This is a genomic window from Kitasatospora sp. NPDC038210 (assembly GCF_055600605.1).
The window spans coordinates 55,652-169,124 of the sequence record NZ_JBVJYK010000003.1 but is presented as its reverse complement, the minus strand read 5'-3'; the positions used below and the strand labels follow the sequence as shown (position 1 = coordinate 169,124).

Here is a 113,473-nt window from a genome sequence, read left to right as displayed (position 1 = left end):
AGCTCCTCGAAGACGGGCATCTGCGAGCGGACGGTCGCGACGGCGGTGCGGACCCGGCCGAGCCAGCCGGCCGGGAGGTCCTCCTTGAGACCGCCGACCCGGTTGAACATGTAGTGCATCCGGCCGCCGGAGGCCTCCTCCAGCACGTGCTGGAGGTCCTCACGGCCGTGGAAGGCGTGGAAGATCGGGGTGATCCCGCCCAGCTCCAGCGGGTAGGAGCCGAGGAACATCAGGTGGTTGAGCACCCGGTTGAGCTCGGCGAGCAGGGTGCGGATCCACACCGCCCGCTCGGGGACCTCCATGCCGAGCATCCGCTCGACGCCGAGGACGACGCCGAGTTCGTTGGAGAAGGCGGAGAGCCAGTCGTGCCGGTTGGCCAGCATGATGATCTGCCGGTAGTCGCGGGCCTCGAACAGCTTCTCCGCGCCCCGGTGCATGTAGCCGATCACCGGCTCGGCGGTGACGATGCGCTCGCCGTCCAGCAGCAGGCGCAGCCGCAGCACGCCGTGCGTGGCCGGGTGCTGCGGGCCGATGTTGAGCACCATGTCGGTGGTGCCCGCCTCGCCGGTGAAGTTCTCGGCTCCCGCCCCGATGCCGACCGTGGTCTCCCTCATGTCCCCAGAGTCTGCCATCCCGGCGGGGGCTCCCGGATCAGTGCCCCTCGAAGATCTCAAGGGGCGACATGCCGACGGCCTGGAGCAGCCATCCGAACCCGCCCAGCCCGTTCGGGTCGGTCAGCTCGGCCGCCTCTCCCGCCCGGCTCAGCGCCCGCAGGTAGCCCGCGGGGTCGGTGGAGGCGAGGGCGAGCGGCGGGCGGCCGCCGCTCACGCCGAGCGCGCGCAGGGCCTCGCGCTGCGTCGTCCACAGGCTGTGGAGGGCGGGCGCGGCGACGGCGTCCAGGGCCACGTGCGCAGTGACGTCGCAGGAGCCGTCCGGCACCGGGGCGACCTCCCTGCCGTCCCGGAAGCCGGTGAAGGTGCCGAAGGGCGGCCGCCGCCCCGCCGTGTGCCCGTAGTCGACCGCGACGGCCAGGCCGCGCTCCAGCCCGGCGACGGCCCGCGCCCAGGCGGCGTCCCGGGATCCGCCGAACTCGACCACCTCCCCGGGCTCCGCGACCGGCCACCAGCGCTCGGCCCAGGCCGAGTCCGCCTCCGACACCTCGGCGCCCGGTCGCACCGCGCCGGTCGCGGTGTCCACCTCGACGTAACGCAGCACCCCGTCCTCGTCCACCTCGCCGGCGTCCAGCGGCACGTTGTCCAGCCACTCGTTGGCGAACAGCAGCCCGGTCACGCCCTGCGGCAGCTCGTCCGTCCACAGGGCTGTGGACGGAAGTCCGTCCGGGCGCCGCGCGATCTCCACGCCGTACGGGCGCAGCCGCGCCAGCACCCCGGCAGGCAGCTCGGCCAGCACGCCGGTCAGCAGTTCCCCCCGCCCGGCCCCCACGTCCACGAAGGCCAGCTCCTCCGGACGACCGAGGGCCGCGTCAACCTCAAGGAGCAGCCGGGCCACCGCACGGGCGAACCCGGGCGAGGCGTGCACCGAGGTGCGGAAGTGCCCGGCGGGGCCCTCCGGCCTGCGGTAGAAGCCCCGCTCGGGGTCGTACAGGGCCTGTTCCATGGCGGGCGCCCACCGCATCCAAGTCATGGGGCGGGACGCTACCCGGCGGTTCGTGGACCCTCCCAATCGGAGCGGGTGCTTCTCCGACCTACGGAGTAGGACGGATCGCCCTACCGGCGGACCTGGACACACTGAGCGACTGCCTACGCTGGACACGTGCATCGACTCAACGCCTGGCTCCGCCGTCACCCCATGGTGGTCGACTCCGCCTGGGCGGCGATGGTGCTCTTCATCGGCCTGGTGCCGAACGACAACATCCCCGACGACGGCTGGCGCTTCGGCGCGGACGTCCTGGTCGCGCTGGTGCTGCCCGCGCTGATGGTCTTCCGGCGCCGCTACCCGGACGTCACGGTGGCCGCGGCCGCCGGCCTGGGCGTCAGCCAGGTGCTCGCCGACGTCGAGCCGGGCGGGTCCTCGATCGCCTACCTGGTCTTCGCCTACACCGGCGCCGCCTTCGGCCAGAAGTGGACGTCCCGGCTGGCGCTGACCGCCGGGCTGGCCGCCGGGCCGCTGGTGTTCTGGCAGATGCACCCGGTGAAGACGGTCCGCGAGAGCGCCGGCCACTACGTCAGCCGCTCGTACGGCCTCGGCGAGGCGGCACTGATCATGCTGCTGATGAGCACGCCGTTCATCCTGTGCTGGGCGTGGGGCCGGCTGACGAGGGTGCGCCGCGCCTACCTGACCGAGCTGGAGGACCGCGCCGCCCGGCTGGAGCGCGAGCGGGACGCCCAGGCCAAGGTGGCGGTGGCCGCCGAGCGGGCCCGGATCGCCCGCGAGCTGCACGACGTGGTCGCGCACAACGTCTCCGTCATGATCGTCCAGGCCGACGGCGCCGCGTACGTCCTCGACAACTCCCCGCAGCAGGCGAAGGAGGCGCTCGGCACGATCGCCTCGACCGGCCGTCAGGCGCTGGTCGAGATGCGCCGCCTGCTGGGCGTGCTGCGCACCTCCGACACCACCGCCGAGGAGTACGTGCCGCAGCCCGGCGTGGAGGAACTGCCGGAGCTGCTGGAGCAGGTCCGCACAGCCGGGCTGCAGGTGGACTACGCGACCTCCGGGCACCCGCGCGAGCTGCCGCGCGGGGTCGAGCTGACGGTCTACCGGATCGTGCAGGAGGCGCTCACCAACGTCCGCAAGCACGGCGGCCCCGATGTGCACGCCCGGGTCGCGGTCGACTTCGGCGAGCGCGAGCTGGCCGTGCTGGTGGAGGACGACGGCCGCGGCAGCACCGACGAACAGCTGGCCTCCGGCGGTGCGGACGGCCTCGGCCACGGCCTGATCGGCATGCGCGAGCGGGTCGGCATGGTCAGCGGCCGGCTCGACGTGGGCCCCCGTCCCGGCGGTGGTTTCCGGATCCGCGCCGTCCTGCCGCTGAAGGCCGCACACTGATCCTCCGCCCCACTTTCTAGGAGCCACCTTGACCATCCGCGTGATGCTCGTCGACGACCAGGAACTGCTGCGCACCGGGTTCCGGATGATCCTGCAGTCGCAGGGCGACATCGAGATCGCCGCCGAGGCGGGTGACGGCGCGCAGGCCGTGGAGCTGCTGCGGCACACCAAGGTGGACGTGATCCTGATGGACGTCCGGATGCCGCGCCTGGACGGCGTGCAGGCGACCCGCCGGATCTGCCTGGCCGAGGACGGCAGCCCGCTGCCGGGCGCCCCGCACGTGCTCATCCTCACCACCTTCGACCTGGACGAGTACGCCTTCGCCGCGCTCAAGGCCGGCGCCAGCGGCTTCCTGCTCAAGGACGTCCCGCCGACCGAGCTGGTGGCCGCGATCCGCGCGGTGCACGGCGGGGACGCAGTGGTGGCCCCGACCACCACCCGCCGGATGATCGACCGCTTCGCCGAGGTGCTGCCCACCCCGCAGAGCGCCCCCGGCTCGAACGTCCTCGGCCCGCTGACCGAGCGCGAGCGAGAGGTGTTCCTGCTGGTCGCCCAGGGCCTGTCGAACGGTGAGATCGCGGCCCGGCTGGTGCTCTCCGAGGCGACCGTGAAGACCCACGTCGGCCGGATCCTGGCCAAGCTCGGCCTGCGCGACCGGGTCCAGGCCGTGGTGCTGGCGTACGAGGCCGGGCTGATCCGGGCCGGGGCCACCGACTGAGCCACCGACCGAGCCTCCCTGGCTCCTCGGCGCCGACCGTAGACTGGGGCGGTACGTCCGGTACCCGACCAGTGGACCGGAACGGTCATTCAGGACAAGGGTGGATGCGTGGATCCGTCCGACTTCGCCGGTTCCGGCGAGTTCGCCCCGATCGCCGACGGCCTCGGCGACCCCGCCTTCGGAGATCCCGGTGATCCCGGCAACCGCCCGGCCCGGCTCGCCGTCGGCGTGGTCGGCACCGGCCGGGTCGGCCCCGCGCTGGGCGCCGCACTGCAGCTCGCCGGGCACACCGTGGTCGCCGCGTCGGGGGTGTCCGCCACCTCGCGCCGCCGCGCCGAGGCGCTGCTGCCCGGCGTGCGGATCGTCACCCCGCCGCAGGTGCTGGCCGCCGCCGACCTGGTCCTGCTGACCGTCCCGGACGACGCGCTGGCCGACCTGGTGGCCGGGCTGGCCGCCACCGGCGCCGTGCGCCCCGGCCAGCTGGTCGTGCACACCTCCGGCGCGCACGGCGTGGCCGTCCTGGAGCCCGCCACCCGGGCCGGGGCGCTGCCGCTGGCCCTGCACCCGGCGATGACCTTCACCGGCACCTCGGTCGACCTGGACCGGCTGGCCGGCTGCCCCTTCGGCGTGACCGCCCCCGAGGAGCTGCGGCCGGTCGCCGAGGCGCTGGTGGTGGAGATGGGCGGCGAGCCCGAGTGGGTGCCCGAGGAGGTCCGCCCGCTCTACCACACCGCCCTCGCGCACGGCGCGAACCACCTGGTCACCCTGGTCGCCCAGGCGATCGAGCTGCTGCGCACGGCCGGCGTGGCCGAGCCGGGCCGGATGCTCGGCCCGCTGCTGGGCGCCGCCCTGGACAACAGCCTGCGCTCCGGCGACGCGGCCCTCACCGGCCCGGTCGCCCGGGGCGACGCGGGCACCGTGCGGCGCCACCTGGCGCAGCTCAGTACGGTGTCCCCCGACATCCCGGCGGCCTACCGCGCGATGGCCCGCGCCACCGCACAGCGGGCGCTCGCCAACGGAACGATCGACGAAACGTCGGCGGCGGCGCTGCTGGACGTACTGAACGAGGAGACGCGCTAATGGCACGCGGCAAGCAGCCGAACAAGCCCCAGCGGACGCCGAAGGTCCACCGGGCCGTCGTCACCCGCACCGTGGACGACTTCGAGGCCGCGTTCTGGCCGGACGAGCAGCCGGTGGACAACGCCGTGGTGATGACCATGGGCGCGCTGCACGAGGGCCACGCCGCGCTGATCCGGGCCGCCCGCAAGCAGGTCGGCCGGGACGGCCGGGTCGCGGTGACGGTCTTCGTCAACCCGCTGCAGTTCGGCGCGGGCGAGGACCTGGACCGCTACCCGCGCACCCTCGACGCCGACGTGAAGCTGGCCGAGGAGAACGGCGCCGACGTCGTCTTCGCACCGTCCGTCGAGGAGGTCTACCCGAACGGCGAGCCGCAGGTGCGCCTGGTGGCCGGCCCGATGGGCGAGCGCTTCGAGGGCGCCACCCGCCCCGGGCACTTCGACGGCGTGCTGACCGTGGTCGCCAAGCTGCTGCACATCACCGACCCGGACTTCGCGCTCTTCGGCGAGAAGGACGCCCAGCAGCTGGCGCTCATCCAGCGGATGGTCGCCGACCTCGACTTCGACGTCGAGATCGTCGGCGTGCCGACCGTCCGCGAGGAGGACGGCCTGGCGCTGTCCTCGCGCAACCGCTACCTCTCGGAGGAGGAGCGCACCCGCGCGCTGGCCCTGTCCCGGGCCCTGTTCGCCGGCCGGGACGTCGCCGCGCAGGGCCCGAAGGCCGTGCGCGAGGCCGCCTCGGCCGTCCTGGACGGCGCCGAGGGCGTCACCCTCGACTACCTCGCCCTGATCGACCCGCACGACTTCTCGGAGGCGGCGGACGACTTCCAGGGCGAGGCGGTGCTGGCCGTCGCCGCGAAGGTGGGCGAGACCCGCCTGATCGACAACGTTCGCATCATCGTCCGGTAGTCCCGGCAGTTCCGACCCCCTCAGGCATGCACTCACAGGAGGCGTGACCCGCAATGCTCCGCACCATGCTCAAGTCCAAGATCCACCGGGCCACCGTGACCCAGGCCGACCTGCACTACGTCGGCTCCGTCACGGTGGACGAGGACCTGCTCGACGCCGCCGACCTGCTCCCCGGCGAGCTGGTCCACATCGTCGACATCGACAACGGCGCCCGGCTGGAGACGTACACCATCGCCGGCCCGCGCGGCTCCGGCGTGATCGGCATCAACGGCGCCGCCGCCCGTCTGGTCCACCCCGGCGACCTGGTCATACTCATCGCCTACGGGCAGATGGACACGGCCGAGGCCAAGGGCTACGAGCCGAAGATCGTCTTCGTGGACGAGCAGAACCGGATCACCGGCCTGGGCGGGGACCCCGCGGAAGCCCCGGAGGGCAGCGGACTGCTCCGCGGGGACGCGGCGTACCGTGACGAGGACGGCGCGGCCACCGCGGCCACGCGCCGAAGGAGCCGCTGAGTCATGTCCGTCACCCACCGCCTCACCGCCCCGGCCCCGGGCTGGACCGCCACCACCGACGTGGTCGTGGTCGGGTCCGGCATCGCCGGCCTCACCGTCGCCCTCAACGTCCGCAAGGCCGGCCTGCGGGCCATGGTGGTCACCAAGGCGGTCCTGGACGAGGGCTCGACCCGCTGGGCCCAGGGCGGCATAGCCGCGGCCCTGGGCGAGGGCGACACCCCCGAGCAGCACCTGGACGACACCCTGGTCGCCGGTGCCGGCGTCTGCGACGAGGAGGCCGTCCGCACCCTGGTCACCGAAGGCCCGGACGCCGTCCGCCGGCTGATCGCGGTCGGCGCGGCCTTCGACCGCGACGAGGCCGGCGAGATCCTGCTCACGCGCGAGGGCGGCCACCACCGCCACCGGATCGTGCACGCGGGCGGGGACGCCACCGGCGCGGAGGTCTCCCGCGCCCTGGTCGCCGCCGTCCGCAGCGACCCCGACCTCGAACTGATCGAGCACGCCCTCGTCCTCGACCTGCTGACCGACGCCGCGGGCCACACCGCCGGGCTGACCCTGCACGTGATGGGCGAGGGCCAGCGCGACGGCGTCGGCGCCGTCCGGGCCCGCGCGGTGGTGCTCGCCACCGGAGGCCTGGGCCAGGTCTTCTCCGCCACCACCAACCCGGCCGTCTCCACCGGCGACGGCGTGGCCCTGGCCCTGCGGGCCGGCGCCGCCGCCGCCGACCTGGAGTTCGTCCAGTTCCACCCGACCGTGCTCTGGCTCGGCGCGGACGCCGCAGGCCAGCAGCCGCTGGTCTCCGAGGCCGTGCGCGGCGAGGGCGCCCACCTGGTGGACGCCGACGGCGTGCGCTTCATGGTCGGGCAGCACGAGCTGGCCGAACTCGCCCCGCGCGACATCGTCGCCAAGGCGATCACCCGGCGCATGCAGGAGAAGGGCGCCGACCACATGTACCTGGACGGGCGGCACTTCGGGGCCGAGATGTGGGAGCACCGCTTCCCCACCATCCTGGCCTCCTGCCGCTCCCACGGCATCGACCCGGTCACCGAGCCGATCCCGATCGCCCCGGCCTCTCACCACGCCGCCGGCGGCGTCCGCACCGACCGGCACGGCCGCACCTCCGTCCCCGGCCTGTACGCCTGCGGCGAGGTCGCCTGCACCGGCGTGCACGGCGCCAACCGGCTGGCCTCCAACTCCCTGCTGGAGGGCCTGGTCTTCGCCGAGCGGATCGCCGCCGACCTGGCCGAGCGCCACGCGGCCGGCGAACTGCCCGAGCGCACCGTGGACGTCGCCGCCGCGCAGGCCGCCAAGGCCGTGCCGCTGCCGGCCTCCGAGTCGCGCGCCGAGATCCAGCGGCTGATGTCGCGCGGCGCGGGCGTGCTGCGCTCGGCCGCCTCGCTGGCCGACGCCGCCGCCGGGCTGGCCCTGCTCGCCGAGCAGGCCCGGTCCCACGTGGCCGAGGAGAAGCCGGCCGACCCCCGGGTGGAGACCTGGGAGGCCGCCAACCTCCTGCTGGTCGCCACCGCCCTGGTGGCGGCGGCCGCGCAGCGCGAGGAGACCCGCGGCGGCCACTGGCGCGAGGACTTCCCCGAGCGTGACGACGCCCACTGGCGACGCCACCTGATCACCACCCTCGCCGCCTCCGGCGACCCCGTCAGCACCCCCGAGGAGCAGTAGAACCATGACCCACGCGCACGAGGAACTCCCCCTGGCCGACCAGGGCGGCTGCGGCGACGGCTGCGCCTGCGGGGACGGCGAGGGCTACGAGACCGGCCTGGACCCGCAGCTGGCCGAGCTGCTGGAGGAGGCCGGACTGGACCCGATCGAGGTCGAGGACGTCGCCACCCTGGCGCTGGCCGAGGATCTGGCCGGCGGCGAGGACGTCACCTCGGTGGCCACCGTGCCCGCCGACGCGGTCGCCACCGCCGACTTCACCGCCCGCGAGGCCGGCGTGGTGGCCGGCCTGCGGATCGCCGAGGCGGTCGTCTCGCTGATCTGCGAGGAGGAGTTCGAGGTCGAGCGGCACGTCCAGGACGGCGACCGGGTGGAGGCCGGCCAGGTGCTGCTGTCGGTGCGCTCGCGCACCCGCGACCTGCTGACCGCCGAGCGCAGCGCGCTCAACCTGCTCTGCCACCTGTCCGGCATCGCCACCGCGACCCGGGCCTGGGCGGACGCCCTGGAGGGCACCGGCGCGGTCGTCCGGGACACCCGCAAGACCACCCCGGGCCTGCGCGCGCTGGAGAAGTTCGCGGTGCGCTGCGGCGGCGGCGCCAACCACCGGATGGCGCTCTCGGACGCGGCCCTGGTGAAGGACAACCACGTGGTCGCCGCGGGCGGCGTGGCCGAGGCCTTCCGGGCCGTCCGGGCCGCGTACCCGGAGCTTCCGGTCGAGGTCGAGGTGGACGAGCTGGCGCAGATCCAGCCCGTCCTGGAGGCCGGCGCGGACCTGATCCTGCTGGACAACTTCACCGTCGAGCAGCTGAAGGAGGCCGTCGCGCTGGTGGCCGGCCGGGCGAAGCTGGAGGCCTCCGGCGGACTGACCCTGGCCAGCGCGCGCGAGGTCGCCCAGACTGGTGTCGACTACCTGGCCGTGGGCGCGCTGACCCACTCCTCACCGATCCTGGACATCGGCCTGGACCTGCGCGCCTGACCGTCAGGAGCAGAGCAGACCCGTCCCGACTCGCAGAAAGCGTCCCCGTGCTCCTCACCATCGACGTCGGCAACACCCAGACCACGCTCGGCCTGTTCGACGGCGAGGAAGTGGTGGAACACTGGCGGATCTCCACCGATCCGCGCCGCACGGCCGATGAACTGGCGGTGCTGCTGCAGGGGTTGATGGGCAACCACACCGCGGTCCGGGAGGCCTCGGTGGAGGGTCTGGCGATCTGCTCCTCCGTCCCCGCCGTGCTCCACGAGCTCCGCGAGGTGACCCGCCGCTACTACGGCGACGTCCCCGCGGTGATCGTGGAGCCCGGCGTGAAGACGGGCGTCCACGTCCTGATGGACAACCCCAAGGAGGTCGGCGCCGACCGGATCGTCAACGCGCTGGCCGCCAACCACCTGTACGGCGGCCCGTGCATCGTGGTCGACTTCGGCACCGCGACCACCTTCGACGCCGTCAACGCCCGCGGCGACTACGTCGGCGGCGCGATCGCCCCCGGCATCGAGATCTCCGTCGAGGCGCTCGGCGTCCGCGGCGCCCAGCTGCGCAAGATCGAGCTGGCACGGCCGCGCAACGTGATCGGCAAGAACACCGTCGAGGGCATGCAGTCGGGCATCCTCTACGGCTTCGCCGGGCAGGTCGACGGCCTGGTCGAGCGGATGGCCCGCGAACTCGCCAAGGACCCGGACGACGTCCAGGTGATCGCCACCGGCGGCCTCGCCACCCTCGTCCTCGGCGAGGCCACCACCATCGACGTCCACGAGCCCTGGCTGACCCTCATCGGCCTGCGCCTGGTGTACGAGCGCAACCGGCCGAGCTGAGCGGCGCTCAGCGGGCGGTCGATCCGCCCGAGCGCCTCCTGCACCAGGTCCTCGGCGAGGTGGGTGCCCCCGCCGGTGAGCAGGCAGGCCGACCGGTGGAGCGGGCGGGTACGGGCGGCCGCGAACTCCCGGATGTCCTCGGCCCGCCGCCGACTGCGCGGCGCCTCCCGCCGACCGTCCGGTTCCGGTTCCATCCCCGACCGCCCCCTCCTCGCACTCCCCCGTCACTTGGATGACCAGGTGTGCACCGGGCAGTGTTACAGGCCTGGCGAAGGGTTCTCCCAACGGGCCGATCGTGCGGACTTCGGCGCGACGTTACCGACAAATCGGATATTCCTCACGTAGTGTCAGTCCATGCCTACGCCACACGGATCGCGCGGCGGCATGGCCTTCAGCGCCGACGAAGTCCGCGTGCTGCGCCGCGCCCTCGCCCAAGCCCTGCACCCCGCCGTTCCCGTCCACCTCCAGGTGCCCGACCGGCCCGCACTCGCCGGGCCGGGCGCCGAACTCTGGGCGGAGGACGTCCAGGACGCGCTGCGCCTGACCGAGGCGATCGACGAGGCCGTCCAGGAGGGCGGCCGGCTGCGCGCCTTCCTGCTCGCCGACCTCGGCCGCTACCGCTCCGCCCTGCCCGGCAGCGCGCCCGGGTACCTGGAACGGCTGGAGGAGGCGGTGTCCGACGGCTACCTGCCCGGCCCCGAGGACCTCACCGCACTGCGCGGGCTGACCCGTCAGCCCTGCGGCCACGGCGAGCGCTCGCGCCGCTCGCGGCTGGCCGGGCGTTGCCACGCGCTGGCCGAGGCCGCCGTCCGCGAACGCCTCGCCCTCGCCACCGGCCAGCCGCGCCACCTGGTGGCCGTACCGAGCCCCGCCGCACCCCCGAGCAGTCACCCCACCCCTGTAGGAGGACGGACCACCATGAGCAGCACCGACTCCCGCCCGGAGCAGCCCGCCGAGCCCGCCGCCGCGAAGACCCCGCCCCGCCCCCACCGGATGCCCACCCCCGCCGAGCTCTTCGGCCGCCGCCCCAAGCCCCCGGCCAGGCCCGCCCCGCCCGCCGAGGAGGCCCCCGAGGAGATCGAGCTCGCCACCGGCACCGGCTGAGCCGCACCGGCCCGTGAGGGGAGACCGCCGCCGCGGTCTCCCCTCACGCGTAATCCGGTCGCGGAGCACGGTGTACGGCTGGCTACCCTTGTGGGGTGAGCGATCAGAGCCTTGTTCCCGCGACCGACGACCTTCCCGAGCAGATGCGCGTCCGGCGCGAGAAGCTGGACCGGCTCCGGGCGGCCGGTGTCGACCCGTACCCGGTCGGATTCCCCCGCACCAGCACCATCGCGGACCTCCGTGCCAAGCACCCGGACCTGGAGCCGGACACCGCCACCGGCGAGCGCGCCGGCATCACCGGCCGGGTGATCCTCTCCCGCACCGGCGGCAAGCTGTGCTTCGCCACCCTGCGCGACGGCACCGGCGACCTCCAGGTGATGTTCTCCCTGGACAAGCTGGGCGCGGAGCGGCTGGCGGCCTGGAAGTCCGACATCGACCTCGGCGACCAGGTCGGCGTCGAGGGCGAGGTGATCACCTCCAAGCGCGGCGAGCTGTCCGTGATGGTGGACCGCTGGGAGCTCACCGCCAAGTGCCTGCGCCCGCTGCCGGACAAGCACAAGGGCCTGACCGACCCGGAGGCCCGGGTCCGCCAGCGCTACGTGGACCTGATCGTCAACCCCGAGGCCCGCGAGATCCTGCACCTGCGCAGCCGCGTGGTCCGCTCGATCCGCCGCACCTACGAAGACCGCGGCTACATCGAGGTCGAGACCCCGATGCTGCAGCCGGTGCACGGCGGCGCCAACGCGCGTCCGTTCAAGACGCACATCAACGCGTACGACATCGACCTCTACATGCGCATCGCCCCCGAGCTGTACCTCAAGCGGCTGGTGGTCGGCGGCGCCGAGAAGGTCTTCGAGATCAACCGCAACTTCCGCAACGAGGGCGCGGACTCCACCCACAACCCGGAGTTCACCTCGCTGGAGTCGTACGAGGCCTACGGCGACTACGACACCCAGGCCGAGCTGATCCGCGCGACGATCGTCAACGCGGCCCGGGACGCGCTGGGCACCACGGTGATCAAGGGCGTGGACGCGCACGGCGTCGAGCACGAGATCGACCTGGCCGAGCCGTGGGAGGAGGTCAGCGTCTACCCGGGCATCTCCGCGCACCTGGGCGTCGAGGTCACCCCGCAGACCACCGTCGAGGAGCTGCGCAAGCTGGCCGCCGAGCACGGCATCCCGTTCGAGAAGGACTGGGGCCACGGTCAGATCGTGCTGGAGATGGTCGAGCGCCTGCTGGAGGAGAACGCCGTCCGGCCGACCTTCATCAAGGACTACCCGACCGAGGTCTCCCCCCTGACCCGCGAGCACCGCTCGATCCCGGGCGTGGCCGAGAAGTGGGACCTGGTGATCTTCGGCACCGAGATCGGCACCGCCTACTCGGAGCTGGTCGACCCGGTCGAGCAGCGCGCCCGCCTCACCGCCCAGTCCCTGCTGGCGGCCGGCGGCGACGTCGAGGCGATGCAGGTGGACGAGGACTTCCTGCGCGCGCTGGAGTACGCGATGCCCCCGACCGGTGGCCTCGGCCTCGGCGTGGACCGCCTGATCATGCTGCTGACCGGCAAGAACATCCGGGAGACCGTGCTCTTCCCGCTGGTCAAGCCGGAGCCGAAGGCTTCCGCCGCGACGGCGGAGAAGACCGAGGAGGAGTGACCTGATGGACTACGTCAGCGCGATCGTGCCGCCGCTGGTCATGGCGATCGGCTTCGGGTTCCTGGTGCGGGCCATCATCCGCAGCCAGGGCGGGAGCCGGAAGGCCAAGGAGGACTTCGACTGATCCCCCGGGGGTCCGGGCCGTCCCCGGGCCCCCGACGACCTGCGGGCGGACCCGCGACTGACGCCGTCAGCCGCCCCGAACGACCGGCGCGCCGCCATTCCCGAATCCCGGGGGTGGCGGCGCGCCGGTTTGGCGCACTTCACAAGATTTGCCCCATTCACTCCCTATCCTGGCCGCACTATGGTCCGGCAACTCGGCGAACTTGAGAACGCCATCATGACCCGGGTGTGGCAGTGGAACCGACCGGTGACGGTTCGCGAGGTTCTCCTGGATCTGCAGTCGGAACGCGAAATCGCGTACACCACGGTGATGACCGTCCTGGACAAGCTCCACAGAAAGGGCTGGCTGCGCCGCGAGCGGGCCGGCCGGGCCTATCGATATGAACCGGTCTCCTCGCGTGAGGCGTACACGGCGGCCCTGATGAACGACGCCTGGGCCACCAGTGACAATCCGGCGGCCGCCCTGGTGCACTTCTTCGGCCTGATGTCGCCCGAGCAACGCGAGGCACTGCGGGACGCGTTGCGGGTCGCCGCTCTGTTCCCGCCCGATCCGCCGGGGGCGGATTCCGCACCGGCGGACGGCCCGGATACCGGCGAGGCGGATACCGGCGGACCGGATACCGGTGGGACCGCACCCGGGGCGACGCGATAACGTCCCGCCATGGAGGTCACCATCCGCCGCGCACGGACCACGGACGTGCGGGCAGTACGCAGGCTCATCGACGCCTACTCGCGCGACGGCATTCTGCTGGACAAGCCCACGGTCACACTGTTCGAATCCGTCCAGGAGTTCTGGGTCGCGGAACGCGACGACAACGGCGCGGTGGTGGCCTGCGGCGCGCTGCACGTGATGTGGGAGGACCTCGCCGAGGTCAGGACGCTCGCGGTCGATCCGGTCTGCCGGGGCTTCGGCATCGGGCACCTGCTGCTGGAGAAGCTGGTGCAGACGGCCCGCTGGCTCGGCGTCCGTCGGATTTTCTGCTTGACGTTCGAGGTCCCGTTCTTCGCGAAACACGGTTTCGTCGAGATCGGGGAGGTCCAGGAAACCGATGATGGTACGACAGACCCGGCGGCGATCGCTACGGATGTCTATGAAGAACTCCTCCGCTCGTACGATGAAGGCGTCGCCGAGTTCCTCGACCTGGAGCGCGTGAAGCCCAACACACTGGGCAACTCGCGCATGCTGCTGCACCTCTGACCGGCTCCGCCCGGGTCAAGGGTTTGTGTTTTCCGGAGAAAAGCGCTTTCCTTTCCTTAGGCAATGGGTCGTTTAGCGGAAAGGGAAGCCCGTGGCACAGAGGGTGCAGGTCATTCTTGAAGACGATCTCGACGGTGGTTCGGCGGACGAGACGGTGACGTTCGCGCTCGACGGCGTTGCCTACGAGATCGACCTGAAGAGCGCCAACGCGGACAAGCTCCGCGGCCTGCTGGCGCCGTACGTGGAGAAGGGCCGCAAGCAGAGCGGCCGGCTCGCCGGCGCCCGCCGCCCGGGCCGCGGCGCCGCCCAGCGCCCCTCCGGCAGCGCTCCGGACACCGCGAAGGTCCGCGCGTGGGCCAAGGAGCAGGGCATGGACGTCAACGACCGCGGCCGCGTGCCGAGCACGGTCCGCGAGGCCTACGACAAGGCCAACGCGTCCTGACCCCGGCGCCGCCGGCACGCCGGAGCGGATGCGGGGCCCCGGCTGCCGCGCACGGCACCGACGACACACGCGCGGGGCGCGGAGGAGTCTCCTCCGCGCCCCGCGGCGCGTGCCCGGACGACCGCGGCGCGTGCCCGGACGGCCACGGCGCCACCGGCGCCGGGAGGCGTCCGGGGTGCGGGCTCGGGCGGCGGAACAATCACGAGCTGTGCAACGCTGTAGGGGCGAAGCGGTAACGCGGGCACCACCGGGATGGCGTACCGACCATCCGGGCCGCCGTTGAACCACCGTCACCGCGGCCCGACTTCTCGCCAGGCGAACACCGCCACCGCGGAAACTGCGCGAGAACCGCCCCGATACCGGGTATGAATGCAGGTGGACGGGTTCTCGGACCCGTCCAGGGGCAGTATGCGCGACCGGTCGGAGAGGGTCCGGGCGCGCCCCGGCGGCGCTTGTTCGCCGATGGCGTAGCGGATTCCGGTGCATCCGGCCCACCAGTGGGAACACCGTTTCCCAGCATCAGGTTGGGATTGGTGTCGGCTGGTCGCGCAGCATCTCGCTCCTCTACCGGGGAGTGAATCCGTGGGCCGCGCCGCTGAGCGGGACTAGCATGCGGAAGGACAGGGCGGGGACGGACCCCGAACTGCCCGACCGCTCTGAGGAGCGATAAACGATGTTCGAGAGGTTCACCGACCGCGCGCGGCGGGTTGTCGTCCTGGCTCAGGAAGAAGCCCGGATGCTCAACCACAACTACATCGGCACCGAGCACATCCTCCTGGGTCTGATCCACGAGGGCGAGGGCGTCGCCGCCAAGGCCCTGGAGAGCCTCGGGATTTCTCTTGAGGCCGTTCGCCAGCAGGTCGAGGAGATCATCGGCCAGGGCCAGCAGGCCCCGTCCGGTCACATTCCCTTCACGCCCCGGGCGAAGAAGGTCCTGGAGCTGTCGCTGCGGGAGGCCCTGCAGCTCGGCCACAACTACATCGGCACCGAGCACATCCTGCTCGGCCTGATCCGCGAGGGCGAGGGCGTCGCCGCCCAGGTCCTGGTCAAGCTGGGTGCCGACCTCAACCGGGTGCGCCAGCAGGTCATCCAGCTGCTCTCCGGCTACCAGACCAGCGGTGGCAAGGAGTCGGCCACGGCCGGCGGGCCCGCCGAGGGCACCCCGTCGACCTCGCTGGTCCTGGACCAGTTCGGCCGCAACCTCACCCAGGCCGCCCGCGAGGCCAAGCTCGACCCGGTCATCGGGCGCGAGAAGGAGATCGAGCGGGTCATGCAGGTGCTGTCCCGCCGCACCAAGAACAACCCGGTGCTGATCGGTGAGCCCGGCGTCGGCAAGACCGCCGTGGTCGAGGGCCTGGCGCAGGCGATCGTCAAGGGCGAGGTCCCGGAGACGCTCAAGGACAAGCAGCTCTACACGCTGGACCTGGGCGCCCTGGTGGCCGGCTCGCGCTACCGCGGTGACTTCGAGGAGCGCCTGAAGAAGGTACTCAAGGAGATCCGCACCCGCGGCGACATCATCCTGTTCATCGACGAGCTGCACACCCTGGTCGGCGCGGGCGCCGCCGAGGGCGCCATCGACGCCGCCAGCATCCTCAAGCCGATGCTGGCCCGCGGCGAGCTGCAGACCATCGGTGCCACCACCCTGGACGAGTACCGCAAGCACCTGGAGAAGGACGCCGCGCTGGAGCGCCGCTTCCAGCCGATCCAGGTCGCGGAGCCGTCGCTGCCGCACACCATCGAGATCCTGAAGGGTCTGCGCGACCGCTACGAGGCCCACCACCGGGTCTCCATCACGGACGCCGCCCTGGTCGCCGCCGCCACCCTGGCCGACCGGTACATCTCGGACCGCTTCCTGCCGGACAAGGCGATCGACCTGATCGACGAGGCCGGCTCCCGGATGCGCATCCGCCGGATGACCGCGCCGCCGGACCTGCGCGAGTTCGACGAGAAGATCGCCGACGTGCGCCGCGAGAAGGAGAGCGCGATCGACGCGCAGGACTTCGAGAAGGCCGCGTCCCTGCGCGACGACGAGAAGCAGCTCCTGCAGGCCAAGGCCAAGCGCGAGAAGGAGTGGAAGGCCGGCGACATGGACGTCGTCGCGGAGGTCAACGAGGAGCTCATCGCCGAGGTCCTGGCCACCGCCACCGGCATCCCGGTCTTCAAGCTGACCGAGGAGGAGACCTCCCGCCTGCTGCGCATGGAGGACGAGCTGCACAAGCGCGTCATCGGCCAGAAGGACGCCATCAAGGCGCTCTCCCAGGCCATCCGGCGCACCCGTGCGGGCCTCAAGGACCCGAAGCGCCCCGGCGGTTCGTTCATCTTCGCCGGCCCGTCCGGTGTCGGTAAGACCGAGCTGTCCAAGACGCTCGCCGAGTTCCTCTTCGGCGACGAGGACGCGCTGATCGCGCTCGACATGTCCGAGTTCTCCGAGAAGCACACCGTCTCCCGGCTGTTCGGCTCCCCGCCCGGCTACGTGGGCTACGAGGAGGGCGGCCAGCTGACGGAGAAGGTCCGCCGCAAGCCGTTCTCGGTCGTCCTCTTCGACGAGGTCGAGAAGGCCCACCCGGACATCTTCAACTCGCTGCTGCAGATCCTGGAGGACGGTCGCCTGACCGACTCCCAGGGCCGCGTGGTCGACTTCAAGAACACCGTCATCATCATGACGACCAACCTCGGCACCCGGGACATCTCCAAGGGCTTCAACCTGGGCTTCGCGGCCACGGGTGACACCCAGACCGGGTACGAGCGGATGAAGGCGAAGGTCGGCGAGGAGCTCAAGCAGCACTTCCGCCCCGAGTTCCTGAACCGTGTCGACGACATCGTGGTGTTCCACCAGCTGTCCGAGGACGACATCATCCAGATCGTCGACCTCATGATCGCCAAGGTGGACGAGCGGCTCAAGGACAAGGACATGGGCCTGGAGCTCAGCGTCGAGGCCAAGAAGCTGCTGGCCAAGCGCGGCTACGACCCGATCCTGGGTGCCCGTCCGCTGCGCCGCACCATCCAGCGCGAGATCGAGGACCACCTCTCCGAGAAGATCCTCTTCGGTGAGCTGCGGGCCGGTCACATCGTCGTCGTCGACGTCGACGGCGAGGGCAAGGACGCCAAGTTCACCTTCCGCGGCGAGGAGAAGTCGGCCGTCGCGGACACCCCGGCCGCGGTCGCCTCGTCCGGTCCGGACCTGACGAAGTAGCCAACTTTTAACAGACAACTTCACAGCAACCGAGCCCCCGGCGTTCACGCCGGGGGCTCGGTGCGTTCCGCCCCGTCGGAGCGCCTGCCGCCGCGGACCCGGACGGGTGGCTTCCGGGCTGGTTGGTACGGGTGCGGTCGATTTCTCAGGCAGGTTTAACGAACATACGGTTGACAGACGGTCAGCTGATGGGAAGTCGCGGAGCATAGCGCCGTGACCATGTCACGGTCAAGGTCTATCTTTTTTATGCACGCTTGTATCAAATGACGTCCACCTGTCTTTCATTTTGGTTTGCCGGGCTTTGGCCAAGAGCTGGCCCCGGTCGGGGAGGACGTCACAACGTTGAAGAACACCAGGAGAACCGCTGCAGCCGCGACGGCCGCAGCGGTCATAGTCACGCTCGGCGCGGGCCTGTTCCCGAGCACCGCCGTCGCGGCCGGCTCGGCCCCCGTGCCGAAGGACCCGGCCGAGGCCGTCCAGAACACCGAGCACAACATCCCGGGTCCGCTGACCGCCAAGGAGGAGGCCGAGCACAAGGCCGCCACCGAGCAGCTGCTCAACGGCACGGCCCAGGTCGAGCAGCACAACGGCAGCACCAGCGTGAAGCTCGGCAAGGACAAGTACGTCGAGCTCGCCCGTGAGCGCACGGACAAGATCTTCACGATCCTCGTCGACTTCGGCGACCAGGTCGACAACACCACCAAGACCGCCGACGGCAAGGTCAAGTACGGCGGTGAGCCCGGCCCGAAGCACAACGAGATCGCTGCTCCGGACCGCGCCACCAACAACTCGACCGCCTGGCAGGCCGACTACAACCAGGCGCACTACCAGGACCTCTACTTCAGCAAGGACAAGCCCTCGCTGAAGACCTTCTACGAGAAGCAGTCCTCGGGCCGCTACTCGGTCGACGGTGTGGTCTCGGACTGGGTCCGCGTCCCGTGGAACGAGGCCCGGTACGGCTCCGACTACTGCGGCTCCAACGTCTGCGCCAGCGCCCAGGACCTGATCCGCGACGCCGTGGACATCTGGTACAAGGACCAGCTGGCGAAGGGTCAGACCGACGCCCAGATCAAGGCGACGCTGGCCCAGTACGACCAGTGGGACCGCTACGGCTCGCACCACGACGGCAACTTCAACCAGCCCGACGGGTACATCGATCACTTCCAGATCGTGCACGCCGGTGAGGACAAGTCGGCCGGCGGCGGCAAGCAGGGCACCAAGGCCCTGTGGGCGCACCGCTCCTACGTCTACGGCAACCTGACGGGCCAGGCCGGCCCCGAGGGCAACAAGCTCGGTGGCGTGCAGGTCGGCAACTCCGGCCTCTGGATCGGCGACTACACGATGCAGCCGGAGAACGGCGGCCTCGGCGTCTTCGCCCACGAGTACGGCCACGACCTCGGTCTGCCGGACCTCTACGACACCGCCGGCAAGGGCATCGACAACTCGGTCGGCTTCTGGTCGCTGATGTCCTCCGGTTCCTGGCTCGGCGAGGGCAAGGACAGCATCGGCGACATGCCGAACGACCTCGACGCCTGGAGCAAGTACCAGCTCGGCTGGCTGAAGGTCGACCGCGCCAAGGCGGGCACCGAGTCGACGCACCACATCGGCCCGGTCGAGTACAACACCAACCTGCCGCAGGCGCTCCTCGTCGACCTGCCGAAGAAGAGCATCACCACCGACATCAACAAGCCGTTCGCGGGCGGCAACGAGTGGTGGAGCGGCAGCGCCGACAACCTGAACGTCACGCTCACCCGTGACATCGACCTGACCGGCAAGACCAAGGCCAGCATCAACGCCAAGGCCTGGTACGAGCTGGAGCCGGACTTCGACTACGCCTTCGGCGAGGTCTCCACCGACGGTGGCAAGACCTGGACCGTCGTGGACGGCACGTGGAACGGCGCCGCGCTCCCGAAGGAGAACGGCCGCCCGGCCGTCAACGGCCTCGCCGCCACCTGGGGCGACCTGTCCTTCAACCTGGACGCCTACGCCGGCCAGAAGATCCAGTTCCGCTACCACAACACCACCGACGGCGGCCTGCACTACAAGGGCTTCGCGGTGGACAACGTCTCGGTGACCGCCGACGGCGCCACCGTGTTCAGCGACGACGTGGAGAACGGTGTCAACGGCTGGTCCGCCACCGGCTTCACCCGCTTCGGCGGCTCGTACACCAAGGACTACGCGCAGTACTACATCGCGGAGAACAAGCAGTACGTGTCGTTCGACCAGACGCTGAAGACCGGCCCGTACAACTTCGGCTTCGCCGACAAGCCGAACTGGGTCGAGCACTACGCGTACCAGCCCGGCCTGCTGATCTGGTACTGGGACGAGTCGCAGACCGACAACAACGTCAGCGCCCACCCGGGCCACGGCCTGGTCCTGCCGGTCGACTCGCACCCGGCGCCGATGAAGTGGTCGGACGGCACCCTGATGCGTCCGCGCATGCAGGGCTCCGACTCCACCTTCGGTTCGCGCCGCGTCCCGGCGCTGACCCTGCACAAGGCCGGCGTCGAGACCGTCATCCCGAAGGCCAAGGGCGTCGACGAGTTCTCCGACCTGAAGTCCTGGTGGTCGAAGGACAACCCGTACAGCGGTGTTGACGTTCCGAAGACCGGCACCAGCATCGAGGTCGAGAACGAGTCCTCGAACTACCTGGAGACCTGGATCCGGGTCCGCCCGGTCGACAACTGATCGAGCCCGTAGCGATCGGCCTGTGACCAGGCAGCTCTGACGGAACCACGTCCGGCCCGTCCCCGCACCGTGCGGGGGCGGGCCGGACGCTTTGCCCGGTCTCCCTCCGGGCCGGCAGCCCCTCGGGGCCGGCGCCTGGTCAGGGGCGGCCGACGCGGGTCCGCAGCCGGTCCAGGAAGGCCGCGGCCGCCACCTCGACGTCGGCACCGGTCCAGTCGAGGGCGGGCGAGGCGACCGTGACCTCGGTCATCGCCAGGCCCGGCAGCTCGCGTTCGCGCCAGGCGCCGAACAGCCCGATCCCGGTCTCCTCGGCCTGCGCCAGCGAGACCTCCTCCAACTCCTCGGCCGGGTACGGCAGCCAGAGCCGGAACTGGTGGGTGTGCGGCGGGGCCGGGTGCACCCGGGCACCGGGGACGGCGGCGAAGGCCCGGGCCAGCGCCTCGGCGACCGTCCGGGCGTGCGCCACGTACCCCTCCAGCAGCGGAAGTTCGCGCTCCAGACCGGCCAGCGCGGCCAGCGCGAACGGCCACTGCTGGAAGAGCTGCCCGCCGTAGCGGTGGCGCCAGGCCCCGGCGGTGCGCACGAAGCCCGCCGAACCGGCCAGCGCGGCACCGCTGATCCCGCCGAGCGTCTTGTAGAAGGAGACGTAGACCGAGTCGGCCAGGGCGGCGACCTCCGGCAGCGGGCGGCCGAGCGCGACCGCGGACTCCCAGATCCGTGCACCGTCCAGGTGCAGTGCCGCGCCGTGCTCCTCCCGCACCACCGCGGCCAGCGCCCGCAGCCGCTCCCAGTCGGGCAGCACGAACCCGGCGTCGCGCAGCGGCAGTTCCAGGCTCAGCGCGGCGTACGGCTCGTCCAGGGCGCGCACCTCCTCGGCGGTGGGCTGGCGCGGCGCGACGGTCGGCCAGAGGCTGCGCAGGCCGGTGAGGACGCCCAGCGCGTGCCGCTCGTGCCGGTCGGTGTGGGCCAGCGGGTGGGTGGCGACGGTGCGCAGCCCGGCGGCCTCGGCGTGGATCCGCAGGGCGACCTGCTGGGCCATCGTGCCGGTCGGGAAGAAGGCCGCGTCCTCGGTGCCGAGCAGCCCGGCGACCCGCAGCTCCAGGGCCCGGACCACGCCGTCGCCGTACTGGTCCGGCCGGTCGTCCAGATCGGGGGCGGCTCCCTTCCCGTCCGGAGGCGGATCGGCCAGGTCCGCGAGGCGTTCACGGATGGTCCGCGGCCGGACGCCGGACAGGATGCGCTCGCAGCCGCGCAGGGCGGCGAAGCGGCGGTCCGCCGGGCTCGGGCGGTCACCGGCGTCGGGGTCTTCGCTCCTGTTGCCATACATGGGTCGATGGTCCCGCAGCGGGCCCGACCGGTCATCGGTGCGGACGCAAGCGGTTCGGACGGAGGCGGTTCGCGCCCGTCAAACCCCGGCCGCGGGTGGTACTGGTCACAGGCCCTCGCCCCGGTACGACCGGCGGTAGTAGCGGGGCCGGGCGGACCGACGAGCCGCCCGGGTCCGGTCGTGGGCGACCGGACCCCGTGATCGCCGCCCCGCCGGTTCGGGAATCCGGCGCCGCACCGACTAGCCGCGGTAGTACGTCACACCGTTTGGGAGTGCGCCCGGTGCCGGTTAGACCTGTGTGGTCCCCCGCTCAGCACGCGCCCCGGACGGGCCCCGTCGTGCTGCCCCGTCTCGACCCGTGAGGTACGGCCACCGATGTCCACCGTCCCGCCCGTGGGGCCGACCCTGCGCCGGCTCGCCGCCCGTACGGCGGCCCAGGCGGCGGCCTGGCAGCCCCGGCTCGGCCACGCCGTCCGCACCCGCGTCACACCGCTGCGCGCGACCTGGCAGCCCCGAATCGACAACGCCGTCCGCACCCGCGTCACGCCGCTGCGCGCGACCTGGCAGCCCCGAATCGACAACGCCGTCCGGGTCCATGTCGCGCCGCTGCGCACGCTCGCCACGCCCCGGCACACCACCCTGCCGGGCAGCCGTCAGCGGGCCGAGCACGACCACGCGCTGGCCTCGGTCGGAGCGGCCGCGGCGCTGCTGGCCGGAGTGCTGCTGGTCGCCGCGCCGGGCAGCGCCTCGGCCCAGACCGTGCGGCCCACCACGCCGGGCAGCTCGGCCTTCACTGCGCCGCAGGCGGCGGTGCCCGCACCGGGACTGGTCCAGGTGGCCGGGCCCAGTGCGTACAAGCTGCCCGGGGACGGTCCCTCGGCCCAGCAGTCCGTGGCGGTGGCAGCCAACCTGCTGCCCGCCGATCCGCCCGCCCCGGCCGCGCAGCCCGAGCCGGCCGCCGCGCCGGCGCCCGAACCGGCCCCGGCGCCCGCCCCCGCCCCCGAGTGGTCGGCGCCGGTGCCGAACGCGCCGACCAGCAATCCGTACGGGGTGGCCAACCGCGAGTACGCGGCCGGTTACCACACCGGGGTGGACTTCGCGGTCTCCCCGGGCACACCGCTGCTGGCGGTCGGCAACGCGACCGTGGTGTCGGCCGGTTGGGACGGCGCGTACGGCAGGGAGGTCGTGCTGCGGCTCGCGGACGGGCACTTCGCGCAGTACGCGCACATGTCCTCGGTCGCGGTCTCGGCCGGCCAGCACGTGTCGGCCGGCCAGCGGATCGGGCTCTCGGGGAGCACCGGCAACTCGACCGGACCGCACCTGCACTTCGAGATCCGCACCAGCAACCGCTACGGCGCGGTGGTCAACCCGGTCGCGTACCTCTCGGGGCACGGCGTCACGAACTTCTGACCGTCCCTCACGGGCCGACGGGGGCGGACGCGGGCGGTGCCGGCGGGGCCGGAGCCGGGGCGGGCGGTGCGGGCGGCGCCGGCGGGGCCGGGGCAGGTGGTGCGGGCGGCGCCGGCGGGGCCGGGGCAGGCGGTGCGGGCGGGGCCGGGGCGGGCGCGGGCGGTGCGGGGTGGCTGATCCGGCCGCCGATCTCCAGCGCGATCTCCCGGGCCGCCCGGATCGCCTCGTCCAGCGTGGCCGCCGTGTCCAGCGGCTCGCCCCAGACGTTCTCGGCGTGACCGCAGTCCGCGGTGTCCTGCTTGAGCAGGAACAGCGACGAGTGGACGGTGAACAGCGCCATCGCCGCCCGCAGCCGGTCCGGGAAGTCCGCGTTCGGCCCGTGCACCAGCTGCATCATGGTGATCATGCGGTCGCGGAAGGCCAGCCCGGCCGGCGACTCGCGCAGTGCGGGCTGGTTCTCGTGGAAGAAGCGCAGCAGCGGGGCCCGCTCGGCCATCCCGTCCGCGAAGCGGCGGATCAGCTCGTCGCGCATCTCCGGACTCCAGGACTGCTTGCGACCCCACTCGATGGTCTCGTCGATCGGCGCGGCCATCCGCTCGACGATTCCCAGGACGATGTCGTCCTTGGTCTTGAAGTGGTAGTAGAGCGCGGCCTTGGTCACACCCAGGCGGTCGGCGATCTCGCGCAGTGAGGTCTGCTCGTACCCCTGCTCGGAGAAGAGCTCCAGCGACACCTCGATGATGCGAGCCCGGGTGTCGCTGCGGGGGCTGTGCGGAGTGCCCATGGCCTGCCTCATGACTGCGTCGGTGACTTCTGCGGATCCCCGGGGTGGCGTCCGCCCCGGGCACATTCTCCCTGCCCAGGTGGCCGGTTCGGAAACTGGCTTGACGACCGGCTAGGGAACAACCTACCGTGCCGACGTTACAAGAAACTAGCCGGGCGTCAAGTAAGTAGCCGCCGAGCGGCGCGGATGCGCGTCCCAAGCACCCTCCGGGAGACCCCACCTCATGTCACAGTCCAAGACCGCCGCTCCGGTGCCGGAGGACAAGACGGCCGAGGAGGAGCAGCCGCGGTCACCCCGCGAGATCCGCCTCGTCATGGTCGGCCTGGTCGTCACCATGCTGCTGGCCATGCTCGACAACCTGATCGTCGGCACCGCGATGCCGACGATCGTCGGCGACCTCGGCGGTGCCGAGCACCTGTCCTGGGTGGTCACCGCGTACACCCTGGCCACCGCCGCCTCGACCCCGATCTGGGGCAAGCTCGGCGACATGTACGGCCGCAAGGGCACCTTCCTCACCTCGATCGTGATCTTCCTGGTGGGCTCGGCGCTGTCCGGCCTGTCGCAGAACATGAACGAGCTGATCGGCTTCCGCGCCGTGCAGGGCCTGGGCGCCGGCGGCCTGATGGTCGGCGTCATGTCGATCATGGGTGCGCTGGTTCCGCCGCGCGACCGCGGCAAGTACCAGGGCATGTTCGCCGCGGTGATGGCCCTCGCCACCATCGGCGGCCCGCTGGTCGGCGGCTTCATCACCGACCACCTGAGCTGGCACTGGACCTTCTACATCAACCTGCCGCTCGGCGTGGTCGCGCTGGCCGTTGTCATCGTGACCCTGAAGCTGCCGAAGGTCCGCAGCACCGCCAAGATCGACTACCTGGGCGCCATCCTGCTCACCGTCGGCATCACCTCGCTCGTGCTGATCACCACCTGGGGCGGCCAGCAGTACGCCTGGGGCTCCAAGCAGATCCTCGGCCTGGCCGCGCTCGCCGCCGCCTCGCTGATCGCCTTCTGCTACGTGGAGCAGCGGGTCGAGGAGCCGATGCTCCCGCTGACCCTGTTCAAGAACCTGAACTTCACCCTGGTCTCGATCATCGGCTTCATCGTCGGCTTCGTGATGTTCGGCTCGACCGTCTTCCTGCCCCTCTACCAGCAGATCGTCCAGGGCGCGTCGGCGACCAACTCCGGCCTGCTGCTGATGCCGATGATGTTCGGCATGCTGGTCGTCTCGCTGGTGGTCGGCCAGGCCGTCACCAAGACCGGCAAGTACCGGATCTACCCGATCATCGGCACGATCGTGATGACCGGCGGCATGGTCCTGCTCTCCACCATGGGCGTCGGGACCAGCAGCTTCACCTCCGCCTGCTGGATGGTCGTGCTCGGCGCCGGCATGGGCTTCCTGATGCAGATCACCATGCTGGTCGCGCAGAACAGCGTCGAGCTCAAGGACATGGGCGTGGCCAGCTCCACCGCCACCCTGTTCCGCACCATCGGCGGTTCCTTCGGTGTCGCGCTGTTCGGCGCCCTGTTCAACAACCGGGTGACCGACACCATGAAGGAGAAGCTCGGCGAGCAGGCCGCCGGCGGCGGCGTGAAGGACCCGGGCCAGATGAGCCCGGCCGCCCTGCGCAAGCTCCCCGAGAACATCCAGGACGCCTACCACCACGCGGTGTCCAACGGCATGCACACCGTCTTCCTGTGGGGCGCCGGGGTGGCCGTGATCGCGATCGCCGCCGCGCTGTTCCTGCGCGAGGTGCCGCTGCGCGGCACCGGCAAGGGCGAGAAGCCGGCCGAGGCCTCGCTGGAGGCGGCGGCCGTCTGACGGTCCCCGCGCCGCACGACCCGGCACGACGACGGCGCCCCCGGGAGGTCCTCCTCCCGGGGGCGCCGTCGTTCCGTCCTACTGCGGCAGGCGGTAGACGCCCTGCTCGACCGGCTCGACCAGGCCGTCCGCGACCAGGCCGTCCAGGGCCCGGGCCCGCTGCACCGCGTCCGGCCAGACCGCGTCCAGCCGGGCCTGCTCGACCTCGCCGTGCGCCTCCCGCAGCACCGCGAGCAGCTTGCCGCGCACCTGGCGGTCCGTTCCCTCGTAGGACTGCCCGCGCCGGGCCGGGCCCTCGTACGGCGGGCGGCCGGCCCGCTGCCAGGCGCAGCCGGCGAACAGCGGGCACTCCCCGCACTCCGGGCCGCGCGCGGTGCAGACCAGGGCGCCCAGCTCCATGACACCGACCGCCCAGGTGGCGGCGGTCCCGGCATCGGCGGGCAGCAGCGCGGTGGCGGTACGGCGCTCGGCGGCGGTGGTGGCCTGGGCCGGGTACTCGACGCCGGTCACCGCACGGGCGAAGACCCGCCGGACGTTGGTGTCCAGCACCACGTGCCGCTGGCGGAAGGCGAAGGAGGCGACCGCGGCGGCGGTGTACTCCCCCACCCCGGGCAGCGAGAGCAGCGTGGCGTGGTCGTCCGGGACCTCGCCGCCGTGCTCCTCGGTGATCGCCACCGCGGCCGCGTGCAACCGCAGCGCGCGGCGCGGGTAGCCCAGCCGGCCCCACATCCGGACCGCCTCGCCGGCCGCCTCGGCGGCGAGGTCGGCGGGGGTCGGCCAGCGGGTCATCCACGCCTCCCAGGCGGGCAGCACGCGCTTGACCGGGGTCTGCTGGAGCATGAACTCGCTCACCATGACCGCCCAGGGCGTCGCGTCCGGGGCCCGCCAGGGCAGGTCGCGCTTGGTCGCCTCGTACCAGTCCAGGACGGTCGAGTGGAACAGCGGCAGGGGCATCGGGAGCCGGGCGTCGTCGGTCCCGGCGGCGGTGGCGGTGATGGCAGTCATGGCCCTTCGATCCTCCCACGCCCTCCGACCCGGCCGAAGTGGAGGAGAGGGGTCCGGGGCACCGGAGGACCATCGGAGGACCCTCCGGCCGCTTCGCGGTGATCACCGCGGTGATCACCGCGGAGGCCACGCCGGGGAACGTTTCGGAGAACGTCCCGGAGAGGGTCCAGGAGAAGTTCCGGAGAAGGTCCCGGAGAAGGTCCGGAGAATCAGCCCTTCGGGGCTCCCTCGAACGGATCAAATGGCGGATCATGTGAAGGAAGGGACGACTGTGCGGTGTTGGTGAGTCAATCGCCACACACAGTCTCGTAGAGTTTGGTCGTGCCCTCTCTGCGTCAACCCGTGGGACCGCTGCCGGCCTCGATCTACTGGCGTCGGCGCGTCGTCGTGCTCGCCGCCGTCGCGGCGGTCATCGCCCTGATCGCCTGGCTGATGACCGATCAGGGCGGAGGCGGTGACGGCGGCTCACAGAGCAAGGCCGCACAGGCCGTTCCGTCCCAGAGCCAGACCCCTGCCCAGGCCATCACGCCCGGCGCCTCACCGAGCGGCCCCGCCGCGCGCCCGGGCGGCGGCTCGGGCGGTTCCGGCGGCGGCCCGGTGGCCGGCGGCGGTGGCACCGAGGTCAACCTCAGCGGCGGCTCGACCGGCGGCGCCAACCCGGCTCCCGCGGGCGGTTCCGGCGGCTCGGGTGGCTCCGGCGGTGCCGGTGGCACCGGTGGCGGTGCGGCGGGCGGATCCGGCGGCTCCGGCGGCTCCGGTGGCTCCGGCGGTGGCGTCCCGGCGTTCAACACGCCCGAGGTCATGGCGCTTCCGGTCTGCGCCTCCTCGCAGGTCGCCCTGGAGCTGGCCGGCACCCAGAACTCGTTCCAGCCCAAGGACAAGCCGCGTCTCGCCCTGACGGTCAAGAACTCCACCGGCGCCAACTGCCGGGTGGACCTGGGCCGGATCGCCTCCGCGATCACCGTGAGCGCCAGCAACGGCGAGCGGGTCTGGTCCTCCGGCGACTGCCCGGCCGACAAGGGCAGCATCTGGGTGCAGCTGGCGGCGAACGGCAGCCAGACCGAGACCTTCACCTGGGACCGCAGCCGCAGCAAGCCGCAGTGCGCGACCGCCGACCCGACGCCGCCGTCGAACGGCACCTACGTGGTGCTCGCCGAGCTCACCGGGCTCTCCGGGGACAAGGTCTCGGCGCGGACCTCGATCCGGCTGGACAACTGAGGGTCGGTCGACTCCGTTCGGGAGCCCCCGGTCGCCGCGGCGACCGGGGGCTCCGGCGTTCCGGGGCTACGGGGCTACGGAGCTCTGGGGCCAAGGGGCTACGGGGCTACGGAGCTCCCGGAACGGTGACCCGGGGCCCGGACGCGGGACGGCCCCCGGGGAAGCGCTCCCCGGGGGCCGTCCGCACGTCGTCGGATCTAGACGTAGCGTTCCAGGATGGACGATTCGGCGAGGCGGGACAGGCCCTCGCGAACCGAGCGGGCCCGGGTCTCGCCGACGCCCTCGACCGTCTGGAGGTCGTCGATGCTCGCGGCGAGCAGCTTCTGCAGGCCGCCGAAGTGCTCGACCAGGCGCTCTATCACCGTGTTGGGCAGGCGCGGGATCTTCGCCAGCAGGCGGTAGCCGCGCGGCGAGACAGCGGAGTCCAGGGACTCCGGCGTGCCCGAGTAGCCGAGCGCCTTGGCGACGGTCTGCAGGTCCAGCAGCTCGGCGTGGGTGAGCGCCTCCAGGTCGGCCAGCACCTCGTTGACCGTCCGGCCCTTCTTGGCGGCCCGCTCCGGGAAGTAGTCCCGGGCGACCAGTTCGCGCTCCGGCTCCACGCCCGCGATCAGCTCGTCCAACTGCAGCGAGAGCAGACGGCCGTCGATGCCGAGTTCCAGCACGTAACCGGCGATCTCGGTGGCGATCAGCCGCACCATCTCCAGGCGCTGCGCGACGGCCGTGACGTCCCGGACCGTGACCAGGTCCTCGATCTCCAGCGCGGAGAGCGTTCCGGCCACCTCGTCCAGGCGCAGCTTGTAGCGCTCCAGGGTGGCCAGCGCCTGGTTGGCGCGGGACAGCACGGTGGTGGAGTCCTCCAGCACCCGGCGGGTGCCGTTGACGTACATCGCGATCAGCCGCATCGAATGCGAGACCGCGACCACCGGGTAGCCGGTCTGCCGGTTGACCCGCTCGGCGGTGCGGTGGCGGGTGCCGGTCTCGTCGGTGGGGATGGTCGAGTCCGGCATCAGGTGCACACCGGCGCGGACGATCTTGGTGATGTCCTTGTCGAGCACCACCGCGCCGTCCAGCTTGCACAGCTCGCGCAGCCGGGTGGCGGTGAACTCGACGTCCAGGACGAAGCCACCGGTGCACAGGGACTCGACGGTCTTGTCGAAGCCCAGCACGATCAGGCCGCCGGTGTTGGCCCGCAGGACCCGCTCCAGGCCGTCACGCAACGCCGTGCCGGGCGCGATGGCGGTGAGGGAGGCCCGCAGCAGGGCCTCCTCACGGGAGGCCTTGTCCGCCCCCCGGTCGCTGGCTGCCACGTGACTCCTCCGGTCGACCCCGTGCCGCGCGCCTCGCGCCGTGCGCCGGTCCGCGGTCTGTTGCTCTGTCGCTCAGTACCGCTCGGTACTGCCTTCTGGCCAATGAGACTGGGGAAAGTCTAACTGCGTGTGGCTGCGGCAGGGCTTGGGTCAGCGCAGTTCGTCGGAGTCGAGCGGCTCCCAGCCGTCCATCAGCTCCTCCGGGTAGGCCGCGACCCGGGCCGAGCGCGGGGCCGGCGGCGCCGACGGTGCCTCAGCACGGCCCTCGGCACGCCCCTCGGCACGCCCCTCACCGCGCGGCTTGGCGGCGGCCCGGCGGCGGCCCGGGATGGCCCGCAGCGCCTCGCCGATGTCGGACACCTCGACCACCTTCATGCCCGGCGGCACCTTGCCCGGGTCCGGCGGGACCAGGGCGTGGGTGAAGCCCAGCCGGTGCGCCTCGGCGAGCCGGCGCTGCACGCCCGTCACCCGCCGCACCTCGCCCGCCAGGCCGACCTCGCCGATCGCCACCAGGTTGCTGGGCAGCGGGGTGTCGGTGGAGGAGCTGGCCACCGCGAGCGCCACCGCGAGGTCGGCGGACGGCTCGCTCAGCTTCACCCCGCCCACCGTCGCGGTGTAGATGTCCTGCTTGCCGAGCTTCACCCCGCCGTGCCGCTCGACCACGGCCAGGATCATCGCGATCCGGGGCGACTCCAGGCCCGAGGTGGTCCGACGCGGCGAGGGGATCTGCGAATCCACCATCAGCGCCTGCACCTCCGCGACCAGCGGGCGCTTGCCCTCCAGGGTGACGGTGAGGCAGGTGCCCGGGACGGGCTTGTCACGCCTGGTCAGGAAGAGGCCGGACGGGTCGGCCAGGCCGACGATGCCCTCGTCGTGCAGCTCGAAGCAGCCCACCTCGTCGGTGGCGCCGTAGCGGTTCTTGACCCCGCGGATGAGACGGAGCCGGGCGTGCCGGTCCCCCTCGAAGCTGAGCACGACGTCCACCAGGTGCTCCAGCAGCCGCGGGCCGGCGATCTGGCCGTCCTTGGTCACGTGACCGACCAGCAGGGTGGCCATGCCGCGCTCCTTGGACGCCCGGATCAGCGCGCCCGCAACCTCGCGGACCTGGGCCGGGCCGCCGGGGGCGCCGTCCAGCTCGGCGGAGGCGATGGTCTGCACCGAGTCCAGGATCAGCAGGCCGGGGTTGACCGCCTCGATGTGCCCCAGCACCGCGCCGAGGTCCTGCTCGGCGGCGAGGTAGAGGTGCTCGGAGAGGGCGTTGATCCGGTCGGCGCGCAGCCGGACCTGGCCGGCCGACTCCTCGCCGGTGACGTAGAGCGTGCGGTGCCGGTCGGTGGCCGCCTTGGCCGCGACGTCCAGCAGCAGGGTGGACTTGCCGACGCCGGGCTCACCGGCCAGCAGCACCACCGCGCCGGGCACCAGCCCGCCGCCGAGCACCCGGTCCAGCTCCGGGACGCCCGTCGAGCGGGCCGTCGCGACCTGGCCGTCCACCTGGGCGATCGGGCGGGCCGGGGCGCTGACCGGACCGGCGGCCGTCGTCCGGATCGGCACCGCGCCGTACTCCTCGACCGTCCCCCAGGCGTTGCACTCCGGGCAGCGGCCGACCCACTTGGGCAGCTGGTTGCCGCACTCGGTGCAGCGGTACGCGGGGCGCGGCTTGGCGGTGGTCTTGGAACGCGGAGGCATGCGGCCCACGGTAGCGCCTGGGTACGACAGCGGCGGTCCGCCACCGGGCTCGCCGCGCGTCCACACAGATGGGCGATGTTGTTACCCGAAAGAAGTACATACGCGGCGAATGGCGGGGCCGGGCCGTCCGGCTTCCCTACCGTCGGAGGGGTGACAACGCGAACTGTTGGGCCGGCCGGGCCGCAGGCCTCCGCCGTGCTCGCGGCGTACGACCGGCAGGTGGACGGCCTGTTCACCTACTGCCTCTCGGTGCTGTGCGAACACGACGCCGCCGCCGACGCCCTGCGCGAGGTCCGTGAGCTGGCGCAGCGGCACGGTGCCCGGCTGGCCGAGCCCGGGCTGGTACGGGCCTGGCTGTTCTCACTGGCCCGGTACTGCTGCCTGCGGCGCCTCGCGGACGGGGTCGGGGGCGGGGTCGTGGACGGTGGTGGGGACGCGGCCTGGGCCGGGGCGGCGGCCGGGAGCCGGCCTGCGGCCGGGTTCGGACGGGTGGCCGGGCGGGCGCCGGGGGGCGAGCCGAGCGAGATCGAGACGGCCCGGCGGCGGCGCGAGCTGGCCTCGCTCGCCTGGCCGGAGGCGGCCGGCACCGACCCCGAGCAGCGCGAGGCACTGGAGCTTTCCGTCCGGCACCGGCTGACGCCGCTGGAGGTGGCCGCGGTGCTGGGCCTGCCGTTCGAGCGGACCCGTGTGCTGCTGGTCGGCGCGGAGGCCGAGGTCGCCCGGACCAGGGCGGCACTGCTGGTGCTCGGCGTGGGCAGCTGCCCGGAGCTGGACCGGCTCGGCGGGGCCGGGGCGGAGTCCTGGCGGGACTGGGTGCTCGGCCCGGCGCTACGGCGGGAGCTGGTGCAGCACGTGGTGGAGTGCCCGACCTGCCGGGGGACGGCGGAGCGGGTGGCCGACGAGGCGGCGGAGGGGGCGGCGGGGCTGTCCGGGCTGCCGCTGCTGGCTGCTCCGGCGGGCGCTGTGAGCGCAGTGGGCGGCGTGGGCGCTGTGGGTGTAGCTAGTGCCGCGGGTGCTGTGGGTGTAGCTGGTGCCGCGGGTGGCGCGGGTGGCGCGGGTGGCGCGGGTGGCGCGGGTGGCTTCGGCCGTGTGGTGGCCGAGCCCGGGCTGCGGTTCGACCAGAGCGGCTTTCCCCGGCACCGGGCCCCGGACGCGGGGCGCGGACTCGCGGTCCGGCGGCGGGTGGTGACCACGGGTGTGCTCGCGGCCGTGCTGGCTGCGCCGGTGGTCGCGCTCTGGGCCGGGCACCGGGGCGGCGGGTCGGGGGCGGCGGCCTCGGTGTCCGCGGTGCAGGTGAACGAAGCAGGCCCGGCGGCCGGGCAGCGGTCACCGCAGCCGTGGCCGGGGGTCGGGGGCCGGGTCGGGCAGGGCGGATCGGGGGTACCGGGGCTGGAGTTGGCCGGGACGGGCGGGGGCAACGCTGCAGAAACGTTGCTCCCCGGTTTTCCTCGACTGACCTTCCAGGGCCCCGTGGTCCCCGTCCCGGCTCACGGCGCCACCCCGCTCGGCAGCCCGACCCTGGTCGCCGCCCCGGCCCCCGTGCTCGATCGGACCTCCGGACCGGGTGCGCCCGAACCGGCCCCGGCCGGACTGCTCACCGTCGAGGCCGGCGAGTACGGCAGCCGTACGGTCCTCACCCTCACGAACTCCGGCACCACGGAGATCCGCTGGCACGCGGCGACGGACGCCGGCTGGCTCCGGCTCAGCCGCGACTCCGGCACGCTCGCGCCCGGCCAGCGGATCACCGTGATCGTCACCGTGGACGAGGACCTCGCACCGACCACGCACTGGACCGCCCGGATCGCACTGCCGCCCTCGCAGGCGGTGGTCACCCTGGAGGGCGGCCCGCAGAACCGCGGCGGCTCGGCCTCCTCCCCTCCCGCCCCCTCCCCGACGACGTCCGCCCCGCCGACGGACTCCCCCTCGCCGACCGCCACGGGCGCACCCTCCCCGTCGGGCTCGCCGTCGACGACACCGCCGGCCGGCACCCCGTCCGGCTCCCCGTCCACCTCGGGCACCCCGACGACTCCCGCGACGAACAGCCCCTCGCCGCGCCCGACCGGGGCGGGAACACCGACGGCGTCGCCCACGGCATCGACGGCGGCATCGACGGCGACGCATTAGAGCGGGCATCGTTCCGGCAGACGTACCACCCGGTAGAGGCGTGAGGATTGCGCGAGAAGTCGGCCAGGCCGACTTCTCGCGCACCGCCTAGGGCCCGATGCTGCCCCGCGGGCAAATATGTAGACCGGCCGGCATAATCCATCCCGCGCCGAACCATCGAAGTGCACAGAAAGTCGACCCCGCCGACTTCTGGCGCACCACGCCGGGCCCTGGCGGCAGAATATGTAGACCGAGCGTCATAATTTTGCCCCCGAGCAGGGGGCGCACAGGAAGTCGATCAGGCCGACTTCTCGTGCGCCGCCCAGCCATGGCGCCTGCCGCCGCAGAATATGTAGACCGGTCGGCATATTTAGTCCCAGCCAACATGGGAGTACCCGAGAAGTCGCCAGGCCGACTTCTCACTCGGGTCGCTCGGGGCCGCCGCCGGGCCAGCTATGTAGACCGGTCGTCATAGTCCGATACCCGCGATCACCACGGTGCACAGGAAGTCGGCCGGTCCGACTTCTCACGCATCGCGCGGGCCTGGCGGGCGTGCGCCGAAGTATGTAGACCGGTCTTCATAATCCTTCCCTGCGCGCGGCGCGCGGGCAGGCGGCTTGGGCAGGCGGCTTGGGCGGCGTCGGGGACCTGCATCGGGGGACGCCCGTCAGGTGCGGTGGATCGGGGGGACCTGGTAGGTGCCGTCCAGGACCGGGGGTTCGGGCTGGTAGAGGCGGATGATGGGGCGGAACTCGCCGGGCGGGACGGGGAGCCAGTTGGCGGCGGCGGTCGGGTCCTCGGGTTGGTCGTGCTGGAGGGTCAGGGTGAGCGAGCCGTCGGCGCCGTAGACCAGGCCCGGGGTGCGGTCGCCGATCGAGTAGCGGTCGATCGGGTTCTCCACCAGGTAGTAGTCCGGGACGGAGTACATCGTGACGGACCAGAAGGCTTCGGCCGGGGGCCGTCGGTCGAAGCGCAGCGTGTAGTTGTTGGCACCGTTGAGGGGGCGGCCGTCGGAGTCGTCGTAGGTCATCGCGTACGAGGCCTCGTAGGCGTGGTTGCCCCAGAGGCCGGCCCGGGCGGCGGCGGCGCGGCTGAGGTAGGCGGCGCGGCGGTCGGGGATCCGCCACTCGGGGTCGTCGAGGGTGCCGGGCCCGAGGTGGTCGGTGTTGTAGTCGAAGAGGTGGAGCGCCGAGCGCCACTCCCCGGGCGGGTGGTCCTCCGGCGGGCGGGTGGCGTCCTCGACCCGTTCGCGGCCGGCGGCCAGGCCCTTGGCCAGGGAGAGCGTCCACTCGGGAACGGCGGCCCGGTACGGCGAGGCGCCGTCGTCCAGCAGGCCGAGCGGGGCGAAGCGCCGCTGGTACTCGATGTCCCCGGTGGCCGGCGGGAAGCCCTGCATCCACACGCGCAGGCGTTCGAAGAAGGCCAGCCGCTCGGGGACGTCCGGGTCGGGCTCGGGCAGTCCGGCGACGAGGCCACCGGGCTCCAGCGGTTCCAGGACGAGGGCCGACTGCAGGGCCCTGACCCGGGGCAGGTCCTCCGGGCCGGTGCAGGCGAAGCGGCCGACCACGGTGCCGACGGTGGTCGGCAGCTCGATCACCCGGTTCGGGTCGGACGGGGTGCCGTGCCAGCCGGGCGGGACGATCAGCCAGGTCTGCGCGCCGGTACCGGTGGCCCGGCGGCCGAGGTAGGCGACGTTGTCCGTCCAGGCGTCGATGACCTGCAGCACGTAGTAGGAGCCCGCGGTGTCGGGGACGTGCAGGACCTGCGGGCCCTCGGAGAGGTCGAGCTGGGCGATCGAGTAGATCGTGTCGTTGTTGACCGAGACGAAGTCGTCGGCCGGGCCGGCCAGCCGGGTGGCGTGGCTGAAGTCGTTGAACGGTGCCGCCGGCAGGGTGCCCAGGCCGCCCCTGGTGAAGCGCTCGACCATGGTGAGGCCGGCGACCAGCGGGTAGCCGTAGACGTACGCGTCGGCGGCCAGGGCCTCCAGCTCGGGCTGATTCATCGGGGGTCCTTCGTACGGTCGGTCGGCACGGGTCGGGGTCGGCAGGGGTCGGGGTCGGGGTCAGCGCGGGTCGAGCGGCGGGAGCCGCCAGCGGCCGTCGAGGACGACCGGGTCCGGCCCGTAGAGCCGGAGCACGACGGTGAACGGGCCGTCCGGGGCGGGCAGCCAGTTCGCGGAGTGGTCGGCGGCGGCGGGTCGCTTGTGCCGGACGTAGAGGGTCAGTCCGCCGTCCGGGTCGCGGACCAGGCCGGGGGTGTGGTCGCCGATCGAGTAGCGGTCCAGGGTGTTGTCGACCAGCCGGTGGTCCGGCAGCGCGTACAGGGTGGCGGACCAGCCGGAGCGGGCCGGCGGCAGCGCGTCCGGCGCGAAGCGGATGACGTGGTCGCGGTCGGCGGCGTCCGGTGGGTGGCGGCCCGCACTGTCCGCTTCCCAACGGCCGTACCAGGCCTCTTCGGTGGGCAGCCCGTGGAGTTCGGTAGCGGCGCCGACGGCCTGCCGGAGGAAGTCCGCGCCGATCCGGTCCCGGGTGCCGAACAGCCCGGTGCGGTCGCGGAGTCCGGCGATGGCGTGCGTCAGCTGCGCCCGGCCGTCGGCGATGCCGCGTTCGATCTCGGTGCGCAGTTCCAGCGGGAGGGCGGCGGGCTCGAACTCGCCGCGGCCGTCGACGCCGAGGTCCACGAGGCGGCCGCGCAGGTCGGTCTCGGCGGGCGGCAGCGGGACGGGGCCGGCCGCCGGGAAGAAGCCGAGCAGGAAATCGAGGAAGGCGAGGAACTCAAGGCCGTCCGGGACCTCCTCGCGCCAGACCGGCCAGACCGGATCCGGCGCGGGCGGCGGCGCGGGCGTTCCGGCGTACTCGTGCAGCGGGCGCAGGCGGTACCGCTCCTGGACGGCGGCGAGTTCGGCGACCTCGGCGGGGGTGTTCCCGGTCAGCCGGGTGCGGCCGAGGATGCCGACCAGTCGGGTGGCGGTGCGGATCACACTGCGGATGCCGGGCGGGGGCTCGCCCCGCCAGTCGGGGCCGGCCACCAGGTGGTCGCCGGCCTCCGGGCCGGTGGTCCGGGAACCGATGAAACCGGCGTACACGGTGTCCAGTTCCTGCACCGGGAGGACGCGGTAGCGGTCCTCTGCGGGGACGGTGAGCACCCAGGGTTCGGTGCGCAGGTCGAGCCAGGCCCGGGAGTACGGCGTGTCCCCGGCCTCGCCGCCGATGACGGTGGAGGTGTCGGTGACGGTCGAGGTATCGGTGTCGGTAAAGGTGGAGGTGGAGGTGGCGACGGCGGTGCCCGGGGTACCGGCGGCGGCGAGGGTGACACCGGGGGCCTCGGCCGGCGTGTCGGCGGGGGTGGGCGGCTGCGGACGGTGGCGGAAGACCCCGAAGCCGCCGACGTACGAGGGGTCCGCGTCGTCCAGGGCCTGGGCGTACAGGGCACGGTAGGTGCGCAGGATCGGTTGGGCGCGGATCCAGGCTTCGGCGGCGGTCGCGCGGACGGTGGCCGGGTCCACGAGTGCCGGGTTGACCATGCTGTCGCTCTCCCACTGCCGAATCAGTCCACTGTCGAATCAGTCCGAATCTCCACAGACCGGTACAAATCGGATGCTAAGTGGGCCGGGAGGGGGCGGCACGTCGGATCGGACGCCCCTCGGCACCGCCGCGGTGCGCCCCGCACCGGGCCGCACCGGGCCGCACCGCATGATCTGCCCAGCGCTAATCCGGGCGTACGGGTGGGGCGACTGGGAGAGGGTGAGCGGTATGAAGATCCTTCTGCTCGGCGGCTCGTCCTTCCTCGGCCGGGCCTACGCCGCCGAGGCCCTGTCCCGGGGCCACCTGGTGACCACCTTCAACCGCGGCCGCAGCGCCACCGACCTGCCCGGAACCGAGGCCGTCCGGGGCGACCGCGACAGCGCCGAGGACATCGCCCGGCTGGTCGACGGCCGCGACTGGGACGCCGTCGTCGACACCTCCGCCCAGCAGCCCGCCCAGGCGGCGCTCACCGCGGGCCTGCTGCGCGACCGGGCCGGGCACTACACCGTCGTCTCCTCCGTGCACGCCTTCGCCGACTGGCCCGACCGGGTGATCGACGAGGACTCCCCGCTGCGCCCCTGCCCCGCCGACACCCCGCCCGACCAGCCGTTCAGCCCCGCCCTGAAGGCCGGCTGCGAGCGCGCGGTGCTGGAGGTCTTCGGCGCCGAGCGCTCGCTGGTCCTCAACAGCGGGCTGCTCATCGGGCCGTACGAGATCGGCGGCCGGCTGCCCTGGTGGCTGGAGCGGATGGCGCGCGGCGGCCGGGTGCTCGCCCCGGGGGACCCGCAGCGGACCATGCAGGTGATCGACGTCCGGGACTTCGCCGTCTTCGGGCTGGACCTGCTGACGGCCCGGACGGCGGGGCGGTTCCTCACCACGGCGCCGCCCGGACGGCTGCGCTTCGGCGAGTGGCTGGAGACCTGCCGGGCGGTCGCGGGCGCCGTGGACACCGAGTTGGTCTGGGTCCCGGACGCGACGCTGCTCGCCGATGGGCCGGACCGGGTCGAGCCGTGGAGCGAACTCCCGCTCTGGGCCCCGGACCTGCCCGAGCTGACCGGCACCTGGCTCGCCGACACGAACCGGGCGGAGTCCGCCGGGCTGCGCTGCCGGCCGTTCGCCGAGACGGCCCGGGACACCTGGGAGTGGCTGCGGGAACGCGGGCCCGCCGAGGACACCGACGCCGACGGGCGCAAGGGCCGGCCGGGCGCGGCCGGCCGGCAGGGCATCGAACCCGCCAAGGAGCGCAGGCTGTTGGCCGCGCTGGGGTAGGCCGACGGTCGGCACGGGGCCGGTGCACGGGAAGTCGACCCGGCCGACTTCCCACGCACCGACGGCGCCCTCAGTGCGTCCGGCGCGTGACCAGCTCGGCGAGCGCCAGCAGTTCGTCGGCCGCGGACGGCTCCGGTACGGCGGCGGCCAGCTGCGCCATCGCCGCGGCCATCCGCTCGCAGGACTGCCCCTGCGCCCACCCACGCCCACCGGCCCCCTCGACGGCCGCCGCACACTGCGCCAACTCGTCCTGACTCAGGGTCCGTTCGAGCGCGTACAGCTCGGCCAGCCGCGCACCGTCGGCGGTCCCGGAACCCAACGCGGCGACCACCGGCAGCGACTTCTTCCGGGCGACCAGGTCCGCGCCGACCGGCTTGCCGGTCACCGCAGGGTCCCCCCAGATGCCGATCAGGTCGTCGATCAGCTGGAACGCCAGGCCGATCTCCCGGCCGAAGCCGTCCATCGCCTGCGCCGCGTCCTCGGACGCGCCGCCGTACAGGGCTCCGATCGCGCAGGCGGCGCCGAGCAGGGCACCGGTCTTCGCCTCCGCCATCGCCAGACACTCCGGCAGCGAGACGTCGTTTCGCTGTTCGAAGGCGCAGTCGATCTGCTGGCCCTCGCAGAGCTCGACCACGCAGTCGGCGAGCCGGCGGATCGAGCCGTGGGCGGCGGGGTGGGTGTCCTCGGCGAGCAGCCGCAGGGCGAGGGAGTGCATGGCGTCCCCGGCCAGGATGGCCTCGGTGGTGCCGAACACCCGCCAGGCGGTGGGCCGGTGGCGCCGGGTGTCGTCCCGGTCGATGACGTCGTCGTGGAGCAGGGTGAAGTTGTGCACCAGCTCCACCGCGGCGGCCGCGGCGGCGGCCTCACCGGGCGTACCGCCCAGGGCCTGGGTGGCGGCGAGGACCATGGCCGGGCGGATCGCCTTGCCGGCGGAGGCGGTGGCGGGCGTGCCGTCCGCCTCCCACCAGCCGAAGTGGTAGCCGGCGACCTTGCGCATCGTGCCGGGCAGCGAGTCGACGGCGGCCCGCATGACCGGGTCGACCAGCGCGCGGGCGCGGGCGAGGATGTCGGCCGCCTCCTGCCCCTCTTTGTGGTCGCGTTCCAGCGTGGGACTCGTCATGGGTCTCCCCCTTCTTGGCGCCTGTCGTGGAATGGCCCGGCCGTGGGTGGGCCGGGGTCGCACCGTGGGTGTCGGCGGCGGCCGGCGCGGCGGCTGCGAGCGGCTCGGGGCCCGTGCGATCTGGATCTACTGGTGCTGGTGCAGACCGGGACACGCCCGGACGCGTCCGAGCACACCGGGGCGCGCCGCCTGGCCGGGGTGCCGTGGGCACCTCCGGCCGGACGGCGCGGGACCTCCGCTCGGCCCCGCCGGGCCGTCAGCGCTGCGCGATGTCCACGTTCTCCAGGACGCCGACCGCGTCGGGCACCAGGATCGCGGCGGAGTAGTAGGCCGTCACCAGGTAGGAAATGATGGCCTTCTCATCGATTCCCATGAACCGCACCGAAAGGCTCGGCTGGTATTCGTCCGGAATTCCGGTCTGGTGCAGCCCGATGACGCCCTGGTTGTCCTCGCCGATTCGCATCGCGATGATCGAGCTGGTGCTCCCGCCGACGATCGGGATCTTGTTGCACGGGAAGACCGGCACCCCGCGCCAGGACATGACGTGCCGGCCCTCGACCTCGACCGTGCCCGGGTTGATGCCGCGCTTGTTGAGCTCCCGGCCGAAGGCCGCGATGGCCCTGGGGTGGGCCAGGAACATCTTGGTGCTGCGCCGACGGCTGAGCAGCTCGTCCATGTCGTCCGGGGTGGGCGGGCCGGAGTGGGTCTGGATCCGCTGGTCGTACGCGGCGTTCTCCAGCAGGCCGAACTCGGGGTTGTTGACGAGCTCGTACTCCTGCCGCTCGCGCAGGGCCTCGATGGTCAGCCGGAGCTGGTGCTCGGTCTGGTTCATCGGCTGGTTGTAGAGGTCGGCGACCCGGCTGTGCACCTTGAGGATGGTCTGCGCGACGCTCAGCTCGTACTCGCGGGGCTTGAGCTCGTAGTCCACGAAGGCGCCGGGCAGCTCGTACTCGCCCTGGTGACCGGCGGAGAGGTCGATCGCGGCCTCGCCGTGCTTGTTCTGCGCCTGCTGGAAGCCGTTCAGGTACTCGATGACCTGCAGCTGCAGCGCCTCGGAGCGGTCGTGCAGCTCCTGGAAGGAGGGCCAGGACAGCGCCATCACGGTGCCGGACGTCGCGGCGCGGACGGTGTACGGCCAGGTGCCACCGTCCTGCTGGACCGCCTCGTCACCGAGGTGGTCGCCGTCGGCGAGGGTGCCGACCACCGTCTCCTCGCCGTACTTGCCGGTGCCCATCCGGTCGAGCTTGCCGTGCGCGATCACGAAGACCTCGGTGATCGGCGTGCCGGCCTCGACCAGGACGTCCCCCGGCTCGACCTCCCGCTGCACGAAGCGCGCGGCCAGCTCCTCCAGCACGGCGTCGTCCTGGAAGCCGCGCAGCACCGGCACCTCGGCGAGCGTCGGCGGGACGATCCGCACCTCGGCGCCGGTCTTGACGAAGCCCACCCGGCCGCGGCCGACCGAGTAGCGCAGGCGGCGGTTGACCCGGTAGGTTCCGCCGGACACCTGCACCCAGGGCAGCTTCCTGAGCAGCCAGCGCGGGCTGATGCCCTGCATCTGCGGCGCGGACTTGGTGGTCGTCGCGAGGTTCCGCGCGCCCGCAGTGCTCAGACTCTGCTGCTGCCGGATCTCCGTCTGCGCGCCCGGCGCAGGAATACCGGCATTGGTTTCGGTCGACATGAGGGGAGCCCTTCGCATACCCGATACCCGATGAAGTGTCGCCTTGCACATTCGTGTTGCAGCTTCATGGTGGGCCCATTCGAGGGCAGCCCGCAATCACTCGTTCGAGTGGTTCGGAATAGCCAAACAAATAGTACGAATAGATCACCTGATCGATATTTGTTCGACTATTTATTCGAACGTACCGGGCTCCGGCACCCCATCTTCCCCCATCCACCCCCTCACCCGCGCCACCCCTTGACACCCGGAGCAGCGGCGTGGCTGCTCCTCCCCACACCCCCACCCCCGCCACCCCGCTACAACGGCCCGTTCCAGTCGAGCGTCGGCTCCAGCACCCCTTCCAGGGTGAGCAGCCAGCGCTTCACCTCGATCCCGACCCGGCCGCCGCCGAAACCGCCGATCCCGTCCGCCGCCACCACCCGGTGACAGGGCACCAGCAGCGGGACGGGGTTGGCGGCCATCATCTGCCCGACCGTCCGGGCGGCCAGACCGGGCTCGGTGACGTCCTCGAACACCCCGCTGCGGGCCGCCAGTTCGCCGTACGTCACGGTCCGGCCGTAGGGCACCTCGCGCCAGAGCGTCTGCAGGACGGCGCGATGCGGGCCGGAACTCAGGCTCCAGTCGATCGGCAGGCCCAACTCGTGGGTGCGGCCCGTCAGGTAGGCGCCGATCCGCTCGGTGACGACGGCGATCTTCGACTCGTCGGTGCACGGCGGCGCTCCGCCGTCGTGCCCGCCGTAGCCGGCTGCCGCCACGCCCAGCGGGGTCACCGCGACGTGCATCGGGCCGCTGGGCAGCGGCGTCGGCACGGTCAGCCAGGACATCGACCAGGACTGCGGCACGCTCGGGCCCCCACCCTCCGCCGGACCGGCCACCGGCCACCCCGGCACCCGGGGGGCGTCCCCGCCCCGCGCGTCATCGTACGGCGGCCGGCCGACCGTGAGCGGGTTCGGTCAGAGCCGCCCCTTCAGCTGGGTGGCGAGCGCCTGGGACCAGTGCGCCAGCTCGGCGCGGTCGGGGGCGCGCCCCTCGCACAGCAGGGCGAGCTGTGCCTCGTTGATCCGGTTCGGTCCCGGGATCTCCAGCAGGTAGGCCAGTTCGGCCAGCACGACGGCGAGCCGCTCGGCGTCCGTGTGGTCCAGGGTGACCGCGGACTCGTGGTGGCTGATGGTGAGCGAACCGGGCATTGTTCAACCTCCTCCGTCACCCCCCGCACCCTCCACGGTACGACCGGGTCGGCCGCCCCGCCCGCCGCGGAGGCGTGCGTGCGCGGGTGGGGCAGCCTGTTGCACTCCGGAGCCGGCCGGGCGTGGTGCGCGGTGGGCCGCACCGGGGGCCGGGGGTGCGCCCCGGAGCCGTTCGAGGGGTTGGTCAGTTCTCCGAACCCTCCTCCCAGCGGCGGTTCCGTACGGCCGGTATGCCCAACACTACGGCTCCGGCCGCCAGTTGCCAGACTGATCCGAACATAAGCAGCGTGTCCACGCCAAATCGGCCCCCCAGTGGGCCTGCCACCGCCAGGCCGAGCGGGCCGAGGGCGAAGGAGCCGAGCACGCCGAAGGAGGTCACCCGGCCGAGCAGTTCCACCGGCACCCACTTCTGCGTCGTCGAGCTGTACAGCGTCCCGCAGACCGCCGAGCCGACCCCGGCCACCAGCGCACCGGCGGCCACCCACGGCAGCGACGCCCCCAGGGCGAGCGCCCCGGACGGCAGCGCCCAGCCCAGCGCGGCCACCGACGCCACCGCGAGCGGACGGGCGGGTACCCGGCCGAGCATCACCAGGCCGCCCAGCACCGCGCCGACGCCGTACACCCCCATCACCAGGCCCCAGCCGCGGGCGCCGCCGAGGTCCCGCTGCGCGGTGAGCGGCCCGAGCACCAGGAAGGGCGCCCACACCAGCAGGTTGAACAGGCCCATCTGCGCGGTGGTGATCCACAGCCACGGACGGGAGGCGAACTCCGACCAGCCGGCCCGCAGCTCGCCGAGCAGCGACTCCCCGCCGTCCGCCGCCGTCCGCTCGGGCAGCCGCAGCCTGGCCAGGGCGAAGGCACCGACGCCGTACGTCACCGCGTCGACCAGCAGCACCGCGGCCGGGCCGTGGGTCGCGGTCACCAGACCGGCCGCGGCGGGACCGACCACGGTCGACACCGAACGGGACAGCCCCAACAGGGTGTTGGCGTCCGCCATCAGCTCCTTGCGGTGCACCAGGTCGGGCACGATCGCACCGAAGGCCGGCATGAACAGCCCCTCGCCGACCCCCCACACCGCGACCAGGGCCACCATCGCCCAGACCGGCGCGTGCCCGGCCGCCAACAACCCGGCGAACAGCGCCTGGACCAGACCGCGCAGGGCGTCCGACCCCAGCATCACCCGTCGGCTGCCCAGCCGGTCGGCGATCACCCCGCCGGCCAGCAGCACCAGCACCACGGGGAGGATCCGGGCCGCCAGCACCCACCCCAGGTCGGTGCCGCTGCCGCCTCCGCCGGCGCCGCCACCGCCGTCGAGCACCGCGAAGGTCACCGCCACCGGCGCCATCGACGAGCCCACGAGGGAGGTCGTGTACCCGATGAAGAACCACCTGAATTCGCGCTCGCCCAGCACGGCGAGCCGGTCTCCCGGGCGCCTGCGGCGGGCCGGGATCCGTTCGGTCTGCACTGCCATGGGCAGCAAGTCTGGATTCGGCGGAGGCGGGGTTCAAGGGTTTCCGAAGAAAAACCTGAGTCTTTTCGCATCAATTTTTACGACGTCGTCAACCATCGCAGTAAATGGGCGCCATTACCGCCTACCACCTGCTGTTTACTGCGAATCACCGCTATTCTTCGAGGGGTTTGGAGAGATTGATTTACTGCGAAAGAGGGCGAACGTGACAGAGACTCCGGCAGGGCTCCCACCGGTCGAGTACGCCGTCGCCGTCGAGCGCTACCTGGCCGCCTCCGGGCTCGCCGAAGGCTCCCGGCGGATCTACCGGATCGCGCTGGACACCTGGGCCTGGGCACTCGCCGACCGCCCCGCCCCCACCGGGCCCGAACGACGGCGCGCCCGGCCGCCCGTCCTGCCGCTCGCGCTCCTCGACCACCCGGACACCACCGCCCGGCTCCGCGCCGCCGTCGCCCACCGCGCCGCCGGCACCGACCCGCGCACGCTCAACCGGGAACTCTCCACCCTGCGCGCGGCCGTGGCCTGGTGGCGGGCCCGCGGCTGGATCACCGGCGACCCGACCGCCGACCTGCACCCCCGCCCCCTGCCCGAACCCGCCGCGGCCACCGCCCCGTTGACCCCGGACGAGCTGCGCGCCCTGTTCACCCTGCACGCCCCACTGCGCGAGCAGGCCCTGTGGCACCTGCTGCACGAGACGGGCGCCGCGATCGAGACCGTCCTGGCCCTGGACACCGACCACCTCGACCTCCCCCGCCGCCGCACCCGCCCCGGCCACACCCCCGTCCACTGGCAGTCCGGCACCGCCCGCCTGCTCCCCCTCCTCGTCGTCGGCCGCGCCACCGGCCCGCTCTTCCTCACCGACCGCCGCGCCCCCGCCGACACCCCCACCACCGAGCGCTGCCCCTACACCGGCCGCGCCCGCCTCTCCTACCGCCGCGCCGCCGAACTCTTCACCGCCCACACCCGGGCGCTCGGCCCCGACTGGACCCTCCGGCGGCTACGGGCGGCGCGCTGAAAGTGACGGCAGGCCGACTGCGGAGCGGCGGGGTGCTGCGGGCGGCGCACCGAACGGGGCGGCGTCGGTCGCGGCGGCGGAACGGCCGCAGGCGGCGTGTACGGCTCCGGCTACTCCTCCGGCGGTGGCACCGCGCGACGCCCCCGGTCGAGCAACTCGTCCAGGGAATCCGCCAGTTGCGGCAGGCTCGGCCGGTCCTCCGGAGCGAGGCGGAGGCAGCCGTCGATGGCGGCGGCGAGGGGGCGCGGGAGACGGCGGCCACGGGTCACCGGGGGAACGGGGCCGTGCGGCGACGGTCCGGGGAAGGGCTCGGTGCCGGTGGCGGCCTCGTAGAGGGTGACGCCGATGCCCCAGACGTCGGTGGCCGCCGTGAGCAGACCGCCGGAGGCCTGCTCGGGGGCGAGGTAGCCGTCCGTGCCGATGCCGGGCGTGCCCGGCCCCGGGGGCCGGGCGATGCTGAGGTCGAGCACCTTGGCGTGGCGGCAGTCGATCACGATGTTGGAGGGCTTGAGGTCGAGGTGCAGCAGGCCCTGCCGGTGCAGGTAGCGGGTCGCCGAGCAGAGGTGCAGCCCGAGCACCGCCAGGTCGGTGGCGGCCGGCCGGCGCGGTCGGGTGTCCAGCAGGTGGGCGAGGGTCTCGCCGGTGAGGGTTTCGAGCACCGCGTACGGCTGCGGGCGCTCGCCCGTGCCGTAACCGCGCACCAGGTGCGGGTGGGTGAACTCGGCCAGCCAGCGGCCCTCGCGGAGCAGGCGCTCGCGCAGCCGGCGGTCGCGGCGGCGGTCGGGCCGGAGCACCTTGACCACGCAGCGGCAGTCCCGCTCCTCGCTCCAGCAGTCGTACACGTCGAGCCAGCCGGTGCGGCACAGGTGCGCCAGGACCTGGTAGCCGGGGGCGATGGGCGCACCCGGGGGAAGGGGCTGACGGGTGCTCATCGGGGCACCTCCTGGAGCGGTGGGTGGTGCAGCCGGTCGAGCCGGGCGTAGCCGTCGTCGGCGGCCAGCAGCTCGCGGTGGGTGCCGCAGGCGGCGACGCAGCCGCCGCGGAGCAGCACGATCCGGTCCGCCTTCCGTACGGTCAGCAGGTCGTGCGAGATGATGATCGTCGTCCGGCCGCTCATCAGCCGTCCCAGCGGCTCCAGGATCCGCCGCCCCGACTCCACGTCCAGCCCGGTCGTCGGCTCGTCCAGCAGCAGGACGGGCGCGTCCCGGACCATCGCGCGGGCGATGGCGATCCGCTGCCGCTGCCCGCCGGAGAGCAGGCCGCCCTGCCGGCCCACCAGCGTGTCGTAGCCGTCCGGCAGCCGGCTGACGAACTCGTGGGCGTCCGCCGCCTTCGCGGCCGCGACGACCTGGGCGTCGGTCGCGCCCGGCCGCCCGTAGGCGATGTTCTCCCGGACGGTGCCGTGGATCACCAGGGTCTCCTGCAGCAGGACCCCGATGTGCTCCCGCAGGTCGGCCAGGGCGAATTCGCGCAGGTCGATGCCGTCGAGCCGGACGGCCCCGCGCTCCGGGTCGTAGAAGCGCAGCAGCAGCTTTGCGATCGTCGACTTGCCGGCCCCGCTCTCCCCCACCAGGGCCACCGTCTCGCCCGGTTCGGCGTGGAAGGACGCGTCGAACAGCGCCACCCTGGTCGTGCCCGGGTAGCGGAACCACACCCGGTCGAAGGCCACCGTGCCACGGATCCGGCGGGGGCGCAGCGGCGTCGGCGGGTCGGCCACCTGCGGTCGCTGGTCGAGCAGTTCGATGATCCGCTCGGCGGCGGCCGAGGCCGAGTAGAAACCGTTGCTGAGCCGCGAGATGCCCCGGATCGGACCGTAGAGCCGGCTCAACAGAGCGACGAAGACGAGGAGTTCGCCGAGCGTCAGGCGGCCGCTCGCGAGCTCCCAGGCGCCCAGCCCGAGCACGGTCAGCGCGCCGAACAGTTCCAGCAGCTCGACGATCGGTGCGAACAGCGCCCGCAACCGGGTCGCGGCCATGGTCGCCCGGAACCGTGCCTGGCTCTCCCGGCGGAACCGCTCCTGCTCCCACTCCTGCCGGTTGTACGCCTGCACCAGGGCGATGTTCTCCAGGGTCTCCTCGGCGAGCGCGCTCACCGAGCCGCTGCGCCGCCGCCGCTCCCGCGAGGCGGCCTTCACCCGCACCGAGAAGCGCCGCGCGGTGAACCAGAACACCGGCCCGACGACGAGGGCCGCGGCGGCGAGGTCCCACCGCAGGTAGAACAGCACGCCGAGGAAGACGGCGAGCTCGGCGACGTACGCGACCGCGTCGAGGATGCCCGAGAGGAGGAAGGTCTCGACCGCCTCGACGTCCCCGGTCAGCCGCGACAGGACGTCGCCGAGCCGCCGCCGCTCGAAGAAACCCAGCGAGAGGCCCTGCAGGTGTCGGAATACGTCCGTGCGCAGGGCGAGCAGGAAGCGCTCGCTGACCCAGGTGGAGGTCGTCTCGTCGGCGAAGCGCAGGCCCCCTGCCACCAGCGTCAGCCCGGCGTAGCCGAGCGCGACCGGCAGGAACAGCCCGAGCCTGCGCGGCACCAGCACCTCGTCGACGACGACCTTGAACAGCCAGATCGCGGCCGCGTCGACCACCGGCCCGAGCAGGACGAACCCCAGCAACAGGGCCAGCCAGCGCCGACCCCCGCGGGTGTAGGGCCAGAACCGTCCGAACGTCCGCCGCAGCGGCACGACCGGGGCCTGGTCGACGACCGGGCCCGCCCGGCCGTCGCCGTCACCCGTGCCGGCGGTGCCGGCGGCTGTCAGCCGCCGCAGTGACCACACGGGACGAGTCCAGCCCGAGGGAAGTGGCCGGGCCGTTGCCGGCCCGGCCCTGACAGGACGGCGGAGCCGTCAGTGCCGCGAGTTGCTTCCATGACGACGGCGACGACGGTCGTTGGTCTTCGAGGTCCTGGTCTCCTTGCCGGTGCCGGTCCGCTTCTGCGGATGCCGCATCGCCGGCACCAGGTTGGCCAGCATGCTCATCACTGCCACCTCTCTGTAGGTCGTTCGACCCCCACCCAGGGATACGCGCCGGGGGGCGGGAGCACTCACCGGCCGTCGATGCGATTCGGCGGCCTTCGCGAACCGGACGTGACGGGACGGCCGGCGGCCGTTACACACCCGATGGGCGGCCGTGACACGACCGGCCGAGGACCGCGACACGGCCCTCCTACCGTCACTGTCGACGCCCCGGCCGAACGGGCCGACCGAACCAGCGGGGCCGGACCTGCCGGTCCCCGGCACCGGCCCCGGCCCACCGGCCGGAGGGCGTCCGCGACGAGGACCTGCGCGTCCGGCGCCGACCGCGAACGTCCTCGGCCACGAGCGCGACCGACGTACCCCACCGATGACCGACGTACCCCACCGATGCAGATGGAGAACACCGCATGAGCAGGAGCCGTACCGACCGCACGCCCGCCCGCCGTGTCCTGGCGGCCTGCGCCCTGACCGGCGCCGCGCTGCTGGCCGCCGTCACCGGCGGCCAGGCCTGGGCCGACGGCGCGCCGAAGACCGCCACGCCCACCCCGGACGTCGTCGCCTCGCCGGCTGCGGCCGCCGTGCCGACCGCCACCCCGGCCCCGGCCGACCCGAAGGCTCCGGCCCCCGTCGCCACCCCCTCCCCGGCCCGCGGCGCGGAGTCCCCGAAGGCCGTGCCCGCTCCGCAGGCCCCCAACGGCACCCAGCCGCAGGTCCGCGAGGTGCCGAAGGGCGCCGCGCAGGCCGGCGACGGCTCCGGTGCCACTGACGGCTCCGGCCTGATGCTCGCCGGCGGCGGCGCCGTCGCGGCCATCGGTGCCGGGGCGCTGGGCTTCGCCGTCCTGCGCCGCCGCGCCGGTGCGCGCGGCTGACACCGGTCCCGAGTCCGCCGGGTACCCCGGCGCCGTCCCCCCGCATCCGGCCGGTCGTGGGAACGGCGTCGGGGCCGCCCCCACGGCGGGGACCGGCAGCCGCGACCTCGCCGGGGCCGGGCAGGCGGCCCGCGGCGGAGCCGGGCGCGGCCGCGCCCGCGGACACGGAGACCGACACTCAGACCCGCGCGAAGACCGGCGCGAAGACCCGCGCGACGGCCGGCACAGGCGCGCACGCGGGCGGCGCCGCGCCGCCCGACCCGCTCCGAGCGCCCTGCGCCGTACGGCCTTCGGCACGGCGGGACTGCTCTGCCTGGTGCTGGGCGCGTCGCTGGCCCTGTCCGGCCGGGAGACCCCGGTGGTGCGGATCGAGGCCTCCGGCCACGGCAGCACCGCCGACACCGCGCCGACGGCGCCCACCACCGGGAGCGCCGCGACGCCCGCCGCCACCGCCCCGAAGCCCCTCGCGCCCTCGCCCCCGACCCGCCTGCTGATCCCCACCGCCGGGGTGGACGCGCCGGTGGCCGACCTCGGTCTGAACGCCGACGGTACGGTCCAGGTGCCGTCGGCCGACCGCGGCGACGAGGTCGGCTGGTACCGCAACGGCCCCACCCCGGGCGAGACCGGGCCCGCCGTCCTGATCGGGCACTACGACACCGTGCACGGCCCGGCGGTCTTCCGGCAGCTGCCGAAGCTCCGGCCCGGCGACCAGATCCACGTCCGGCGGGCGGACGGCAGCACCGTGGACTTCAAGGTGCGGACGCTGCTCCAGGCCGCCAAGGACAGCTTCCCCACCCAGCAGGTCTACGGCGACACGCCCGCCCCCGCGCTGCGGCTGATCACCTGCGGCGGGCGGATCGGTTCGGACGGCCACTGGACGGACAACATCATCGTGCTGGCGGACCCGGCCTGACCCGCGCCGGGGCCCGGCCACCCCGCCGCCCCGGCCACCCCGGCCATCCCGCCGCCCCGGCCATCCCGCCGGGGGCCTGCCTTCCGCCCTGTCCGGAACCGGCGGCCGCCGTCCGGGCGACCTACCAGCAGGACGGCCACGGGGCGACGAACGGCACCGCGCCGCAGACCAGGAGGACGAGCACCGACCGTGGCAGCAACACCCCCACCCCGCCGCCGGCCCGGCGCCGTCCCCGTGGCGGCCCTGGCCGGCCTGGCCCTCCTCCTCGCCCTCGCCGCCCTGGCGTTCGGCCGGGCCACCCCCGGTGACCTGCAGGACCACGGTCCGGCCCGGACCGTCACGCCGCCGCCCGTCCCCCGGCCGCTCTGGCCGAACCTCGCCGCCTCACCGGCGCCGGCTCCGTCCCCCACCGGGACCGGCGGATCGGCCCAGGCGCCGCAGCCCGTACCGGACCTGACCGTCCCCGGGCGCGACATCACCGCGGTCGACGTCCGCACCGTCCTCGCCAAGGACCCGTCGGTGAGCCGGGAGGAGCGCCAGGCGCTCGACTCCTGCACCGGGTGCGAGGTCCGCGCCCCCGAGTTCCGCGACCTCACCGGCGACGGCCGGCTCTCGATGATCACCACCGTCGTCACGCCCGGGCCGGTGGTGCTGCACGTCTACACCCTCGCCCTCGCCGAGGACCGCCTCCTGCCCGTCCTGCGGGTGCAGGTCCAGTCGGCGTTCAGGGCCGAGACCTTCGGCTCCGACCTGTGGCTGTACGAGTCGACCAGCCTCTACGTCCGCACCAGCAGCCACTACCACTGGGACGGGCTCCGGCTCGTCCTGCAGGAGCGGAAGGACGTGGGGCTCGGCGTGCTGCCGCCCACCGGCGCCGACCCCGCCCCGCCGCCCACCGCCACCCCCAAGCCCGCTGCGTCCCCGGCCGTCGGCTCCCGTGCGACCGGATCGCCGGAACCGGCCCCCGGCGCGGCCGTCCCGTCCCCGCGCGCGCCCCGGACGGCCTCCCAGCCCACCGCCCAGCCCTCCGCCCCCGCCGTGTCCCCGGAGCCGAAGCGATGATCCCCGCCGCCACCACGCCCGCGCACCCGCACATCCTCCTGGTCGAGGACGACGAGGTGATCCGGGAGGCCACCCGGATGGCACTGGAGCGCTACGGCTTCCCGGTCACCACGGCCGCCGACGGCCTGGAGGGGCTGGAGGCCTTCCACGCCGTCCGGCCCGACCTGCTCCTGCTGGACGTCATGCTGCCGCTGCTCGACGGGGTCGGCCTCTGCCGCCGGATCCGCGAGGAGAGCCAGCTGCCGATCCTGATGATGTCGGCGCGTACCGACCCGGTGGACGTGGTCTCCGGCCTGGAGGCCGGCGCGGACGACTACGTCGTCAAGCCCTTCGAGAGCGCCGTCCTGGTCGCCCGGATCCGGACGGTGCTGCGCCGCATCCGCGTCGTCCCGGCGACCGACGCGCCGCCCGCCCCGGCTGCACCCTCCGCGGACGCACCGCCGGCCCCGCCCGCCGCCCACCCACCGCTGCCGCCGGACGCCGCGGCGCCCGCGCCCTCCACCGCCGTCCGCAGCTTCGACGGGCTGCTGGTGGACACCGACAGCATGGAGGTACGGGTGGACGGCCGCCTCGTCCCGCTCACCCCCACCGAACTGCGGCTGCTGCTGGAGTTCACCGCCGCGCCCGGCATCGTGCTGGAGCGCTCCACCCTGCTCGAACGGGTCTGGGACTACGAATGGGGCGCCGACACCCGGGTCGTGGACGTCCACGTGCAGCGGCTGCGCGCCAAGATCGGCTCCGGCCGGATCGAAACCGTCCGCGGTTTCGGCTACAAGCTGCGGCGCCCGGCATGACCCTGCGCCGCCAGATCGCCACCGCCGTCGCCGCCATCTCCGTCCTGGTCGCCGTGGCCGTCGGCCTGCTGGTCCACCAGGCGATGATCCGTCAGCACGTCGACCAGGCCCGCGCCGCCGCGCTCACCGCCCTCGACTCGACCCTGACCGGCTACGCCGACAACCGCGAGGTGGCCGGCCGGGGCGCCGTGCTCGACGACCCCGCCCTCCCCGACCGGCTGCGCACCCTGGCCCGCAGCGGCCGGCAGGGCACGCTGCTCGCGGCCGACGGGACGGGCGAATCGATGTGGGCGGCCGGGCCGGTCCCGGACGGAGTGGTCTCCGTACGGGTGGACTTCACCCAGGACCGGCAGGCCATCGCCGACCTGGACCGGATCATCCTGCTCACCGTCGTCGCCGCGGTCTTCACCACCGTGCTGGCCGGCGTCCTCGTCGCGGACCGGATCAGCCGCCGCCTGCGCACGGCCGCCACCGCCGCCCGGGGCATCGCCGCCGGCGGGACGGACACCCGGATCGGCGAACTCGTCGACGGCAAGGACGAGGTCGCCGACCTCGCCGCCGCCGTCGACCTGATGTCCCGCACCCTGCACCGCCGCCTGGCCGACGAGCAGCGCTTCACCGCGGACGTCGCCCACGAGCTGCGCACCCCGCTCACCGGCCTGGTCACCGCCGCCGAACTGCTGCCGCCCGGCCGCCCCACCCAGCTCGTCCAGAACCGGGTCCAGGCCCTGCGCGGCCTGGTCGAGGACCTCCTGGAGGTCTCCCGCCTGGACGCCGACGCCGAGTCCCCCGACCTCGCCGCCGTCCCCCTGGAACGCGCCGTGCGCCGCACCGTCTCCCTCACCGGACTGGACGTCACCGTCGAGGTCGCCGCCGACCGGCAGGTCCGCACCGACCTGCGCCGGCTGGACCGCATCCTCGGCAACCTGCTCCTCAACGCCCATCGCCACGGCGCCGCCCCCGTCCACCTCCACGTCGACGGCCCCCGCATCACCGTCCGCGACCACGGCCCCGGCTACCCCGACGACCTGCTCCGGCACGGCCCCCAGCGCTTCCGCACCAACGTCCCCGAACGCGGCCGCGGCCACGGCCTCGGCCTCACCATCGCCGCCGGCCACGCCCGCGTCATCGGCGCCACCCTCACCTTCACCAACCACCCCACCGGCGGCGCCCTCGCCACCCTCACCCTCCCACCCGACTGACACCCCCTCCCCCCGAACGCCGAAGGGCCGGCCCGACAACACGTCGGACCGGCCCTTCCCACACGGAGCCCCCTGTCGGGTTCGAACCGACGACCCCCGCTTTACAAGAGCGGTGCTCTGGCCAGCTGAGCTAAGGAGGCACGGTGGCCGTCCGCGAGGTATCACGGCGGCACCGGGGGCAGTCTACCGGGCCGGGGTGGCGGGGTGGTGGGATATCCGGGGGTTGGTGGGGCGGGGCGGGCGTGATGGAACCGATGCCGAAATCGGGCCGGTGGGGGCTGACAAGCCGCGGAACCGCAGGTAGCGTCGCCGGGAGTCGGCTTCGTGTGGTGGTTCAGACCACTGACGGGACGACGGACACGTACACCCCCCTTTACTCGGATCGTCCGGCACGTTCCTGCCGGTGAAGGAGAGCAACAACCATGGCTTCTGTCACGTACGACCAGGCGACCCGCATCTACCCCGGGGCGGACAAGCCCTCGGTGGACGCGCTGGACCTGGAGATCGCGGACGGCGAGTTCCTCGTGCTGGTCGGCCCCTCGGGCTGCGGCAAGTCGACCAGCCTGCGCATGCTGGCCGGTCTGGAGGACGTCAACAGCGGCGCGATCCGGATCGGTGACCGGGACGTCACGCACCTTCCGCCGAAGGACCGGGACATCGCGATGGTGTTCCAGAACTACGCGCTCTACCCGCACATGACCGTCGCGGAGAACATGGGCTTCGCGCTCAAGATCGCCGGCGTGAACAAGTCGGAGATCCGCACCAAGGTCGAGGAGGCCGCGAAGATCCTCGACCTCACCGAGTACCTGGACCGCAAGCCGAAGGCGCTCTCCGGCGGTCAGCGCCAGCGCGTCGCGATGGGCCGCGCGATCGTCCGCCAGCCGCAGGTCTTCCTGATGGACGAGCCGCTGTCGAACCTGGACGCCAAGCTCCGCGTCTCGACCCGTACCCAGATCGCCGGCCTGCAGCGCCGCCTGGGCATCACCACGGTGTACGTCACCCACGACCAGACCGAGGCGCTCACCATGGGCGACCGGGTCGCGGTGCTCAAGGACGGTCTGCTGCAGCAGGTCGACACCCCGCGCAACATGTACGACAAGCCCGCCAACCTGTTCGTGGCCGGCTTCATCGGCTCGCCGGCCATGAACCTGGTCGAGGTGCCGCTGGTGGACGGCGGCGTGAAGTTCGGCGGCTCGGTCGTCAACATCTCGCGCGAGAACCTGGCCGGCGCCGGCACCGACAAGACGGTGACCGTCGGCATCCGCCCCGAGCACTTCGAGATCGTCCCCTCGGGCGGCATCGAGGGCGTCGCGGTGACCGTGAACGTGGTCGAGGAGCTCGGCTCGGACGGCTTCGTCTACGGCACCACCAAGATCGGCGGCGAGGACAAGGAGCTGGTCGTCCGCGTCCCCGGCCGCCAGATCCCGGCCCGCGGCGAGACCGTCCACGTGGTGCCGATCGCCAACGAGACCCACGTCTTCGCGACCAGCACCGGCAAGCGCCTGAGCGTCTGCGACTGACGCAGCCCGCCCCGCGCGCGGACGCCACGCACGAACGCAACGAGCGGACGCAGCAAGCGAGCGAACAGCGAGCGAACCCCGCGAGCGAACCCACCGGAGCCCGTCGGCCCCTCCCCGGTCCGACGGGCTCCGCCCGTCCCCCCGCGTCAACACGGCGCGGGGACGAACCCGGACACCGTGTCACTCGATGGTGTAACGGAGGGCGATCCACCCCGTACCCACCGCTACTCTCCTGAGGGTGAAGCAGCTTGTGCGCCGTATCGGCCAGACCGTCGCCCTGACCCTGCCGGTCGTCCTGGTGACCACCGGCACCCTCGCCGTGACCCGGGTCCCGTGGGCCCCGCCGACCGGGCTCGACCAGCAGGTCGTGGCGGCGTCCAGCGGCGACGGCGCCGGGATCGGGCGCTCCGACAGCGCGGCCGCCACCGCGGCCAAGCCCGCCGACGGGCTCGCCCCGCAGGAGTCCCTGCGGGTGGCCCTGCTGGACGAACTGCGGGCGAAGAACCCGTCCGCCGCGCTGGACCTGCTGGAGCGCTCGATGCGCGAGCAGCCCTCGTTGACGCCGTACTGCACCTCGCTGGCCACCGAGTTGGGCAAGGCCGCGGTGCGCAAGTACCAGGGCGACGTCCAGCGGGCCCGCTCCTTCGCCCGTCCGGTCTGCGACGGGGCGTTCGCGGCGGGTGTGACGGGCTGACGCTCGCCCGGTCCGTGGCCGGGGCGGCGGGCCTATCGTTCAGGCATGACCGCTGACTCCGGCCCCACCGCCGACCCCGCGTCCCCCAACTCCCGTCTGTCCCAGGGCACCTCACCCTCCGAGGGCTCCGCGGACGCCCCGGACACCCCGGACACCCCGGGCTCCGCGGACTCCCCGGGCTCCCCGAGCGCTCCGCAGCCCCAGGGCTCCCCGCAGTCCCTCCCGCCCCGGCCGACCTCGACGCCGGTCACCCAGGCCGTCATCCTGGCCGGCGGCCAGGGCTCCCGGCTGCGCCCCTACACGGACGACCGCCCGAAGCCGCTGGTCGAGATCCCGGGCACCGGCACGCCGATCCTCGGCCACCAGCTGGCCTGGCTGGCCGAGGAGGGCGTCACCGACGTGGTGATCTCCTGCGGGCACCTCGCCGACGTGCTGGAGGAGTGGCTGGGCAAGGCGGACCTGCCGCTGCGGGTGCGCACGGTGGTCGAGGCGGAGCCGCTCGGGCGCGGCGGCGGGCTCAAGTACGCGGCCAGGGCGCTGCCCCGCCCGGACGAGCCCTGGTACGCCACCAACGGCGACATCTGGACCCGCTTCAGCCTGCGTGAGATGGCCGCCTTCCACCACGAGCGGGACGCCGTCGCGACGCTCGCGCTGGCCCGGCCGCGGATCCCATGGGGCGCCGTGGAGACCGACCAGTTCGGCAACGTGCTGGACTTCATCGAGGCGCCGCCCTCGCCCTTCCTGATCAACGCCGGCCTGTACGTGTTCAGCCCGGAGTTCGCCGAGCTGCTGCCGGACGTGGGCGACCACGAGCGCACCACGTTCCCCCAACTCGCCCGCAGCAAGCGGCTGGCGGGCTACCAGCTGCCGCAGGGCGTGTACTGGCGCGCGATCGACACCGCCAAGGACCTCACCGAGGCGGCCAAGGAGCTCGCCGCCGGCGCCGGCCGCACCCCCCAGTAGCAGCCGAAGCCCCCGGGGCCGCCGCACCACCGGCAGCCACCGCACCGACGGCGACTGCGGCACCGACCACGGCACCGGGAAACGCCGGTCGGCCGGGTGCTCCCCCACGGAGCCCCCGGCCGACCGGCGCGTCACCGGCCTCAGGTCGCCGTCGGCGCCCCCGGGCGGGAGGCGCGGCCGTCGCCCGACAGGTCGGCCAGCGGCGCGCTGCCCAGCACCCCGCCGAGCAGCCCGGGGCCGGAGCTCGGGCTGGACTTGGGCGCCGAGCCCGAGCCGCCGGGGCCCGGGGTGCTGCGCTGGGCGGGCGCGGAGCCGCCCGCGCCGGCGGACGGGGCGCCGGTCGCCGGGGAGGAGCCCCCGCCGGTCTCCGACTTGCCGGAGTGCCCCTTGCCGCTCGGCGTCGGGGTGGCCGGCTTGGAGGTCGGCGCGGTGGACGGGGTGGTCGCGCTCGGCGTCGGGGTGGCCGGGCGCGGGGCGGCGGGCGAGGGCGTGGTGGACGGCCCCTTGCCGGCCGGGGCACCGGACGGACTGCCGGACGGCCACACCGGGGTGCCGTAGTCGGTGGCCGGGCGGGTCGGCGCCTCGTGCGCGCGGGCGCCGGTGCGGACGGCGGCGCCGAGCATCGAGCCGAGCAGCAGGGTCAGGCCGACGACGACCGTGGTGACCATCGCGCCCCGGCGCAGCACCCGGCGGCGCAGCGCCCCGGAGGCGTCCGCGCCGAACCGCCGCCAGGCCTCCAGGTTGAGCCGGCCGTCCAGCGAGGCGAACGGCGCCCCGGCGATCAGCAGCGGGCTCCAGGCCGCGAGGAAGATCAGGTCGGGCGTGTCGTAGACCGGTACGGCCCGCCAGCTGACGGTGAACAGCAGCGCGGCGGAGAGCACCATCGCGGCCCCGGCCGCGAGCCGCTGCCAGAGGCCGAGGACGGTCAGCACGCCGACCACGATCTCGGTGAACGAGACGACCAGGCCGGCCCCCACCGGGTGCGCCATGGCGAAGGCCAGGAGCGGCTCGGCGACCCTCCAGGGGTGCAGCGAGGACAGCCAGCGCATCATCGAGCCGCGCTCGCCGCCGTCGAAGTACACCGGGTCGCACAGCTTGCTGAACCCGGCGTAGACCGAGAGCGAGCCGAGGACGGCGCGCAGCGGCAGCAGCACCAGGCCGAGGTCGACCCGGCGGCCCGGGTACCAGGGCTGCCGGCCCTCGGCGTCGGCGGCGGAGACCTCGGGCAGCTCGCCGCTCGGGGTCCAGCCGTGCGGCTCGCCGACCGGGCCGACGCCGGCGTCGGTGGCGGTGCCGTTGCCCTCCCGGGGCTGGCGCGGGACGGTCCGGGCGCCGGCCAGGGACGGGATCACCTGGGTGTCCGCCTCGGCCAGGCCGACGCCGCCGCGCCCCGGCGCTCCGCCGTGGCGCACGGCCTCCAGCAGTTGGGTGGCCGCGAGGTCCCCGGGGGGTGCCTGGCCGGTCCAGGTGACGGCGGTGACCCGGCCCTTGCGGCGCTGTGCGCCACCGGCCACGGCCCCGGCCAGCGCCGGGACGGCGGAGGCGGGCACGACGACCTGCGGGGTGACCAGCGGACGGCGGATCAGGCCCTGGTTGGCGTACGGGTCGCCGAACGCGGCGCCGGTGGACAGCAGTCCGACCGGTGCATCGATCAGCGGCGCCACCGGCGCGCCGAGCCGGAGCCGGAAGCTCGCCTGGGTGCTGCTGAGCCGCGCGGGGTCCGACTCCACCTTGACCGTGTTGAGACCGGGGCCCGCGTCTATCCCGGTACTGCCGCCGCCGAACAGGGGGCGCCGAGGTGTTCTGGTGTCCACGCCCGTCTAACCGGGTGACGGCCGCTTAGGACACTCTCCCGGGTGGATGTCCGGCGCACACTTGAAGTGATCATGAAAAAAGCGATCGGGCCCGGTCGGACCCGATCGCCTTCCATTCGGACTGCGGGCAATTCGGAAGATCGCCTGCGCCCCGCCCGTCACCCGTGCTCAGGGCCCCGCCCGTCAGCCGTGCTCAGGGCCCCGCCCGTCACCCGTGCTCAGGACCCGGCGCGCACCGCCACCTTCCCGACCGCCTCCGCAGCCGCTCCGGCCGCCTCAGCGCTTGGCGCGCAGCCGGGCGGCCTCGTACAGCACGATGCCAGCCGCGACACCGGCGTTCAGCGACTCGGTCAGGCCTGACATCGGGATCCGCACCCGCATGTCGCAGGTCTCCGAGACCAGCCGGGACAGGCCCTTGCCCTCGCTGCCCGCGACGACCACCACGGGGCCGGTCAGCAGCTCCAGGTCGCCCAGCTCGGCCTCGCCGTCGGCGGCCAGGCCGACCACCATCAGGCCGGCCTTCTGGTAGGCCTCCAGGGTGCGGGTCAGGTTGGTGGCCCGGGCGACGGGCAGCCGGGCGGCGGCGCCGGAGGAGGTCTTCCAGGCACCGGCGGTCATGCCGGCCGCGCGGCGCTCGGGGATGACCACGCCGTGCGCGCCGAAGGCGGCGGCGGAGCGGACCACGGCGCCGAGGTTGCGGGAGTCGGTGACCCCGTCCAGGGCGATGATCAGCGCGTCCTGGCCGGCGTCGGCGGCGTCCGCCAGCAGGTCGTCGGGGTGCGCGTACTCGTACGGCGGGACCTGGAGCACCAGGCCCTGGTGGTTCATCCCGCCGGTCATCTGGTCCAGCTGCGCGCGCGGGGCCTCCATCAGCGGGATGCCCCGGTCGTTGGCGGCCTGGAAGGCGTCGCGGACGCGGTCGTCGGTGTCGATGAACTGCTGGACGTACAGCGCGTTGGCCGGCACGTCGCCCTGCAGGGCCTCGACGACGGAGTTGCGGCCGAAGACCAGCTCGGCGCTGCCCGCACCGCCGCGGCCGCCCCGGCCGCCGGCACCGGCCCGGCGCATGCCGGCGCGGGCCTTGGCGTCCCGCTCGCGCTTGATCGCGGCGTTGGCGGCGCGCTGCTTCGGGTGGCCCTTGCGCTCCGCGCCGGGAGGGGTCGGGCCCTTGCCCTGGAGCGCCTTCCGGCTGTGCCCGCCGGTACCGACAGACGCGCCCTTCTTCGATCCGGGGTTGCGGCGGTTCCTGCGCTGGCTGTTGCCGGCCATGGCTGTACTTCCTGTCTGTCCGGCATGCCCGGCCGCCCCGCTTCTGTCCGGCGGCGGCCGGCGGCATGCGCTACGTCATGCGGGAGGGCCGCACCGGTGCGGTACGGCCCACCCATCACCCCGATCGTCAGATGGGGTTACTGGCTGTTGATCGTCCAGCGCGGGCCGGACGGGGTGTCCTCGATGGCCAGCCCGGCCAGGCCGAGCTGGTCGCGGATGGCATCCGCGGTGGCGAAGTCCTTGCGCTGGCGCGCCGCCTGCCGCTGGTCCAGGACCAGGCGGACCAGCGAATCGACCACACCGTGCAGGTCCTCGCCGCGGTCCGTCCCGGCCCAGTGCGGGTCGAGCGGGTCGAGGCCCAGCACTCCGAGCATCGCACGGACCTCGGCCAGTCGCGCCACCACGCTCTCCTTGTCGTCCGCGTTCAGGGCGCTGTTGCCCTGGCGGACGGCGGTGTGCACGACGGCCAACGCCTGCGGCACACCGAAGTCGTCGTCCATCGCCTCGGCGAAGGCCGGCGGCACCTCGGGCGCCGCGTCGACCGTGCCGCAGCGCTCGACGGCGCGCTGGACGAAGCCCTCGATCCGGCCGAAGCCGGCCTCGGCCTCGCGCAGCGACTCCTCGCTGTACTCGATCATCGAGCGGTAGTGCGGAGCCGCCAGGTAGTAGCGGAGCACGATCGGCCGCCAGGCGCGGACCATCTCGGAGACCAGCACCGAGTTGCCCAGCGACTTGCTCATCTTCTCGCCGGCCATGGTGACCCAGGCGTTGTGCACCCAGAAGGCGGCGAAGTCGTCACCGTAGGCCTTGGACTGGGCGATCTCGTTCTCGTGGTGCGGGAAGATGAGGTCCAGCCCGCCGCCGTGGATGTCGAAGGCCGCGCCCAGGTACTTGTGGGCCATCGCCGAGCACTCCAGGTGCCAGCCCGGACGGCCGCGGCCCCACGGGGTCTCCCAGCTCGGCTCGCCGGGCTTGGTGGCCTTCCACATCGCGAAGTCGCGCTGGTCCCGCTTGCCGGTCTCGCCCTCGCCGCTCGGCTGCCGCAGGTCGTCCAGCTTCTGGTTGGAGAGCGCGAGGTAGTCCGGGTAGGACTTCACGTCGAAGTAGACGTTGCCGTCGGCCGCGTAGGCGTGGCCCTTCTCGATGAGGCCCTGCATCATCTCGATCATCTCGGGGACGTGCCCGGTGGCCCGCGGCTCGACGGTCGGCGCCAGGCAGCCGAGCGCGGTGTAGCCGTCGTTGAAGGCGCGCTCGTTCTCGTAGGCGATCTGCCACCACGGCGTGCCGAGCTCGCGCTCCTTGGCGATGATCTTGTCGTCGATGTCGGTGACGTTCCGGGCGAAGGTCACCTGGTAGCCGCGGTAGGCGAACCACCGCTGCATGATGTCGAAGTTGAGCCCGGAACGGATGTGCCCGATGTGAGGCGCCGACTGGACGGTAGCGCCGCACAGGTAGATCGAGACACAACCCGGTACAAGCGGGACGAAGTCGCGTACCTGGCGGGTGCTGGTGTCGTACAGACGAATGCTCACAGCGTCAAGCGTAGTGGGCAGCGGGGGGTGCCCCGCCACATTCCCCGGGACGACGGTGCACGATCCCGGGGAACGGCAGGTCTCGGGCGGAACGGATCAGAGGCTGCCGACCACCTTGCGCGGGGTGAGCCGCACGATCACCCGGACGTCGTCCGGGCCGTCCCAGGTGTACTTGTCCACCCCGCGGTACTTGGCGGCCAGCTCGTCGATCAGGTCCCGGCCGCCCTCGGTGGTCATGGTGACCTCCCCGCGCGCCTCCAGGTACTCGTACGGGCTGTCCGCCGGGTTGAGCAGGATCGAGACGCGCGGGTCCCGCACCAGGTTGAGGTGCTTGCGGCGGCCCTCGACGGTGGAGAACAGGATGTCGTCGCCGTCCCGCTTGACCCAGACCACCGAGGACTGGGGGCTGCCGTCGGGCTGGATGGTGGAGACCACGGCGAAGCTCTTGCCGTCGATCAACGCCTTGGCACGGTCGGAGAGTTGGGCGGTCATCTGGCGAACCTCATCTCGTCGGCGGCGGTAACGGCCCGAGGGGGAAGCCCCGCGCGGGCCCGAAGCCGAACAGTATCGACCCGGGCCCCCGCGCCACCCGGTGAACACCCGTCAGGTGCGGATTTCTTCCGCACCCCGCCGGCCCGCCCGGCCCTCGCCCCACCGGTCCGCCCGACCGGCCGGCCTCAACGCCGCTCGTACACCAGGGCGGTGGCGATCGCGGCCAGCCCCTCGGCCCGGCCGGTCAGGCCCAGGCCGTCGGTGGTGGTGCCGGACACCGAGACCGGCGCACCGGCGGCCTCGGACAGCGCGGCCTGCGCCTCGGCCCGCCGCTTGCCGATCTTCGGCCGGACCCCGATCACCTGGACCGAGATGTTGCCGATCTCGAAGCCCGCCTCGCGGACCAGCCGGGCCGCCTCGCCGAGCAGCTTCACCCCGGAGGCGCCGGACCACTCCGGGCGGTCGGTGCCGAAGTGGGCACCCAGGTCGCCGATCCCGGCGGCCGAGAACAGCGCGTCGCAGGAGGCGTGCGCGGCCACGTCGGCGTCCGAGTGCCCGGCCAGCCCGACCCCGGCGTCCGGCCACTCCAGGCCGGCGACCCACAGCGGGCGGCCGGCCTCGAAGGCGTGCACGTCGGTGCCGATCCCGACGCGGGGCATCGCGACGGCGGGGACGGCGGGGGCGCCGGGGGCGGCGGGGGTCTGCGGGTCAGTAGGCATCGGCGGCCCTCCGGCGGGCGAGTACGGCCTCGGCGAGCACGAGGTCCAACGGACGGGTGACCTTGAACGCCTCCTCGTGGCCGGGCACCACGACGACCCGGTCGCCGTAGCGCTCGACCAGGCCGGCGTCGTCGGTGACCGGCGGTGCGCCGGCGGCCCCGGCGCTCTCCTCGGCCAGCACCTTGGCGTGCACCTCGACCAGGGTGGCGCGGTCGAAGCCCTGCGGGGTCTGCACCGCGCGCAGGGTGGACCGCTCGGGCGTGTCGAGCACCGGCTCGGGGCCGCCCGGGTTCGGCTCGACCCGCTTCACGGTGTCGGCCAGCGGCACCGCGGGCACCACGGCCCGCGCCCCGGCCCGCACGGCGGCCGCGACGGCGTCCACCACCTCGACCGGCACCAGCGGACGGGCCGCGTCGTGCACCAGGACGATCTCCACGTCCTCCGGGATCGCGGCCAGGCCCAGCCGGACCGACTCCTGGCGGGTCGCGCCGCCGGCCACCACGCGGATGTCCTTGCCGTCCAGCCCGTGGCTGTCCAGCAGGGCGACCACCTCGGCCACCCCGTCGGCGGGTGCGGCGACCACGACCAGGCCGACCGCCCGGCTGCGGGCCAGTGCCCGGACGGCGTGCACCAGGAGCGGCACACCGCCCAGCTCCCGCAGGGCCTTCGGGGCCCCGGGGCCCAGGCGCTCACCGCGCCCGGCGGCGGGCACCACTGCTGCTGCGACTGCTGCTGACGCGTTCAGGTTTCACTCCTTCGGCGAAGTGGGTATGGCCATGGCGTGCCCGGCGGGCGCAAGGGCCCCTTCCGAAGAACCACGGTCCGCTGCCCGCCGCACAGCTCCGCAGGACCCGTGTCCGCGCTCCGCGGGAGATCCGCGAAAGGGCGGGTACGGGAACGGTCCCACAGGCCCCGGCCGGTTCGGTGGGCCCGGGCGGGAGGCGTCGTCCGGACACGCCTCAGCGCCCGGAGTGCCACTGCACCACTCCCGGACGGTTCGTCCGAGGAGCGGCGCGCCGGCACCGGGCGCTGTGAGCGTTGGGCGGCAGCCCGACCGCATGCGGTGACGCGTGCGCTACGAGGCGAGGACCTCGTCGAGCAGCGTTTCCGCCTTGTCCTCGTTGGTGTTCTCCGCCAGCGCGAGCTCGCTGACGAGGATCTGGCGCGCCTTCGCGAGCATCCGCTTCTCGCCGGCCGAGAGGCCGCGCTCGCGCTCGCGACGCCAGAGGTCGCGCACAACCTCGGCGACCTTGATAACGTCGCCCGAGGCGAGCTTCTCCAGGTTCGCCTTGTAGCGACGGGACCAGTTGGTCGGCTCTTCCGTGTACGGTGCGCGCAGCACCTCGAAGACCCGGTCCAGACCCTCCTGGCCGACTACATCGCGCACACCGACGAACTCCGCGTTCTCGGCGGGCACGCGGAGCGTCAGGTCTCCCTGCTGCACCTTGAGCACCAGGTAGGTCTTGTCCACACCTTTGATCTGGCGAGTTTCGATGGCCTCGATCAGCGCGGCCCCGTGATGGGGGTAGACCACCGTGTCGCCAACCTTGAACGTCATGTGACAGGACCCCTTCCGTGGCTTTCCAGAATAACACGCTTCTCGGCGCACCCGAAGGGCGTTTTCGCAGGTCAGGGCAGGTCTCGGGGCTTGACAAGCACCCCCATGACGTGCTGCGACCGGTGTTCGAGAGGGGCTTCCCGCAGGTCGGAGGCGGTTCCGGGGTTCGACGAAACCCTTGCGCAACACCCCCGCAACCATGATTGGATCTTGAGCTTTCACCCCTTTTCCGGTCGCGACCCAATCGTTATTCGATCTTGGTCGAAGCTTGTCCGCGACGTGACCTGGACATGGCGGACGTACCGCCGGACGGCTCCCGGCGGCCCCCGGGAGTGCGACACGGGGACCACCCCGTGAGGAGCGCATAAGTGAGGTCGATAATCTGAGACCTGACCTACCGACACGTGACTTAGGAGAAGCCGCCGCCGTGAGCCGCAGCCTTCGACGCGGCAGCATCGCCGCCATCGCCGCCATCGCCATCGCCTCGCTGTCCTCCTGCGCCGCCGGCAACACGCCGGACACCCTGCAGGTCAAGCCCGACAACGCGGCGGCAACCATCGGGACGCACCTGAAGCTGAACAACATCGTGGTCGTCACCGGGGAGGGCACCTCCGGCGACTACACCGGGCCCGCCAACGTGGTCGTGAACATCGCGAACACCTCGGACGTCCCGGCCGAGCTGCAGTCCGTCACCGTCGACACCGCCGCTGCGACCCTGGCCGACGCCGCGGGTGCCCCGCTGACCGGCCTCGTCATCCCGGCCGGCGGCGCCGTCGCGATCGGGGGTCAGGGCAACCCGACCGCCACCGTCCCCAACGCCACCGTCCACGTCGGCGGCTTCGCCGCCACGACCTTCACCTTCAAGGACGGCCAGAAGGTCGACGTCCAGGCCGGCGTGAGCCCGGACGGCAAGGGCCTCTACAAGGGCTACGGCCCGACCCCCTCGCCGACCGTCGCGCCCGTCAAGACCACCCCCGGCGCGACCGCCCCGGCCGCCGGCGCCACCACCACCCCGGGCGCCACGACCACCCCCGGTGCCACCACCGCCCCGGGCGCGGCCACCGGCACGGCCGTCCCGGCCGGCGCCACCACCCCGGCCGTCCCGGCCGCGCACTGACCCTGTGCACCGCCTCCGGCGGGCCCGCCCGGGCCCGCCGGAGCGACGCGAAGGCCCCCTCCGGCGACTGCCGGCGGGGGCCTTCCGCGTAGGACGCGCAGGAGGGGCGGCTACGGCTTACGGCTCGAACTTGTAGCCCAGGCCGCGCACGGTGACCAGGTAGCGCGGCGCGCCCGGGTCCGGCTCGATCTTGGCCCGCAGGCGCTTCACGTGGACGTCCAGGGTCTTGGTGTCGCCGACGTAGTCCGCGCCCCAGACCCGGTCGATCAGCTGCATGCGGGTGAGCACCCGGCCCGCGTTGCGCAGCAGCATCTCCAGCAGGTCGAACTCCTTGAGCGGCAGGTCGACCTTGGCGCCGTCCACGGTCACCACGTGCCGGTCGACGTCCATCCGTACCGGGCCCGCCTCCAGGGCGCCCGGGCCGCCGCCGTTGTCGCCCGCTCCGCCGTCCTCGCCGCGGCGCCGCAGCACCGCGCGGATCCGGGCGACCAGCTCCCGGGTGGAGTACGGCTTGGTGACGTAGTCGTCAGCGCCTATCTCCAGCCCGACGACCTTGTCGATCTCGCTGTCCTTGGCGGTCACCATGATCACCGGGACGTTCGACCGCACCCGGAGCTGGCGGCAGACCTCGGTGCCGGGCAGGCCCGGCAGCATCAGGTCGAGCAGGACGAGATCGGCACCGTTGCGTTCGAACTGCTCCAGGGCGTCGGGGCCGGTGGCGGCCACGGCCACCTCGAAGCCCTCCTTGCGGAGCATGTACGAGAGGGCGTCGCTGAACGACTCCTCGTCCTCGACCACCAGTACTCGGGTCACGATCAGGCCTCCGGGGCAAACTGCGGGGTTGTGTCTGACAGGTGTTGTTCCCGCTCCCCGGCGGGGAGCGAACGGCCGGTGCGGTCCGTGTGGGCCGTACGGTCCGAGGTGAGGGTCCGGGGTGCCGCGGCGGGCGCGGCGGCGGGCGGCTCGTGGTCGGGCTCGGCGTCCGTCCCGGCCGGCCGGTCGTGGTCGGCGGGCCCGGCCGGCCGGGCGTGGTCGGCGGGCTCGGCGGGCCGGTCGGGGTCGGTGGGACGGCCGTGGTCGGCGCGCTCCACGGGCTCCACGGGCTCGTCGGGCTCGTCGTGCTCATCGGGCTCGTCGGCGGGCACCTGCGCGGCGGGCAGGCGGAGGGTGAAGGTCGACCCCTGGCCCTCGACGCTCCACACCGACACGGTTCCGCCGTGCGAGGCGGCGACGTGCTTCACGATGGAGAGGCCGAGGCCGGTGCCGCCGGTGGCCCGGGAGCGGGCCGGGTCGACGCGGTAGAAGCGTTCGAAGACCCGCTCGCGGTCCTTCTCGGAGATGCCGATGCCCTGGTCGGTGACCGAGATCTCGATGAGCTCGCCGTCCGCCTCCCCGAGCGCCGCGGCGCTGGAGATCCGGCGGGTGGCGATCGCCACCCGGGTGCGGGGCGGACTGTAGTTGACGGCGTTCTCGACCAGGTTGCCGAGCGCGGCGGCGAGCTGGCCGCGGTTGCCGTGCAGGTAGAGGCCGGCGATGCCGCCCGCCGCGATGAGGATCTGCTTGGCGGCCGCCTGCTGGCGGCAGCGGTCGATCGCCTCGGCGATCAGCTCGTCCACCGCGACCGGCTCGGGGTCGACCATCAGCCGGTCGTCCTGGACCCGGGAGAGGTCGATGATCTCCTGGACCAGGCTGGCCAGCCGGGCGGCCTCGACCTGCATGCGGCCGGCGAAGCGCTGCACCGCCTCCGGGTCGTCGGACGCGTCGACGACCGCCTCGGACAGCAGCGACAGGGCGCCGACGGGGGTCTTGAGCTCATGGCTGACGTTGGCGACGAAGTCCCGGCGGACCGCCTCCACCCGGCGCCGCTCGGTCTGGTCCTCGACCAGCACCAGCACCAGCCGGGAGCCCAGCGGGGCGACCCGGACGGAGACCGCGAGCGGCTCGGCCGCGCGGGCCGCGCCCGGTCGGGGCACCTCCAGCTCGACCTGGCGGATCTCGCCGTCCCGGCGGGTGCCCCGGGCCAGCGCGAGCATCTGGTCCACGGCGACCGCGCCGCCGCGCACCAGGCCCATCGCGTACGCCGCCGAGCTGGCCTTGACCACCTCGTCGCCCTCGCCGAGCACGATCGCGCAGGAGCGCAGCACGGAGAGCACGGTGTCGACCCCCGGCGGCAGGGGCGGCTCGGGGTTGCTGGTGCCCAGTGCCTGGTACCGGCTGTGGTTCCTGCCGCTGGTGCCGCTGTACTTGCCCCTGGCCTGCTCGCGCTCGCTCCAGCGGAATGCGATGGAGGCGGTGAGGCCGACGCCGAGCCCGGCTATGGCGCAGGCAGCGGCGGCGGCCACGTTCACGTCCATGTGGCCAGCGTAAGCGCACGGCCAGGCCACTCCCCAAGGGCTGGATCAAGGCATCGATCACACGTTGCCGAGAATTCACCTTCATGTAGCTGTCGATTCACCGCACTGGCCGTGCTGCGTCGCCCTGACGGCGGAAAGTTGGCCGGGCAGCCCGTGTGGGAGAGACCGGTGTGCCGTTCGACGGCCACCGGCTCAGGTGTGCGCGTACGATGCGCGCCACCAGCAGCGGTCGCCCGGACGCCGCAACGGCGGTCGGACGGGGCGGCCGGTCGGCACCGCCACCGACACAGCTTCTGAGGAGAGAACATGCGCGACGCGTACCACGAGGAACTCGATGCGATCGGCGACAGCCTGGTCGAGATGGCCCGGCTGGCCGGCTCTGCCCTCGGCCGCGCCACCACCGCCCTCCTCGACGCGGACCTGGCGCTGGCGGAGAGCGTGATCGCCGCCGACGAGAACATCAACGAGCTGCACCACGAGCTGGAGAACCGGGCGATCGACCTGCTCGCCCGCCAGCAGCCGGTCGCCACCGACCTGCGGATAGTCGTCACCTCGCTGCGGATGAGCGCCGACCTGGAGCGCTGCGGCGACCTCGCCCGGCACGTCGCCAAGGTCGCGCGGATGCGCTACCCCGACACGGCCGTGCCGCGCGACCTGCACTCCACCGTCCTGGAGATGGGCCAGCTCGCCCAGCGCCTGGTGGCCAAGGCCGGCCTGGTGATCGCCACCAAGGACGTCGACAAGGCCCTGGAGATGGAGCAGGACGACGACGCCATCGACACCCTGCACCGCGAGCTGCTGTCGCACCTGATCGACGAGCGCTGGCACCACGGCATCGAGACCGCCGTCGACATCACCCTGGTCGGCCGCTACTACGAGCGCTTCGCGGACCACGCGGTGTCGGTCGCCAAGCGCGTGGTGTACCTGGTGACGGGCGAGCACGTGGCCGAGTTCGTGGCCGCCTCCGAGACCTCGGAGTCCGGCTCGGCGGAGTGAGCCCCGTTCCGAGGGCCACTCCCCCGAGGGGCGGGTAAACCCGTGGCGGCGGTGGTGCGGGCGCACGGTCTTCCGTACGCCCCACCACCGCGCGCCCGTTGACGCTCCCTCCGTCCGGCGGTTTCACTCGACGTATCGGGCGCCGCAGTGCGCCCGCTTCACGGAGGGAACGCTCGATGAAGGCCAACCCGACCCGCCCGGCGCCCGCCCGCGACACCGTCGAGCCGCCCGCCCCGAAGCTGCTGCCCGTCCTCGCCGCCGGCTGCGGCTGCGGCCCGGGTTGCGGCTGCGGCTGCCAGTCCGGTGCGCCCTGCCAGTGCGGTGGCGCGGACGGCGGCTGCTGCGGCGGACACTGACGGCCTCGGGTGCACGACCGCCGTGGGCGACGGCCGTGCACCCGGTGGCCAGCGCCCGGTCCGCACCGGACCCGCGTCAGGCGTCAGGCGTCAGAACGTGACGTCGGTGCAGGAGTAGAAGGCGTTCCCGGTGTCGGCGATCTCCCAGACCGCGACGATCACCTGGTGGCCGGTGCGCCCGCCCGGGACGGTCGCGGTGTGGCTGAGCGTGCTCGGCACCTGCTTCCCGCCGTACGGGACGGTCAGGAAGGGCGTCAGCTCCAGGCTCGCCCTGGTGACCGGCCGGCTCGCGTCGTAGCCCGGCTTGGTCAGGTAGTACTTGAAGTTCGTGGTGGCGTGCCGGGCGGTGAACCGCCAGGTGAAGGTGAGCTGTCGGCCCGCCGTCACCGGTGTGGTCGGCCAGGCGCCGCCGTGCGGGTCGTCCAGCTCGGCGAAGCGCGCGTTGCCGCCGGCGCAGATGGTGCCGTCGGACGGACCGGCCGACGGGAAGCCCTTCGGCCCCTCGACGCTCTGCGGCTCCCACTGGATCTCACCGCAGTCCCAGGCGACCGCGTCCGCGGCGCAGAGCGCGGCCCGGCTGGGCGGGGTCGAGATGTACCCGTGCGAGGACGCGGGGAGGGCGAAGGTGAGCGGGATCGCCAGTGCGGCGACCGCCGCCCCGACGATGTGACGTGTGCGCATGGTGCTCCTCCGTGGGGGTGGATGGAGAGTGCGCCGGGGCGCGGACGCGCACGTGGGGGTGCGGGCCCGGACGGGGAGGTCCATGGCATGCCCGCGCCGGCCCGGTGCCCTCACGGTAGGAGCCGCCACCACCACCCGTCAATGGTCTGAACCACTTTCGGATCCGTCCAACTCGCCTGCTGGGAAAGCCCGTTGAACGCAAAAGGCCCCGCCCCGGCGAACCGGGTGGCGGGGCCTGCTCGCCCTCTCGGGCGCGCTGCTCGGGCTTACTTCTTGCCCTGGTTCTTGACCGCCTCGATGGCCGCCGCGGCGGCGTCCGGGTCGAGGTAGCGGCCGCCCTTGGTGACGGGCTTGAAGTCGGCGTCCAGCTCGTAGACCAGCGGGATGCCGGTCGGGATGTTCAGGCCGGCGATGGCCTCGTCGGAGACGCCGTCGAGGTGCTTGACCAGCGCGCGCAGGCTGTTGCCGTGGGCGGTGACCAGGACGGTCTTGCCGGAGGCGAGGTCCGGGACGATGGCGTCGTACCAGTACGGCAGCATCCGCTCGACGACGTCCTTCAGGCACTCGGTGCGCGGACGCAGCTCGCTCGGGATGTCGGCGTAGCGGGCGTCACCGGCCTGCGAGTACTCGGAGTCGTCGGCCAGCACCGGCGGCGGGGTGTCGTAGGAGCGTCGCCACAGCTGGAACTGCTCCTCGCCGAACTCGGCCAGGGTCTGGGCCTTGTCCTTGCCCTGCAGCGCACCGTAGTGCCGCTCGTTCAGGCGCCAGCTGCGGCTGACCGGGATCCAGTGGCGGTCGGCCTTGTCCAGGGCGATCTGCGAGGTGCGGATGGCGCGGCGCAGCAGCGAGGTGTGCAGCACGTCGGGGAGCAGACCCTCGGCGGCCAGGAGCTCGCCACCACGGGCGGCCTCCTTCTCACCCTTCTCGTTGAGGTCGACGTCGACCCAACCGGTGAACAGGTTCTTCTGGTTCCACTGGCTCTCGCCGTGACGGAGCAGGATGAGTCGGTACGTCGTGTCAGCCATGGGCCCCAGCTTAGTGGAGGGCCCGAAAACCCCTGGTGGGGACCTTACCGAGCTGTGTAACGTGTGCTCCGCGCATCTGCCACTTACATGCGTCGGCTGACCGGGCCTGCCCGCGCCGCTCAGCGGACGCCTGCCCTCGGGAGCCCCCACATGCTCGTCACCCTGGCCGCCAACCCTCGGATCCGAAGACTGGTGCAGGAGACGGTGGGCGGACTGCCCCGGCAGTTCTGGTGGCTCTGGGTGAGCACGCTGGTGAACAAGCTCGGCGCCTTCGTGATCACGTTCCTGGCCCTCTACCTGACCGCCGACCGGGGCTACTCGGCTTCCTACGCGGGCCTGGTGGCCTCGCTGTTCGGCCTCGGCGCGGCGATCGCGGCGGTCGGCGCGGGCGTGCTGGCCGACCGGATCGGACGCCGGCCGACGCTCGTCGCCGCCCAGCTCGGCACCGCACTGTCCACCGCCGTGCTCGGCTTCGTGGACGGCCAGGTGGCGATCGCCGCGGTGGCCTTCCTGGTGGGCCTGTGCAACAACGCCACCCGGCCGGCCACCTCGGCGATCATCGCCGACCTCGTCCCCGCCGAGGACCGGGTCCGCGCGTACGCGCTGAACTACTGGGCGATCAACATCGGCTTCGGCCTCTCGGCCGCGGTGGCCGGTCTGATCGCCACCCAGGGGTACCTCACGCTCTTCCTGCTGGACGCGCTCTCCACGCTGGTCTGCGCGGTGGTGATCTTCATCCGGATCCCGGAGACCCGGCCCGCCCAGCCGCCCACGACGGCGAAGGGGGCCGACGGACCGGCGGTCGGCCTCGGCACGGTGTTCCGGGACGGCCCGTTCATGACGGTGGTCGGACTCAACCTGCTGCTCGCCCTGGTCTTCCAGCAGAGCAGCACCACCCTGCCCGTCGACATGGGCGCCGCGGGCCTCACCTCCACCCAGTACGGGCTGGTCATCGGCCTGAACGGGGTGCTGATCGTGGTCCTGCAGATCCCGCTGACGCGGTGGATGGAGGGCCGCTCGCGGACCGGACTGCTGATCGCCAGCTGTCTGCTGGCCGGCTGGGGCTTCGGGCTGGCGGCGCTGGCCGGGTCCTCCGCGTGGCTGTTCGCGCTGTCGGTGGCGGTCTGGACGGTCGGCGAGGTCCTGAACGCGCCGACCATGATGGGCCTGGTCGCCGAGCTGGCGCCGACCCACGCGCGCGGGCGCTACCAGGGCGTCTACTCGCTCTCCTGGTCGCTCGCCTCGTTCCTCGGCCCCGGGGTCGGCGGCGTGGTGCTTGAGCACGCCGGCGCCGGGGTGCTGTGGGGTGCGTGCGGGGTCTGCGGCACGGTCGCAGCGCTCGGGCACGTGGTGCTGGGCCGCCGCAACCGGACGGCCGCAGGGGCCGCCAGCGGCGTGACCGAGCTGCCGGCGCCCGCGGCGGAGCCCGCGAAGGCACCGGCGGGCGCCTGAGCGTCCGCGGCCGACCCGCCGTCAGCCGGCGGCCGGGGCGGAGCCCGGAGCGCCGTCCCGAGCGTCGTTCGGGGCGGCGAGGTGGGCGAAGGCGGCCAGGTTGCGGGTGGACTCCCCGCGCTTGGTGCGCCACTCCCACTCGCGCCGGATCGCCGAGGCGAAGCCCAGCTCCAGCAGGGTGTTGAAGGGCTCGTCGGCGTTCTCCAGCACCGTTCCCAGCAGCCGGTCCACCACCACCGGGGTGAGCGCCTCCAGCGGCAGCCGGCCCGCCAGGTAGACGTCGCCGAGCGCGTCGACCGCGTAGGCCACGCCGTACAGCCTGGTGTTGCGCTCCAGGAGCCAGCGGTAGACGGCCTCGTGGTTCTCGTCCGGGCGGCGGACCACGAAGGCGTTCACCGACAGGGTGTGGTCACCGACCCGCAGGGCGCAGGTGGTGCTCAGCTTCCAGGTGCCCGGGAGGGTCGCCACCAGCGTGTACGGGTCGGTGGCGGCCGGCTCCCAGGCCACCCCGGCGTCGTCCAGGGCGGTGCGCAGGAGGGTCAGGGCCTCGTCCTTGGTGCGGATTGCCATGAAGGTGACGTTACTCGCCGGTACCGGGCGGGCGCAGCCTCAGGTGAGCCGGCGCCGGGCGGCGGCCAGCCGACCGGCCGGGCGGGCCAGGCTGCCGGCGTACACCTCGGCGGTGGTCGCGGCGGCGGTGTCCCAGCCGAAGCCCGCCGCGTGCCGGGCCGCCGCCGCACCCCGCCGGGCCACCAGCGCCGGATCGGTGACGTACGGCTCCAGCGCGTGCGACCACTCCAGCGGGTCGTGGCCGCGCACCAGGCTGCCGGTCTCGCCCTCCCGCACGGCGACCGGCAGGCCGCCGACCGCGGCCGCCACCACCGGGGTGCCGCAGGCCTGGGCCTCCAGCGCCACCAGGCCGAAGGACTCGCTGTACGAGGGCATCACCAGGGCCGTCGCCGCGCGGTACCACTCGGCGAGCCGCTCCTGGCCGACCGGCGGGTGGAAGCGCACCACGTCGGAGATGCCGAGCTGGGCGGCGAGCTTGTGCAGGCTCTCCGGCCGGGCGAGCCCCGTGCCGGACGGCCCGCCGACGACCGGCACCACCAGGCGCTCGCGCAGTTCGGGGCGGCGGGCCAGCAGCGCGGCGACCGCCCGCAGCAGCACGTCCGGGGCCTTGAGGGGCTGGATCCGGCCGGCGAAGAGCAGCACGGCTGCGTCCTGCGGCAGGCCCAGTCGGGCCCGGGCGGCAGCCGGCGCCGCGGCGCCGGCGGGGCGGAAGACGTCCAGGTTGACCCCGGGGTGGACGACGGCCAGCTGGTCCGGCCGGGCGGCGTAGTGCAGCGCCAGCTCGGCGGCCTCCTCGGTGGTGTTGGCGATCAGCCGGTCGGCCGCCTCCACCACCTGGGTCTCGCCGATCACCCGGGCCACGGGCTCGGGCGTGTCGCCCTCGGCCAGCGCGGCGTTCTTGACCTTCGCCATGGTGTGCATCGTGTGCACCAGCGGGACGCCCCAGCGCTGCGCGGCCAGCCAGCCGACCTGGCCGGAGAGCCAGTAGTGCGAGTGCACCAGGTCGTAGTGGCCGGGGCGGTGGCCCGCCTCCGTGCGCAGCACCCCGTGGGTGAAGGCGCAGAGCTGGGCCGGCAGGTCCTCCTTGACCAGACCCTCGTACGGCCCGGCGGTGACGTGGCGGACCAGCACGCCCGGCGCCAGCTCGACCGTCGGGGCGTCGTCCGAGCAGATCGCCCGGGTGAACACCTCGACCTCGATGTTGAGGTCGGCCAGGCGTTTGGCCAGCTCGACGATGTAGACGTTCATCCCGCCGGCGTCCCCGGTGCCGGGCTGGTGCAGCGGCGAGGTGTGGACGCTGAGCATGGCTATCCGGCGCGGCCTGCGGCGGCCCGGGACGAGCGACTGGAGCCGGCCGCGCGCGGGCGCGGCGGACTGGGCACGGCGTACCGAACGGACGGGGTGCTGGATCACCTGGCTGAAGCCTCCTCTGTGCGGCCCGTCTAGGCGGTCCGCGCCGGGCCGCCCGTTGTCCGGTGTGCGCTGCCCCGTCCGGGCACACATCACCACCAGTGTGCCAACCACGCGGGCGGCGCCCGGCATTCCCGCTTCGGCCCACGAGCATCACCGGACCGTCCGACCGGCCGAACGGAGCGGCATCGCCCCAGGTCAGCACGGTGCCACCGGGCCCCGACTACCCTTCTGGGCATGGCTGCCTCCTTCGACCCCGCGACCGCCGCGCCCTCCCGTGGGCGGACCGGGCGCCCGGTGGGGACCGTCACCCGGGGCACCACCAACACCAACCGGCTGCGCCGGATGGACCGCTGGATCGCCCACACCCTGGGCCGCACGCTGCGCGCCGCCGCGCTCCCGCCGGTGGCGGTGGACCTCGGCTACGGCGCCGCGCCGTGGACGGCCGTCGAGCTGGCCGCCCGCCTGCGCGCGGTGCGGCCGGACGTCCGGGTGGTCGGGATCGAGATCGAGCCGGAGCGGGTGGCGGCCGCGCTGCCGTACGCCGAGCCGCCGCTGCTCACCTTCCGGCGCGGCGGCTTCGAGGTGCCGCTGGACGGCGGCGCGCCGGCCCGGCTGATCCGGGCGGCCAACGTGCTGCGGCAGTACGACGAGGCGGCGGTGGCCGGGGTCTGGGAGCGGCTGTGCGCGCGGCTCGCCCCGGACGGCCTGCTGGTCGAGGGCACCTGCGACGAGATCGGGCGGCGGCACGTCTGGGTCGCGCTCGGCCCCGAGGGGCCCCGGACGGTGACCTTCGCGGCCCGGCTCGGCGGCCTCGGGCAGCCCTCCGACCTCGCCGAGCGGCTGCCGAAGGCGCTGATCCACCACAACGTGCCGGGCCGGCCGGTGCACGCCTTCCTGGCCGACTTCGACCGGGCCTGGGCGGCGGCCGCACCGTACGGGGCGTTCGGGGCCCGGCAGCGCTGGGTGGCGGCCTGCACGGCGCTCGCGGGCAGCTGGCCGCTCGTGGACGCGCGCGGGCGGTGGCGGCAGGGCGAGGTCACGGTGCCCTGGTCGGCGCTCGCCCCGTAGGCACCGCGGCTGCCCGTGGCGGTCGCGGTGGTGGGTGTGGGTGTGGGTGTGGGTGTGGGGCCGCGGTGCCGGCGGGAGCTGGTGAGCGACCCGATACATTCACTCGAACGAGTTATCGAATATCTCTGGCGTGTTGACGCCTCGTCACGCCACGATGGACCCGACCGAGCGGCGACACCACACGCCGCCCGGTGCGCACCACGCCCCGCCGTCAGCCGTCAGTCGTCCCGCCCGAGCAGCTCCCGCCGGGCCCGCTCGAACACCTCGTACATGTCCGACCCGAACAGCACGAACCGCACCTCCACCGGCTGCGCGCCCGCCTCCGCGTCACCGCTGTCCAGTACCTCCGCGACGGTGCCCAGCGCGATCCGGGCCGCGTCCGCCGGCGGCCAGCCGAATATCCCGGCCGACACGGCCGGGAAGGCCACCGTGCGCGCGCCCAGTTCCGCCGCGACGCGCAGCGACTCGCGATAGCAGGAGGCCAGCAGCTCCGCCCGCTCCTCGTAGTCCTCCGCCCGGTACACCGGCCCGACGGTGTGCACCACCCACCGGGCGGGCAGCCGTCCGGCCGTCGTCGCCACCGCGCGCCCGGTGGGCAGCCCCTTGCCCCAGTGCGAGGCGCGCAGCCGGCGGCACTCCTCCAGGATCTGCGGCCCGCCCCGGCGGTGGACCGCACCGTCCACCCCGCCACCTCCCAGGAGGGACGAGTTCGCGGCGTTCACCACCGCGTCCACCTGCTGTTCCGTGATGTCACCCTCGACCAGGGTGATCCGTGTCACCACCGTCTGCCCCCTTCTCCGCCCCGCGCGGCAGCCGCCGCACCGGGCATCCGAGCCGTCGTCCGAGTCCGATCACCACACCGCCACCGGCGTGGCAATAACCACAACGGCGCCGGTCGGCCGAAGAAATCCCCGGAGATCACGTTATGGTCGCGAGAAGTTCCCCGACGCACGGTGCCAGCCGGGCACTGCGGACGGACGTCGACCGTTACGCAGTCGGGGAAAGGGAGGAACCACCGATGCCCGCAACGGGAGACGGGCGGGCACCTGGTGCCGCGGACCTGCCGGGCGCCCACGGCGCCCCCGTCGGCCATGCCCGCAAACGCCCGGCCACGACCGGCCCGGTGACGGCTCCCCCGATACCTCACCCCCGCTCGCAGGCGCTCCGGGCCGCGCACGCCGCCCACCCCTCCCACATCGCCGAGGCGGCCCCCGCACCGGGCCCGGAGGGCCCCGCCGACGGCGCCGCGCCGCTGCGGCTGCTGGTCATCGAGGACGACGCCTCGGACGCCCAACTGATCAAGGCGGCGGCGGCCGACAGCGGCACCTCGATCGAGATCCACTGGGCCCGCGGGCTCGACCAGGCCATCGCCCAGCTGGCCCGGCCCGCGCTCGCGAACCGACGCGGCCGCTCCCGCGGCCCCGAGTTCGGCTGCGTGCTGCTCGACCTCGCCGCACCGGCCGACCTGCCGCACCCGTCCGACTCCTCCGACGGACTGGAGGGCCTGCACGAACTGCTCCGCCGGGCCCCGCACATCCCCGTCGTGGTGCTCACCGACGCGGCCGGGGCCGAACTCGGCGCGGCCGCCGTCGCCGCCGGCGCCCAGGACTTCCTGATCAAGCACGAGACGGACGGCCCGCTGCTGGCCCGCGCCCTGCGCTACGCCGTCGAGCGCAAGCGCGCGGACGAGTCGCAGCGACGCCTCGTCGAGGCCGAGCTGCGCGGCCAGGAGAACGCCCGCCTCCAGCGCCACCTGCTGCCCACCCCGCTGCTGGACGGCGCCGGCCTCTCCTTCACCCGGCGCTACCGCCCCGGCCGCCGCCGCGCCCTGCTCGGCGGCGACTTCTACGACGCCGTGCGCACCGACGACGGCACCGTCCACGTCGTGATCGGCGACGTCTGCGGGCACGGCCCGGACGAGGCCGCGCTCGGCGTCGCCCTCCGGATAGCGTGGCGCACCCTGGTCTTCGCCGGCCTCACCGGCGAGACCCTGCTCACCACCCTCCAGCACGTGCTGGAGCACGAGCGGCGCAGCGACGAGATCTTCGCGACGCTCTGCATGCTCGTCATCGCACCGGGCGGCTCCGACAGCGAGCTCGACTCGCTCGGCACCGGCGAGACGGCCCGGCTCTACCTCGCCGGACATCCGGCCCCGCTGCTCCTCGGCCGCGACCACGAGCCGGTCACCCTGCCCGCCGACCTCGCCGGGCCCGCGCTCGGCCTGCTGCCGTGCCACGACGGGCAGGCCGCCTGGCCCGCCCACGAGGTCGAACTCCGGCCCGGCTGGCGGCTGTTGCTCTACACCGACGGCCTGATCGAGGGCCGGGTCGGGGCCGGCTCCCGCCGCCTGGGACAGGACGGGCTCGCCGGGCTGGTCGGCGACCACCAGGCCGCCGGGCTGACCAGGGGGCGGCTGGTCGACAGCGCCATCGCCGAGGTCGAGGAGCTGAACGGCGGCGCACTGACCGACGACGTCGCGGTGCTGCTGCTGGAGCGCAACCCGGTGCAGCTGATCCTCGGCTGACGGCCCGGCATGTCGGCAGACCGGCAGACCGACTGACCAGCGGACCCATGGACCGGCGGACCGACGGGGTGCCGGACACGCAGCGGCCCGGGCGGGTGAACTCCCCGCCCGGGCCGCTGCGTTGTCACTTTCCGGCCTACCAGGGGCCGTACGGGCCGGTGTTGCTCCGGCCGCCCCGGCCACCGCCTCCGGTCAGTGCCCGGATCGCGGGGCGGACGTCCACCACGTAGACGATCGAGGCGACCAGACCGGCCAGCGTGCCGATGCCGGTGAAGAAGTTCACCCCGAACAGGAAGTCCCAGCCGAAGGAGATCGCGAGGATCGCGACCCAGAACCCCTTGGTCTTCTTGTCCGCCGCCCGGTACGCGTCCTCCCGGCGGGTGGCCGCGTCGACCAGGGCGAACAACTTGTAGGCCAGGATGGCGATCGTGGCCCACCAGATCGGGTTCAGGTAGGAAAAGGCCAGAATCTGGAGCACTCCGACCATCACGATCTCCTCAGTCTCTCGATTCCGGCGTCACGACCGCCGTCCATCCTGGCACGGCGGCCACCCGCACGGGTGTCAACGTTCCGTGGCCACCGGATGTGCCCTCCGTGGAGGGCCGTGCTCACTCCGCGTCGGTGGCGGCGGACTTGCGGGCCCGGGCGGACTTCTTCGGCGCCGGCTCGGCGCCCCCGTCCGCCACCGGTTCGGCCTCGACGACCGGCTCGTCCTGCGCCGACTGCGCGGCGGGTCCGGCGGCCTCGGCCGGCGCGGCCGGGCGGGCCTTCTCCACCACGACCTTGCCGCGCTCGGCCAGCTCGTCGTACGTCTCCTTGGCCTTCACCGCCAGCTCGACCGCGCGGCCCACCTGCTGCAGGGCGAAGCCCTGGGCGCGCTCCTGCAGCGCCTTGAGGTCGGTGGGAAGGGCGTTGACGGCTTCGCCGACCTTGGCCGGAGCCCCGATCAGCAGCGACTGCGCCTCCTGGAGCCTGGCGCCGGCCTTCTCCTGGGTGCCCTTGCGGTCCGCCGCCAGCGCCTCGACCTTGCCCGGCACCTCGCGCAGCTTCTCGTACGCGAGGTCCCCGGCGCCGGCCAGGGCGTACAGCGGGGTCGGGTCGCTGAGGGTCTTCTTGATCTCGTCGGTGATCGGCATGGTTACCGGTCCTCCCGGTCGGTGTTCTGGGTGGCTGAGCCGTCGGTCGTCGCACCGGGGACCGGAGCGGCGTTCTCCTTGAGGAAGGCGTCGTAGACCGCGAGCAGCGCCTGCTTCTGCTGCTCGTTGATCAGCGGATCGGCCAGGATCGAGGCCCGCAGTTCCAGGCCCTCACCCCGCCGCTCCTCCAGGATCCCGGCCTGGACGTACAGCGTCTCCGCCGAGATCCGCAGCGCCTTGGCGATCTGCTGCAGGATCTCCGCGCTCGGTTTGCGCAGCCCGCGCTCGATCTGACTGAGGTACGGGTTGGACACGCCGGCGGCCTCCGCCAGCTGCCGCAGCGAGTACTGCGCGTTGCGGCGCTGCTCCCGGATGTACTCGCCGAGCGAGCCGACGTTGAGTGAGGCCATGCGGACAGCGTGCAGCACCCTGCTTGCAAATGCAAGCAGGGTGCTAGCGCGAGCAAACGTGTCGGGCCGGCGGGCCGGTCAGGACAGGTGGGCGAGCAGCAGCTCGGTGAGCCGTTCGGGGGTGCGCAGCGGGAGGTAGTGGTCGGCGGCCGGGACGAGGTGGCCCCGGGCGCCGGGGATGCCGGCGGCGAGCCGCTCGGCGATCGCCGCGATCTCGGGGTGATCCCGGTCCCCGTGGACGACCAGGGTGGGGGCGCCGACCTCGCCGAGGCGGGACTCCGCGGACCGCTCGGGCGCGCCGGCCAGGTGGCGCTCGCTGACGATGCGGCGGGCCGCGTTCTCCTCGACCATCGCCGCGATCAGCTCGCCGCCGGGCGCCGTCCGGCCCATGGCGGCCCAGACGGACAGCTCCAGTTCGGCCAGGGCCGCCGCGTCGCCCCGCCGGCGGGCCTCGGCGTAGGCGGTGGTCCCCGGGGACGGCGGCCAGTCGTGGCCGCTGACCGAAGCGCCGACCAGCGCCAGGGCGGTCACCCGGCCCGGATGGGCGAGGGCGAAGTCCAGCGCCGTCTCCCCGCCCATGCTGAGGCCGACCAGCGCGGCGCTCGCCAGGCCGAAGTGGTCCAGGACGGCACGCAGGTCCTCGACGTCGTCGAACGGCCGCTCCGGCTCGGCTGAGCGGCCCAGCCCGCGGGCGTCGTAGCGGATCACGTCGTGGTGACGGACGAGCTCCGGGAGGACGGCGTCCCAGAGCCGGGAATCCATGCCGGAGCCGTGCAGCAGCACCACCGGGCTGCCGGAGCCGTCGCGCGCCGCCCACAACCGGCCTCCGCCGGGGGCGGGGACGTGGACCTCGGACCCGGGGCGACCGGTGCGCTGGCTCATGCGGCGATCCTCTCAGAGCCCCGCGCGGCCGGGCCGGTCCGGCCGGGCACCGTCGGCCGGGCGGGCAGGCAGGCAGGCGGGCGGGCAGACGAACAGGCAGGCAGGCCCTAACCGGTGCGGTCAGGCGGGCTCGGGGAGCCGGATGGGCATCAGGACGGAGAAGGTGCCCTCCCGGCCTGGGGTGCGGATCGCCAGCGGGGCGATGGGGCCACCGAGTTCGAGCCGGAGCTGTTCGGGGCGCCCGGCGTCCAGTGCGTCGAGGAGGAAGTCACGGTTGACGGCCACCCGGAACCCCTCGGGGGCGTCGTCGTCGGCGACGGCCAGCCGGCCGTCGCCGGTCAGGGCGAGGACGGTGACCTCGCACTCGGCACCGTGCGGGCCCGAGGGCAGGGTCCGCGTGGCCCCGGCCTCGACGGCGGCGCGCAGGTCAGCGGCGGGGAGGGTGATCCGGTGCTCCGGTTCGAACCTGGTGACGGCCCGGTGGTCGGGGTAGTCGAGGTCCGGGGCGGCGCCCTCGATGCGGTGCCCGCCCGTCTCGGCGCGGACCAGGCCACCGCCGAGGGTGAGCGCGACCTCGGCGTCCCCCGGGCCCAGCAGGGCGCGCAGCGCGTCCACCAGCGGGGTGGGGACGATCGTGCCGGCCACGGGCACCTCGGGCACGACGCCGGAGGCGGGCACCTCGGCGAAGGCCATCCGGTAGCGGTCGGTGGCGACCAGGCGCAGCACCGGGCCGTCCGGCTCGAACAGCACCCCGGCGAGGGAGGGCAGCTCGGGATCGCCGCCGACCGCGAAGCGGACCGCGTCCAGGGCGGCGGCCAGCGCACCGGCCGGGACGGTGAGGCGCGGGACGGCGTGGCCCCGGGCGGTGGAACTCGTGACGGTGGAACTCGGGGCGGCGGAGCGGTGGTCGGCGGGGTCGGTGGTCATCGGCTGCTCCCTCTGGTCGATCATCGCGCGGATCAGGGAGAGCTCGCGGCGGGCGTCGGCGAGGCCGTCCTCCAGCCGGCGCAGGTGCCCGTCGAGCACCCGGCGGGCGTCGCCGCTGCCGGGTGCGGCGCCGAGCACGGCGCGGATGCCGGCCAGCGGCAGGCCGACCCGGCGCAGCCGGGCCAGCAGCCGGGCGTCGGCGAGCTGGCCCGGCCGGTACCAGCGGTAGCCGGTCTGCGGGTCGACCCAGGCGGGCGCGAGCACCTCGGCACCGTCGTAGTAGCGCAGGGTGCCGACGCCGAGGCCGCTGGCGCGGGCCAGCTCGCCGATGCTGTGCAGCTCGCTCTCCATGCCGGTGACTCTGCGGGCTCGACCTGGTCGAGGGTCAAGCCCGCTCGGCGCCGGCGCCGGGGACGGCCAGGTGGGTCAGCTTCTGCGGGTTGCGGACGGCGCGGATCGCGGAGATCAGGAGCGTGCCGTCCGTCCCCGCGACGAAGTCGAACACCGAGACGGAGTCGACCGCGCCGTTCACGGTGACCAGCAGGCCGGGCTCGCCGTTGACCAGGACCGGGTGCACGGCGGCGTCCTCGCCCAGCTGGCGGAGCACGCCGAGGGTGAAGCGGGCCACGTTCTCGGCACCGGTCACCGGGCGCAGCGCGGCGCGGATGACGCCGCCGCCGTCGCTCCAGGTGGTGACGTCCGGGGCGAGCAGTTCCAGCATCCGGTTGAGGTCGCCGCCGACGCAGGCCGCCAGGAACCGGTCGGTGGCGCGCCGGCGCAGCTCGGGCGGGGCGTCGTAGCGGGGCCGGCGGGCGCGGACGTGCGCCCGGGCCCGGCTGCCGACCTGCCGGCAGGCGGTCTCGGTGCGGTCCAGGGCCTCGCCGATCTCCTGGTAGGAGAAGCCGAAGGCCTCCTTGAGGACGAACACCGCCCGCTCCAGCGGGGACAGGCTCTCCAGCACCACCAGCAGGGCGAGCGACACGGTCTCGGCCCGCTCGACGCCGTCGGTCGCGTCCGGCTCGGCGACCAGCGGCTCGGGCAGCCACGGGCCGACGTAGGACTCGCGGCGGACGACGGCCGAGTCCAGCCGGTTGAGGGCGAGGTTGGTGACCGTACGGGCCAGGAAGCCGCCGGGGCTGGCGACCTCGCCGGTGACCCCGCTCCAGCGCAGCCAGGTGTCCTGGACGAGGTCCTCGGCGTCGGCGACGCTGCCGAGCATCCGGTAGGCGATGCCGAAGACCATCCGCCGGTGCCGCTCGAAGTCGGCCAGCCGGGTGTCGGCCGGCCGGTCGCCGGACGGCCGGGTGTCGTTGCTGTCGGTCACCCCCGGGACGTTACCGCACGGTAGTGGCGGCCCTCAGTCCCGGAACGCCTCGTACGCGGGGGCGAGCAGGACGGCGAGGTCCCGGCCGTGGACGGTGATGCCGGAGCAGCCGAGCCGTCGCGGCGAGGGCTCGTCCGGCCGGTCCGGGCCGTCCTCGGGCGGGGCCGGGCTCAGGGTGAAGTCGCCGCGCCAGTAGGCGGCGACGTTGACCACGGGGGCCGGCTGCTCGGTCACGTGTCCTCCTCCGTCACGGAACCCAGGGCTGCGCTGTCCCGGGCTGCGGCGCCCAGGGCCGGGGCGTCGTCCTCGGCCACGGCGTCCTCCCGGGCGAGGGCGACCAGTTCGCGCAGCGCGTCGGTCGGCAGGTCGGTGAGCCAGTGCTCCCCCTCCCCCACCACCGTCTCGGCCAACGAGCGCTTGGCGGTGAGGAGTTCGTCGATCCGCTCCTCGACGGTGCCGACGCAGACCAGTCGGCGGACCTGGACGTCCCGGCGCTGGCCGATCCGGAAGGCGCGGTCGGTGGCCTGCTCCTCGACCGCCGGGTTCCACCAGCGGTCCAGGTGGATCACCTGGTTGGCGGCGGTCAGGTTGAGGCCGGTGCCGCCGGCCCGCAGCGAGAGCAGGAACACCCTTGGCCCGTCCGGGGATTGGAAGCGCTCGACCAGCTCCTCGCGACGCGCCCGGGGCACACCGCCGTGCAGGTAGAGCACCTCCTCGCCGAGCCGGCGCTCCAGGTACGGGCGGAGCATCGCACCGAACTCGGCGTACTGGGTGAAGACCAGCGTCCGGTCCCCCTCAGCCGACGCCTCCTCCAGGAGCTCGGCCAGCCGGGCCACCTTGCCCGATCGCTCACCCAACGCCGATCCGTCGTGCAGCAGTTGGGCCGGATGGTTGCAGACCTGCTTGAGCTTGCCGATCGCCGCCAGCACCGTGCCGCGCCGCTCCACGCCCCGGATCCCCTCGACCCGGCGCAGCAGGTCGGCGACCACCGCCTGGTAGAGGCCGGCCTGCTCGGCGGTGAGGTTGCACCAGACGGTCATCTCCTGCTTCGCGGGCAGCTCGGCCGCCACCGCCGGGTCGGACTTGAGCCGCCGCAGCACGAACGGCGCGGTTCGGCGCCGGAGTTCGGCGGTGCGCTCCGGGCTGCGGTGCAGCTCGACCGGGATCGCGTAGCGCTCCTTGAAGCGCTCGGCCGGGCCGAGCAGGCCGGGGTTGGCGAAGTCCAGGACGGCGTGCAGTTCGGAGAGCCGGTTCTCCACCGGGGTGCCGGTGAGCGCGATCCGGTGGCGGGTGACGGGCAGGGCGCGGATCGCCCGGGACTGCGCCGTGCCGGTGTTCTTGATGTGCTGGGCCTCGTCGGCGACCACCCGGCGCCAGCGGATCGCCCGCAGGGCGGCGAGGTCGCGCTGGACCAGCCCGTAGGTGGTGATGACGAGGTCCGCGGACCGTACGGTTTCGGCGAGTTGCCCGGCGCCCAGGCGGCCGGCGCCGTGGTGGACGTACCGCCGCAGGGCGGGGGCGAAGCGCTCGGCCTCGCGCTGCCAGTTGCCGACCAGGGACATCGGGCAGACCAGCAGGGTGGGACCGGCGGTGCCCCCGGACTGCTCGGCCCGCTCGCCCCGCTCGGCCTGCTCGACTTGCTCGGCCTGCTCGACGGCCAGCAGGGCGAGGGTCTGGACGGTCTTGCCGAGCCCCATGTCGTCGGCCAGGACGGCACCGAGGCCGAGCCCGGACATCGTCCGCAGCCAGGCCAGCCCGCGCTCCTGGTACGGGCGCAGCACGGCCCGGAAGTCCGACGGCAGCACCGGTGCGGGCGCGGCGTCGGCGCGCCCGGCGAGCAGGTCCCCGAGCGGGCCGTCGAGCTGCACGGACACGACCGGCAGCCCGGCGACCGAGGCCTGCGGGTCGAGGGCGAGCCGCAGGACGTCGGCGGTGGCGGGCACGCCGTCGCGCCGGTCGGCGAGGAAGGCGAGCGCGGCGGCGATCTGGGCCGGGTCGGCCTCCAGCCAGGTGCCGCGCACCCGCACCAGCCCCTGCTTGGCGGCGGCCAGTTCGGCCAGCTCCTGCTCGGTGAGCGGGGCGCCGTCCGGGCCGAGCGCGGCCTGCCAGCGGAAGGCGATCACGGTGTCCCGGTCGACCTGGGCGGAGACCGCGAGCGAGCCGGGCGCGGGTGGGGTGGTGGCGCGCAGGGCGAGCCCGAGCCGGGGGCGGCGGCGCCACCAGGCGGGCAGCAGCACGCCGAAGCCGCCCTCGGCGAGTTCGGGCGCGCCGGTGCGCAGGAAGTCCAGTGCGCCCGCCCGGTCCAGCGGCAGCGCGGACGGGCGGGAGCGGTGGCGCAGGGCGTCCAGGGCGGGCCAGCGGTGGGCGGCGCGGGCGAGTTCGGCGACCAGGACGTCGGCCGGGTCGTCGGCCTTGCGGGCGAGGGCGGCGCGCGCGGCCCCGCCCTCGTGCAGGTCCGCGGCGCGGACCAGCAGGGACGGCTCGTCCACCGCCTGGAGCAGGAAGTCCAGCCGCCAGGCGTCGTCGGAGGGGCTGCCCGCGGGGTCGTCGGGGTCGGGGCCGAGCGGCTCGACCAGGCGGAAGCAGAGCCGCAGCGCGGGGTCGGTGGGCTCGGCGGCGGCGTACCAGGCGGCGACCCGGCGGCGCAGCTCGGCGAAGCCCTCGGCCGGAACGTCGCCGAGGAGGCCGTCGGGGGTGGTGAGGGCGTGCAGCCAGCGCTCGGCGACGGCTTCCCGGGGGGCCGGCCCGCCCTTGCCGGGGAGGAGGGACGGCGCGGATGCCAGGGCGGCGCGGGCCTCGGCGTCCACCAGCGCGCCCAGCGCGGTACCCAGCAGTGCCTCTCCGGTGCCGGCGCCGTGCGGCCACTCCCCCAGCAGGACGGGCGGGCAACCGGCGGCGAGCGCGGCGGCCTCGCGGCGCCCGGCCGGGGTGGGGTCGGGCCGCCAGCGGGCCTGCGGGCGGCCGTCGGCCAGGACGGGCAGCGGCAGCACCCGGCCCCGGCCGACCGCCCGCCAGGCGAGGTCGTGCACCCCGGTGAGCCAGCGCAGCGAGGGGCCGTGGACGACCTCGACGCGCCCGGCACCGGGCAGGTCGGTGCCGGTGACGGCCCAGTGCGGGTCGAAGACCTCGCCCAGCAGCTGGGCGGCGGCGCCGGCGTCGAAGAGCAGGGCCGGCACCCGCCAGGGGGCGAGCACCGCGCCGCCGCGCGGCGGGGTGACGGGCAGGTCGGGCGAGGGCGCGGGGGCCGAGCCGACGGTGGGCAGCAGCAGGGTGGCCCAGCGCTCGGGGGCCTGTCCGGCGAGCCAGCCGAGGCCGGGGCCGATGCCGCCGAGCACCGCGGCCAGTTCGCCGGGCGGGCAGGCGTACGGATGGGCGCGCGGGAGGGGCCGGTCGGGCGGCGACTCGGCGGTGCCGGGGCGGGCGGCGGTGCCGGGGCGGGCGCGGGCGTCCTCGGCCCAGAGCGCCAGCTGCCCGTCCGTCCGCCAGAGCGCGTGCAGGACGAACATCAGGGGCCTTCCGGGCGGGTGGGGACCGTCCTTCGCAGCCTAGTCGGGAGGGCTGACAGAGCCGGTCCCCTGGGCCGTTCGGATGAAGTCCGGGACTCGCCCCAGACTCATGGTTGAAAGTTGAACGAAACTGTCCTACGCTGGAGCCAACAAGTTGAAGCCTAAACAAATGGCTTCGGACCCGAGGAGGAGCCATGGGCCTTTTCAACCGCACCAAGACCGCCGTTCCCGCCACCGCCGCCGCTGTCCGGACCCCGGCCGGCACCGACCTCGCCCACCTCACCGGTGACTGGGCGGTCGACACCACGCACAGCGAGATCGGCTTCTCGGTGCGCCACGCCATGGTGACCAACGTCAAGGGCCGCTTCACCGAGTACGACGGCAAGCTGCACCTGGACGGCAGCACGCCGCACAACTCCTCGGCCGACCTGGTGATCAAGGTCGCCAGCATCGACACCAACCAGACCCAGCGCGACGAGCACCTGCGCACCGGCGACTTCTTCGCCGCCGACGCCCACCCGGAGATCCGCTTCCGCAGCACCTCCGCCGAGCCGCTCGGCGACCACGCCTACCGGATGACCGGCGAGCTCACCATCAAGGGCACCACCCGCCCGGTCGTCCTGGACCTGGAGTACACCGGCAGCGCCACCGACGCCTACGGCGCCGAGCGGGTCGGCTTCGAGGGCAAGGCCGTCGTCGACCGCACCGAGTTCGGGCTGACCTACAACGCGGCGCTGGAGACCGGCGGCGTGCTGATCGGCGAGAAGGTCAAGCTCAACTTCGACATCTCCGCCGTCAAGGCCGCCTGACCCGGGCCCCCACCGGCGGGCCCCGCCCGCCCCCGTACGCCGCCCCTGCCCCTCCCCCCGAGGCAGGGGCGGTTCCCTTGTCCCGGTCGGGGCCCTTGCCCCCTCCCCCGCCGGCCCCCGTGTCCCGGTCGGGCCCGGCACGGGCCGGCTCCCCGCGACAGGCCGAGCCGCGTCACCCGGCCGGGAGCAGCGCCGCGTCCGCGTCCGGCAGCCAGCTGCCCGGCGGGCGGCGCAGCCAGCCCTCGACCGCGCCCAGTCGGGCGGCCGCGTCGGCCAGCGCGCGCAGCCCCGGGTGGTGCTCGTCGGGCCGGTGCACCAGGCTGACCAGACTCAGCGGCACCGGGTCCACCAGCGGCACGTTCACCGTGCCGGGGATCCTCGGCCCGCCGACCGTGGTCAGCATCGGATCGCCGTGCCGGGCGAGGTAGCGGGCGGTCTCGTCCACGCCGACCGGCGGGACGTACGGGTCCGCCGCCGTCAGGCCGTGTTCGCGCAGCAGCCGGGCGCCGAGGTCGGCCCACTCGGTGGTGGCCGGGTTGCCGGCGCAGATGTCGACGGGGTGCCCGACCAGGTCGGCCGGGCGCAGTGCCGGGCGGTCGGCCAGCGGATGGGTGTCCGCCATCATCACCGAGATCCGTTCCAACCGGACCGGCAGTTGGACGAGTCGGCCGCGCACCGGGGCGGGCAGCCCGGCGAACCGGCCGAACGAGGCGTCCAGCCGGTGGGCCAGCAGTTCGGCGGCGGCCGCGGCCAGGCCGCCGTGGAAGCGGGCCAGCAACTCGCCCTCGGGCCAGGCGGCGCGGGCCCGTTCGAGCACCCGGTCGGCGGTGAGGTCCGGGCCGGTGACGTCGCTGTTGAGGTCGAGCAACAGCGGCCGGGCCGCAGTGCCTCCGCCGGCGTCGGCGAGGATCTCGTCGTGCAGGGCGAGGAGCCGGCGGACCCGGGGCAGCAGTCGCTGTCCGGCCGGGGTGAGGTCGACGCTGCGGGTGGTGCGGGTGAACAGCGCGGTGCCGAGCAGCCCCTCCAGGGCGCGGATGTCCCGGCTGAGCGCCTGCTGGGCGATGTGCAGCCGCTCGGCGGCCCGGCCGAAGTGCAGGGCCTCGGCGGTCGCGACGAAGCCGCGGAGCAGGCGGGGGTGCAGGTCACGGGGCATGGGCGGCAGATTAACAACAACGTGTTGTCAGTGCGGCGGAACAGGTGTTGGACGGCGCCCCGCCGCTGCCGCGAGGCTGTGGGGCATCCCCCCTTCTTCCTGTTCAGGAGCCCGATTGCCCCCGCGCGCCGTCCCCGCCGGTCCCCGCCCCGCCCGCACCTCCTACCGGCGGCTGTTCGCGGCCCCCGGCGCCGCCGCCTTCACCCTGGCCGGGCTGTTCGGCCGGGTCGCACTGTCGATGACCGGCGTCTCGCTGGTGGTGCTGCTCTCCGAGCGGCGCGGCTCGTACGGGCTGGCCGGGACGGTCTCCGCGGCCGGACTCGTCACCGGCGCGATCGGGATGCCGCTGATCGGCCGGCTCGTGGACCGGTACGGGCAGGCGCGGGTGACGGTGCCGGCCGCGCTGTACAACGCCGTCCCGCTCACCGGGCTGCTGCTCTGCGTCCGGTTCGGTGCGCCGGACTGGACGCTGTACCTCTGCTCCGCGGCCTGCGCCGCCACACCCAACCTCGGCGGCATGGCCCGCTCCCGGTGGGCGCACCTGTACCGGGACGACCCGGCCGCCCGACACCTGGCCAACTCCTTCGAACAGGCGCTGGACGAACTCTGCTTCATGGCCGGACCGGTGCTCGCGATGCTGCTCTGCACCACGCTCGCCCCGGAGGCCGGGCTGGTCACCGCCGGCACGCTCGGCACCGCCGGCGCCCTGCTGTTCGCCGCCCAGCGGCGCACCGAACCGCCGCTGCCCCCCGCCACGACCGCGCGGCGGACGCCGGCCGGGCAGCGGCACGGCTCCCCGCTGCGGGTGCCCGGGCTGCGCGTCCTGGTGCTGACCTTCCTGGCGACCGGCATGGTCTTCGGCGCGACCGAGATCACCACCGTGGCGTACGCCGACGCGCTGGGGCACAAGGCGGCGGCCGGCGCGCTGCTGGGCCTGGTCGCGGCCGGATCCTGTGTGGCGGGGCTGCTGTTCGGGTTGCTGACGCCGCGCCGGGCGCCGGGCACGCGCTTCCTGGCGGGGGCGTCGGCGATGGTCGGGGTGCTGCTGCTGCCGCTCGCCGCCGGGCTGGGCGGGGCCGGGCTCGGCGTGCTCGGGGTGGTGCTGTTCGCGGCCGGCACGGCCACCGCGCCGACCATGGTGACCGGGATGACGCTGGTCCAGGAGCTGCTGCCGCAGCGGCAGTTCAACGAGGGGATGGCGATGGCGGTGTCCGGCATCGTGATCGGCATCTCGGCCGGCGCGGCGCTCGCCGGAACGATCGCCGAGCACGCCGCCCCCGGCACCGGCTACGCGCTGCCGGCCTCGGCCGCCGGGCTCGCGCTGCTGATCGCGCTCGCCGGTCGGCGACACCTGCGGAAACCCCGGCCGTCGACGGCGGCTCCGGAGGGCTCGGCTCCGGACGGCGCAGCTCGGGACGGCGCAGCTCCGGAACGCCCGGCCCGGGAGGGCGTCGCTCCGGAGGGCTCGGCTCCGGGTCGCACGGCTGACGCCGCGGCGAAAATCCCGAGCGGGTTGTCAGTGCCTCCGTCTAACTTCGAGTCATGGCGGAAATCACCTACGTCCGAGGCGATGCCACCACGCCGCTCGGCAAGGGCGTGAAGGTGATCGCGCACGTCTGCAACGATCTCGGCGGCTGGGGCAAGGGCTTCGTGCTCGCGCTCTCCAGACGCTGGCCCGAGCCCGAGGCCGCGTTCCGACGCTGGCACCGGGAGCGGGCGAAGAACGACTTCGGCCTCGGCGCCCTGCAGTTGGTGCAGGTCGAGCCGTACGTCTGGGTGGCCAACCTGGTCGGCCAACGCGGCATCCGGACGGGGCGCTCCTCCGGGGTGCCGGTCCGGTACGAGGCGATCGACACCGGGCTGGCCGCCCTGGCCGAGCATGCGCTCGGGCTCGGCGCCTCCGTCCACATGCCGCGGATCGGCTGCGGACTGGCGGGCGGGCGCTGGGCGAAGGTCGAGCCGCTGGTCACGGCCCGGCTGACGGCGCGCGGCGTGCCCGTGACGGTCTACGACTTCGACTGACCACCCCGCTCGGGACGCTTCCCGGCCCTGAGCCCCGTCCCTGAACTCCCGAACTCCGCCCCTGTCCCCGTCGACCCGGCTACGACTCCGACCGACCCGGCCAGGCGTACACGTACTCGGGCAGCAGGAAGCCGCCCGGGAAGACACCCTCCTGCGCCCGGACCCGCACGGCGCCCTCGCGCTCGTAGAAGGCGATCGCGCGGGTGTTGTCGCGCAGCACCTCCAGGAACAGCTCCGCCCCGGGGTGCCGCTCGGCGACGAAGGCACGGGCCGCAGCCAGCAGCACGCGGCCGATGCCGCCACCGGTCAGACCGGGGCGCACGTGCAGGTTGTCGATCAGCACCCGGCCGTCCGGCTGCGGGACGAGGTAGACGAACCCGGCCGGCTCCCCGTCCCGTTCGGCCACCAGCAGTTCGGGCGTGTTCTCCGGCTCGCCGTAGTCCGCGTCCAGGCGCAGCTCCCACAGTTCGCGCCGCTGGGCGGCCATCCCGTCGCCGAGCGCCTCCTCCGGGACGATCCCCCGGTAGGCGGTGCGCCAACTGCGGGCGTGCAGCTCGGCGATCGACTCCGAGTCCTGCGTCCCGCCGCGCCGGATGACGACCTCTCCTGCCCTGATCATGTGACCACCCTCCCACACAGATGGAGTTGAACATGTTCAACCGAAGCGTCTACAGTTCTGCCAACCTTTTGAACGTGTTCGAATCACGGGGGGTGGTGGTCGTGGCACCGGGTACGGAGGGGACACCCGGTGCCACGAACACCGACACCGGCTGGAACCTGGTCTCCGGCTAGGCTCGTTCCCGTGGACGACCTGGCAGCGACGAACCGAACGGACGGCGAGAACGGTACGGCCGAGGACTCGGCCGCGCCCGGCACGGAGGGCGGGCCCATGCCCGGCGGCCGGGCGCAGCCGAAGACCGACAAGAGTGAGGCGACCCGGGCGCTGATCCTGGAGACGGCCATGCGGCTGTTCCAGGAGCGGGGCTACGAGAAGACCACCATGCGCGCGATCGCCACCGAGGCGGGCGTGTCGGTGGGCAACGCCTACTACTACTTCTCGGCGAAGGAATTCCTGATCCAGGGGTTCTACGACCGGATGACCTACGACCACGCGGAGGACGCCAGGCGCCGCATGGCCCACACCCGGGACTTCTCCGAGCGGCTGCAGATCGCGCTCACCTCCTGGCTCGACACCGCCGCGCCGTACCACGAGTTCTCCGCGCAGTTCTTCCGCACCGCCGCCGACCCGACCAGTTCGCTGAGCCCGTTCTCCAACGAGTCCCACCCGGCCCGGGCCACGGCGGTCGCACTGTTCCGCGAGGTCCTGCAGGGCTCGGAGCTGGCGCCCAAGCTGGACGCCGAACTGGTCGAGCTGCTGCCCGACGTGCTGTGGCTGCACCTGATGATCGTGGTGCTCTACTGGGTCTTCGACCGCACCCCGGACACCGAGCGCACCAGGGAGTTCGTCCGGCGCTCCACGCCGCTGGCGGCCCGGGTGATCAACCTGTCGCGCTACCGGGTCTTCCGGCCGATCGTCCGGGACGCCAAGGGCCTGATCCAGGACTTCATCCTGCCGACCATCGGCAAGACGGCCGTCAAGTAGCGGCCGACGGAGGCGAATCGGAGACGACGGAGGCCGGCCCCACGGCGGGGCCGGCCTCCGTCGCGTCCCGCCGGATCCCCGGGGATGTCGGTCTCGGGGATGTCGCGTTCCGCCGGATGTCACGCTCCCGGGGACGTCGCGTCCCCGCGGATCGGGGCCGATCGATGCGGCTCAGAAGTTGTCCGGGTTCCAGGCCTGCAGCGGAGTGCGCAGCAGCAGGTCCGCTGCGGCGGCCGCCCCCGGGCGCAACTCGGTGACCAGCGCGGCCGCGGCCAGCCTCGGGGCCGTCTCCGCGCCGAGGTAGAGCGACCCCAACTCCGTTGCCGCGAGGGCGAGGTCGGCGTCGTCCGTGGTGCGGGTGCAGCGGCCGGTGCCGTCCGCGGCGGCCTCCAGCGCCCAACGTCCGGACGCGAAGCCGAGCTTGTCGTCGACCTCCAGCACCACCCGGCCGGGGGCGGCGTACGTCCGGGCGCCGAAGGCGGCCTCGACGTCCAGCACGCGCAGCCACAGGTAGTCCGAGCTCTCCTCGTGCGGGGTGGCCGCGCGCCGGTCCCGGAGCAGCAGCGGCAGCGGGTCGTCCGGGGAGGCGTTGGACACCGCGATCCGGGCCACCCAGTCGACGGAGAACAGGAAGCGCCAGAGCTCGACCCTGGTGGGCAGGTCGAGGGCGGTGCACTCCTCGACGGTGAGCGTGCAGTCGGGGTAGTCGCCGTCCCACTTGTCGTCGACCCGGTAGACCACCAGACCGGTGACCGTGCCGTCGGCGTCCCGGTGGACGGCCGCGAACGGCTCCTTGAAGTCGAAGCCGGGCACCCGGACCTCGCCGGTGCTGCGCTGCCACCACAGCTCGTCGCGGTCGATCGCGCCCGGCTGGGTGCGCCGCCAGCGGTCGTGCAGGCCGGGGCCCAGTTCGCGCAGCTCCGCCATGGTGACGAAGTCGATCCGGCCGCCGGGGACACCCGGCAGGCCCTCGCGCAGGCCGCGGGCGCGGCGCAGGTCGACCCGGAAGCCGGCGCCCCGGGTGGCCGGGCCGAAGCCGAACCGGCCGTAGATGCCGTACTCCGCGGCGATCAGGATGGCGACGGCCGTACCGCGCCCGGCGGCGGCCGCGAGATCCCGGCGCATCATGGTGCTGAGCAGGCCCCGGCGGCGGTGGGTGGCGCTGACCGTGACGTGGCTGATGGCGTCGGCCGTGATGACGGCCCCGCCGGGGACGGTCAACTCGGCGTCGAAGCTGCGGAAGGTGGCGATCTGACGGTCGCCGTCGAAGCCGGCCAGCATCCGGCCCGGCTGCCACTGCCGACGGCGCACGTCCGCCGCGCTCGCCACGTGCGGGCGCAGGAATCCGAGGGTCAGCGCGCGGTCCCAGGCCGGCACCTCGTCCTCGGAGACGGCCCGAACCCGGAGCCCGTCCACGGTGTCGACGGTCGAGTGATCGATGCTGTTGCCCATGGGGCCACGGTACGGCGGCCCCCCGGCGGCAGCACCCGATTTATTCCGTGTCCGACCCGACGTGCTCCCCCGGCACCACCACCCAGTGGTTGGTCCGCAGGACCCGGTCCGCGAAGCCAAGGTCCCGCTCGCCGAGCAGCCGGAAGCCCAGCGCCCGGCAGATCCCGTTGGACGGGCCGTTGGCCACCCCGGGATTGGCGTGCACCTCGCCCCAGCGGCCGTCCTCGGCCGCGGCGTCCAGCACCCGGCGGACGGCCCGCTTGGCGAGCCCGCGGCCCTGGTGGGCGGGCAGCACCATCCAGCCGATCTCGGAGACCGTCTCGCCGTCCTCCTCGCCCGACCAGAGGTTGACCGTGCCCGCGGCCTCGCCGTCCCCGGAGCCGTCCGGGACGATCATCTTGACCCAGCAGCGGTCCGCCGCCGCCTCGACCAGGTCCTTGCGCAGCCGCTCCTCCACCCGTTCCCGGGGCAACGGCCCGCCCAGCTCGGCCATCATCACCGGGTCGCAGCGCATCCGGATGTAGGCCTCGACATCCTCCGCCCGAACATCGCGCAGCAGCATGACGCCTCCTCAGAACGGTCGAGCGACCACGCTAACCCCGACCACCGACATTGGTGGCGGGGATCGCCTTCCTGCCATCCTCGTGCCCTCATCCACGTGACGGACGGACGATCTCCCGAGGGGGGAGCCATGGACGACGAGTACCTCCGCAGGCTGAAGGAGTACGAGGGCCGGAGCACCACCGTGAAGGCGCTGGGCGCGCTGACGGTCGCCGGCTGGCTCTGGGCGGCCTGGCTGCTCCTCTCCTCGGCCGGCGGGGACTGCGGCTCCCCGGCCTTCTACGAGCCGGGCAGCTTCCACCTGCAGGAGGTATGCGACTCCGAGGTCATCGGCCGGATCGGCGGGGCGGTCGCCGTCGTCCTGCTGACGCTCCCGCTCTGCGCCGCCTGGATCTGGACCGGCGTCGGACTGCGCGCCCGCCGGGAGGAACTGGGCGTCCTGCTCGACCGATGACGCGGTCGGTGATGACGGTCGGTGATGACGGTCGGTGATGACGGTCGGTGATGACGGCCGGTGCTCGCGGCCGGTGCTCACGGCCGGGCGTAGAAGTCCGGGGTGCCCATGATCCAGAGGCTGGCCTGTTTGATCGGCATGCCCGCCCGCGGGGCCTCGATCATCTGGTCGTCGCCGATGTAGAGCCCCACGTGGTAGATGTCGGCGGCCTGCCCGGTGTCCGTCCAGAACACCAGGTCCCCGGGGCGCAGCTGACGGTAGCCGATCCGGGTGCTCTGGGCGTACTGGTCGGCCGCGAAGTGGTTGAGCTGCCGGCCGCCCTCGCGCCAGGCCATCATGGTCAGCCCTGAGCAGTCGTAGCCGCCCGGCCCCTCGCCGCCCCAGACGTAGGGCAGGCCGATCTTGGACTTGGCGAAGGCGACCGCCGCGGCCGCGCCCTCGGCGGACCACGGCCGCTCGGCTGGCGGCTCGGCGGACGGCATCGCGGACGGTTCGGCGGAGAGCTCGGCGGACGCCGGTGCGGGCGGAACGGCGGGCGCCGGTGCGGGCGCCGGTGGGGGCGCCGGTGCGGGCGGCTCGACCGGCGGCGCTGCGGAGGCCTTGGCGGCGGCTGCCGCGGCGTCGGCGGCCTCCGCCTCCCGGGCGGCCTGCTCGGCGGCGGCCCGGGCGGCGGCCTCGGCCTCGCGGGCGGCGACCGCCTCCAGCGCCTCGCGGCGCCTGCGCTCCAGCTCGACGGTGGTGTTCCGGGCGGCGGCCAGCTCGGTGAGCAGCTGCTCGCGGTGCCGGGTGGCGGCGGCGACCTCGCCCTGCTGGGCGGCCAGCCGTGCCTCGGCCCGGACCCTGGCCGCGCCGACCTCTGCGGCGGCCTTCTCGGCTGCCCCGGTGGCGGTGCGGGCGGCGGCGGAGGCGCTCCGGGCGGCGGCGGCCGTGGAGGTGGCGGCGTCCAGGACCTGCCGGGTGCGCTCGCTGGCCTGGCGGACCGCGGCGGCGCGGTCACCGGCCTCGCGCGCGCCGCGGGAGCCGAGCAGCGCGTTGAGCGCGGACAGTTCGGCGCCCGCGCCCTGCCGGTAGGTCTCGGCGGCGAGCCGGGCGGCGTCCTCGGCGGCGGCCGAGCGTTCGGCCTCGGCGACGACGGCGCGCCGCGCGGCAGCGCTCTCCTCCGCCCGGGCCCGGGTGAGGGCGAGCCGGGCACCGTTGTAGGCCTCGACGGCGTGTCCGGCGCCGCGCCCGGCCCGGTCCAGGTCGGTCCGGGCGGCGGTGAGCGCCGTCTCCAGGGCGGCGACCGAGGAGGCCTTGCCGTCGGCCTCGGCCCGGGCGCGGTCGATCGCCTCGGTGCTCGGGTACGGCTCCTCACCCCGGGCCCGGCCGGCCGCCGGATCGCCGTCGGACGCGACGGCCTGGGCGGTGGGGAGCAGCCCGAACAGGGCGGTGAGCGACAACAGGAGGGTCGGCAGGAGCCTGCGCGCCACGCGACGTCCCTTCTCACGGGTCCGGAGGGGACGGCGGCGGACGGCGCTCGGCGCACGGGCAGCGGGCGGCCGGGCGGCGGGAGTCCGACGAATCATCCCCTCATGTGACAGAACGGTCACATGGCGTCATGTTCTCAATTCCGGCGGCCTGCGCATCGGCAAAGCGCTCCGCCGGTCGAGTGACCATCAGATGATCCGACCCGAACTCGACTCCGGCCGGACGCCCGCGGTGCACGAACTACCGGCGGACCCGGCGGGTGTGCGTCCGCAGCCGGGGGTGCCGCTCGGGACGGCGCTCCAGCCCGGTCGGACCGACGGCGAAGGTCCGGCTGCGCCCGGCCCGGACCGTACGGCGGCGCTGCTGCGCCCGGTGGGTGCGGACCGGACCGGCCGCGGACGTCTGGCCGTCCCCGGTCGGGGGCTTGGCCGTGGCGCCGGCGGCGGCCGCCGAGCGGCGGTCGGCCAGCCTGGCCCGGCGGCGGGCCAGCCCCCGCGCGGCGTGCGCGTCGAGGTGGGCGGTGGCCCGGGCGGCCATCCGCTCGGCGACCCGGTGGGCGGCGGGGTGGTTGGCGGGCACCTTGTCGGGGGCGCCGGCGATCAGGTCGAAGAGCCAGGTGCGGGCCCGGTCGGCGCGCCGGTGCAGCAGGCGCTCGCGTCGCAGTGCGCGCGCCCGGCGGCGGGGGCGCACGGAGTACCGCCAGCGGGCCCAGGGGCTGCTCGGCCGGGCCAGCCGGATCGCGCCGATCCAGGACAGACCGGGGACCATGATCCCGAGCAGGCCGGTCCACATCTTCCCCTTGATCAGGGTGATCACCGAAGCCAGCGCGTTCACCGAGATGACCGCGATCAGGCCCCACCTGGTGTCCTCGCCGGGCAGCGGGCCGAACGGCACGTACCCGATCAGCAGCAGGGCGGTGAACAGGATCCCGAAGATCACCGCGTCCACCGACTTGCGGCCCTGCTCGCTCCAGTACACGTCGTCCAGGTGCAGGATCAGGGCGAACTCGTCCAGCACCAGGCCGCAGCCGATGCCGAAGGCCAGCCCGAACCAGTCCATCCACGGCTGCCCGCCGTAGGTCGCGAACACCCCGATGCCGCCGAGCAGCAGGAAGCCCAGGCCGAACACCATGTGGTGGATGTGCAGGCCGCCGGGGGTCACGTTGCCGGGCCACCAGCGCACCTGGGCGCGGATCATCCGGACGCTGAACCGGATGAAGACGAACGACGTGATGAAGCCGACCAGCAGCAGGAACAGCGGTTGCTTGTGCGCGTTGACGATGTGCTCGCGGTAGCTGTCCAACAGTGTGGTCATGCGACTTACCTTCGTTCCTGGTCCTGCGTCCTGCCTGCGGTGACATGGCCCGGGGCCCAACGGGCCTCCAACACGGGTCAACGCACGGTCAGAACCCCCGGGTGCGCTTGGCCGCCCGGCGCGGCACCGCCGGGTAGAGCGACGGGAGCTCGGCACCCACCGGCAGCTTCAGGAACAGCCGGGCGATCTCCCCGCCGAGGTTCACCCCGACCGCCAGCGCCATCGCGATCGCCGCCGCCCGGAAGACCGACACCAGACCGGCGCTGGAGTGCCCCTGCGCGAAGGCGAGCATGCCGAGGTAGAGCGCCGAACCCGGCATCAGCGGGCCGATCGCCGCGGTCACGTACGGCAGCGCCGAGCCGTTGCGGTAGCGCGCCATCAGCTGCCCGAAGAGACCCACCAGACCGGCCGCCACGCCGGTCGCCGCGATCGGGTTGACGCCCGCGTTGTAGACCAGCGCGCCGTAGCTGGCCCAGCCGATGCCGCTGTTGGCCGTGACCAGGGCGAGCGTGCGGCGGTCGGTCTGCAGCAGCATCGCGAAGGCCAGGGTCAGCACCATCGCGGCGACCATCTGCACCGGCGGGTAGCTGATCCCGACCAGGCTCTCGTCCGGCCGGAGCTTCGCCTCGAAGCCGACACCCAGGTAGAGGATCACCATGACGCCGATCACGATGCCCGCGACCAGGTAGATCACTTCCAGCAGGCGGGCCGCGGCGGTGATGTAGAAGCCGGTCAGACCGTCCTGCACGGCGGCGACCAGTGCGCGCCCGGGCAGCAGGGCGAACAGGCCACCGGTGATCACGACCGATCCGCGCAGACCCCAGTCGTTGAAGGACAGGATGATCCCGGAGGCCGCGGCCGGCATCGCGGCCGCCACGAACTGGTAGAACTCCGGCAGCCGGCGCCGGGCCAGCCCGGAGGCCATCCGGTCGCCCAGGACGGCCGCGATGAAGGCGCTGGCGAAGACCAGCCAGGCCTTGTCGTCGAGCCGGCCGCCGACCAGGAAGGTCGCCGCACCGGCCAGCAGACCGGTGGTCAGGGCGAGCAGCCAGGCCGGGTACGGGTGCCGGTTGCGGCGGATCAGGGCGAGCCGGCGGTAGGCGTCGTTGACCGACGTCTTCTCCGCGGTGATGTCCGCGACCAGCTCGTACACCGCGTTCAGCCGGGTGTAGTCGGAAGTGCGCCGACGCACCACGCGGTCGGCGGTGACCGGCGGCTCGACCAGCGAGGGCTGGTGCGAGATGCCGATCAGGGTGAAGGTCACCTGCGGCTCGCAGCGGTCCAGCCGGTAGGCGTGCGCGATGCCGAGCATCGCCGCCTCGACGTCCTCGGCGGCCTCACCGCTGGCCAGCAGCAGCTCGCCGAGGCGCAGGGTCAGGTCGAGGATGCGGGGGACGTTGCGGGCGGTGCCCGCCGAGGGGTGCAGCTCGCGGGCGGTCCGCTCGAAGGACGGGCGCTCGGACATCGGGGTGCGCAGCAGCGTGCGCATCCGGTCCGGCCAGGGCGCCTCGCCGGGCGCGCCGGCGGTCAGGTCGGGGATCGGGATGCCGGTCGGCGGGGTGTACCCGGCCGCCCGCCACTCCTCGGGCGTGAGGGTGTCCTCGGCGACCGAGCGGCGGCGGGCCGGGCGGGCCGCGCTCCCCGGGGCGGCCTCCCGGGGAGCCGTGGCCCGGTGGGCCGCCTCCCGGGGGTGCACGTCGACGGTGAGGTCCGGGTGCGGCCCGGCGGACGCCGGGGGCCCGGGGAGCGGCGCGGGATCGACGGGCGGGGCGGGCTCGACGGGCGGGGCGGGCTCGGGCGCCAGCAGGCCCTTGGTCTCCGGGACGGGCGGGAGGAGCGGGACGACGGTGGTGGGCTCGACGGGCGGGGCGGGGTGGCCGAGCAGGCCCTCGGTGGGCGGGGCGTCGGCGGGGTGCACCGGCTTCGGGGGTGTCTGCCGCGCTTGGCGGACCGCCCGGCCTCCCCTCGCCCGCTTGCCCGCACCCGGTCGGCCCCGCTTAGGCACTTCCGCTCCTTGCCGCCCCTGGGGGCCACCGGCCACCCACCGCTCGATCTCGGGTTACACCTTGCCTGATCGAACAGCCGGACGCACATGTACGCGACGTCCCGTGGCCCGGGCCACGGGCGCCTACCCGGCGCGGTGGCGGGTGGCGGGTGCCGCACCGGACCGGCGGGCCCGCAGCAGCTCGATCGCCACCGGGACCACCGAGAGCAGCACGATGCCCACCAGGATCGCCTCGATGTTGTCCCTGACGAACGGGATCTGCCCCAGGAAGTAGCCGAGCACGGTGACCCCGCCGCCCCACAGCACGCCACCGACCAGGTTGAACACGACGAAGCCGCGGTAGTTCATCCTGCTCACCCCGGCGACGATCGGGGTGAAGGTGCGGACGACCGGCACGAAGCGGGCCAGCACGATCGCCTTGGGCCCGTACCGGTCGAAGAAGGCGGCGGCCTTCTCGACGTTCTCCTGCTTGAAGACCCGCGAGTCGGGGCGGCGGAACAGGCTCGGGCCGACCTTGCGGCCGAAGAGGTAGCCGACCTGGTCCCCGGCCACGGCCGCGGCCACGATCAGCACGCAGACCAGCCAGAGCGGCTGGTGCAGGTAGGTGCCGCCGGCCACCAGCAGGCCGGTGGTGAACAGCAGCGAGTCGCCGGGCAGGAAGAACCCGATCAGCAGGCCGGACTCGGCGAAGACGATGGCCAGGATGCCGAGCAGGCCGAAGGCGGAGATCAGGGTGGTCGGATCGAGCCAGGACGGGCCGAGGGCGAGGCTGGTCACGGTGCGGGCACTCCCGGAGGTCGAGTCTTGGCAATGCAACGGTAAAGCATTGACAAAGACTCGGGTGGGGGCCGGATGGTTCCCGACGGAAGCCAGACCGGGACCACACCACGGAGCCCGGCGCCGGAACCGCCCGGCGAAGGCCGGAGCCGGGAATGCCCGCGGCCCCGGCGGGGCCCCGGAGGGCCGGCGCGCCGGGGCCGGGTGGTCGTACGGAGCCGAGCGAAGTCGTACGAAGGGGTCAGAGGCCGTAGCGCTCGACGATCTCCTCGTGCCGGGCGACGTCCGCGCCGGCCGCCTCGGCCAGGGTCGGCCAGGCGAGCGGGTGCGGCCAGTGGCCGGTCAGCCGGTGCAGCAGGGCGTCGGCCTCGGCGGCCGAGGCGGTCGGCGGCACCCCGACGGCCGCGTAGATCCCGGGCAGCGTCGCGTCCTCGCCCCCGTCCGCGGGGTCGGTGATCCGGTAGTGGTCCCCGCTGTACGCCCACAGCGCGTAGCCGGACTCCTGCAGCCGCTCGCGCAGGGCGCCCCACGGTTCGTCGCCGGGCCAGCCGCCGTCGATCCAATAGGTGGTGTACCCCGCCGGGTCGAGCATGGTGAGCAGTTCGAACACCGGGCGCCAGCGCCGCTGCTCCTCCTCCGGGGCGTCCTCGGCCGGCGGGCGCTCCAGCAGGGCCGGGGCGAAGACCACCACGTCGCCGTGGTTGAGCGTCAGGTCGTCACCGAGCACCGGCAGGATGCGGGCGGTGGCCGGTCCGGTCCGCACCGCGGGCAGGTCGACCGTCGCACCGTTGGTCCGGGCCGCCCGGACGGTGACCAGCTGCCACTCCTCGTCCACCGGGCCCTCGGGCTCGTCGAACTCGATGTCGAGCAGCGCCCCGGCGGAGCGCACCACGGCCCAGTCCCGGTTGGCACTGGCCGCGGTGATCAGGTGCCAGAGGTCGGGCTCCCGGACCACCCGGTGGTCCTCGTCGTCCGGGGCGCCCTCGGCGGGCAGCGCCCGCTCCAGCAGCTCCTGGTAGAGCCGCTGCGCACCGGCGTGGTCCCCCAGCTCGGTGGCGGCCCGGGCGGCGAGGCGCCGGGTGTTGAGCACCTCGTCGTCCAGCGCCATGATCGCCTCGCACCGCTCCAGCACCTCCGTCCACCGGCTCTCGGCGGCGGCCCAGCGGGCGCGTATCCAGTGCCCGTCGGCCGGTGCCGTGGCGGCCAGCCGGTCGGCGAGGCGGCGCACGCCCTCGGCGTCCCGGGCGGCGATCAGCAGCTCGCCGAGCGTGCCGGTCAGCTCCCGGTCCTCCGGGTCCGTCTCCAGCCGCTGCCACAGCAGGTCGGCCGCGGCCCGGGCGTGGCCGAGGCCGCCCAGCACGGTGGCCAGGAGCACCGTCAGCCCGGTGGCGCCGGCCTGCTCACCCCGGTACCGGTCCAGGGCGACGGAGAGCAGGTCGGCGCCGGTCTCGAACGGCACCTCGGCCTCGGCCAGGTACGCCGTCAGCTCGCCCGGCGGGACGGGCAGCCCGGGCTCCGGCAGCGCCTCGGCGGCCGCGCGCAGGGCGGCGACCTCCGCGGACACGCCGTCGGTGCGACGCAACCGGGTGAGCTTACGCTCTCCGGTCGCGGCGAGCGTCAGCGCCACCGTGCGGGCGCCGCGCGCGACGGCGAGCCGACCCGCCGCCAGCAGCAGGTCCACGCAGGGGCGGTGCGCACCGGCGTCGTCCAGGTACCCGACCCAGCCGGCCAGCACGGCACCCAGCTCGGCGTCGTTCTCCCACGCGCCGGCCGCGACCAGCAGCTCGACCGTCTGCGTCCAGGTGGGCCGCAGGTCGGCGTGCTGCTCGGCCTCGGCCCGCTCGGGGAGCAGGGCGAGCGCCTCGTCCGTGCGGCCGAGCGCGGCGAGCGCGCGGGCCCGCAGCAGGGCGCCCCAGCGCTGGTCGCGCTCGTCCAGCTGCTGCCCCGGCTTCTGCTCGGCCCGCTCGGCGGTGTCCAGCAGCTCCAGCACCTCCTCGTACCGGCCGAGCAGGTGCAGGGTGCCGGCCCGGGCCTGGTGGAAGCGGAGCGAGACCCGCTGGCCGGCCGCGCGCATGCGGTTGGCGGCGCCGTCCAGGTGGTCGAGCGCCTCGGCGGCCCGGCCGTCGTCCTCCAGGGCGTCGGAGTACTCGCGGGAGAGGCAGTCGTAGCAGGCCCGGCCGGGCTCGATCCGCTCCAGCGTCTCGCCGACCACCTCCAGCCGCTCGGCCACGTACCCGGGCCCGTCGACCCGGGCGTGGCAGATCGCGAAGTCCTGCACCACGCAGACGGACTGCGGGCAGCCGGCCGTCTCGTCCCGGTGGGCGAACTCCAGCAGGTCGATCACCTCGGGCATGACCGCCTCGCCCTGCTGGCGCTTGTTCAGCAGGTTCTGCATCCGCCAGTGCCGCAGGTAGACCTCGACCCAGGGCAGGTCGAGCGACCGTGCGGCGGCGACCGCCTCCGGGTACAAGGCGTCCAGCTGGTCGTTGCGGCCCTCGGTGGCGTGCTCGGGCAGCTCGACGATGGCGTCGGCCAGCCGGTGGTGGCCGGCCTCGACCAGCTGCCGGTGGGCGTCCCGCACCCAGGACCAGATGTCGGTGGTCATGCTCGTTCCCCCTGCGTCGTGCTGATGAGTTGTCTACCGCGGACCACTGACAATCCGTCCGTCACGCTTCGTCCGACAGCGCGCCGGGGCTGTCCGGGACGTCCGGCAGCCCGGCCGGGACGGCGGCGGTCAGTGCGGAGACCGCCGTGCCGAAGCCGGTCAGCGCGGCGGTGAGGTCACCCTCGGCGGGGCCGGAGGAGGCCGCGGCCATGATCACCTTGAGCGAGCGGAGCAGCCCGGCCGCGGTGGCGCTGCCGGTGTGCCCGCTGCGGTAGGCGACGAGCAGGTCCTCGACCGCCGGGCAGGCCAGGTTGAGGTAGAGCCGGGCCTTGACCCCGCCGTCGGTGCGGGCGGTGAAGGCGCGGGCCAGTCGCAGCGCGGCGGACGGGATCCGGGCGTCGGCCTGGTCGTCCTCGATCCGGGCCTTCAGCTCGGCCTCGCGGTCCGGGACGAGCACCAGCGGCAGGCCGGGCGGGTCGAAGCGGGCCGGGACGAGCTGCTCGCCCGGGTCGGCGAGGGCGGCGGCCAGCCAGGCCTCCTCTCCCTCCGGCAGCGGCCGCTCCGGGTCGCGGAACAGCTCGCGGTTGCCCTGCTCGCTGCCCAGCTCGACCAGTCGGCAGCCGCGCAGCCCGGCGTAGCGGCGCAGGAAGGGCAGCACGGCGTAGCGGTCGCCGCGGGCGATCGGCACCCGCATCGCCCGGTAGAGCATCTCCTCGAAGCCGCCGCCGGTGCCGAGCGCGACGTGCACCGCTCCGCCTCCCGCCGCGCGCAGCGCGCCCGCGGTGAGGTCGCCCTGCGAGGTGGGCACCGGGACGTCGTCGGCGAGCAGGGTGAACAGCCGGTCGTCGCAGAGCGCGGCGCCGAGCAGGTCCTGGCCGTGCCGGGTGAGGATGCGGCGCCAGGCGGCGGGCCGCAGCCGGGCCGTCTCGTAGAGGCCGTCCACGATGGCGTCGGTCAGGGCCTTCCGGAGCGCGCGGTAGTGCTCGTCGCGCTGGAGGTCCTCGCGGCTGGCGGTGGGGGTGAGCCGGCCGGACTCGACCACCCCGCCGATGAAGCCGGCCCAGCCGGGCAGCAGGTCGCGGGCGTCCTCGGCGAGCAGCATGCCGCGCAGGTACACGGCGAGGTCGCGGTTGTCGCCGGTGCCGTAGGTGCCGCCGTCCTGGACCCACAGCAGGCCGATCGCGTCGGTGGCGCCGTCGACCGGCTGCACCGGGAAGGCGGTGAGCGGCTCGAAGCGGCGGCCGAAGGCGGTGGCGAAGCGCATCCGGGCGGCGTGCTGGTCGCCCCCCACCGCCTGGCGCCACGGCACCTCGACGGAGTTGACGGGCTGTTCGTCGTCACCGACGTGGACCGGGATCGGGAGCAGCACGCAGTACCGGGCGAGGACCTCGCGCAGGGTGTCCTCGTCGGCGAGGTGGGAGTGCTCGGCCTTGAGCGCCAGCTCGACCACCGTGCCGGGGCGGGGCCGGGCGGGCACCGGCTCGACCCGGTACTGCTCGCCGCCGCGGCTGCGGTAGCGGTGGCCGAGCTGCGGCTCGCGGTGCGAGGTGGTGGTGACGGTCACCTCGTCGGCGATCGAGAACGCGGACAGGAAGCCCAGCCCGAATGCGCCGATCAGCTCCTGGTTGCCGGTCAGTTCGCGCAGCATGCGGGTGTAGCCGGTGCCGACGGTGGCGAGGTAGGAGTGGATCTCGGGCTCGGTCAGGCCGGCCCCGGTGTCCTCGATGGCGACGGTGCGCCGGGCGGCGTCCGCGCGCACCCGGATCAGCGGGCGGTGGTCGCCCTCCGGGTCCTCCAGGAGCCGTCGGGTGTGCGAGTCGTGCGCGTTCTGGACGAGTTCGCGCAGGGCGACCAGCGGGGTGGAGTAGAGGTGGGTGGCGAGGACGTTCACCAGGCCGCCGAGATCGACCTCGGTCGTCCGCAGTTCCTCGACGGGGGTGGGCTCGGACTGGGCACCTTCAGACATGGGTCCCCAGTGTGCCAGTGCGACAATCTGCCCACCATTTCTTTCTTCTCGACGGAATGACGGATTGCGGTCAACTCGCAATTGACCGAGCCTCCACCATCGGTGGAATTGCCACCCGTTCGGTGGAGTTCGCGCGATCACTGGTGAATGCTGACCGGGCGACGTCAGGCAACGGCGCTCCGGAGCGGCCACTCCGGAACGCGCGCCACAATTCGCCCGTCCAGTCAGGGAGATCAGCGTGTCCCGTATTCGCGCAGCCGCCGCCGTCACCGCCCTCGGCGCGTTCCTCCTCGTCGGCTTCGGTGCCGCCACCGCGCACGCCGACAACGGCGCCGGCGCGATCGACCACTCCAACGGCAGCGTGGTGAGCGACGTCGGCTCCGGCAACGTCATCGGCACCGTCCACGGCAACGTGGTCAACACCCAGCAGACGGCCGCCGGTTCGGGCGCCTCCGACCAGAACAACGGTCTCGCCGTGGCCGGCAACGGCGGGAACGTCGGCGCGCTGCAGGGCAACGGCAACGCCGACGCCCGGGTGTACTACCCGCACGTCCTGTACTAGAACCTGCCCGCCGGGCCGGGTGCCCGTCCCGTCACGGCGGGGCGGGCACCCGGCCCGTTCCGCGTCTCAGGACAGCCCCAGCACCGCCCGGCCGAGGCGCAGCAGGCAGTCCTCAAGGTCCGGCCGGGCGCTGTGCGGGCGGTTCCGCACCCCGTCGTTGACCAGCGCGAACAGGGCGTGCACCCGGATCCGGGCGGTGGCCGCGTCGCAGTCCGGGCGCACCTGCTGCAGCAGACCGACCCAGGTGCGCAGGAAGTCCCGCCGGAAGTCCACCGCGGCCCGCCGGTCCGGCGGCGCCAGCCGCTCCGTCTCGCTGAGCATCGCGCCCAGGTAGTCGCCGTTGCGCAGCGCGAAACCGACGTACGCGCCCAGCCCGGCGGCCAGCGCCGCACCGGGCCCGTCCGCGGCGGTGATCGCGCCGTCCACCTCGTGCCAGAGCCGCTCGCGGCTGCGCACCAGCGAGGCGGCGAGCAGGTGGGCCTTGCTGTCGAAGTGCCGGTACACGCTGGGGCCTGAGATGCCCACGGCGGCGCCGAGTTGGTCGGTGCTGACGTTGTCGAAGCCGCGCTGGTGGAACAGCCGGACGGCGGCCGCGAGCAGTTCCTCCCGGCGCGCCTGCGGCCTCGGCCCCGGCACCGGCACCGGTCCGGCTGCGGGCACGGACTCGGGCTCGGCCCGGGACTCGGGCACGGGCACGGGCACGGTGGCGGTGCCGGTGCCGGTGCCGGGCGGCGTGACCGCGAGGACGGCCGCGACCAGCTCGCGCAGCAGCGCCTCGGCGCGACGGGGCTGCGGCGCCGCCGACTGGTAGGAGAGCCCGGCGCAGGCCGAGAGCGCCGCCCAGCAGAGCAACTCGGCATCGGCTGGCAGGAGTTCGGGGCGCTCCGCGCGCAGTACGGCGGTCATCAGCGCGACGTCGGCGCGCAGCTCGCGGCGCAGCGCGGCGCGCCGGGCCGGCGGCAGCAGCCGGGCGTCGCGCTGGACCAGGGTGCCGAGCGGGCGGTGGCCGACCGCGACGGCGGCCAGCACGGCTCCGACCTCCTCCGCGGTACCGGCCGCACGCAGTCCGCCGGCGAGCTCGTCCAGCCCCAACCGGACGGCCCGGTCGAGCAGTTCGGGCTTGCCGCGGAAGTGCCGGTAGAGCGCGGGCGCGGTGATGCCGACCCCGGCGGCGACCTCGGTCATCGAGACCTGGTGGTAGCCGCTGCGGTGGAACCGGTCGGCGGCCACGGCGAGGATCTGGGCACGCCGCCCGGGCGGCCGTCGGACCACCATGGCGCACCTCCCTCCCGTCCGGCCGGGCACCGATCCGGGCCTCGATCCGCGCGTCGAGCGGTCGCCGAACGGGCATCGGAACCGGTGTGTCCCGCCCTCGGACCGGGCGTCGAGCCGGCGTCGAACGAAGGCTAGCAAGGATTCACTCGGCACCGCCGCCGACCGTGTCTTCCACGCCTGTCGACTCTGGACAGCCGAAGCTACCCGGGATTAACTTGTGGGGCCATCACCTGGCACGTTCCGCCCCGCCGGCAGCTCCGGCCGGCACCGTCGAAGGGAGCGCCGCCGTGCGCCGCACCGTGTTCAACGAGGACCACGAGGCCTTCCGGGAGACCATCCGGGACTTCATCGCCAACGAGGTCGTCCCGGTCTACGAGGGCTGGGAGGCCGAGGGCCACCCGCCGCGCGACTTCTACCGGCAGCTCGGCGCGCTCGGCGTGTACGGCATCGAGGTCCCGGAGGAGTACGGCGGCGCGGGCGAGAGCGGCTTCAAGTACCAGGCGGTGATCGCCGAGGAGACCGCCCGGGCGGGTGTCAGCTTCGGCTCCTCCGGCGTGCACACCGGGCTGGTGCTGCCGTACCTGCTGGAGTACGCGAACGACGAGCAGAAGCGGCGCTGGCTGCCCGGCTTCGTCTCCGGCGACATCATGACCGCGATCGCGATGACCGAGCCGGGCGCCGGCTCCGACCTCGCGGGCATCACCACCACCGCGCGGCTCTCCGAGGACGGCACCCACTACGTCCTGAACGGCGCCAAGACCTTCATCACCGGCGGCGTGCTGGCGGACCTGGTCCTGGTGGTCTGCCGCACCGCGCCGTACGACCCGGCCGACCGCCGGGCCGGCCTGTCCATCCTGTGCGTGGACACCACCTCCCCGGGCTACACCGTCGGCCGCAAGCTGCAGAAGATCGGCCTGCGCACCTCGGACACCGCCGAGCTGGCGTTCAGCGACGTCAAGGTGCCGGTGGAGAACCTGCTCGGCGAGGAGGGCAGGGCCTTCGCCTACCTGACCCACAACCTGGTGCAGGAGCGCCTGGCGATCGCCGTCGGCGCGTACGCGGCGGCCGCGGCGGCGGTCCGGTTCGCGGTGCAGTACGTCAAGGACCGCAAGGTGTTCGGCAAGGCCGTGGCCGAGTTCCAGAACACCAAGTTCACCCTGGCCGACTGCGAGGCCCAGGTGGTCGCGCAGCAGTCGATGGTGGACCGCGCGCTGGAGCTGTACCAGCGCGGCGAGCTGACCGTGGCCGACGCGGCCGCGGCGAAGCTCTTCTGCACCGAGTCGGCCTCCACCGTGATCGACAAGTGCCTCCAGCTGCACGGCGGTTACGGCTACATCCTGGAGTACCCGATCGCCCGGCTCTACACCGACAACCGGGTGTTCCGGATCTACGGCGGCACCAGCGAGGTCATGCGCAGCATCATCGCCAAGTCGATGGGGCTGTAGGCCCGTCCGGGCAGGACCGCGCGGCGGGCCGCACCCCCATGGCGGCCCGCCGCGCCCTTCCCGGTCCGGTCAGTTGGGCGAGGCCTGCTCGGCTCGCCAGGCATCCCAGCCCGCGGCGGACGCCACCTTCGCCCCGTGGAACGCCCGGTGGGCGATCGCGGTCGGCGGCGCGTCCATGTTCCGCACCCAGTTGCGGCCGGCCGTGGCCAGCGCCGCACACACCATCACGGTCCCGGCCGCACCGAGCGCCGCACCGATGCCGGTGAGCACTACGCCACCGGCCAGCAGCGAGCGGTTGACCTGGAACCCGCTGAAGAAGTTTTCGTTGGTCGCCATGCCTCCACGATGAGCGCAGTGGACGCGGGCTGCACGTCGAACGCCTCCGGGTGCGCGACCCGGGTGCGTCCGCGACCCTGGCAGCAAAGGTCAGGAGGACGCGCGATGTCCGATCTCGAACAGCTCGCCGTGGAGCACGCCGCCCTCGCGGCCGAGAGCACGCACGGGCGCAGCGCCCACCTGGTGCTGCACGACGGCGTCCTGCGGCAGACCGTGATCGCGCTGACCGCCGGGACCGCGCTGGACGAGCACAACCCGCCCACCGCCGGAAGCGTCCAGGTGCTGCGCGGCCGGGTCTCGCTGACCATCGCCGGCCGACGGCTGGAGCTGTCGGCCGGGCGTCTGGAGCCCGTCCCGCAGGAGCGGCACGGGCTGCTGGCGCACGTCGACTCGGTGGTGCTGCTCACCGCCGTCACGACCTGACCCCCGGCGGGCGGCTCAGCCGGGGCCGAGCACGCTGCCGCTGACCAGCCGCAGCCCGCGCAGGAAGTCCTGCCCGCTGGGCGCGAGGTCGGGCGCGGCCAGCCACTGGGCGGCGTAGCCGGCCAGCAGGGTCTGGTAGAAGGCGCCGCGGACCTCCTCCTCCTCGGAGTCCACCACCTCGGGCAGCCCCTGGAACAGGGCGGAGAGCCCCAGCCGGCCCTCCTTCTGCGCCCCCGCGAAGGCCTGCGCCAGTTCGGGGGCGTGCGCGGCCTGCGCGAGGGCCTCGAACTGGGCCGCCCAGAGTCCGCGGTGCTCGACGAAGACGTCCCGGAGGCCCTCCCAGACGGCGGCGAAGCGCTCCTCCGGGTCCTCCGACACCTGGTTGGCGGCCACCACCACCTCGCCCAGGGACGCCCCCATCTCGCCGATCGCCTCGATCATCGCCGCGTTGAGCAGCGCGTCCTTGGAGCCGAAGTGGTAGCCGATCGCGGCCAGGCTGACGCCGGAGGCGGTGGCGATGTCGCGGGCGGTGGTGCGCCCGTAGCCCTTCTCGTACAGGCAGCGCTTGGCGCCGGCCATCAGGTCTTCGCGGTTTCCCATGCCCCAGATCCTACGGAAGGACTGGACAGATGTCTTGCACGATCGTCTTGTACGAGCGATTTACACATCTGTACTAGACAAGCGTCTGACACGCCCGTACTGTCTTCCTCATGACCGCAACCACCGGCCGCGCAGGCCGTCGCGAATGGATCGGCCTGGCCGTCCTCCTGCTCCCGACCCTCGTCCTCTCCATGGACATGGGCGTGCTCTTCTTCGCCGTCCCGTTCATCTCCACCACGCTGGCGCCCAGCGGCACCCAGCAGCTGTGGATCATGGACATGTACTCGTTCCTGCTGGCCGGACTGCTCATCACGATGGGCTCGCTGGGCGACCGGATCGGCCGCCGCCGGCTGCTGGTGATCGGCGCCACCGGCTTCATCGGCGCCTCGCTGCTGGCCGCCTGGTCGCACGACGCCGACCAGCTGATCGCGGCCCGCGCCCTGCTCGGCGCCGCCGGGGCCACCGTGATGCCCTCGACCCTCGCGCTGATCCGCAACATGTTCCACGACCCCAAGCAGCGGCAGGTCGCCCTCGGCGCCTGGGGCGGCGTCCTCACCGCCGGGGCCACCCTCGGCCCGGTCGTCGGCGGCCTGCTGCTCGAACACTTCTGGTGGGGCTCGGCCTTCCTGCCCGCCGTCCCGGTGATGGCCCTGGTGCTGCTGTCCGCGCCCGTCCTGCTCCCCGAGTACCGCTCCGCCGCCCGCACCGGCCGCTTCGACCTGCTCGGCGCCGCGCTCTCGCTGGGCGCGATCCTGCCCCTCGTCTACGGGGTCAAGACCATCGCCGTCGACGGCTGGAGCCTGCTGCCCGCGCTGGCCGTCGCGGCCGGCCTGCTGCTCGCCGCCGCCTTCGTGTGGCGCCAGCGCACCGCCGCGAACCCGCTGCTCGACCTGAGCCTGTTCAAGATCCGCACCTTCAGCGGCGCGATCAGCGTCAACACGATCGCGATGTTCGCGATGATGGGCTTCTCCCTCTTCACCTCGCAGTACCTGCAGCTGGTCAAGGGCATGAGCCCGCTGACCGCCTCGCTGTGGTCCCTGGTGCCGAGCGTCGGCGTCGGCGCGGCCGTCGGGATCAGCTCGGCGCTGGCCGGCAAGGTCCGCCCGGCGGCCCTGATGGGCGGCGGGTTCCTGATCGGCGCGGCGGGCTTCGCGATGATGACGCAGGTCGGCGCGCACTCCCCGCTGGCGCTCATCCTCACCGCGGCCGGCGTGCTGGCCGCCGGGACCGTCGGCACCATGACGATGACCGCCGAGATGGTCGTCTCCGCCGCCCCCGTCGAGCAGGCCGGCGCCGCCTCCGCCACCTCGGAGACCGCGGTCGAGCTCGGCAGCTCGCTCGGCATCGCCCTGCTCGGCGCGGCCGGTGCCGCGGTCTACCGCCACCAGCTCGACGGTGCCGCCCTCCCGGCGGGCGTCCAGGGCGAGGCCGCCCACGCGGCCCAGGACACCCTCGGCGGCGCGGTCGCCGTCGCCGCCCAGCTGCCCGGCCGGCTCGGCGCCGACCTGCTGGAGACCGCCCGCACCGCCTTCACCGACGGCCTGCACGTCGCCGCCGGGGTCGGTGTGGTCCTCGCCCTCGGTGCCGCGCTGCTGGCCTACCGCCTGATGCGCCACCTCCCGGCCGCCGCCCCCGCCCCGGCCCCCGAGGCCGAACCCGCCACCGTCTGACCCCGTCCCGGCCCGATCCACGCGAGTCATCGAGAGCCCCCGCCCACCCCGGGCGGGGGCTCTCCGCCGTTCGGGGCACTCCGGGCCCCGAGGCGCCGCGGCAGGCCCCGCGACGGTCGCGGGGCACGGCCTCCCAGGGCACAACAGTCCCGGGGCACGGCGGCCCCCCGGCACTCGCCCGCGACGCCGTGCCCCGGGCCTGCCGTCCGGATTCCGTCGACTCGCACCCGTCGCGGGCCCGGCGTGCCAGGGTGGGCACATGGGTGCTGATCGGGCGCGGGTGCGCGGGAGTTACGACACGGTGGCCGAGGAGTACGCGGGGCGGATCGGGGGTGAGCTGGCGCACAAGGCGGTGGACCGCGCGCTGCTGGGGGTGGTCCTGGAGGAGGCGGCCGGCGGGGTGGTGGCCGACCTGGGGTGCGGGCCCGGCCACGTGGCGGGGTGGCTGGCCGGGCACGGGGCCGAGGTGGTCGGGGTCGACCTCTCGCCGCGGATGGTCGAACTGGCCCGGCGTGAGCAGCCGAAGGCCACGTTCCGCACCGGCGACCTGCTGACGCTGCCCGCCGCCGACGGGGAGTTCGCCGCCGCCGTCGCGCTGTACTCGGTGATCCACCTGGAGCCGGACGAGCTGGCGCCCGCGTTCGCCGAGGTGCGGCGGGTGCTGCGGCCCGGCGGGGTGCTGCTGGTCTCCTTCCACCTCGGCACCGAGGTGCGGCGGATGGAGGAGTGGTGGGGCCACCGGGTGGACGTGGACTTCCACTTCCTGGAGACCGGGGCCGTCGCCGACCACCTCACCCGCGCCGGATTCGGCGTCGAGGTGCGGATGGAACGCAAGGGCCTGCCCGAGGAGGCCCCGACCCGCCGCGGCTACCTGCTGGCGCGACGGACGGAGTGACCGTCCACCCGGGGGTGGACGGGGCCGCGTCCACCCCCGGGTGCGTGCCCCGGCGGCCCCCGGGGGAGGACCGTGAAGGGGTCCCTCCGACCGCCGGGAGCCGCCCCGTGTCCCTGCCCGCCCTCCTCTCCCTCCTCGGCGTCCTGTGCTGGGTCGCCTACGAGCTGCTGCTGCGCCGACGCGAGGACGCCGCCGCCGGCACCTGGCGGGCGGACCGCCGCGACCGCGGCTCGACCCGGCTGCTGCTCTGCTGCTACCCGGCGTCGGCCCTGGTCGTGGTGCTGTTCGACCGCGGCTCGATCGGCCGACTGCCGCTCTGGGCAAGCTGGTTCGGTGTCCTGCTGGTCGGCGCCGGGCTGGCCCTGCGGGCCTGGGGCATGCACACCCTGGGCGCGTACTACACCCGCACGCTGCGCACCGTGGACACCCAGCACGTCGTGCGCACCGGCCCGTACCGGCTGATCCGCCACCCCGGCTACGCCGGCAGCCTGCTGGTCTGGATCGGCTACGCCCTCGGCACCGGCAGCTGGGCGGCCGCCCTGGTGGTCGCCGGGCTGCTGTTCGCCGCGTACGGCTGGCGGATCACCGCCGAGGAGCGGCTGCTGCTGGCGGCGCTCGGGAGCGAGTACGCCGAGTACCGCCGGGTGACCAGGCGACTCGTGCCGTTCGTCCACTGATCGCACCGGGGCGGGCCTCGGAGGCCGACTCCGCCCCGCCCCGGGCCGCCGACCGTCCTCGATCTCGCGGCCCGCTTGAGCGGCACCTGGTTTTTGGCCAGCGTTTCCCGGCCGGTGTATCCGTTCGCCGTGAGGGCCAGGCATACTGGCCAACACGGGCGCGCGCGCCCGCCATGACTCTAGACAAGAAGGGACCGGTGGCCAGGGATGCTGCGGAACGGTCTTGAGCCCTGGCACATCTTCGTGGTGCTGGCGGTCGTAATCCTGCTGTTCGGATCGAAGAAGCTGCCGGAGATGGCTCGCGGCCTGGGTAAGTCCATGCGCATCCTGAAGGCCGAGACCAAGGCCATGCGCGAGGACGAGACCCCGGCGGACGCCGGCACCGCCCAGAGCACCGCCGCTCCCCAGCAGAGCGCGGACCGTCCGGCCGTCACGCCGACCAACGTGACCAAGGCCACCGAGAACAAGCGGCCCGAGACGACCGCCTGAGTCTCCCCTTCCTTCGGAACGCCCCCGGTGAGCTCACCGGGGGCGTTCCGCTGTTCGCGGCCTCCTCCGCCGTCCGGGTCGGCGCGGTCCGACGGGTCCGCGCCCCGGCTGCCGCCCGGGCCGGTTCGTCCGGTCGGCGTAGGCGGGCGGGCGCCCGGGGCTCCGTCGGCACAGGCTGGGCGGGATGTCCGACAACTCGCCACCGTCCACCGACGTACGGGCCTGGTGCTGGCTGCTGCTGGCATTCACGCTGCTGATGGTCGGGTACTTCACGCTGCCGCTCGGATGGTTGGGCGATCGCCACCCGGTCGTCAGCTGGACGGCCTTCACCTGCGCGCTGGCCGGACTGACCTGGCTGATGCTGGCCAAGATCGTCGGGGTGATGCAGGGGACGGCGAAGCGGCCGGTGGTCTGGCTGGTGTTCCTGATCGGACTGACGGCGACCATCTTCTCCGCCACGTACTACGCGATGGGCGCCCACAAGTCGGAGTTCGCAGGGCTGGAGACGCGCCTGGACGCGCTGTACTTCACCGTCGTGACGATGTCGACGGTCGGGTACGGGGACATCACCCCGGCGGGGCAGTCGGCACGGCTCGTGGTGATCCTGCAGATCCTGTACAACTTCGTGATCCTGGCGGCGGCCGCCGGGACGGCGTCCCGGGCGGTCCGCAGCAACGTGGAGCGACGGATCAAGCGCCAGGGCTGAACCCGCGCAGGCGCACGGCACTCTCCACGGGCTGTGGACGACGCCGCCGACCGGCCGGCCGGAGGCCCGGCGCGATCGGACCGGGAGTCAGCAGGCCGCCGCTGCCGCCGTCCGGGCGCCACCGCCGGGCCCCGGAACGCACCGGTCCCCCGCCCGAACGGACGGGGGACCGGGTGGAGCGTCAGGAAGCCGGTCTGTCCCGGATCGTGTCGTAGCCGACGACCGTGGTGCCGGACCGCGGCACGGGCCCGTTCCGGACAGTGCCGGCGGATGCCCCCCCCGGGGGCGGCGGCCGTCAGCCGTCCTGGAGGTCGGCGGCGGTGTGCAGGGTGGCGAACAGGGCCGAGAGCCGGGCGTTCCAGTTGGCGTAGGTCGGCGGGTTGATGGCGTGCCGCTTGGCCATGTCCTTGACCACCTTCTGGGCGTTCTTGAGCTCCTGCGCGGCGGCGTCCGGGTCCCCCGCGTCGAGGCGGGCGGAGGCGGTGTCGAGGATCCTGAGCAGTTCCGCCTGCTTGTCCCGGTCCTTGCCCACGTCGGCCTGGGCCACGGCCTGCCGGAAGGACTGGAGCTGCAGCGCCGCCGGCTGGTTGCGCGGGACGGCCTGGGTGGGCGTCGGGGGCGCCGACGGGCTGGCGGGGGCGGCGGTCGCGGTGGGCTTCGGGCCGGTGGCGGGCGTCGTGGCGGGCGCCGTGGCCGGGGCGGAGGACACGGCCGGTCTGGCGGCCGACGGACTGTCCGCCGGGCCGTCGAAGGCGGTGAGGGCCAGTGCGGCGACGCCCGCCAGGCCCGCCACGCCCAGCGCGCCGAGCACCAGGGGCTTGCGGCGGCCGGTCCGGGCCGGCGCCTCCGCCCCGGGCCCGGGCCCGGCCGGCGGGACGGCGGGAACGGGCGCCATCACGGAGGTGGCGGCCGGGGGCTGCGGCGGGAGCAGGGTGGTGTGCTGGTGGTCCGAGGACGCCGGGGGCACGGCCCGCGGGAGCGCCTGGGTGGCCGCCGCAGTGGTCGCGAGGAGTTCGGCCGTCGGATCGCCGACGATCAACCCCGGTACGGTGGCGAGCAGTTCGGCCCGGGCGGCGGAGGCGTCCGCGGGCCGCCCGGCCGGGGCCTTGGCGAGCAGGCGCAGCACCACCGCGTCCAGGGCGGGCGGCAGGCCGGGACGCCGCGCGGACGGCGGCAGGGGCTGCTCGTTGACGTGCTTGAAGGCGATCGCGACCGGGGTCTCGGCGGTGAACGGGGCCGCGCCGGTGAGCATCTCGGTCAGCACGCAGCCGACCGCGTACAGGTCGGTCCGGCCGTCCAGGGCCGAGGCGGTGGCCTGCTCGGGCGAGAGGTAGGCGGCCGTGCCGAGCACGCTCGCGGTCCGGGTCAGGTTGTCGGAGGAGGCGGCCCGGGCGATGCCGAAGTCGACGACCTTCACCCCGCCGTCGTCGGTGATCATGATGTTCCCGGGCTTGATGTCCCGGTGCACCAGCCCCGCGGCGTGCGCGACCGCCAGCGCCTCGCAGACCGCCGCCGCGATGCCGACGGCCCGTTCGACGGGGAGTGCGGGCTCCTGCGCCAGCACGGCGGCCAGCGAACGTCCGCTGACCAGCTCCATGACGATGAACGGGGTGCCCTCGTCCACGCCCGAGTCGAAGACCATGGCGATCCTCGGGTGCACCAGCATGGCCGCGTGCTGCGCCTCGCGGCCGAAGCGCTCGGCGAAGCGGGGGTCGTCGGCGAGGCCCCCGTTGAGGACCTTCACGGCCACCTGGCGGCCCAGCACGCGGTCCACGGCACGCCAGACGGTGGCCATGCCGCCGACGCCGAGCATCTCGACGAGTTCGTAACGCCCGTTCAGCGCCCGTCCGATCACCTGGAGCTCCCCTCACGTGCCCTGCCCGGGGTTCCGGGCCGCCTCGTGCACCTGTGCACGATAGCCGTACGGCCGTGCGACCCGGCCGGGGGCGGAGGGGTGGCGGTCGGGGGACCGGGCAGCGGTCCCCCGGCCGCCGGCGCGGGGGTGGGGGGAGGGCGGCATGCGGGGGGGGGGGGATGGAGTTTTCGGGCGTGATTGGTGAGTGGCGGGTT

101 protein-coding genes and 1 tRNA gene (1 of these 102 only partly in view) are annotated in these 113,473 nt (G+C 73.9%); 48 read left to right on the top strand and 54 right to left on the bottom strand.

The window, feature by feature from the left end:
- Both ACZ7KX_RS07195 and ACZ7KX_RS07190 read right to left on the bottom strand, forming a co-directional pair.
- A protein-coding gene (locus ACZ7KX_RS07195) for an NADH-quinone oxidoreductase subunit D (RefSeq protein WP_470325689.1) crosses the window boundary here: on the bottom strand, positions 1-614 show its 5' portion. The gene continues 556 nt to the left of window position 1, outside the view; 614 of the gene's 1,170 nt are visible here — the first part of the coding sequence; it begins with the start codon at positions 612-614; its stop codon lies beyond the left edge, outside the window.
- 37 nt (positions 615-651) lie between these two features.
- Positions 652-1,644 carry an SAM-dependent methyltransferase gene (locus ACZ7KX_RS07190; protein WP_350521633.1) on the bottom strand — a complete coding sequence of 331 codons (993 nt, stop codon included), beginning with the start codon at positions 1,642-1,644 and terminating at the stop codon, positions 652-654.
- A 129-nt stretch (positions 1,645-1,773) separates the two neighbouring features.
- Here ACZ7KX_RS07190 and ACZ7KX_RS07185 point away from each other — a divergent pair, with 129 nt between their 5' ends.
- From ACZ7KX_RS07185 to ACZ7KX_RS07115, 15 genes are all read left to right on the top strand, one after another.
- The gene (locus tag ACZ7KX_RS07185; RefSeq protein WP_470325688.1) at positions 1,774-3,006 is read left to right on the top strand and encodes a sensor histidine kinase; all 1,233 of its coding nucleotides are present in this window, start codon (positions 1,774-1,776) and stop codon (positions 3,004-3,006) included.
- Between the two features lie 28 nt (positions 3,007-3,034).
- Positions 3,035-3,724, top strand: coding sequence for a response regulator transcription factor (locus ACZ7KX_RS07180; RefSeq protein WP_350521635.1), 690 nt, complete (start codon positions 3,035-3,037; stop codon positions 3,722-3,724).
- Positions 3,725-3,874: 150 nt separating this feature from the next.
- The gene (locus tag ACZ7KX_RS07175; protein ID WP_350521737.1) at positions 3,875-4,804 is read left to right on the top strand and encodes a Rossmann-like and DUF2520 domain-containing protein; all 930 of its coding nucleotides are present in this window, start codon (positions 3,875-3,877) and stop codon (positions 4,802-4,804) included.
- Positions 4,804-5,709, top strand: coding sequence for a pantoate--beta-alanine ligase (gene panC, locus ACZ7KX_RS07170; protein ID WP_396548948.1), 906 nt, complete (start codon positions 4,804-4,806; stop codon positions 5,707-5,709). The genes ACZ7KX_RS07175 and panC overlap by 1 nt, the downstream gene beginning before the upstream one ends.
- Positions 5,710-5,762: 53 nt before the next feature.
- Positions 5,763-6,224: an aspartate 1-decarboxylase gene (panD, locus tag ACZ7KX_RS07165; protein WP_350521637.1), complete on the top strand. Its 462-nt coding sequence runs from the start codon at positions 5,763-5,765 to the stop codon at positions 6,222-6,224.
- 3 nt (positions 6,225-6,227) lie between these two features.
- On the top strand, positions 6,228-7,901 hold the full coding sequence (locus ACZ7KX_RS07160) for an L-aspartate oxidase (protein ID WP_470325687.1): 1,674 nt from the start codon (positions 6,228-6,230) through the stop codon (positions 7,899-7,901).
- A 4-nt stretch (positions 7,902-7,905) separates the two neighbouring features.
- On the top strand, positions 7,906-8,874 hold the full coding sequence (gene nadC, locus ACZ7KX_RS07155; protein ID WP_470325686.1) for a carboxylating nicotinate-nucleotide diphosphorylase: 969 nt from the start codon (positions 7,906-7,908) through the stop codon (positions 8,872-8,874).
- Positions 8,875-8,921: 47 nt separating this feature from the next.
- Entirely contained in the window at positions 8,922-9,707 is a 786-nt protein-coding gene (locus ACZ7KX_RS07150) for a type III pantothenate kinase (protein ID WP_350521640.1), read from the top strand.
- A gap of 354 nt (positions 9,708-10,061) precedes the next feature.
- The gene (locus tag ACZ7KX_RS07145) at positions 10,062-10,811 is read left to right on the top strand and encodes a hypothetical protein (protein WP_396548945.1); all 750 of its coding nucleotides are present in this window, start codon (positions 10,062-10,064) and stop codon (positions 10,809-10,811) included.
- A gap of 95 nt (positions 10,812-10,906) precedes the next feature.
- On the top strand, positions 10,907-12,463 hold the full coding sequence (lysX, locus tag ACZ7KX_RS07140; RefSeq protein ID WP_402804309.1) for a bifunctional lysylphosphatidylglycerol synthetase/lysine--tRNA ligase LysX: 1,557 nt from the start codon (positions 10,907-10,909) through the stop codon (positions 12,461-12,463).
- 304 nt (positions 12,464-12,767) lie between these two features.
- Positions 12,768-13,238: a BlaI/MecI/CopY family transcriptional regulator gene (locus tag ACZ7KX_RS07135; protein WP_470325685.1), complete on the top strand. Its 471-nt coding sequence runs from the start codon at positions 12,768-12,770 to the stop codon at positions 13,236-13,238.
- Between the two features lie 9 nt (positions 13,239-13,247).
- Positions 13,248-13,784: an amino-acid N-acetyltransferase gene (locus tag ACZ7KX_RS07130; protein ID WP_350521644.1), complete on the top strand. Its 537-nt coding sequence runs from the start codon at positions 13,248-13,250 to the stop codon at positions 13,782-13,784.
- A gap of 91 nt (positions 13,785-13,875) precedes the next feature.
- Positions 13,876-14,226, top strand: coding sequence for a histone-like nucleoid-structuring protein Lsr2 (locus ACZ7KX_RS07125; RefSeq protein ID WP_350521645.1), 351 nt, complete (start codon positions 13,876-13,878; stop codon positions 14,224-14,226).
- A gap of 673 nt (positions 14,227-14,899) precedes the next feature.
- A complete protein-coding gene (locus ACZ7KX_RS07120; RefSeq protein ID WP_387618510.1) occupies positions 14,900-17,419 on the top strand; it encodes an ATP-dependent Clp protease ATP-binding subunit in 2,520 nt (839 codons plus the stop codon).
- A 342-nt stretch (positions 17,420-17,761) separates the two neighbouring features.
- Positions 17,762-20,107 (top strand): immune inhibitor A domain-containing protein, encoded by a 2,346-nt coding sequence (locus ACZ7KX_RS07115; protein WP_470325684.1) that lies wholly within the window; start codon positions 17,762-17,764, stop codon positions 20,105-20,107.
- A gap of 139 nt (positions 20,108-20,246) precedes the next feature.
- Here the strand turns inward: ACZ7KX_RS07115 and ACZ7KX_RS07110 are convergent, their stop codons facing one another.
- On the bottom strand, positions 20,247-21,434 hold the full coding sequence (locus tag ACZ7KX_RS07110) for a threonine aldolase family protein (protein ID WP_470325683.1): 1,188 nt from the start codon (positions 21,432-21,434) through the stop codon (positions 20,247-20,249).
- 375 nt (positions 21,435-21,809) lie between these two features.
- On the opposite strand from ACZ7KX_RS07110, the gene ACZ7KX_RS07105 reads away from it, so the two are divergent.
- Complete coding sequence (locus ACZ7KX_RS07105) at positions 21,810-22,844, top strand: M23 family metallopeptidase (protein WP_470325682.1); 1,035 nt, start codon at positions 21,810-21,812, stop codon at positions 22,842-22,844.
- A gap of 7 nt (positions 22,845-22,851) precedes the next feature.
- On the opposite strand, the gene ACZ7KX_RS07100 is transcribed toward ACZ7KX_RS07105, so the two are convergent.
- A complete protein-coding gene (locus ACZ7KX_RS07100; protein ID WP_470325681.1) occupies positions 22,852-23,628 on the bottom strand; it encodes a TetR/AcrR family transcriptional regulator in 777 nt (258 codons plus the stop codon).
- Positions 23,629-23,851: 223 nt separating this feature from the next.
- Between ACZ7KX_RS07100 and ACZ7KX_RS07095 the strand changes: the two genes are divergently transcribed.
- Positions 23,852-25,444, top strand: coding sequence for an MDR family MFS transporter (locus tag ACZ7KX_RS07095; protein ID WP_470325680.1), 1,593 nt, complete (start codon positions 23,852-23,854; stop codon positions 25,442-25,444).
- Between the two features lie 78 nt (positions 25,445-25,522).
- On the opposite strand, the gene ACZ7KX_RS07090 is transcribed toward ACZ7KX_RS07095, so the two are convergent.
- Positions 25,523-26,449 carry an HhH-GPD family protein gene (locus tag ACZ7KX_RS07090; RefSeq protein ID WP_470325679.1) on the bottom strand — a complete coding sequence of 309 codons (927 nt, stop codon included), beginning with the start codon at positions 26,447-26,449 and terminating at the stop codon, positions 25,523-25,525.
- Between the two features lie 321 nt (positions 26,450-26,770).
- Between ACZ7KX_RS07090 and ACZ7KX_RS07085 the strand changes: the two genes are divergently transcribed.
- A complete protein-coding gene (locus ACZ7KX_RS07085; RefSeq protein ID WP_470325678.1) occupies positions 26,771-27,667 on the top strand; it encodes a hypothetical protein in 897 nt (298 codons plus the stop codon).
- Positions 27,668-27,864: 197 nt separating this feature from the next.
- On the opposite strand, the gene disA is transcribed toward ACZ7KX_RS07085, so the two are convergent.
- Both disA and radA read right to left on the bottom strand, forming a co-directional pair.
- A complete protein-coding gene (gene disA / locus ACZ7KX_RS07080; RefSeq protein ID WP_470325918.1) occupies positions 27,865-28,923 on the bottom strand; it encodes a DNA integrity scanning diadenylate cyclase DisA in 1,059 nt (352 codons plus the stop codon).
- A gap of 201 nt (positions 28,924-29,124) precedes the next feature.
- A complete protein-coding gene (gene radA / locus ACZ7KX_RS07075) occupies positions 29,125-30,660 on the bottom strand; it encodes a DNA repair protein RadA (RefSeq protein ID WP_470325677.1) in 1,536 nt (511 codons plus the stop codon).
- A gap of 150 nt (positions 30,661-30,810) precedes the next feature.
- On the opposite strand from radA, the gene ACZ7KX_RS07070 reads away from it, so the two are divergent.
- Positions 30,811-32,784: a BACON domain-containing protein gene (locus ACZ7KX_RS07070; protein WP_470325676.1), complete on the top strand. Its 1,974-nt coding sequence runs from the start codon at positions 30,811-30,813 to the stop codon at positions 32,782-32,784.
- A 646-nt stretch (positions 32,785-33,430) separates the two neighbouring features.
- Here ACZ7KX_RS07070 and ACZ7KX_RS07065 read toward each other — a convergent pair.
- Both ACZ7KX_RS07065 and ACZ7KX_RS07060 read right to left on the bottom strand, forming a co-directional pair.
- Entirely contained in the window at positions 33,431-34,765 is a 1,335-nt protein-coding gene (locus tag ACZ7KX_RS07065) for a DUF1254 domain-containing protein (protein ID WP_470325675.1), read from the bottom strand.
- A gap of 60 nt (positions 34,766-34,825) precedes the next feature.
- Positions 34,826-36,286, bottom strand: coding sequence for a DUF1254 domain-containing protein (locus ACZ7KX_RS07060; RefSeq protein ID WP_470325674.1), 1,461 nt, complete (start codon positions 36,284-36,286; stop codon positions 34,826-34,828).
- Between the two features lie 229 nt (positions 36,287-36,515).
- On the opposite strand from ACZ7KX_RS07060, the gene ACZ7KX_RS07055 reads away from it, so the two are divergent.
- On the top strand, positions 36,516-37,556 hold the full coding sequence (locus tag ACZ7KX_RS07055; protein ID WP_470325673.1) for an NAD-dependent epimerase/dehydratase family protein: 1,041 nt from the start codon (positions 36,516-36,518) through the stop codon (positions 37,554-37,556).
- 70 nt (positions 37,557-37,626) lie between these two features.
- On the opposite strand, the gene ACZ7KX_RS07050 is transcribed toward ACZ7KX_RS07055, so the two are convergent.
- The 5 genes from ACZ7KX_RS07050 to ACZ7KX_RS07030 all read right to left on the bottom strand — a co-directional run bounded on the left by ACZ7KX_RS07050 (position 37,627) and on the right by ACZ7KX_RS07030 (position 43,012).
- Positions 37,627-38,676, bottom strand: coding sequence for a family 2 encapsulin nanocompartment cargo protein polyprenyl transferase (locus tag ACZ7KX_RS07050; RefSeq protein WP_470325672.1), 1,050 nt, complete (start codon positions 38,674-38,676; stop codon positions 37,627-37,629).
- Positions 38,677-38,932: 256 nt separating this feature from the next.
- Positions 38,933-40,354, bottom strand: coding sequence for a family 2B encapsulin nanocompartment shell protein (locus ACZ7KX_RS07045; RefSeq protein ID WP_470325671.1), 1,422 nt, complete (start codon positions 40,352-40,354; stop codon positions 38,933-38,935).
- A gap of 296 nt (positions 40,355-40,650) precedes the next feature.
- The gene (locus ACZ7KX_RS07040) at positions 40,651-41,196 is read right to left on the bottom strand and encodes a methylated-DNA--[protein]-cysteine S-methyltransferase (protein ID WP_470325670.1); all 546 of its coding nucleotides are present in this window, start codon (positions 41,194-41,196) and stop codon (positions 40,651-40,653) included.
- A 111-nt stretch (positions 41,197-41,307) separates the two neighbouring features.
- The gene (locus ACZ7KX_RS07035) at positions 41,308-41,541 is read right to left on the bottom strand and encodes a hypothetical protein (protein WP_470325669.1); all 234 of its coding nucleotides are present in this window, start codon (positions 41,539-41,541) and stop codon (positions 41,308-41,310) included.
- Positions 41,542-41,725: 184 nt separating this feature from the next.
- Positions 41,726-43,012: an MFS transporter gene (locus ACZ7KX_RS07030; protein WP_470325668.1), complete on the bottom strand. Its 1,287-nt coding sequence runs from the start codon at positions 43,010-43,012 to the stop codon at positions 41,726-41,728.
- Between the two features lie 202 nt (positions 43,013-43,214).
- Between ACZ7KX_RS07030 and ACZ7KX_RS07025 the strand changes: the two genes are divergently transcribed.
- The gene (locus ACZ7KX_RS07025) at positions 43,215-44,024 is read left to right on the top strand and encodes a hypothetical protein (RefSeq protein ID WP_470325667.1); all 810 of its coding nucleotides are present in this window, start codon (positions 43,215-43,217) and stop codon (positions 44,022-44,024) included.
- 110 nt (positions 44,025-44,134) lie between these two features.
- Here ACZ7KX_RS07025 and ACZ7KX_RS07020 read toward each other — a convergent pair whose 3' ends face one another.
- The 3 genes from ACZ7KX_RS07020 to ACZ7KX_RS07010 form a co-directional block, all read right to left on the bottom strand.
- Positions 44,135-44,956: a serine/threonine-protein kinase gene (locus tag ACZ7KX_RS07020; protein ID WP_470325666.1), complete on the bottom strand. Its 822-nt coding sequence runs from the start codon at positions 44,954-44,956 to the stop codon at positions 44,135-44,137.
- Complete coding sequence (locus ACZ7KX_RS07015) at positions 44,953-46,797, bottom strand: ABC transporter ATP-binding protein (protein ID WP_470325665.1); 1,845 nt, start codon at positions 46,795-46,797, stop codon at positions 44,953-44,955. Before ACZ7KX_RS07015 ends, ACZ7KX_RS07020 begins: the two co-directional genes overlap by 4 nt.
- Positions 46,798-46,866: 69 nt before the next feature.
- A complete protein-coding gene (locus ACZ7KX_RS07010; protein ID WP_470325664.1) occupies positions 46,867-46,998 on the bottom strand; it encodes a hypothetical protein in 132 nt (43 codons plus the stop codon).
- A gap of 404 nt (positions 46,999-47,402) precedes the next feature.
- Between ACZ7KX_RS07010 and ACZ7KX_RS07005 the strand changes: the two genes are divergently transcribed.
- From ACZ7KX_RS07005 to ACZ7KX_RS06985, 5 genes are all read left to right on the top strand, one after another.
- Positions 47,403-47,864: a sortase-dependent protein gene (locus ACZ7KX_RS07005; protein WP_470325663.1), complete on the top strand. Its 462-nt coding sequence runs from the start codon at positions 47,403-47,405 to the stop codon at positions 47,862-47,864.
- A 316-nt stretch (positions 47,865-48,180) separates the two neighbouring features.
- Positions 48,181-48,777: a class F sortase gene (locus ACZ7KX_RS07000; RefSeq protein ID WP_470325662.1), complete on the top strand. Its 597-nt coding sequence runs from the start codon at positions 48,181-48,183 to the stop codon at positions 48,775-48,777.
- Positions 48,778-48,966: 189 nt separating this feature from the next.
- Positions 48,967-49,839, top strand: a complete 873-nt coding sequence (locus tag ACZ7KX_RS06995) for a hypothetical protein (protein WP_470325661.1) — start codon at positions 48,967-48,969, stop codon at positions 49,837-49,839.
- Positions 49,836-50,633, top strand: coding sequence for a response regulator (locus tag ACZ7KX_RS06990; RefSeq protein WP_470325660.1), 798 nt, complete (start codon positions 49,836-49,838; stop codon positions 50,631-50,633). The genes ACZ7KX_RS06995 and ACZ7KX_RS06990 overlap by 4 nt, the downstream gene beginning before the upstream one ends.
- On the top strand, positions 50,630-51,835 hold the full coding sequence (locus ACZ7KX_RS06985; RefSeq protein ID WP_470325659.1) for a sensor histidine kinase: 1,206 nt from the start codon (positions 50,630-50,632) through the stop codon (positions 51,833-51,835). The genes ACZ7KX_RS06990 and ACZ7KX_RS06985 overlap by 4 nt, the downstream gene beginning before the upstream one ends.
- 66 nt (positions 51,836-51,901) lie before the next feature.
- Here the strand turns inward: ACZ7KX_RS06985 and ACZ7KX_RS06980 are convergent.
- Positions 51,902-51,975 (bottom strand) — tRNA-Thr (locus ACZ7KX_RS06980).
- 282 nt (positions 51,976-52,257) lie between these two features.
- Between ACZ7KX_RS06980 and ACZ7KX_RS06975 the strand changes: the two genes are divergently transcribed.
- The 3 genes from ACZ7KX_RS06975 (at position 52,258) to ACZ7KX_RS06965 (ending at position 55,012) form a co-directional block, all read left to right on the top strand.
- Complete coding sequence (locus tag ACZ7KX_RS06975; RefSeq protein ID WP_470325658.1) at positions 52,258-53,355, top strand: ABC transporter ATP-binding protein; 1,098 nt, start codon at positions 52,258-52,260, stop codon at positions 53,353-53,355.
- 238 nt (positions 53,356-53,593) lie between these two features.
- Positions 53,594-54,049 (top strand): hypothetical protein, encoded by a 456-nt coding sequence (locus ACZ7KX_RS06970; RefSeq protein ID WP_470325657.1) that lies wholly within the window; start codon positions 53,594-53,596, stop codon positions 54,047-54,049.
- A gap of 261 nt (positions 54,050-54,310) precedes the next feature.
- Entirely contained in the window at positions 54,311-55,012 is a 702-nt protein-coding gene (locus tag ACZ7KX_RS06965; RefSeq protein WP_470325917.1) for a nucleotidyltransferase family protein, read from the top strand.
- 140 nt (positions 55,013-55,152) lie between these two features.
- On the opposite strand, the gene ACZ7KX_RS06960 is transcribed toward ACZ7KX_RS06965, so the two are convergent.
- The 7 genes from ACZ7KX_RS06960 to ACZ7KX_RS06930 form a co-directional block, all read right to left on the bottom strand.
- The gene (locus ACZ7KX_RS06960; protein ID WP_470325656.1) at positions 55,153-56,742 is read right to left on the bottom strand and encodes a DoxX family protein; all 1,590 of its coding nucleotides are present in this window, start codon (positions 56,740-56,742) and stop codon (positions 55,153-55,155) included.
- Positions 56,743-57,102: 360 nt separating this feature from the next.
- Positions 57,103-58,095: a 23S rRNA (guanosine(2251)-2'-O)-methyltransferase RlmB gene (gene rlmB / locus ACZ7KX_RS06955; RefSeq protein WP_350521675.1), complete on the bottom strand. Its 993-nt coding sequence runs from the start codon at positions 58,093-58,095 to the stop codon at positions 57,103-57,105.
- Between the two features lie 137 nt (positions 58,096-58,232).
- A complete protein-coding gene (gene cysS, locus ACZ7KX_RS06950; protein WP_470325655.1) occupies positions 58,233-59,627 on the bottom strand; it encodes a cysteine--tRNA ligase in 1,395 nt (464 codons plus the stop codon).
- A gap of 96 nt (positions 59,628-59,723) precedes the next feature.
- The gene (locus tag ACZ7KX_RS06945; protein WP_350521677.1) at positions 59,724-60,119 is read right to left on the bottom strand and encodes a PPOX class F420-dependent oxidoreductase; all 396 of its coding nucleotides are present in this window, start codon (positions 60,117-60,119) and stop codon (positions 59,724-59,726) included.
- 185 nt (positions 60,120-60,304) lie between these two features.
- On the bottom strand, positions 60,305-60,838 hold the full coding sequence (gene ispF / locus ACZ7KX_RS06940) for a 2-C-methyl-D-erythritol 2,4-cyclodiphosphate synthase (RefSeq protein WP_470325654.1): 534 nt from the start codon (positions 60,836-60,838) through the stop codon (positions 60,305-60,307).
- Positions 60,828-61,553 carry a 2-C-methyl-D-erythritol 4-phosphate cytidylyltransferase gene (ispD, locus tag ACZ7KX_RS06935; RefSeq protein WP_470325653.1) on the bottom strand — a complete coding sequence of 242 codons (726 nt, stop codon included), beginning with the start codon at positions 61,551-61,553 and terminating at the stop codon, positions 60,828-60,830. Before ispD ends, ispF begins: the two co-directional genes overlap by 11 nt.
- 360 nt (positions 61,554-61,913) lie before the next feature.
- Positions 61,914-62,396 (bottom strand): CarD family transcriptional regulator, encoded by a 483-nt coding sequence (locus ACZ7KX_RS06930; RefSeq protein WP_014136563.1) that lies wholly within the window; start codon positions 62,394-62,396, stop codon positions 61,914-61,916.
- A 427-nt stretch (positions 62,397-62,823) separates the two neighbouring features.
- Here ACZ7KX_RS06930 and ACZ7KX_RS06925 point away from each other — a divergent pair, with 427 nt between their 5' ends.
- Positions 62,824-63,513: a copper chaperone PCu(A)C domain-containing protein gene (locus ACZ7KX_RS06925; RefSeq protein WP_470325652.1), complete on the top strand. Its 690-nt coding sequence runs from the start codon at positions 62,824-62,826 to the stop codon at positions 63,511-63,513.
- A 117-nt stretch (positions 63,514-63,630) separates the two neighbouring features.
- Here the strand turns inward: ACZ7KX_RS06925 and phoP are convergent, their stop codons facing one another.
- Complete coding sequence (phoP, locus tag ACZ7KX_RS06920) at positions 63,631-64,326, bottom strand: two-component system response regulator PhoP (protein ID WP_031069385.1); 696 nt, start codon at positions 64,324-64,326, stop codon at positions 63,631-63,633.
- Between the two features lie 2 nt (positions 64,327-64,328).
- Complete coding sequence (locus ACZ7KX_RS06915) at positions 64,329-65,867, bottom strand: sensor histidine kinase (protein ID WP_470325651.1); 1,539 nt, start codon at positions 65,865-65,867, stop codon at positions 64,329-64,331.
- 306 nt (positions 65,868-66,173) lie between these two features.
- Here ACZ7KX_RS06915 and phoU point away from each other — a divergent pair, with 306 nt between their 5' ends.
- Positions 66,174-66,863: a phosphate signaling complex protein PhoU gene (gene phoU / locus ACZ7KX_RS06910; RefSeq protein ID WP_470325650.1), complete on the top strand. Its 690-nt coding sequence runs from the start codon at positions 66,174-66,176 to the stop codon at positions 66,861-66,863.
- 176 nt (positions 66,864-67,039) lie between these two features.
- On the top strand, positions 67,040-67,219 hold the full coding sequence (locus tag ACZ7KX_RS06905) for a hypothetical protein (RefSeq protein WP_350521682.1): 180 nt from the start codon (positions 67,040-67,042) through the stop codon (positions 67,217-67,219).
- A 90-nt stretch (positions 67,220-67,309) separates the two neighbouring features.
- Here the strand turns inward: ACZ7KX_RS06905 and ACZ7KX_RS06900 are convergent, their stop codons facing one another.
- On the bottom strand, positions 67,310-67,900 hold the full coding sequence (locus tag ACZ7KX_RS06900; protein ID WP_470325649.1) for a lytic polysaccharide monooxygenase auxiliary activity family 9 protein: 591 nt from the start codon (positions 67,898-67,900) through the stop codon (positions 67,310-67,312).
- 266 nt (positions 67,901-68,166) lie between these two features.
- Positions 68,167-68,925, bottom strand: a complete 759-nt coding sequence (locus ACZ7KX_RS06895) for a phosphoglyceromutase (protein WP_350521684.1) — start codon at positions 68,923-68,925, stop codon at positions 68,167-68,169.
- 150 nt (positions 68,926-69,075) lie between these two features.
- Between ACZ7KX_RS06895 and ACZ7KX_RS06890 the strand changes: the two genes are divergently transcribed.
- The gene (locus tag ACZ7KX_RS06890) at positions 69,076-70,377 is read left to right on the top strand and encodes an MDR family MFS transporter (protein ID WP_470325648.1); all 1,302 of its coding nucleotides are present in this window, start codon (positions 69,076-69,078) and stop codon (positions 70,375-70,377) included.
- Between the two features lie 21 nt (positions 70,378-70,398).
- Here the strand turns inward: ACZ7KX_RS06890 and ACZ7KX_RS06885 are convergent, their stop codons facing one another.
- Positions 70,399-70,947: a type III secretion system chaperone family protein gene (locus ACZ7KX_RS06885; protein WP_470325647.1), complete on the bottom strand. Its 549-nt coding sequence runs from the start codon at positions 70,945-70,947 to the stop codon at positions 70,399-70,401.
- 39 nt (positions 70,948-70,986) lie between these two features.
- Positions 70,987-72,357: a D-inositol-3-phosphate glycosyltransferase gene (gene mshA / locus ACZ7KX_RS06880; protein WP_470325916.1), complete on the bottom strand. Its 1,371-nt coding sequence runs from the start codon at positions 72,355-72,357 to the stop codon at positions 70,987-70,989.
- 237 nt (positions 72,358-72,594) lie between these two features.
- On the opposite strand from mshA, the gene ACZ7KX_RS06875 reads away from it, so the two are divergent.
- Positions 72,595-73,428, top strand: a complete 834-nt coding sequence (locus tag ACZ7KX_RS06875) for a methyltransferase domain-containing protein (protein ID WP_350521687.1) — start codon at positions 72,595-72,597, stop codon at positions 73,426-73,428.
- Positions 73,429-73,646: 218 nt separating this feature from the next.
- Here the strand turns inward: ACZ7KX_RS06875 and ACZ7KX_RS06870 are convergent, their stop codons facing one another.
- The gene (locus ACZ7KX_RS06870) at positions 73,647-74,207 is read right to left on the bottom strand and encodes an O-acetyl-ADP-ribose deacetylase (protein ID WP_470325646.1); all 561 of its coding nucleotides are present in this window, start codon (positions 74,205-74,207) and stop codon (positions 73,647-73,649) included.
- A gap of 239 nt (positions 74,208-74,446) precedes the next feature.
- Between ACZ7KX_RS06870 and ACZ7KX_RS06865 the strand changes: the two genes are divergently transcribed.
- Positions 74,447-75,952, top strand: a complete 1,506-nt coding sequence (locus ACZ7KX_RS06865; protein ID WP_470325645.1) for a PP2C family protein-serine/threonine phosphatase — start codon at positions 74,447-74,449, stop codon at positions 75,950-75,952.
- 136 nt (positions 75,953-76,088) lie between these two features.
- On the opposite strand, the gene ACZ7KX_RS06860 is transcribed toward ACZ7KX_RS06865, so the two are convergent.
- From ACZ7KX_RS06860 to ACZ7KX_RS06825, 8 genes are all read right to left on the bottom strand, one after another.
- Positions 76,089-76,439 (bottom strand): DUF2516 family protein, encoded by a 351-nt coding sequence (locus ACZ7KX_RS06860; RefSeq protein WP_350521690.1) that lies wholly within the window; start codon positions 76,437-76,439, stop codon positions 76,089-76,091.
- 121 nt (positions 76,440-76,560) lie between these two features.
- Positions 76,561-77,088, bottom strand: a complete 528-nt coding sequence (locus ACZ7KX_RS06855) for a hypothetical protein (protein WP_470325644.1) — start codon at positions 77,086-77,088, stop codon at positions 76,561-76,563.
- Positions 77,089-77,090: 2 nt separating this feature from the next.
- A complete protein-coding gene (locus tag ACZ7KX_RS06850; RefSeq protein ID WP_470325643.1) occupies positions 77,091-77,498 on the bottom strand; it encodes a helix-turn-helix domain-containing protein in 408 nt (135 codons plus the stop codon).
- A 78-nt stretch (positions 77,499-77,576) separates the two neighbouring features.
- A complete protein-coding gene (locus tag ACZ7KX_RS06845; RefSeq protein ID WP_470325642.1) occupies positions 77,577-78,380 on the bottom strand; it encodes an alpha/beta fold hydrolase in 804 nt (267 codons plus the stop codon).
- A 120-nt stretch (positions 78,381-78,500) separates the two neighbouring features.
- Positions 78,501-79,658: a DNA polymerase III subunit beta family protein gene (locus tag ACZ7KX_RS06840; protein ID WP_470325641.1), complete on the bottom strand. Its 1,158-nt coding sequence runs from the start codon at positions 79,656-79,658 to the stop codon at positions 78,501-78,503.
- Positions 79,659-79,692: 34 nt separating this feature from the next.
- Positions 79,693-80,631, bottom strand: coding sequence for an RNA polymerase sigma-70 factor (locus tag ACZ7KX_RS06835; RefSeq protein WP_470325640.1), 939 nt, complete (start codon positions 80,629-80,631; stop codon positions 79,693-79,695).
- Between the two features lie 33 nt (positions 80,632-80,664).
- Positions 80,665-80,865, bottom strand: coding sequence for a hypothetical protein (locus tag ACZ7KX_RS06830; RefSeq protein WP_470325639.1), 201 nt, complete (start codon positions 80,863-80,865; stop codon positions 80,665-80,667).
- Positions 80,862-84,137, bottom strand: a complete 3,276-nt coding sequence (locus ACZ7KX_RS06825) for a DEAD/DEAH box helicase (protein ID WP_470325638.1) — start codon at positions 84,135-84,137, stop codon at positions 80,862-80,864. The genes ACZ7KX_RS06830 and ACZ7KX_RS06825 overlap by 4 nt, the downstream gene beginning before the upstream one ends.
- 194 nt (positions 84,138-84,331) lie before the next feature.
- On the opposite strand from ACZ7KX_RS06825, the gene ACZ7KX_RS06820 reads away from it, so the two are divergent.
- A complete protein-coding gene (locus ACZ7KX_RS06820; protein ID WP_470325637.1) occupies positions 84,332-84,946 on the top strand; it encodes a YceI family protein in 615 nt (204 codons plus the stop codon).
- A 172-nt stretch (positions 84,947-85,118) separates the two neighbouring features.
- Here the strand turns inward: ACZ7KX_RS06820 and ACZ7KX_RS06815 are convergent, their stop codons facing one another.
- Positions 85,119-86,099: a LysR family transcriptional regulator gene (locus ACZ7KX_RS06815; protein WP_470325636.1), complete on the bottom strand. Its 981-nt coding sequence runs from the start codon at positions 86,097-86,099 to the stop codon at positions 85,119-85,121.
- Between the two features lie 115 nt (positions 86,100-86,214).
- On the opposite strand from ACZ7KX_RS06815, the gene ACZ7KX_RS06810 reads away from it, so the two are divergent.
- Together ACZ7KX_RS06810 and ACZ7KX_RS06805 are read left to right on the top strand one after the other, a co-directional pair.
- Positions 86,215-87,699: an MFS transporter gene (locus ACZ7KX_RS06810; protein ID WP_470325635.1), complete on the top strand. Its 1,485-nt coding sequence runs from the start codon at positions 86,215-86,217 to the stop codon at positions 87,697-87,699.
- Positions 87,642-88,121: a macro domain-containing protein gene (locus ACZ7KX_RS06805; RefSeq protein WP_470325634.1), complete on the top strand. Its 480-nt coding sequence runs from the start codon at positions 87,642-87,644 to the stop codon at positions 88,119-88,121. The genes ACZ7KX_RS06810 and ACZ7KX_RS06805 overlap by 58 nt, the downstream gene beginning before the upstream one ends.
- Positions 88,122-88,200: 79 nt before the next feature.
- Here the strand turns inward: ACZ7KX_RS06805 and ACZ7KX_RS06800 are convergent, their stop codons facing one another.
- Positions 88,201-88,740, bottom strand: a complete 540-nt coding sequence (locus ACZ7KX_RS06800; protein WP_470325633.1) for a GNAT family N-acetyltransferase — start codon at positions 88,738-88,740, stop codon at positions 88,201-88,203.
- A 183-nt stretch (positions 88,741-88,923) separates the two neighbouring features.
- Here ACZ7KX_RS06800 and ACZ7KX_RS06795 point away from each other — a divergent pair, with 183 nt between their 5' ends.
- The gene (locus tag ACZ7KX_RS06795; RefSeq protein ID WP_350521702.1) at positions 88,924-89,724 is read left to right on the top strand and encodes a TetR/AcrR family transcriptional regulator; all 801 of its coding nucleotides are present in this window, start codon (positions 88,924-88,926) and stop codon (positions 89,722-89,724) included.
- Positions 89,725-89,895: 171 nt separating this feature from the next.
- Here ACZ7KX_RS06795 and ACZ7KX_RS06790 read toward each other — a convergent pair whose 3' ends face one another.
- Together ACZ7KX_RS06790 and ACZ7KX_RS06785 are read right to left on the bottom strand one after the other, a co-directional pair.
- Complete coding sequence (locus ACZ7KX_RS06790; RefSeq protein ID WP_470325632.1) at positions 89,896-91,176, bottom strand: GNAT family N-acetyltransferase; 1,281 nt, start codon at positions 91,174-91,176, stop codon at positions 89,896-89,898.
- 40 nt (positions 91,177-91,216) lie between these two features.
- Complete coding sequence (locus ACZ7KX_RS06785) at positions 91,217-91,738, bottom strand: GNAT family N-acetyltransferase (protein ID WP_470325631.1); 522 nt, start codon at positions 91,736-91,738, stop codon at positions 91,217-91,219.
- 129 nt (positions 91,739-91,867) lie between these two features.
- On the opposite strand from ACZ7KX_RS06785, the gene ACZ7KX_RS06780 reads away from it, so the two are divergent.
- Positions 91,868-92,191, top strand: a complete 324-nt coding sequence (locus ACZ7KX_RS06780) for a hypothetical protein (RefSeq protein WP_470325630.1) — start codon at positions 91,868-91,870, stop codon at positions 92,189-92,191.
- Between the two features lie 77 nt (positions 92,192-92,268).
- On the opposite strand, the gene ACZ7KX_RS06775 is transcribed toward ACZ7KX_RS06780, so the two are convergent.
- The 6 genes from ACZ7KX_RS06775 to ACZ7KX_RS06750 all read right to left on the bottom strand — a co-directional run bounded on the left by ACZ7KX_RS06775 (position 92,269) and on the right by ACZ7KX_RS06750 (position 102,325).
- On the bottom strand, positions 92,269-93,660 hold the full coding sequence (locus ACZ7KX_RS06775) for a C40 family peptidase (RefSeq protein ID WP_470325629.1): 1,392 nt from the start codon (positions 93,658-93,660) through the stop codon (positions 92,269-92,271).
- Between the two features lie 238 nt (positions 93,661-93,898).
- Positions 93,899-94,972, bottom strand: coding sequence for a hypothetical protein (locus ACZ7KX_RS06770; protein WP_470325628.1), 1,074 nt, complete (start codon positions 94,970-94,972; stop codon positions 93,899-93,901).
- Positions 94,973-95,060: 88 nt separating this feature from the next.
- A complete protein-coding gene (locus ACZ7KX_RS06765; protein ID WP_470325627.1) occupies positions 95,061-96,890 on the bottom strand; it encodes a threonine/serine exporter family protein in 1,830 nt (609 codons plus the stop codon).
- A gap of 210 nt (positions 96,891-97,100) precedes the next feature.
- Positions 97,101-97,754: a DedA family protein gene (locus ACZ7KX_RS06760; RefSeq protein ID WP_470325626.1), complete on the bottom strand. Its 654-nt coding sequence runs from the start codon at positions 97,752-97,754 to the stop codon at positions 97,101-97,103.
- A gap of 241 nt (positions 97,755-97,995) precedes the next feature.
- Positions 97,996-100,359 (bottom strand): hypothetical protein, encoded by a 2,364-nt coding sequence (locus ACZ7KX_RS06755; protein ID WP_470325625.1) that lies wholly within the window; start codon positions 100,357-100,359, stop codon positions 97,996-97,998.
- Positions 100,360-100,420: 61 nt separating this feature from the next.
- Positions 100,421-102,325 carry an ATP-binding protein gene (locus ACZ7KX_RS06750; RefSeq protein WP_470325624.1) on the bottom strand — a complete coding sequence of 635 codons (1,905 nt, stop codon included), beginning with the start codon at positions 102,323-102,325 and terminating at the stop codon, positions 100,421-100,423.
- A gap of 238 nt (positions 102,326-102,563) precedes the next feature.
- Between ACZ7KX_RS06750 and ACZ7KX_RS06745 the strand changes: the two genes are divergently transcribed.
- Complete coding sequence (locus ACZ7KX_RS06745) at positions 102,564-102,887, top strand: hypothetical protein (protein ID WP_470325623.1); 324 nt, start codon at positions 102,564-102,566, stop codon at positions 102,885-102,887.
- A 66-nt stretch (positions 102,888-102,953) separates the two neighbouring features.
- Here ACZ7KX_RS06745 and ACZ7KX_RS06740 read toward each other — a convergent pair whose 3' ends face one another.
- Entirely contained in the window at positions 102,954-104,162 is a 1,209-nt protein-coding gene (locus ACZ7KX_RS06740; RefSeq protein ID WP_470325622.1) for a TetR/AcrR family transcriptional regulator, read from the bottom strand.
- A gap of 287 nt (positions 104,163-104,449) precedes the next feature.
- On the opposite strand from ACZ7KX_RS06740, the gene ACZ7KX_RS06735 reads away from it, so the two are divergent.
- Positions 104,450-105,607: an acyl-CoA dehydrogenase family protein gene (locus ACZ7KX_RS06735; protein ID WP_470325621.1), complete on the top strand. Its 1,158-nt coding sequence runs from the start codon at positions 104,450-104,452 to the stop codon at positions 105,605-105,607.
- 69 nt (positions 105,608-105,676) lie between these two features.
- Here ACZ7KX_RS06735 and ACZ7KX_RS06730 read toward each other — a convergent pair whose 3' ends face one another.
- A complete protein-coding gene (locus tag ACZ7KX_RS06730; protein ID WP_470325620.1) occupies positions 105,677-105,943 on the bottom strand; it encodes a hypothetical protein in 267 nt (88 codons plus the stop codon).
- A 105-nt stretch (positions 105,944-106,048) separates the two neighbouring features.
- Between ACZ7KX_RS06730 and ACZ7KX_RS06725 the strand changes: the two genes are divergently transcribed.
- Positions 106,049-106,366, top strand: a complete 318-nt coding sequence (locus ACZ7KX_RS06725) for a cupin domain-containing protein (protein ID WP_470325619.1) — start codon at positions 106,049-106,051, stop codon at positions 106,364-106,366.
- A 15-nt stretch (positions 106,367-106,381) separates the two neighbouring features.
- Here ACZ7KX_RS06725 and ACZ7KX_RS06720 read toward each other — a convergent pair whose 3' ends face one another.
- Positions 106,382-106,966: a TetR/AcrR family transcriptional regulator gene (locus tag ACZ7KX_RS06720; protein WP_470325618.1), complete on the bottom strand. Its 585-nt coding sequence runs from the start codon at positions 106,964-106,966 to the stop codon at positions 106,382-106,384.
- 110 nt (positions 106,967-107,076) lie between these two features.
- Between ACZ7KX_RS06720 and ACZ7KX_RS06715 the strand changes: the two genes are divergently transcribed.
- From ACZ7KX_RS06715 to ACZ7KX_RS06695, 5 genes are all read left to right on the top strand, one after another.
- The gene (locus tag ACZ7KX_RS06715; RefSeq protein WP_470325617.1) at positions 107,077-108,636 is read left to right on the top strand and encodes an MFS transporter; all 1,560 of its coding nucleotides are present in this window, start codon (positions 107,077-107,079) and stop codon (positions 108,634-108,636) included.
- Positions 108,637-108,895: 259 nt separating this feature from the next.
- Complete coding sequence (locus ACZ7KX_RS06710) at positions 108,896-109,531, top strand: class I SAM-dependent methyltransferase (RefSeq protein ID WP_470325616.1); 636 nt, start codon at positions 108,896-108,898, stop codon at positions 109,529-109,531.
- Positions 109,532-109,638: 107 nt separating this feature from the next.
- Positions 109,639-110,208 carry a methyltransferase family protein gene (locus ACZ7KX_RS06705; protein ID WP_470325615.1) on the top strand — a complete coding sequence of 190 codons (570 nt, stop codon included), beginning with the start codon at positions 109,639-109,641 and terminating at the stop codon, positions 110,206-110,208.
- 207 nt (positions 110,209-110,415) lie between these two features.
- Positions 110,416-110,697 carry a Sec-independent protein translocase subunit TatA gene (gene tatA, locus ACZ7KX_RS06700; protein ID WP_350521721.1) on the top strand — a complete coding sequence of 94 codons (282 nt, stop codon included), beginning with the start codon at positions 110,416-110,418 and terminating at the stop codon, positions 110,695-110,697.
- A gap of 184 nt (positions 110,698-110,881) precedes the next feature.
- The gene (locus ACZ7KX_RS06695; RefSeq protein ID WP_470325614.1) at positions 110,882-111,403 is read left to right on the top strand and encodes an ion channel; all 522 of its coding nucleotides are present in this window, start codon (positions 110,882-110,884) and stop codon (positions 111,401-111,403) included.
- A 295-nt stretch (positions 111,404-111,698) separates the two neighbouring features.
- On the opposite strand, the gene ACZ7KX_RS06690 is transcribed toward ACZ7KX_RS06695, so the two are convergent.
- The gene (locus ACZ7KX_RS06690) at positions 111,699-113,258 is read right to left on the bottom strand and encodes a protein kinase domain-containing protein (RefSeq protein WP_470325613.1); all 1,560 of its coding nucleotides are present in this window, start codon (positions 113,256-113,258) and stop codon (positions 111,699-111,701) included.
- Positions 113,259-113,473: the final 215 nt, after the last annotated feature.

Excerpts from the sequence above, each read along its gene's own strand:
- ACZ7KX_RS06725 (WP_470325619.1), top strand. The coding sequence starts at position 106,049 with ATGTCCGATCTCGAACAGCTCGCCGTGGAGCACGCCGCCCTCGCGGCC.
- ACZ7KX_RS06915 (WP_470325651.1), bottom strand. The coding sequence starts at position 65,867 with ATGGACGTGAACGTGGCCGCCGCCGCTGCCTGCGCCATAGCCGGGCTC.
- ACZ7KX_RS06805 (WP_470325634.1), top strand. The coding sequence starts at position 87,642 with ATGGCGGAAATCACCTACGTCCGAGGCGATGCCACCACGCCGCTCGGC.
- panD (WP_350521637.1), top strand. The coding sequence starts at position 5,763 with ATGCTCCGCACCATGCTCAAGTCCAAGATCCACCGGGCCACCGTGACC.
- ACZ7KX_RS06975 (WP_470325658.1), top strand. The coding sequence starts at position 52,258 with ATGGCTTCTGTCACGTACGACCAGGCGACCCGCATCTACCCCGGGGCG.
- ACZ7KX_RS07035 (WP_470325669.1), bottom strand. The coding sequence starts at position 41,541 with ATGCCCGGTTCGCTCACCATCAGCCACCACGAGTCCGCGGTCACCCTG.
- ACZ7KX_RS06850 (WP_470325643.1), bottom strand. The coding sequence starts at position 77,498 with ATGGCCTCACTCAACGTCGGCTCGCTCGGCGAGTACATCCGGGAGCAG.
- ACZ7KX_RS06715 (WP_470325617.1), top strand. The coding sequence starts at position 107,077 with ATGACCGCAACCACCGGCCGCGCAGGCCGTCGCGAATGGATCGGCCTG.
- radA (WP_470325677.1), bottom strand. The coding sequence starts at position 30,660 with ATGCCTCCGCGTTCCAAGACCACCGCCAAGCCGCGCCCCGCGTACCGC.
- ACZ7KX_RS06945 (WP_350521677.1), bottom strand. The coding sequence starts at position 60,119 with ATGACCGCCCAACTCTCCGACCGTGCCAAGGCGTTGATCGACGGCAAG.
- ACZ7KX_RS06755 (WP_470325625.1), bottom strand. The coding sequence starts at position 100,359 with ATGACCACCGACATCTGGTCCTGGGTGCGGGACGCCCACCGGCAGCTG.
- ACZ7KX_RS06860 (WP_350521690.1), bottom strand. The coding sequence starts at position 76,439 with ATGGTCGGAGTGCTCCAGATTCTGGCCTTTTCCTACCTGAACCCGATC.
- ACZ7KX_RS07065 (WP_470325675.1), bottom strand. The coding sequence starts at position 34,765 with ATGAATCAGCCCGAGCTGGAGGCCCTGGCCGCCGACGCGTACGTCTAC.
- ACZ7KX_RS06900 (WP_470325649.1), bottom strand. The coding sequence starts at position 67,900 with ATGCGCACACGTCACATCGTCGGGGCGGCGGTCGCCGCACTGGCGATC.
- ACZ7KX_RS06740 (WP_470325622.1), bottom strand. The coding sequence starts at position 104,162 with ATGGTGGTCCGACGGCCGCCCGGGCGGCGTGCCCAGATCCTCGCCGTG.
- ACZ7KX_RS07110 (WP_470325683.1), bottom strand. The coding sequence starts at position 21,434 with ATGTATGGCAACAGGAGCGAAGACCCCGACGCCGGTGACCGCCCGAGC.
- ACZ7KX_RS06800 (WP_470325633.1), bottom strand. The coding sequence starts at position 88,740 with ATGATCAGGGCAGGAGAGGTCGTCATCCGGCGCGGCGGGACGCAGGAC.
- ACZ7KX_RS07060 (WP_470325674.1), bottom strand. The coding sequence starts at position 36,286 with ATGGTCAACCCGGCACTCGTGGACCCGGCCACCGTCCGCGCGACCGCC.
- ACZ7KX_RS06730 (WP_470325620.1), bottom strand. The coding sequence starts at position 105,943 with ATGGCGACCAACGAAAACTTCTTCAGCGGGTTCCAGGTCAACCGCTCG.
- ACZ7KX_RS06790 (WP_470325632.1), bottom strand. The coding sequence starts at position 91,176 with ATGGGCAACAGCATCGATCACTCGACCGTCGACACCGTGGACGGGCTC.
- ACZ7KX_RS06720 (WP_470325618.1), bottom strand. The coding sequence starts at position 106,966 with ATGGGAAACCGCGAAGACCTGATGGCCGGCGCCAAGCGCTGCCTGTAC.
- ACZ7KX_RS06895 (WP_350521684.1), bottom strand. The coding sequence starts at position 68,925 with ATGGCTGACACGACGTACCGACTCATCCTGCTCCGTCACGGCGAGAGC.
- ACZ7KX_RS06750 (WP_470325624.1), bottom strand. The coding sequence starts at position 102,325 with ATGTCTGAAGGTGCCCAGTCCGAGCCCACCCCCGTCGAGGAACTGCGG.
- ACZ7KX_RS06825 (WP_470325638.1), bottom strand. The coding sequence starts at position 84,137 with ATGTTCGTCCTGCACGCGCTCTGGCGGACGGACGGGCAGCTGGCGCTC.
- ACZ7KX_RS06710 (WP_470325616.1), top strand. The coding sequence starts at position 108,896 with ATGGGTGCTGATCGGGCGCGGGTGCGCGGGAGTTACGACACGGTGGCC.
- ACZ7KX_RS07160 (WP_470325687.1), top strand. The coding sequence starts at position 6,228 with ATGTCCGTCACCCACCGCCTCACCGCCCCGGCCCCGGGCTGGACCGCC.
- ACZ7KX_RS07055 (WP_470325673.1), top strand. The coding sequence starts at position 36,516 with ATGAAGATCCTTCTGCTCGGCGGCTCGTCCTTCCTCGGCCGGGCCTAC.
- ACZ7KX_RS07135 (WP_470325685.1), top strand. The coding sequence starts at position 12,768 with ATGGTCCGGCAACTCGGCGAACTTGAGAACGCCATCATGACCCGGGTG.
- ACZ7KX_RS07120 (WP_387618510.1), top strand. The coding sequence starts at position 14,900 with ATGTTCGAGAGGTTCACCGACCGCGCGCGGCGGGTTGTCGTCCTGGCT.
- tatA (WP_350521721.1), top strand. The coding sequence starts at position 110,416 with ATGCTGCGGAACGGTCTTGAGCCCTGGCACATCTTCGTGGTGCTGGCG.
- ACZ7KX_RS06695 (WP_470325614.1), top strand. The coding sequence starts at position 110,882 with ATGTCCGACAACTCGCCACCGTCCACCGACGTACGGGCCTGGTGCTGG.
- ACZ7KX_RS07095 (WP_470325680.1), top strand. The coding sequence starts at position 23,852 with ATGTCACAGTCCAAGACCGCCGCTCCGGTGCCGGAGGACAAGACGGCC.
- ACZ7KX_RS06845 (WP_470325642.1), bottom strand. The coding sequence starts at position 78,380 with ATGAGCCAGCGCACCGGTCGCCCCGGGTCCGAGGTCCACGTCCCCGCC.
- ACZ7KX_RS06930 (WP_014136563.1), bottom strand. The coding sequence starts at position 62,396 with ATGACGTTCAAGGTTGGCGACACGGTGGTCTACCCCCATCACGGGGCC.
- ACZ7KX_RS07145 (WP_396548945.1), top strand. The coding sequence starts at position 10,062 with ATGCCTACGCCACACGGATCGCGCGGCGGCATGGCCTTCAGCGCCGAC.
- ACZ7KX_RS07050 (WP_470325672.1), bottom strand. The coding sequence starts at position 38,676 with ATGACGAGTCCCACGCTGGAACGCGACCACAAAGAGGGGCAGGAGGCG.
- ACZ7KX_RS06770 (WP_470325628.1), bottom strand. The coding sequence starts at position 94,972 with ATGACCACACTGTTGGACAGCTACCGCGAGCACATCGTCAACGCGCAC.
- ACZ7KX_RS06855 (WP_470325644.1), bottom strand. The coding sequence starts at position 77,088 with ATGCCGATCACCGACGAGATCAAGAAGACCCTCAGCGACCCGACCCCG.
- ACZ7KX_RS07045 (WP_470325671.1), bottom strand. The coding sequence starts at position 40,354 with ATGTCGACCGAAACCAATGCCGGTATTCCTGCGCCGGGCGCGCAGACG.
- ACZ7KX_RS07105 (WP_470325682.1), top strand. The coding sequence starts at position 21,810 with ATGTCCACCGTCCCGCCCGTGGGGCCGACCCTGCGCCGGCTCGCCGCC.
- ACZ7KX_RS06905 (WP_350521682.1), top strand. The coding sequence starts at position 67,040 with ATGAAGGCCAACCCGACCCGCCCGGCGCCCGCCCGCGACACCGTCGAG.
- ACZ7KX_RS07030 (WP_470325668.1), bottom strand. The coding sequence starts at position 43,012 with ATGGCAGTGCAGACCGAACGGATCCCGGCCCGCCGCAGGCGCCCGGGA.
- ACZ7KX_RS07090 (WP_470325679.1), bottom strand. The coding sequence starts at position 26,449 with ATGACTGCCATCACCGCCACCGCCGCCGGGACCGACGACGCCCGGCTC.
- nadC (WP_470325686.1), top strand. The coding sequence starts at position 7,906 with ATGACCCACGCGCACGAGGAACTCCCCCTGGCCGACCAGGGCGGCTGC.
- phoU (WP_470325650.1), top strand. The coding sequence starts at position 66,174 with ATGCGCGACGCGTACCACGAGGAACTCGATGCGATCGGCGACAGCCTG.
- ACZ7KX_RS06840 (WP_470325641.1), bottom strand. The coding sequence starts at position 79,658 with ATGGAGAGCGAGCTGCACAGCATCGGCGAGCTGGCCCGCGCCAGCGGC.
- ACZ7KX_RS07130 (WP_350521644.1), top strand. The coding sequence starts at position 13,248 with ATGGAGGTCACCATCCGCCGCGCACGGACCACGGACGTGCGGGCAGTA.
- ACZ7KX_RS07190 (WP_350521633.1), bottom strand. The coding sequence starts at position 1,644 with ATGACTTGGATGCGGTGGGCGCCCGCCATGGAACAGGCCCTGTACGAC.
- ACZ7KX_RS06865 (WP_470325645.1), top strand. The coding sequence starts at position 74,447 with ATGCCCGCAACGGGAGACGGGCGGGCACCTGGTGCCGCGGACCTGCCG.
- ACZ7KX_RS07100 (WP_470325681.1), bottom strand. The coding sequence starts at position 23,628 with ATGGGCACTCCGCACAGCCCCCGCAGCGACACCCGGGCTCGCATCATC.
- ACZ7KX_RS06785 (WP_470325631.1), bottom strand. The coding sequence starts at position 91,738 with ATGCTGCTGCGCGATGTTCGGGCGGAGGATGTCGAGGCCTACATCCGG.
- ACZ7KX_RS07010 (WP_470325664.1), bottom strand. The coding sequence starts at position 46,998 with ATGAGCATGCTGGCCAACCTGGTGCCGGCGATGCGGCATCCGCAGAAG.
- panC (WP_396548948.1), top strand. The coding sequence starts at position 4,804 with ATGGCACGCGGCAAGCAGCCGAACAAGCCCCAGCGGACGCCGAAGGTC.
- ACZ7KX_RS06780 (WP_470325630.1), top strand. The coding sequence starts at position 91,868 with ATGGACGACGAGTACCTCCGCAGGCTGAAGGAGTACGAGGGCCGGAGC.
- ACZ7KX_RS06820 (WP_470325637.1), top strand. The coding sequence starts at position 84,332 with ATGGGCCTTTTCAACCGCACCAAGACCGCCGTTCCCGCCACCGCCGCC.
- rlmB (WP_350521675.1), bottom strand. The coding sequence starts at position 58,095 with ATGGCCGGCAACAGCCAGCGCAGGAACCGCCGCAACCCCGGATCGAAG.
- ACZ7KX_RS06815 (WP_470325636.1), bottom strand. The coding sequence starts at position 86,099 with ATGCCCCGTGACCTGCACCCCCGCCTGCTCCGCGGCTTCGTCGCGACC.
- ACZ7KX_RS06875 (WP_350521687.1), top strand. The coding sequence starts at position 72,595 with ATGGCTGCCTCCTTCGACCCCGCGACCGCCGCGCCCTCCCGTGGGCGG.
- ACZ7KX_RS06890 (WP_470325648.1), top strand. The coding sequence starts at position 69,076 with ATGCTCGTCACCCTGGCCGCCAACCCTCGGATCCGAAGACTGGTGCAG.
- ACZ7KX_RS06990 (WP_470325660.1), top strand. The coding sequence starts at position 49,836 with ATGATCCCCGCCGCCACCACGCCCGCGCACCCGCACATCCTCCTGGTC.
- ACZ7KX_RS07005 (WP_470325663.1), top strand. The coding sequence starts at position 47,403 with ATGAGCAGGAGCCGTACCGACCGCACGCCCGCCCGCCGTGTCCTGGCG.
- ACZ7KX_RS06985 (WP_470325659.1), top strand. The coding sequence starts at position 50,630 with ATGACCCTGCGCCGCCAGATCGCCACCGCCGTCGCCGCCATCTCCGTC.
- ispF (WP_470325654.1), bottom strand. The coding sequence starts at position 60,838 with ATGCCTACTGACCCGCAGACCCCCGCCGCCCCCGGCGCCCCCGCCGTC.
- ACZ7KX_RS07020 (WP_470325666.1), bottom strand. The coding sequence starts at position 44,956 with ATGAGCACCCGTCAGCCCCTTCCCCCGGGTGCGCCCATCGCCCCCGGC.
- ACZ7KX_RS06885 (WP_470325647.1), bottom strand. The coding sequence starts at position 70,947 with ATGGCAATCCGCACCAAGGACGAGGCCCTGACCCTCCTGCGCACCGCC.